Raw genomic sequence first — 115,343 nt, 5'->3', positions numbered from 1 at the left:
TTTTATTTTCATAATTTGTTATTTGATGAATTAGTGATAAAAAAAGTAGTTTTGTTACAATGGATACTGATGATTTTTTAGGAGTAGGTTAAATAGTGCTTCCAAATATTAAAATAACAATATTTGATTTAATATAATAATCATAACCCTTTCTTTACATTTAAAAATTAACATCATAGATTAAAAAAATCTAAAAATGGAAATACTCATTTTTAATTTAATAATTTTGCATTATAAAACTTAAAATAATGGGTGTTATCTTAAAGCCGATAGATATTGTAGATGATATTAGTAAAGAAGAATTTCTAGAAAAGTATCTAAAACCAAGGATACCTGTAGTGATAAAAAATATGGCCAAAAAATGGCCTGCTTATCAGAAATGGACCATGGATTATGTAAAAGAGGTAGTAGGAGATGTGGTAGTCCCTTTATACGATAGTGCAAAGGCAGATCCCTCTGCGCCTATTAATGCCCCAACCACTGAGATGAAGTTTGCAGATTATATCGATCTTATTCAAAGAGAACCTACTGATCTTAGAATTTTCTTTTTTGATCCTATAAAGAGTGCCAACAAATTGTTGGATGATTATATTTCGCCTAAAGATTTAATGGGTGGTTTTCTAGACAAATATCCTTCTATGTTTTTTGGTGGTAAAGGCTCGGTGACTTTCTTACATTATGATATCGATCTTGCCCATATATTCCATACTCATTTCAATGGGAGAAAGCATATTCTGCTATTCGATTACAAATGGAAAGATCGTTTGTACAAGATTCCTTATGCTACCTACGCATTAGAAGATTTTGACATTTCTAATCCTGATTTAGAAAAATTTCCTGCTTTGGATGGTGTGGAAGGGATAGAATGTTTCCTAGAACATGGAGATACTCTATTTATGCCTACAGGATGGTGGCATTGGATGAAATATCTAGATGGTAGTTTTTCTATCTCGCTAAGGGCTTGGGATAAATCTTGGGGCGTAAAAGCGCATTCTCTATGGAATCTTACGGTACAAAGAAATTTTGATAACTTTATGAAAGCTCGTTTCAAAAATACCTATATGGATTGGAAAGAGCGAAAAGCGGTAAGCATCGCCAATCATGCCTTAAAAAAAGGACTTCCTAAATAAATCATAAACGACGTTTCAAAAATTTGAGACGTCGTTATTATTTTGAAATATATTTTGGATCTACGAAATCCGTAAGCCAAACTCCGTTTTCAGAAAGGTAAAATAGAATTCCATCTTCATGCATTTTTCCAGTTCTAATCGTTAGAATAATCGGTTTTCCGTGTCGCCTTCCCACTTTGGTTGCTGTTTCTTTATCTTGACTTAAATGTACATGTTGACGACTTCTTTTTTCAATTCCTTTTTCTAAAATAGAAGCAACATGTACATCAGCCGTTCCATGATACAAATATTCTGGTGGTTGTTGTGGTTTTAATGCCAAGTCGATATCAATAGAATGACCTTGGTTGGCTCTAATCTTTGTTTTATCTTTATTAAAAATAAAACGTTTTTTATCATTGGTTTCCACTACTTCTTCCAATTCTTTTAAAGTAAAATAGATTCTTTTTTTAGAAGATTTAGTTCTTAATTCTTCAACGTTTGCCCAACCATGTTCATCTAAATTTAAATGAATGGTTTCTGGTTGATGTCTTAATATTAAGCTTAAAAATTTGCTCACTTTTTTCTTTTCTATCTCGTTCATTGTTTGTGTTTTTACATTAATTTTTTTTCCAATTTTTCACAAAGTTTTTCAATATCCTTTTTTCTCACCAATTCATTAATCCATTCTTGAGGTATATTTTTAAAACCATAATAAATCCCTGCAATTCCACCAGTAATTGCTCCTGTTGTATCGGTATCTTCTCCTAAATTAACAGCTTTTAAAACAGCTTCAGAATAATTTTCAGAATTTAAAAAACACCAAAAAGATGCTTCTAAACTATGAAGAACATATCCGCTACTTTTTATTTCATCTTCTGGATATTCTGAAATTTCATTTTTTAAAATTCTATCGAAAAGCTCAATTTCTTTTAAATTAAAACCTTGTTTTTCAGCATATTCCAAAGCTATTTTTTGAGTATTAAAATAAGCTTCTTTTTTGGATTTATCTTTTAACAATTCAATTGCAAAAATGATATAAATAAGGCAAGCAAATACAGAACGAAAATGTCCATGAGTAATGCTAGAAACTTCTTTTATCGTTTGATAAATAGTATCTATATTTTCTTCATTGCTAAGGTAAAAAGCTAATGGTAAAATCCTCATTAAAGAACCATTACCGTTATCTTCTTCAAAAATATTTCCAGAAAATTTAGCACTCTCCCCTTTTATTAATCTTGCGATAGAATGTCTTGTTGTTCCACCAATATCAAATAGTTTTCCATGTGCTGTCCAATGTCCATATTTCACCCATTTTACAAAACTTTCTCCTATTTTTTCTAGATGATATCCCTTCGTTAATTCTTCTGCTAAACAAAGTGTTAAAGAACTATCATCACTCCATGTTCCTTTTGGCTGGTTCCAAGACCTATATTCTAAATATCCTGTAACAGGAGATAATTTTAAATTTTCTCTTTTCTTAAACTCCACAGGAACTCCCAAAGCATCACCAATACACAGTCCAAAAATTCCAGACTTTACCTTGTTTTTCATTACGCAAGATTTACCAATTTATCAAAAAGTAGTTTCATACCTTCGGTTGCTGTTTCTTTCATTACAATTGCTTTTTGCCCGTATCCAAAACCTATTTCATTAGGATTGATAACGAATAACAAACAATCTTCTTTTATATCGTGTAGCAATCCTGCAGCTGGATAAACTTGCAAAGAAGTTCCGATCACTAAAAAAATATCTGCTTCTTTTGCCAATTGGGTTGCTTCTGACATAAGTGGAACGTCTTCCCCAAACCAAACAATGAAAGGACGCAGTTGCGCTCCATCTTCAGCTTTATCTCCAATATTGATATCCTCTTTTTGGTCGTAAATCAGGTTTTTATTGTTGCAAGAACAAGATTTGAACAATTCTCCGTGCAAATGAAGAATTTTGGAAGAACCGGCACGTTCATGCAAATCGTCTACATTTTGAGTAATTATTTGAACATCAAAATATTTTTCCAATTCTGCTATTAATTGATGAGCTTCATTGGGTTCAACTTCATGAAGTTGGCGGCGTCTTTGGTTGTAAAATTCTAAAACCAATGTTTTGTCTTTTTTCCATCCTTCTGGACTAGCCACATCGGTAATACTATGTTTTTCCCAAAGACCATCTCCGTCTCTGAAGGTTTTTATTCCGCTTTCGGCACTGATTCCTGCGCCACTAAGTATAACTAATTTTTTCATGAATTCTGATTGATTAATTTCTGATAAATTTGCTCATTTTCATCATCAAAACAAACAAAAATTATTTTTTCTAACGTTGAAGATTCCCACTGAGTCGTAATTTCTAAAGCGATTTTGGCAGCCAATTCTTTAGGAAATCTATAAACGCCTGTGCTAATATTGGGAAATGAAATACTTTTTGCACCCAAACTTTCAGCTAAAGCCAATGAATTTTTATAACAATTAGATAACGCTTGCGTGCATTTTTCCACATCGCCATTCCAAATTGGTCCTACTGTATGAATTATATATTTTGAGGGCAAATTTCCTGCTGTTGTATAAACTGCATTTCCGGTTTTGCAACCACCTTGTCGGTTTCTAATGAGAATACATTCTTCCAAAATTTGCTTTCCGCCTACTTTGTGGATGACACCGTCTACTCCACCGCCACCTAGCAATGAAGAGTTGGCTGCGTTTACAATTGCATCAACTTCTATTTTGGTACTATCACCTTTTGTAATCTGTATTTTTGGTTTCATTCTATTTACCTAATTTCTTAATTTTAAAATATCTGCAGCCCGACTTGAGCGGAATTCCTTTTTTTGTTGGCTGAGCGGAGCCTTCGGCTCCGCTCAGCCAACAAAAAAAGAATGGGAGCGGAAGACGGAAATTGCTGCCCTAAGATAGTTTTTTGAAATCTTTGGAAAAGGGCGAATAAGATCCGTAGAGCGCATCGAATTGAATCGTTAATTTTTCTACTTCAAATTTTTCTAAATACTGATCCAAACAAGTGATGACGATATTTTTTTGACTAGATTTTCCATAAGCTCCATCCAAAATTAAAGCATAATTGAGCAATTTATAATCTAACCTTCCAAATCTCAGTTCCTTCTGATAATCGTTGTAGACGCAGGTTTCGTGCTCGTTGTTTTGGAGTTTTAGTTCTTGCTCATCGCTCATCCAACCATTGCCGTGTCTTGTGGCATAATTTCTAGTAATGTAGTACATTTCTCGATCCTCGATTTCTAGAAAATCACAAATCTCGTGTGCATTTTTTGAAGTGGTATGCGCAAAAGTGACATTCGGAAAAACGCCATGATCCATATCCAACAATATACCTTGGCTGCCTTCGAAAATAAGATGATTAAAGCTTTTCAGATAATCGTAACCGCAAATTTTCCAATCTAAAGTTTCTACCGAGTACAAAAAATGATCGACAAGCTGATTGAGCTCTTCTGAAGCTTCAAAACCGTAATAACTGGCTATTGATTTTAACTTTTCAAGCAGCATTTCTTTGGGAGATATAAGATCGATTGCAAACAATTTGTAAGCACTTTCGTGTCTTTTCATAGTTGCGCCTACTCCTTTACCACAAGTTCCGTGTTCTAGATTTTTCATGTTTTTCCGATTCGAAATTACATCAAAAGGCGTCGTCACTTTCGCTAGTGGATGGATATAAATTGTGATATTACCATTCAGTTTTTCTAACTCCTCTTTTTCGTTTAATAATAATGAAGGATGAATGGTACAATGCTCACTAAAATAAGAAGGTAAACCTCGCAAAGCACCGCTGCAAAAGCTAGAATGAATATGCTTTTTATCGTCAATCAACACCGTATGAGCAGCTTGTTGACCTCCAGAATACCGAATAACGATAGAATCTAGATTTTGAGAGGCTAAAAAGTCTGTGGTAATACCTTTACCTTCGTCACCGAAACCCAGACCTATAATTATTTGTGCAGTTTTCATGATTATAACATATTTAATTGATCTAAATTATGATTTGTTGTATTTGAATGTGTGCCAGTAGTGGCATTTTTAAATCGGTTACAAACGATGTTTTGAATAACGCTTGGAATTTCTTTATGATTAGCAATGGATAAACAATTTTGTCCTAAAAGATCCTTCCAACCGACTTCTGCTCTTTCGGCTTGTTCTGAATGTACCACGTTGATATGAAATACTTCGTATCTTTTTTTAGCTTCTTCCAAAAGTTCTACCGCAGAAAAAGTTTGTTGTCCGTTCCCCACAATTTCTCTAATCGCTGAAGCAGGTAGCGTTCTTAGACAAGGTTCGTCACCGATGGTAAATAACATTCCTTTTTGTCCTCTTTTTTCATAAGCATCAGTGCGGGTATGGAAAGCTGCAAAATACCAAGCCAAAAGATAACTTTCTCCTGCGTTTCCGCCGCCGCCAGATTCTATATAGGTTCGGGTAAGCCACATATCGAGCTCCTCATCTCCTGATTCGAACTGTCCAACTTGCAATGGATAATTATCACATTCGTGATCACCAATTCCTAAAAATAAAAGAGCAGGATCTGGAACTCCATTTTGGATAATGCCACCCATTAATTTTGGAAGATCTTCTTTAATGAGTTCGTGAGGAATATGTCCCATGCTTCCAGTAACATCTAATCCCAAAATAATAGGGACAGAATGAGGATGAACGGAAGAATCTCTTGCTTCTCTAAAGGTGATTCCGTGAGGATTCATAGACTCGTGTGCTCTTCTTTCCGCATTTTGTGTAAAAATTTCGTTCGCAGATTTAGATGCGTATCCTACTCTTATTGCTCTGTCTTCGCGAGCGTTTATATCATATCTTGTACTTCCCATAACTATAATTTTTTTCCAAATAAATATTCAAATCTTTTTTCTGCAATTTCCAATTGTATGTTGAGATTTCGGAGTATTAATGAGAGTTCCAAATCTTTTTCTACAAACTGTTCTGGCTGAAAATCGGCAAATGTTAAACTGTTTTTATCCAAAGGGCTTACATCGATAAGACCTTCTTGCTCGCGTTCAATCTTTTTAATTTTTAGAGCGATATCTTCTACCCTTCTTCTGTAGATCAGTTGAGAATCTTCCCCAATTGCTACTGCCCTATCCTCTCTTATCTGCTCGTTATTTCTTTTCAGCGACTCTATAAATCTTGGTTTTAAATCGGCATTCATACTTTTGTTATTTTTTGGTGAATGATGTTTTATTGTAGGCTATCTCTTACTTCCATCAGGGCAAAACCAAGGAGATTTTCGCCGTTCCAAAGTAAAGGATTTTCGGATTTTGGATTACTTTCTAGCATTCCTATTCCCCAAATTTTGTCGTTAGGACTTGCTTCCACAAGAATTTTTTGATTGGTAGAGCAAAGAAAGTTTTTGAATTCTTCGTTTTGAGAAAATTTTAAATAATTGGCTTGTACTACAATTTCATATTTATGCTGATCCCAATTCTCTGCATTGAAATTTTTTACCAATCTTCCCAATGCTTTTGCTTTCTTGGGATCTTTGGTATCTAAGATTTCTTTTAAAGCTTTATCATCATTGAATAATGCAGCTTTACTAGCCATCATATATTGTTCTGCTGAAAAATATTTTTGAGAATTTTCTTCAAACTCGCATGGATACCACTGACTAAAACAGGACTTCGAAATAGCTGAACTAGTAGTGTCTCCCCAAAAGAATAAGAATTTAAGTTTTTCTTTTTTTTGAAAACTTTGAATGGTGGTTTTTAAATTATATTTCATATTTGCGTTTTTGTTACACAAATGTATAAAAAGATTAATTTATTCACCAAATTAATTTGCGTAAAATTTACGCATTTAAATATAACTATTTGATTTTAAATGTATTAAATTTATTTTTACCAGTTGAACAAATAGAAAAATTGAAAAGGAGGAAATTGCAAACTTTACATCCATTGATGTATAAAGAATCGAGATAAGAAATAGAGAAATGATAGAAGAAATGAAGAAACTTCTAAATAGAAATTTTTAGTTATAGAACATACTCTACAAAAACTAAATAAATAGTTTTGCGAATAGATACTAAAACCTATTTATTTAGTTAATGAAAAATGAATCTATTTTATTTCAAAATAAAAGCCATCTTTTTCTAGCTGTTGGTACTTATTTTTGTTGAAAGTAAAGAGTTTTGCAGGTCTTCCACTGCCTTCTTTTTTTTGTAATAGAGTAGGAGTAAGCAGTTCGAAACTTAGTATTTTTTTTCTAAAATTTCTTCGGTCAATCTCTTTACCCAAGATTGTAGAATACAATCTTTCTAGATCGGAAAAAGGGAATTCTTCTCTTAGAAGATTAAAGCCAATTGGCTGATATTGTAACTTAGATCGAAGTCTTTCTAGTGCTCTATCAATAATCTCTTGATGATCGAAGGCTAGAGTAGGGAGGGCGTTGATATCAAACCATTGTGCATCTTCTGCATCCGAATCTGCAAACAACTGATGGTAAGATGGGTTTACAAGCCCCAAATAAGCGACAGAAACCACTCTATTTCGAGGATCTCGCCCAACATTACCAAATGTGTAGAGTTGCTCTAGAAAGTCGGGTTTTATGCCTGCTTCTTCTTGCAATTCTCTTTTTACGGCATCATCTAGGTTTTCATCTTCCAAAACCAAGCCTCCAGGCAATGCCCAACCGCCTTTGTAAGGATCTATTTTTCTTTTTATAAGAAGTATTTGTAAATCTTTTTTGTCAAAATATCCAAATACCACAGCGTCTACGGCTACTTTAATGTCTTGCATTTTATTTTTGCGTTATCAGTACGCAAATTTATAAAGAAATTTGGAGTAATTTTATATAAAACAAATACAATGAATAGAGTTTTATGGATTTTAATTATTCTAATAACGAGTTGCAAGGAGAATAAATCCTTTGCAGACGATATTGTATTGAATTTTCCGAAGGATGAGAAATTGAGTTTACAAAATTTCAATGAAGGAATATACGAAAGTGGGAGTGGAATAATTTATATAGGAAAACCTAAAAATAATATCGATGTAAAATATTACCAATCTATGATTCCTGTGCCACCACCACCGCCTGGTTATCCAATAGATACATTAGGTTTGGCAAAATATACCAAAGTTAAAGGTTATTTCCATGAGGAATTTTATAAAATGAAGTACAGCAACAAGCCTGTCATGTTTGATTCTTTATCTGAAAAAAATATTCAGATTATTGTAAAATCTAGAGATAGCATCCCAAAATATGCATATAATAACGAAACCGAATCTCTAAAAAAAATATAAGTCTTTTCCTGTATTTATTAAAAATATATCGGGCAAAAAACTGATATTATCTGAGTTTAAAAATCTTCCATTAATCGTTCTCAATGATAAAAAGAAGTGGCAAATGATTTGGAATGAAAATTCACAAGGTGGATGTATGGTAGGTTGGGAAAAATATTTTTATTGGGAATTTGAGCCTAATGAAATTATGATTTTTGCTATTAATTACCTTAAGGGAAAGGAGGAAGGAAAATTTAAGATATGGACGGGAAATTCTTCTACAAAAGAGTTTACTATGAAGTACGATAAATCTATAATTAAAAACCAAAGAAATATTTTTGAATTGGATAAATAAGTCTACATATCAAAAAATCTACTGAAAGCTGGAATTTTATTGCAGCCCGACTTGAGCGGAGCTCTTTTTTGTTGGAATCTGAGCGGAGCCAAAGCTTACAACAAAAAAAGCGGGAGCGGAAGGCGGAAAAGCTGCCCAAATGAAATAAAAAAACCCGATAGCGTAAACTATCGGGCTTGTATATAAACATTAATCATTCAGTTTCAGAACCGCCATAAACGCCGATTGTGGAACTTCTACACGACCAATTTGTTTCATCTTTTTCTTTCCTTCTTTTTGCTTTTCTAGCAACTTACGCTTTCTAGAAATATCACCACCATAACATTTTGCAGTAACATCTTTTCTCAAAGCTTTTATGGTTTCTCTCGCAATTACTTTTGCACCAAGAGCTGCTTGTACAGCGATATCAAACTGTTGTCTAGGAATAAGTTCTCTTAGCTTTTCACACATTCTTTTACCGATATAATACGCATTAGAATCGTGAATAAGAGATGATAATGCATCTACCATATCTCCATTGATCAGGATATCCATCTTCACCAACTTAGAAGAACGCATCCCAATTGGAGTATAATCGAATGAAGCATATCCTTTAGAAATAGACTTTAGACGATCGTAGAAATCAAAAACAACTTCTGCCAAAGGCATATTGAAGGTAAGCTCTACACGATCTGCTGTAAGGTAACTTTGGTTAACGATTTCTCCTCTTTTCTCTATACAAAGGGTCATTACAGGACCTACAAAATCTGATTTTGTAATGATAGAAGCCTTGATGTAAGGTTCTTCTACACGATCTAAAGTAATAGGATCCATCATTTCAGATGGGTTATTAATTAGGATAGGCGTATCTGGTTCCTTTTTGCTGTATCCGTGGTAAGATACGTTGGGAACTGTAGTGATAACGTCCATATTGAACTCTCTGTCTAGACGTTCTTGTACAATCTCCATGTGTAACATCCCTAAGAATCCACAACGGAAACCAAAACCTAATGCTGCAGAACTTTCTGGTTCGAACACCAATGAGGCATCATTTAATCTTAATTTTTCTAGAGAGAATCTTAGTTCTTCGAAATCTTCAGATTCGATAGGGTAGATCCCAGCAAATACCATTGGTTTTACTTCTTCAAAACCATCAATAGCCGCTGCTGCGGGATTAACGAATGAGGTAATAGTATCACCCACTTTTACTTCTCTAGCATCTTTGATACCCGAAATAATATACCCCACATCTCCACATTTGATTGTTTTCTTTGGCACTTGTTTTAATTTCAAAGTACCTACTTCATCAGCACCATATTCTTTACCAGTTGCAAAAAACTTGATTTTTTCGTTTTTAGAAATGCTTCCATTTACCACCTTGAAATAGGCTTCGATACCTCTAAAAGGGTTATAAACAGAATCAAAAATAAGGGCTTGTAATGGAGCATCTGGATCTCCTACTGGAGCCGGAATTTTATTAACAATATGCTCCAACAATTCGTGCACACCTTCTCCTGTTTTACCAGAAACTCTAAGTACATCTTCGTATTTACATCCTAATAGACCCATAATCTCATCTGTTACCTCTTCTGGATTAGCAGATGGAAGATCTATCTTATTAAGAATAGGAATAATCTCAAGATCATTCTCTAGAGCCAAATAAAGGTTACTAATAGTCTGAGCTTGTATACTCTGGGCCGCATCTACAATAAGAAGTGCCCCTTCACAAGCTGCGATAGAACGTGAAACTTCGTAAGAAAAATCTACGTGTCCGGGAGTATCAATAAGATTTAAAATATATTTTTCACCTTTATATTCATAATCCATTTGGATCGCGTGAGATTTTATGGTAATCCCACGTTCTTTTTCCAAATCCATATCATCTAACGTCTGAGATTGTAATTCTCTTTGGGTCACCGTGTTGGTGTATTCCAAAAGACGGTCTGCCAAAGTACTCTTACCGTGGTCGATATGTGCGATTATGCAAAAATTTCGTATGTTTTTCATTTAAGAACTTGTAATTTGCAAAGATAAAAAAAAGAGAGACATTTCCTCTCTCTTCGTTATCTAGTGTGTAATTTATTTTTTATTTACTATTTTACTTCTCAAAAGACATCCAAAAAGAATATCAATACTTGAAAATAGCGTCTCTTTTTTATTTTAAAATTAAATCTAAAATTAATTGGCATCATAAGCATCAAAAGCATCGGGTAGATGCTCTATTGCAAGCTTTCCTGACTTGTCTGGCTGTACAGAAATAATATCAAATCTCACTTCTTTATTCGGATTGAATGTTGCCAAATAATGATCTGTAGCAAGGATAATCAATTTGATTTTGGATTTTGTGACAGCTTCTTGAGGCGAAATAAATACGTCAGAATTTCTTGCTTTTACTTCTACAACAACCACCAATTCATCTTTCTGGGCAATAATATCCAATTCGGCATGTCGAAATCTAAAATTTCTGACCAATATTTTATAACCAGCTTTCTCTAGAAAATCAACGGCTAGATCTTCTGCTACCTTTCCAAAATCATTGTGATCTGCCATGAGATTGGATATCTAAAATGTGATATTAACTTTTTTTTCCACTTTCATTTGAACCATTGCACCAATAATAAGAGGTCTATTATCATAAATATGTCCATTTGGAAATCCAAAAACCACAGGGAATTTATACTTAACCAAACGGTCTGAAATTATTTTATACGCAAAGGAATCGAAACTTTCTTCATATTCTTTATTATCCTTTTCATTTGCCATATTAGTCATTCCACCTACAATTAAGCCTTTAATTTTGGTAAAAACTCCTGCCAATTCTAGACTCATCATCATTCTATCGAGTGCGTAGAAATTTTCTCCAATATCTTCTATAAAAAGAATTTTATCCGTAAAATCGAATGAGTATTTGGTTCCTAAAAGTGCATAAATAAGCGCCAAGTTCCCACCAATCAATTCTCCAGAAATGTTTCCTTTTTTATTAAGAGCATGAGCTTTAATATCATATTGAAGCGTTTTACCCTTTAATACATCAAAAATCAGGTTATAACTTTCTTTTGTAACTCCAAAACTAGATGTTTTGATGGTTTGTCCATGGATGGAAGAAAATCCTTTTTTTAATAAAAAGCTTTGTATAACTGTATTATCAGAATAACCAATATACCATTTCGGATTTTTTTTGAATCCCTTTAAGTTTAAATTTTCAACTAAATGTTGACAACCGTATCCTCCTCTAGAAGCCCAAATTGCAGAGATTTCAGGATCATTAAGAGCCCAATTAAGATCTTGAGTTCTTTGCGCCTCAGTTCCTGCATAGCTGTATCCATTAGAAAACTGAGTGTACAAATTTTCACCCAAAATTGGCACATATCCTTTTTTCTTTATGATTTCTATCCCTTTCTCCAATTGAGCCGGAATTACTGATCCAGCTGGTGAAATTAATGCTATTTTAGCTCCTTTTTCAAGAGGCTTTGGAAATTTATTTTTCATCTACTTTTTATTGAATTTAACTTCTTTTTTTTCGGCTTCTTCCAATTGTTTATCAAATTGATTAAACATTTTAAAACTTTGAAGAAATATAAAAACACTAAATAGGATCAGCACAACACCTACGCCTTTTCGGATATTGTTAGCTAAATGTTGAGTCAACTTATAATGAAATTGTTTAGCCAAAAATATTTTAGCAAGGTCTATCAAGAGATACGTACCGATGACAATCGACAAATAAAGAATCAGACTTTCTCCTCCAGGATATTGGTTTCTTACCCCGATGACTGTTACTAGCCAAAACAAAATAACGCCTACATTAAGAAGGTTGAGTAAAAACCCGTTTAGAAAGGTCTTGAAATAATTTTGACTAATTAATTTTTCTTCTCCTGATAAATGCATTTTTGTTTTAGTCACCATCATTATAATTCCGTATACCAATATAAATAGAGCGGTGATTCTATAAAAGCCTGGATGTTTATCTATAATGCTTACCAAATCAGAACTCGCATAATAAGCTGCTACAATACACAATATATCAGCACTCACTACACCAAAATCTAATGCTAGAGCATGTTTTGGGCCTCTTGTGAAGCTTGTTTCTATAAGAAGAAAAAATATTGGTCCTATAAAAACCAAGCTTAACATAAAGCCTAGGCCAATGGCTGAGAATATAAGTTCGAACATTCAATATATTTATAAAAATGAAAAATTTTTCATTTTATTTAAAACAAATTTAGCATTTATGATTTAATTAGTCAACAATCTTAAAATCCAACTGTTTTTGGATCAGATTTGCTTTGATTACTTTCACCTTCAATTGATCTCCCAATTGGTATTTGTTTCCAGTACTAGAGCCATATACTGCATGGGTAGATTTGTCATAGCTATATGAGTCGTCTACTAAATCTCTCAGTTTTATTAATCCTTCTGCACCATTTTCTGGTATTTCTACCCAGAAACCAAATTCTGCCACACCCGAAATTACACCCGTAAATGTTTCTCCCAGATGTTTCTCCATAAATTTCACTTGCATGAATTTTATAGATTCTCTTTCTGCATCGGCTGCCAATTTTTCTCTTGCGCTACAGTGCTTAGATTTTTCTTCCAAATCGTTTTTATCAGTAGATTTTCCACCATCCAAATAATGTTGTAATAGCCTGTGTGCCAATAAATCTGGATATCGACGAATAGGAGAGGTGAAGTGAGAATAATAATCGAAACCTAGACCGTAATGTCCAATAGGATTGGTAGAATATATCGCTTTGCTCATACTACGCATTGCTAATGTTTCAACCATATTTTCTTCGCCTTTTCCTTTCACATCTTTCAAAAGATTATTGATGGATTCTGCCACTTTTTTGGTGTTTCCAAGATCCATCTTGTATCCAAATGTTGATACAAAATCCTTAAGAGCAGTTAGCTTTGCTGGATCTGGATCGTCGTGTATTCTATATATAAAGGTATTGTTATTATTTTCTCCTCTTTTATTTAACGATACAAATTCAGATACTTTTTTATTTGCCAAAAGCATGAATTCTTCAATTAAATGATTCGAATCTTTACTTATTTTAAAATAAACACCTACAGGTTCGTTTTTCTCATTTAGGTTAAATCTTACTTCGCTTCTATCAAATGTGATTGCACCATTTTTAATACGTTTATCACGCATTATTTTCGCCAAACGATCTAACGTTAAAATCTCCTCTGTAAGGTCTCCTTGTTGTGTTTCTATGCGCTCCTGTGCTTCTTCATAAGAAAATCTTCTATCAGAATGGATGACAGTTCTACCAAACCATTGGTTCACTACCTCTGCGTTTTCATTCATTTCAAATACGGCAGAAAATGTATATTTATCCTCATGAGGTCTTAGAGAACATACGTCATTACTTAATACTTCTGGAAGCATTGGTACCACACGATCCACCAAGTATACAGAAGTAGCTCTTTCATATGCTTCATCATCCAAGATTGTTCCTGGAACTACATAATGCGCAACGTCAGCAATGTGCACTCCAATTTCCCAATTTCCGTTGTCTAGCTTTTCGATAGACAAAGCATCATCAAAATCCTTTGCATCTTTTGGATCAATAGTGAATGTGCAGATACTACGCATATCTCTACGCTTTGCTACTTCTTCATCGGTAATTCTTCTATCTATATTTTCTGCATCTCTTTCCACTTCTTCTGGGAAAGTGTACGGCAAACCATATTCTGCAAGGATAGAGTGTATTTCTGTTTCGTGATCACCAGGCGCACCCAATACTTTCACGATTTCACCACTTGGATTTTTATCTCCAAGTTTCCATTCAATCATTTTTACAACTACTTTATCACCATTTTTTGCATCATTAAATTTGCTTTTAGGGACAAAAATATCTGTGTTGATAAATTTTTTGTCACATACAACAAATGCAAATTCTTTTTGCTCTATCAGCTGGAATGTTCCTACAAATTCTGTTCTTTTTCTTTCTAAAACTTCTAATACAGAACCCTCCATTTTTTTGCCCTTAAAGTTGTAAGTAACGATAAGTACTTTATCACCTTGCAAAGCATCTTTTACATTTTTAGAATGGATAAAGACATCATCATTCAGGTTCTCTACTTTCACATAGGCATTTCCACTTTGGTTAAAATCAATAACACCAGTAAGAGTACCTTCGATATTTAGGTTTATATTATATTTTCCTTTGCTAGGTTCTTTAATTTTTTGTGATGATAATAACTTGTGTAGAGCTTGTATAACCAATTCTCTTTGTCTAGGATTTTTATGGTCTATTCCATCTGAGATTTGTTTATAATTGTATACTTTATTTTGATCTTGGTTCATAAAACGGAGAATTAATCTCCCTATTTCCAATAGTTTTGAGTCATTTTTCTGACTTATATATTTACGTTTTTTCATTGTTTTTAATTATTATTAAATTGATTTTCATCAATTTTGCTTCCAATTTATAAGAAAGGAAGTATTAGTATCGTATAAATTTAATACAAAAAAGGAGATGAGGGAAGAAAAACCTATTAATAAATGTTTAGAATAAATTAATGGTTGGCAGCAGAAACTAATAGAGTATTATTTATATATTATCATACAAAGATAAGAAATAGAAAATAAATAAGGCTCGCAAACTGAATTACAAGCCTTTATCTTTAGCAATAAGCGATTTTATCTACTCTTGTTTGATGTCTACCACCTTCAAAATCCGTAGAAAGAAATTTGTTTGCGATTTCTATAGCGACTTCTTTAGCAACAAATCTTGCAGGGATAGAAATCATATTCGCATCGTTGTGCTGTCTAGCCAACTCTGCAATTTCGGGCATCCAACACAATGCACATCTTATTTTTTGGTGTTTATTAGCGGTTATTTGAACTCCATTTCCGCTTCCACAGATTAGAATTCCTAATTCGTTTTCACCATTCTCAACTGAAGTTGCAGCAGGATGTACAAAATCTGGATAATCTACACTGTCTGTAGAAAAAGTTCCAAAATCTTGTACTTCAAAGTTTTCTTCTAGATGTTTCTTTAGAATTTCTTTGTATTCATACCCAGCGTGATCTCCGGCAATAGCAATCTTTCTTTTCATTATTACTTTATTTCTATTGTTATTAAATCTAGATACAAAGTTAAGATAAATCCAATATACACAACGCATATATCTACATGATTAGTAACTAAAATAGCAATAAGAACATGATGAATTAATAGATTCAAATAATAATATTTTAATAATGATAAATATAAACCAACATACCTAAAAATTTCGTTTAAAAATTTAAACTATTTATTTAGTTAAAATAAGTTTCTTTAAAAGAATCTTATTTTCATGTTTATGAAATGATTCATTTTTCTTATGCTATAATCATTATAGATAACATAGTAGCCTCCAGGTCTAAAATCCGTTATACTTGTTTAAAATATTTAGTCCAATTGATATAAATTTTTCATCGCTTAATGGAGAAATCTAGATTTCAATTCTCTACCACTGAATGTTCAAGTTTTGGAAAATTATTCAATTTTCAGAATTTTTTTGTGGATAATGTTCTTCATCAACTTCCTGATATCATAATAATTAACATAGTTATCCACAATAGAATCATTGAAATATAGCCCTAAAACGCAATTTTTCACAAATTGTTAGCAAAATTGTTAATAACTGTGGAAAACTTTGGAGAACTTCTGAAAACTATTTCTTGCATTATTCGAGCATAATGACTATTGCAAAACCACATCTGAAATGCCATCAATTAGTTTTAAATTTTATCCACATCAATATTAATAGATTATCCATAGGTATAAAACTAACAATTTAAATCCTCAAAAGTTACTAACAATTGTGGATAACTAACTCATATAATTGGTTTACAGTATATTACATTGTTGATTATATATGAATTAAGCACTAGTTATATGTTATCAAGTTTTTACGAAAAAGTTAACCACAAACTAACAAACACTCAACAACAACTATCATTATTTTCTTTATTATAAAAAAAAATTGATGAGTGATAGGATGAATGAGTGTTAGGAAATTTTTCAAACTTTTGGGAATACTGATCCAATCAAAAAATTTAAAATCTTACATTTGTGAAACAAAAAATTTCAAGTTAATTATGAAAACAGTAAACGATTTTAATTTCCAGAATAAGAAAGTGCTTGTAAGAGTAGATTTCAACGTTCCGCAGGATGCTGAGCTTAAGGTAACAGATAGTACAAGGATTGCTGCAGTAAAGCCTACTATAGAGAAGATATTACAAGATGGAGGTTCTGTAATCTTGATGACGCATCTTGGTAGACCAAAAGGAGCAGTAAAAGAGGAATTTTCTTTGAAGAACATTGTAGATGAAGTTTCAGCTGTATTGGGACATCCTATAAAGTTTGTAGAAGATTCTATAGGTGATGTTGCAGTAGAGGCTTCAAAGAATTTACAACCTGGCGAGATCTTGCTATTGGAGAATTTGCGTTTTCATAATGAAGAGGAGAATGGTGATGAGAAGTTTGCAGAACAGCTTTCTCTGCTGGGTGATGCCTATGTTAATGATGCCTTTGGCACAGCTCACAGAGCACATGCTTCTACATCGGTAATAGCAGAGTTTTTTCATGAAACTAAATTTTTCGGTTTACTGATGGCTAATGAACTAAAAGCAATTGATAAGGTTTTGAAAAGTGGTGAAAAACCCGTAACTGCAATTTTAGGTGGATCGAAAGTTTCAACTAAAATTACTATTATAGAAAATATTCTACCTGCAATTGATAATTTAATTATTGGAGGAGGAATGGCATTTACTTTTATTAAAGCACTTGGTGGTAAAATAGGGAATTCTCTTGTAGAAGATGATAAGTTACCATTGGCATTAGAAATTTTAGCAAAAGCCAAAGAAAATAAAGTTTCTGTCCACTTGCCATCGGACACTGTCATTGCTGAGAGTTTCAATAATGAATCTGAAAGTAAAGTGGTAGATATCTATGAAATTCCGGAAGGATGGATGGGATTAGATGCGGGTACAAAATCTAGAGAACAATTTAATGATGTACTTTTAAATTCTAGAACAATTCTGTGGAACGGACCCATAGGAGTTTTTGAAATGCCAAATTTTGCTGCGGGTACAATTGCTCTGGGCGAAAGTATTGCAGAAGCTACTAAGTTGGGAGCTTTCTCACTAGTTGGTGGTGGTGACAGTGTTGCCTTTGTAAAACAATTTGGTTATGATGAGAAAGTAAGTTATGTTTCTACTGGAGGTGGAGCCATGCTAGAAAGTTTGGAGGGACTAGAACTTCCAGGTATTGCTGCGATAAATAATTAATATATAAATCGTGTTAAATATAAAAGCCAACTCTGCTGAGTTGGCTTTTCATTTTAAATAAGTAATCCCACTTTTATAAAATATTGAATCATTATCCTACATTCTGACTTTGTATTAATTTTTTCTTAACTCTAAGCTAGAGAGTAGGGGAGGGGCTTACTTTTGAAGTGAGTGAAATTTCGCTCACCAATTCCTGAATAATTTTTATTTAAAGTAATTTGTTTCCAAACCCGACGTCAGAAATGGCTCAAAAATTGATTATCTATTGTTTTTTGATTACGTATATCAAACTCGAATATTCGTTCGAAAACAATGCCTTTACGTTAGAAATTGTTCCAAAAACAATTGCTTTAAGCCAAAATAGAGGAGATTTTTTATATTTTTCGCTTAGCAACGAAATATAATACGCATCTAAAATTAGAGGCTTAATTTTTCTCAATTTCCAATTTTTATTTTTTGAAATGAGATTTTCCATTCCATTTTTTGAAAAATGGTAGAAGTGTCTTGGTACATCATACGCTGCCCAATATTCTTTATAATGCTTAGCATCATAAGAAGTGGGATTGGGTACAGCAATAATAAGGATTCCATCATCCTTCAATTTCGTATGAAAAATCGAAAGCATTTCATCTTGATTTTCTATATGTTCGAAAACATGCCAAAGCGTAATGGCATCTAAACTTTTATTTTCTATGGCATCAAGGTCATTAATTATTTTTGCTTTAGAAATTTTATTTTGCGCTACGGTTCTTGCATCGTTGTCGGGTTCATAGCCGAAAGTATGGAAATCGCTCTCTATAAATTTTACAAATTCGCCAGCTCCGCAACCATAATCTAAAACTTTTGAACCTTTTTTTATTCTATCAATTAAAATATTTTTTTTGTATCCAAGATTGAATGATTGAAGAAATTTGTACAATTTTTCTTTCAAACTTCCTGTATCTTGGTGATGAGAAATATAATCTTCGCTTTCATAATACTTAGAAATATTGGGTGGGGTAGGGGAGGTTTTGTAAACTCCTTTTGTATCTGTTTCTATTATTTCGAAAATTTCTTGTGATAGAAAATGATCTTTAATTTTCATGGTGTATAATTATTATAAATAAAAAGAACAATGAAAAAGTTTTGAATTTTTACATTGTTCTTAATAAAATGTTTCACGTGAAACATTATTCGTTATTATCTTCCCAAATATACCATTAATACATTAATGTCAGCAGGAGAAACTCCGCTTATTCTTCCAGCTTGTGCTAGAGTTTTAGGCTTCACTTTTGTCATTTTTTGTTTCGCTTCAGAAGACAAACTTGTAATTGCAGTAAAATCAAATTCGTCTGGAATCTTCACATTTTCCAATCTGTTAAGTTTTGCTACATTTTCTTTTTCTTTATCAATATATCCTTTGTATTTGATATTTACTTCAGCTTGTTCTCTTACTTCTTCATTGTATTCTGTAAGTTTTTCTTTGATGAAGTCTATAGCTTCTAATTTCTCTAAAGTGATATTGGGACGCGTGAGAATTTGAGATGCTCTATAAGCTTGATCCACCGGATTACTTTCCATACTTTCTAGTATTGGATTGATCACTTTTGGCTTCAATGAAGTATCACGCAAGTAGGCCTCAAGCTCTTGGCTATTCGCAACTTTTTCGTGTACATTTTTTAATCTCTCTTCTTTTGCCAAACCGATATTGTAAGATTTTTCTGTTAATCTAATATCTGCATTATCTTGTCTTAATAGCAATCTGTATTCTGCTCTAGAAGTAAACATTCTGTAGGGTTCTTCTGTACCTTTTGTAATAAGGTCATCAATAAGAACTCCGATATAAGCTTCATCTCTATTCAAGATGAAATCATCTTTTTCGTGTACTTTGTTATGTGCATTGATACCTGCGATGAGTCCTTGTCCAGCCGCTTCTTCATATCCAGTAGTTCCATTGATTTGGCCTGCAAAATATAAATTGTCGATCAGCTTTGTTTCCAAAGTATGCTTCAATTGTGTAGGTGGAAAATAATCGTACTCGATGGCATAACCTGGACGGAAAACCTTTACATTTTCGAATCCTGGAATTTCCTTCATTGCTTTTATTTGTACATCTTCTGGTAGAGAAGAACTAAATCCGTTAACATAGATTTCACAAGTTTTCCATCCTTCTGGTTCTACAAAAAGTTGGTGTCTGTTTCTTTCTGCGAACCGATTTATTTTGTCTTCTATACTCGGACAATATCTAGGTCCTAAACTTTGAATTGTTCCGTTGAACATTGGACTTCTATCGAAACCTTCGCGTAAAATATCGTGTACATTTTCGTTCGTATATACAATATGACAGCTTAGTTGTTTCGTTAATTTTGGAGTATCAAGATAACTAAATTTTTGAGGACTCTCGTCACCTTTTTGTTCTTCCATTTTTGTGTAGTCTAAACTTCTTCCGTCTACTCGTGGAGGAGTTCCGGTTTTCATTCTTCCCGCTTCGAATCCTAGAGAAACCAATTGTTCTGTAATTCCAAAAGCTCTAGGTTCTCCCATTCTTCCTCCACCCAATTGTTTGTCGCCAACGTGAATTAATCCGTTCAGGAAAGTTCCGTTTGTAAGAACAACGGAGTTTGATCTTATTTGAATTCCAAGAGAAGTAACTACACCAACTGCTTTATTATTTTCTATAATAAGCGACTTTACCATATCTTGGAAGAAGTCTAAGTTGGGAGTATTTTCTAGTGCGTATCTCCATTCTTCTGCAAAAAGCATTCTGTCATTTTGCGTTCTTGGCGACCACATTGCTGGACCTTTTGAAAGGTTAAGCATTTTAAATTGTATTGCAGATTTGTCGGCAACGATACCCGAGTATCCACCCATTGCATCGATCTCTCTTACAATTTGTCCTTTTGCAATTCCGCCCATTGCTGGGTTGCAACTCATCTGTCCGATGGTCTGCATATTCATTGTTACCAATAGAGTTCTCGACCCTAAGTTGGCAGCAGCGGCAGCAGCTTCGCAACCTGCGTGGCCTGCACCAACTACAATTACATCATATGTTTCTGAAATCATTTTTATCTGATCTTTTTAGCTTTAAAATAGTTGAAAATTTACAAATGTTTCACGTGAAACATTATAATAAAAATCAATCTAAGAGGTTGTTTGTTGAATTATCTAGCCCCGATTGTAGCCTTGTTTGAGCTCGTTTTTCTTTGTGTAAAAAGAAAAATAGCGAGGGCGAAAAGCGGGATTAGCTCCTTATAATACAAAGCACAGAGGTTATCCTTTGTTGTGCTTTGCGATATAGAAATCTTCTTTGCTTCGCATTTCTTTCTCGTCTTCTTCGGATTTATCTTTATAACCACAGAGGTGAAGAATGCCATGAGCGAGAACTCGTTTTTGTTCTTCTTCAAATGATTTTGATAAAAAAGAAGCATTGTCTGAAACGCGTTGCAAAGATACAAAAATCTCTCCGTTTATTGTTTTGCCTTTTACAGAATCGAAAGTGATAATGTCTGTATAGTAATCGTGTTGCAAATGATCTTGATTGATCTTGAGCAAATACTCGTCATCACAAAAGATGTAGTTGATTTCGCCTATTTTTTTTCCTTCTGAAAGTATAATATCTTCCAGCCATTTTTTGTAATCTGTGTCTACCGTCTCGGGTAAGTTTTCGTAAAAGAAGTGTATCATCGTTTTAAAACCAGTGTCCTAGAATAACACTGAATATGCCTTTTTGATTATTGTTGAGTGAGTGGCTAAAGTTGAATTTGATCTGTCCGAATGGAGATTTGTATCCAGCCATTAAACCAAAAGCGCTATAATTAACCTTCACTGCATCTTCGAATGTAAGGTCATCTGAGAGATTAGCAAATGAGAAATTACCGCTTAGGAAAAAGTTTTTGTTGAACCTAAATTGTATATCATTAGATATTAAAATAACGTTGTTGGTATCCAATTGTCCGAAATAATATCCATTGAAGGATTTAAAGTTAATAATGTTTTGCTGGAAGATTCCACCTAATCTATATTGATAAAAATTGGGAATTTCGTCTCCAATGGTAATGCCACCATATAGATTAAGATGATAGGTAAATTGCTTGGATATTGGAACATTGACTCTGATATCTGCTTTTACTTGGATCACTCTTTTTGGGATTTCTGTCTTCAAAAGATCGATCACTTTTCCTTCCGCATTAAGATAAAACCCTTTCCTTGGGAAATCTTTGTCATTTTGCGTGTCGCTTTTAAGAAAAATATAAGGGTTCAGAAATCTACTGGTACGTTGGTTGCTGCCATTAAGTTCAGCCTGAAAATAATCATGACTAAGACCGGCTCCTATTGCAAATTTGTCTCTCCAAATAGATTGAATATACATCTCATTTCGTAGCCAATCCCATTGGTCGGAAACTACGTTATCATTGTTTTTTAGATCAAAGCTCATCCCAGAGGAGTAAATACCAAATCCTGGAATATATCCATTATCGATAAAATAATTAAGATAATATCTCGGTTTATCTCCTACAACAACATCTAAAGAGAGATTAGAGTTTTTTACTAATAATCTTTTTGCTGAATAATTGAGAAGTAAGCCTGTTTTAAAAACTTCATCATAATGCAATCCGAACTTTAAGAAATGTCTAGCTTCATCTTCGGTTACATAAAGTTTTAAATAGTTGATATTATTCTCTGTAATGATATCATAATTGATGAACTTGTAGTTGTTAGTAGCTACCAATTTATCGATTCCTTTGTTAATGCTTCCGTAAGTTTGCATGGAGGGTAGTCGGATTCCCATCTTTCCTAAAACATAATTTTTACCATATATTTTGCCTCCTTCTATCGCGACACTATCAATCTTGTAGACGTTAGAGTATATTGGGTTAACTGTTTGCCTAAGACGATCAAATTCTCTTTTCGGTAGTTGGTCTAATATCTCAGTATACTTTAGACCTTCTGTAAATCCGTTATCCAAAATTTTCTTTTTTTCGTCGTAACTTGTAGCAGACATTCCTTTTAGATCGGGCTTAATATTGATATCGGTATATCTATATTGGCGCTTGGTGTCTTTTTGAATTCCGAAATCGATCACCTGATTGAGAATAGAGATAATATTGGTAAGATCTTCTCTCTTGGATAAGTCCTGATTAAGATCCACACCAATTACGATATCGATACCTTTATCTTTAAGTGGTTTTGATGGATAATTAACCGTCATTGCACCATCAATATAAATGCTATCTCCGATTTTTACAGGATCCATTAGTGAAGGAAATGCGGAACTTGCCATAATAGATTGTACCAAATCTCCTTTCTCGAAAATCTGCATAGTTCCACTTTCTAAATTGGTAGCAACACACATAAAGGGGATAGGAAGCTTAGAAAAATCGTCAATGGTAGAAACATTTTTAAAAAGCTCTTTTAGTAAATACACATTTTTTTGTCCTGTACTGATGGAAGAAGGCAGTGTAATTTTTTTATTTTTAATGGGGATAGACATGAGGTACTTGTCTACCGATTTATTAAAAAAAGTACTTTCTGTACGAGATTTCGGGTCTGTAATGAGGGAGATGAAATCTGTATCCATCACTATTTTTTCAATGTCTTTTCCGGTATATCCAGCAGCATATAATCCACCGACAATAGAACCCATACTGGTACCCGCGACGTAATCTACTTTTACTCCTAATGAATCTAAAATTTTCAAAACTCCAATGTGTGCAAAACCCTTGGCGCCGCCACCTGCAAGTGAAAGCCCAATCTTTGGATTTTTGGGAATTACCAAATCTTTTTTGATCTGAGACTGCATCAAAGCAAGTTGGAAAATGAATAATAGTAGAAGGAGTTTTTTCATATTTTAGTCTTTTATATAGATCCGTTTTACCCGAGGTGAGATAGAAGTTAGCACTTCATAGGTAATGGTTTTGCAATAGCCAGCAAAGTCTCGAAGACTTGGTTTGGTATTAAAGATTGTTACTGTATCGCCTTCATTTACATACGGAATTCCATCTACATTAATCATCATCATATCCATACATATATTACCAACGATGGGTGCCAATTTTTTATTGATGCCCACATTACCTATTTCGTTTCCTATCAATCTAGGAATTCCATCTGCGTAGCCTACAGGTATCGTAGCTATTTTGGTTGTGTGATTAGTTTTATATTTTCTAGAGTATCCTACAGATTCTCCAATTTGTACTTCTGATATTTGGGATATTACGGTTTTAAAACTTACGCAAGGTCTCAGTTTTTTTTGTATTTCAGGATAAGCAGATTCTCCAAGCATACCAATTCCTATTCTTACCATTTCATATTGATGATCGGTGAAACTAGTGATTCCTGCAGAATTTAAGATATGCCTAATCGGTTGATAGCCCAAATTATCGATTAAAAAATCTGAATTTTCTTTAAAGGTATGAAGCTGTTTCAACGTGAATTCTTTTTCCGAGGGAACATCCGAAGAAGAAAGATGACTGAAAATGCTTTTTACTTTAACATTTTTTGATCTAATATTATCTGATAATTCTTTCAGTTCATTTTGTTTGAAACCCAGACGATGCATCCCAGTTTCCAGTTTTATATGAATGGGAAATTGATCTTCATAACCCGATTTTTGTACCGCTTCATAAAACATTTCTAAAACTCTGAAACTATAGATTTCAGGTTCTAGATTATATTGTATAATAGAATCGTAGCTATGTTGCTCCGGATTCATCACGATAATGGGAGTTGTGATTCCTTTTTTTCTCAACTCTACACCTTCATCAGCTACAGCAACACCAAGATAATCGATATGGTGATGTTGTAAAAATTCTGATATTTCATAGCTTCCCAAACCATAAGAATTGGCTTTCACCATAGCCATCATTTTGGTAGAAGGCTTCAATAAGGATTTGTGAAAATTGATGTTATGAAGAATTGCATTGAGGTTTACCTCTAAAATAGTATCATGTTTTCTAAGTTCTAAAAGTTCTTTCAGTTGATCAATTTCAAATTTTCTAGCTCCTTTTAGTAATATAATTTGATTTTCAATATCTGTTAATCGCTTGCTTATAATCAACTCTTCAGTATTAGAAAAAGTGAAATTTTTAGATTTAAACAAATTAGAAAATTGTGTAATAGTATCACCAATTAGAAAAACAGAATCGAAATTTTGTTCATTTACAAGATCGGAAACTTCTTCGTACAACTCTTGAAAATTAGAATTCACTCCCAAAATATCGGTAAGTACCAAAGATTTTTTAGGCTTATTGTATTCTTTTAAAAATTGAAAAGCAGTTTTCAGAGAATCCAGATCGAGGTTGAATGAATCATTAATTACGATATTATTTCGCACTGCTTCCACAGCTTCTAGTCGCATTTCTACTGCCTTTAAAGCATTTATCTTTTCTACTATTTTCTCATTGCTGATAGATAATTGTTTAAGAACTGTAATAAGAGCCATCACATTTGTTAATGTAGCTTCGTCTCTTTGTTGCGCAGGAAATTTTATATCTTCGTCAAAATAACTTACGATGATGTCTTCTTTTTTTGAAATATCACTTTTTATAAAAACGTCATTATGATTTTTAAAACCATAAGAAATTAGCTTTTTGTTGACGTATATTTCTTTTATTTTTTTTGAAACTAAAGAATTGTCTCCATTGAAAATAACGATTTCCGAATTTCTAAAAAGAAGCAATTTTTCATCGATCAATTGTTCTTCTGAGGAAAAATTAGCAGCGTGTGCTGTCCCAATATGAGTAAGCAATCCGATGGATGGTTGGAAGATATTTTCCAATTTTTCCATCTCATGAGGCTGAGAAATTCCGACTTCGAAAATACCCAATTGATGAGCATCTTTTATTTGTAACAAAGACAGCGGAAGACCAATCTGAGAATTGAAACTCTTAGGGCTTTTTACGATGGGCAATTCATTCCACAAACATTGATAGAGCCATTCTTTAAGAATTGTTTTACCATTACTTCCTGTTATTCCTATAGATTTAATCTTAGAATTAGAAAAATGAAAATGAGCTAATTTTTGTAAAAACTCAATAGAATTATCTACAATGATCCAGTTTATATTTTTAAATTCCGGATAATAATGTTCAGATATGATGATATTTATGCCTTTTCCTATTGCAGACTCTATATATTTTTCGCCATTATTTTTTGGTGTATTGATGGCTATAAAAGCAGTATTTTTGGTAGAATAGATGATTCTGCTATCAAAAGCGATATTCTTGATATTGGTATTTTCATCGCCAATGATTTGGCAATTGGTAATTGTGGCAATTTGTTTGATTGTATAATTCATCGGTGCCTTTTCTTATATACAAGATTGGTACTTTATCTTTTAATAAAGATAGGTAACAATACTATTTATATATCAATTTATTTTAATTATTCCCGAAAATCTAAGATTTTCGGGAATGGATGATTTTTAGTTTTCTAATTGCTAAAAAGAGAGATATGGAATAATTTACTTTCTATTTATTTACCTTAGATAGTACTTCTTCAATAAAAACTCTTCTGCTCACTGCTTCGTAAATATCGGTTTCTCCCAATTCTACCAAGTTATTTCCTTCAGATATTCTCATAGAATAATTAGCTAGATTACCAGTTCTCTTGCAAATTGCATGCACTTTTGTGACATATTCTGCGGTAGCCATCAAATTGGGCATCGGTCCGAATGGTCTTCCAAGAAAATCCATATCCAAACCTGCAATAACTACACGCACGCCATTATTCGCTAGCTGATTGGCTACCTCTACAATACTTTCGTCGAAAAATTGAGCTTCGTCAATCCCTATTACATCACAATTAGATCCTAATAAAATTATTTCATCTGTAGTCTCTACTGCTGTACTTCTTATCTTATTTTTGTTATGAGATACTACATCTTCATCAGAATATCTTGTATCTGTTTTGGGTTTGAAAATTTCCACATTTTGCCCTGCCATCTCTGCTCTGCGAAGTCTCCTTATAAGCTCTTCTGTCTTACCAGAAAACATAGAGCCGCAAATTACTTCCATCCATCCACTTTGTTTGGAATGATTAATTGTATTTTCTAAAAACATTTGTTATTTTAGCCGTAATATTTTAACATCAAAAGTAAGCAATTTTAATAAGATTATTCTATGCAAAACATCCAAGATTTAAACGAAAAGGTTTTTTTTGAATCCAAGAATATGATTAAAATTCTTGAAAAAATAAACACAGTTGACGAATTAATTTCTAAGCAAAACCTTATTAATGAGCTTGCTGAGAGGGTTTCTTTCTTACAGATTTTAAATGATAAGATACACTATTACTCTAATGATGATTTAATATTATCAGATCAAAAAATAAATTTCTCTAATCAGGTTACTAGTTTTGTTTCTCAAGATTTTTCAACAGAAGTAGAAGAAGAAGAAGCTATTTTCAATAATCAGCTGAACGAAATAGACGAAATATGTAATCATATTACAAGTTTTGACCTAGAAGAGGAGGCAATTTTTAATAATGAGCTAAATGAAATTGGTCATAATGAAGAATTTTCTGAAGAAAAACATGACCTTTTAAGTTTTGTGGACGAAGATAGAATCTTAAATAATTCTGAGCCAGAAGAAGAAGTAATTGAGGAAGAAATTTTAGCAAATCCGATAGAAATCCAGCAATTGGATAATGTAGTTTTTGAAGAAAAAAAACTATCAACAAAAGATGAGGATGGTTTGACGAATTCGGAACCTGGAAATACCTCTATTGATGATAATAATTTTAAATCTGAAACACTCCCTGAAGCTACAGAGGAGTTAGAAGAAGAAGAATATACTAAGAATTATAATAATCATCAGGATGAAATGGTTACCGAAAATTCTACTATTGATAGTATTTTATCTGAAATAAAAAAGGATACAGAACCACAGAAAGAGATGACATCTGAAGAATTTTGGGCAATGTCTCATGGTACTGAAAATGTGGCAGAAGAAGGTACTGAAAATGTGGCAGAAGAAGAATGTGTGGAGGTAGTTTCTGAAATTCTTGCAGAAACTCATTATTCTGATGATTCTGAAGATTCTCAGGAAGAAAGAAGAATAAAATTAGCCAATATAAAAGGTCTAAAACCTAATTCCACACCTTCAGAAGAAGAATATGGTAAGGCAGATGACAATCACCAACCTCCAACAATAGAATCTGTACACGAAAGCCCTGCGCTTTCCAAAGGATCAGATGGCGCTGAACCTGTAAAAACTAAAAAAGAATTTAGATTAGACCTTAATGATAGGATGGCATTTACAAAAATGCTGTTTGGAGGCAGCCAATCTGAACTAAATTACGCAGTATTCGAGTTGAATAATTGTAAAAACATAGAAGAGGCAAAAGAGTATCTGAGCGATTTGTATTACGCCAAAGATTGGGGGAAAGCAGATGAATACGCGCAGAGATTATGGATATTAGTAGAAAATAAATTTTTATAATTTTGAGTGGAATCCTATATTTCGTTCCCACACCCGTTGGTAACTTAGAAGATATGACTTTCAGGGCGATTAAAGTCTTAAAAGAGGTAGATTATATATTGTGCGAAGATACGAGGACTTCGGGCGTGCTATTAAAGCATTACGAGATTTCAAAACCATTGAAGTCTTATCATCTCCATAACGAGCATCAGATGACTGAAAAAGTCATACAAGATTTGCAAAGTGGCCAAAGCGTTGCTATTATCACAGATGCAGGTACGCCAGGAATTTCTGATCCGGGATATTTACTAGCAAAAGCTGGATCAGATCATCAGATAGAAATGATTTGCTTACCTGGTGCAACAGCATTAATACCAGCTTTGGTAGTCTCTGGATTGCCTAATAATGAGTTTCTATTTGCAGGCTTTTTACCACCCAAAAAAGGGAGACAAACCAAGTTAAAGCAACTTGCAGAAGAGAAGAAAACTATTGTTTTGTACGAAAGTCCTCACAAAATCAATACAACTTTGGAGCAAATAAAAGAATTCTTTGGTGAGGAAACAAAAGCGAGCTTGAGTAGAGAAATTTCAAAAAAATTCGAAGAGACCAAAAGAGGAACTATAGATGAATTGATAGCGTTCTCTAAAAGTAAAACCTTGAAAGGCGAAATCGTTCTCATCGTTAATAATGCTTTAAAATAGTTAGTTTTAAGTCTTTAATTTTAGATTCTGAAAAATACAATTTATACCTATCTTTGCGGTCTTTTATACAGCTTTTAGCTTATAATATTCACTTAGAAATAAACGATCATACATATGAAATTATTAGAAGGAAAAGTAGCCTTAATTACCGGAGCTACAAGAGGAATTGGGAAAGGTATTGCCGAAATGTTTGCTCAACAAGGGGCAAAGGTTGCCTTTACCTACGCTGGTTCTGTAGAAAAAGCCAAAGAATTAGAAACTGCTTTAAGTTCTGTAACAGAGATCAAAGGATATCAATCTGACGCTTCAGATTATGATGCAGCTCAAAAATTAGTAGACGAAGTAATGGCAGAATTTGGCAAGATTGATATCTTGGTAAACAACGCAGGGATTACCAAAGACAACCTATTGATGAGAATGTCTAAAGATGATTGGGATACCATTATTAAAGTAAATCTAGATTCTGTGTTCAACCTTACAAAAGCGGTGATAAAGCCCATGATGAAAGCAAAAGCAGGTTCTATTATCAATATGACATCAGTAGTTGGAGTAAAAGGAAATGCAGGACAAGCCAACTATGCAGCATCAAAAGCAGGAGTTATTGGTTTTACAAAGTCTGTCGCTTTAGAATTGGGTTCTAGAAACATCAGATGTAATGCTATTGCTCCAGGATTTATAGAAACAGAAATGACGGCTGCTTTAGACGAAAAAACTGTACAAGGATGGAGAGAAGGAATTCCTTTGAAAAGGGGCGGACAGCCAGAAGATGTAGCTAATGCTTGTGTATTCTTCGGAAGCGAAATGTCTTCTTATATCTCTGGACAAGTATTGAACGTAGATGGTGGAATGCTTACCTAATACTTTTTTAAATAAAAAAAAACTCTTCTGCATCCTACAGAAGAGTTTTTTTGCGCTAACTTTCAATATAATTTCGGATCCAAATTTGTAAATCTTTCTCTGGAGAGAGTTTCAATTTTTTTCTTAAATTGTACCTGTTGTTTTCTATTGTTTTTACCGCCTTGAAGGTATATTCGGCTATTTCTTTTGTATTAAAACCTAAATAAATATAGGCAGCAAATGTAAGCTCTGATACCTTAAATTTCGGATTGATATCAAGCATTTTTATGCTAAATTTCGGATAAACTTCCTGAAAACGAGTGAAAAATTCTGGGCTATTTTCTTTCGCAAGAATTATGATCTCGTCAAAAGCTTCGTTTACCTTCATTTCCATCAAGATTTTCTCTTGCAGATGTATTTCTTGCTCCGAGAGAAGTTGCTCTGTAATTTCTATCGCTTTTTGGTTTTTAGATCGATATTTCTTTACAAGATGAATCACAAAAATAGTGATTAATATAAGAGTAATGATAACGATAAGAGTTATTATTTTGACAGTTAATGCATCTTTCTCATGACTCTCGCGCTCTTCTAACATCGCCTCATTGAGTACATAATCTCTTTCTTGTTTTATCCTAGTATCTAATTTATCATGGATTTCACGATATAAATTTTGGTAGTGTTTAGCTTCCGAAAAATTGTTTTGGGCAATATGGAGTTCTGCCATTTTTTTAAAAAGCTCACTCTGTATATCAGGAAAATTATTATTTTCAAAGCCCTCTGATGCCAATTGGTAATATGTAAAGGCATTCTCACTATCTTTTTTTTTCGCGTATACATTACCAAGCCCTATTTGAGCTTCTATTTTGCATGGGTGCTTTTTATTATCAATATAATCCAAAGACTTAGTGTAATAATATGCTGCAGAATCTAGTTTATATTGGTTAATATAGTAATTACCAAAGCCAAGGCATGAACAACCATTTTGGATAGCTGCACCTGTATCGGGTATTTTCTGAAGTATTGCTTTTTCCTTATTAAGATAAAAATACATAGAATCTGGCATATCCACATTTTCATAGAGATAGCTCATATTGCTATAGTTGGAGCTTTCTGTAAGATAGTCTTGTGCGTTTTTTTTTCCTTTACTTTTTAGGATTTCTAGAGATTTGTTGTAGCTTTTACTAGAAAGAGTGTACAGTTCTAAAAGCAAGTAGTTACCCCCCAATAGTGCATAAATTTTGGATGCATGGGTTTTATCATTTTTTAAAAATCTTGTGTACTGATTTGCTTTCTTTGCATAGTTAATGCTTTGCCTAAATTTAGCATTATCATAAAAATACGTAGCCAAATTGTAGTATCCGTAGCTAAGACCTTTTTCATATTGAATATTCTCTGAATAGGTGACAATATTTTTTGTATTTTCTATGAAATCCCGTGCGTTTCCTTCATTATGCAGTTGGCTGGTCTTATTAATAAGTTGGTCTATGTCTTGTGTAGACTGAGAATATAGAAGGGAACTCCACAATAGGAAGCTCAATATTACTACTTTAAATAACTTTAGAGAATTCATTCTTTTAATTATTTATTTTAATTTTTAAAACCAAATTAATGAAATATTATATTAATTTTAATGATAATAATATAATATTGATGATAAAAATGTAAAATCAATAAATTTATTTTCCGTGAATATAAACTAAAAATTTTAATTTTTAGTTATTAATATGGAAACTTAAAAAATAATAAATGAACTTAAGGCAAAAAGAGTACGTTTGATACAATTATTGATGAGCGAAACTGAAAAGAAATCACGAGTATATTTTTTTTGAAAAAGCATAATCTTAACAATCCAGAAAAAATAAAATTATGTTGTTTTATAGTAACGAGTTTAACAAAAAAATCCCTGAATTAAAATGAAGCTCAACATTCTATATCCAGAGATTATTTTTTTTCCGTCATTTGTGTTTTTGACATCACAAAGAGAACGAATTTTCATAGTTCGTGCAAAATTTGTGCCCCTCAAGAAACCCCTTAATTTTTAATGTGCTAACTAACAGTAGGTTACATTAGCGAAATTAAATAGCTTTTTCAGTTTTATGATTAAAATAATTACGTTATTACACGCTGACTGTGTAAAAAAGCCTATGAAACTTATAAATTTTAGAATTAAATCTAATAAAAAATAATTCAAATCTATACTTTATAGGGTTTCTTTGATCATTTTTATGCGATGTTTTTTGCCCCAATTTACTATTTGTAAAATGAGAGTTTCGGTAGATTTTCCATATTCAGAGATAGAATATTTTACAGAGACTGGTTTTGTATTCTGTACTTCTCGGATGACAAGTTTATTTAATTCTAGATCTTTCAATTCTTTAGAAAGCACTTTAGAAGAAATTCCTTCTATATCTCTTTCTATTTTTTTGAAAGTATTAATCTCCGAATCTCTGTAGGTAAGATAATGTAGGATGATTAATTTCCATTTTCCGCCAAGAATATCTAATGTATCTCGCATTGCCAATACATTTCCCGTGCAAGCAGGTGGGTCGCTAGTTACTTTTTTCATATTTTCACTTTCTCTGAGGTTACTAGTTACAAATAAGTAACTGATAGCAAATATAATTTTTTTTGAGTTATTTTAGACCGTTCAAACTACATCCACAAAATATTGCAATATAATGAAAGAGACCATATTAATCACAAGAGCGAATAGTTTTATCGCTAATCATTTAATAAAAATTTTACAAAATCAATATCACATTAAGTTCCTTACCAGAAAACCAACAATGAGTACCGAATATTTTTGGGATACACACCGCAATACAATAGACGAAGCAGCATTTGATGATGTGAGTTATATTGTACATCTAGCAGGAGCTAAGCTCAATGATGGAACGCCACTTACCGAAGATAGGAAAAAAATAATCTACGAAAGTAGAATAGGCGCTGCCAATCTCATACTAGAAACACTGAAGAAAAGAAATCAAACGATAAAATCATTTGTTTCTGCATCTGCTATTGGATATTATGGCTTTTCTGATAATACATTAGAGATTGATGAGAATGGAGCATTCGGGCATGGTTTTGCAGCCGAATTGTCTCGCGATTGGGAATTGGCAGCAGACCAATTTAAAAAAGAAAATAGAGCAGAAAATGTAGCTAAAATAAGAGTAGCTTTAGTGCTAGGAAATGAGGGAGGAATTTTTCCAATGTATAAAAATATGGTAGAAAGTAATCCAAAGTTAGTCAACCAAAATCAGGATAGCTACGTGCCTTGGAATCATGTAGAAGATATGGCGGGTATTTTTGCGTTTGCTGTGGAACATCAACTAGATGGTGTATACAATTGTGTGGCGCCAGAACCAGCTTCACAAAGTGATATTTTCAAAGCTATTGCTCATCAATTAGGAACTAGTAATGAACCTATTTCTGCATTTGATGGACAACATTTAGTTTCGAAAAAAATAATAGAAGCGGGATATCAATTTAAGTTTCCAAATATAATTTCTGCCGTAAGTAATCTTATTTAAACTTACATTCAAGTTACTAGTTACCAGAAAGTAATCTGTAGTGAAACTGATTAGTATACTTCGTAAATTTGATTATAAATTAAAACTTAACATTATGAGTACTAGAAATATAGAAAAAATACTAAAACCAGAATCTTTCAATTGGGTGGGCGATGCATTTTATACGACATCATTTATAGGAAGAGAAATTACCAGAAGACGTATGGATCCTTTTTTTGCACTTGGATACAATGCAGATATTCATTTTGAGGCAAAAAAAATTCCTAGAGGTGTAGGTGCGCATCCTCACAAAGGTTTCGAAACAGTAACATTGGCTTATAAAGGAAATATAGAACATGAGGATAGTAGAGGAAATCATGGCGTTATAAAAGAAGGCGATGTACAATGGATGACAGCTGGATCTGGAATTTTGCATAAAGAACACCACGAAAAAGAATGGTCACAAGCTGGAGGAATGTTTCAGATGGTACAAATGTGGGTAAATTTGCCTGCAAAAGATAAAGAAACAACGCCGAAATACCAAGAATTGATTTATAATGAAATGACAGAATATCCTTTGGAAAACAACGGAGGCAGAGTAAAAATAATTGCTGGAGAGTATAAAGGACTTCAAGGTAAGGGAACTACATTTTCTCCAATTCATTTGTTTAATGTAGAATTAAATAAAGATGGTTTTGCAGATTTTACTTTTCCAAATGATTATAATACTGCAATCTTAATCATTGAAGGTTCTGTATTGGTAAATGATTCTCAGGAAATGAATAAAGACAGTTTTGCCATGTTTGAAAATAACGTGGGAGATACTTTTACTTTAAAAGCGACTTCAGAAAAAACTTTGGTTTTGGTATTAAGTGGTGAACCTTTAAATGAGCCAATTGCGCACTATGGTCCGTTTGTAATGAATACACAAGATCAGTTAGCACAAGCCTTTGAAGATTTCCAAGCAGGAAAATTCGGAGTTTTAAACTAAAAAATTGAGTTACATTAAATAGAAATGCCGAGATAATTCTCGGCATTTTTTTTATAAATTATAAATTATAAATTATAAATTTGATTTTCTTGTTCCTGTACTCTTATAAAAGTAGTTCTTTTCGATAATTCTTTTAGAGTTGGTGCTCCCACATAAGTACAAGTAGATCGTACGCCACCCAAAATATCTTTTATCGTCTTAGAAACAGCACCTTTGTAAGCAATTTTCACTGTTTTACCTTCAGAGGCTCTATATTCTGCAACGCCGCCAGAATGCTTATCCATAGCAGTTTGAGAACTCATTCCATAAAATAATCTGAATTTTTTACCATTTTCTTCTATGATTTCGCCGCCACTTTCATCGTGACCCGCAAACATACCACCAAGCATCACAAAATCTGCTCCGCCACCAAAAGCTTTAGCAACATCTCCCGGAACTTTGCATCCACCATCAGCAATAATATGACCTTTCAAACCATGGGCAGCATCTGCACATTCTATCACCGCAGAAAGTTGTGGATAGCCTACACCCGTTTTTACTCTTGTAGTACAAACAGAACCAGGACCAATGCCCACTTTTATAATGTCAGCGCCTGCCAAAAGAAGTTCTTCTACCATTTCACCTGTTACCACATTACCTGCAAAAATTATTTTATCAGGAAAATTGACTCTCGCTTTTTTTACAAATTGAACAAAATGCTCAGAATATCCATTGGCAACATCAATGCACAAAAACTCAATTTGAGGATGATTGTGCAGTAGTTTTTTCAATTTTTCTTCATCTTTTTCTCCAGTTCCTGTACTCAAGGCGATATATTGATGAAAATTTTGATCTTTATCTTTTAAAAATTCTGCCCATTCTTCTATGGTGTAATGCTTATGGATGGCTGTAATTATTTTTTCTTTTGCAAGTTCTATTGCCATCTCAAAAGTACCTACCGTATCCATATTTGCAGCAATGATGGGAACGCCTTTCCATCTCTTTTTGGTATGTAGAAAGGTAAATTCTCTGTCCAAATTTACTTCGGATCTAGATTTTAGAGTAGATCTTTTCGGACGAAACATTACGTCCTTAAAGCCCAATTTAATATCATATTCTATTCTCATAAAAGTTTGTAATTTGATTTCAATTAAAAGTAAACATTAATATCAAATAATTGTTACTTTTGGAAGTATGGATTTTCCTTTAACTTTCGATATTTTTGGTAAAACGATATTAGCGCACCCTGTCATAGAGTCTGTTGGGATCTTTATGGCAATGCGATATTACTATTATCTAAAAAGAAAAGAGCCTCGTAAAACCACTTTTAAGATTTCGGCAGCCATCCTTATTGGTGCTACCGCAGGCGCACTTTTCGGATCAAAGTTTATTGGGAATCTAGAAAACCCACATACGTTATTTTACGAACCATTTAGTTTAAAAAGATTTTGGACCAATAATACAATTGTAGGAGGATTAGCATTTGGACTTATCGGGGTAGAGTTAGCAAAAAAAATTGTAGGACATAAAGAAAGTACAGGAGATATGATACTTTTTCCGTTACTTCTTGCAATGATCATTGGGAGAATTGGATGTTTTTTTACGGGTATTTATGAAGAAACGTATGGCTTACCCACACAATCTATTTTTGGGATGCATTTGGGTGACCAATATCTAAGGCATCCTGTGGCTTTATACGAAATCGCTTTTTTAGTCCTATTATGGTTTTTTTTGAAAAGAATAATAAACTCTAAAATATACCCTTCAGGTTTTGCTTTCCAACTTTTCATGGTGAGTTATTTTGCATTTAGATTTTGTTTAGATTTTATAAAACCTAAGGTTGATATATTTGCTCATCTTAGTACGATACAATATGTGAGTTTATGTGTAATAATTTATTACATTTATATAACGAAAAATGAAAATTTATTTAATCATAAAAAAATACAGACACAATGAAAATTCTTACCCTTTTAGAAGTTGGCAATCTAGGCGGTCTTGTGATTATGATTATATTAATCATTGCTGGAGTAGCTTTAGGTATTGGGCTATTTATAGGTGTTATCGCAAAATTAATCTACGAAAGTAAAGACGGAAAAAAATTTTCAAAAAGTCAGTTTTGGCAAACCGTAATTATCACTATGATCATTTGCGGATTGATAAGCGGAATGATTTGCGGAGGATCATAAAAATTAAATTATGCCAGTAAGAAATTATACTTATTACGATTATACAATAAGTCTTTGCCCAGAATGTCTAAAGAGAGTTGGTGCGAAGATTATTATTGATGATGAAGCTGTATTCATGACAAAAAGATGTCCAGATCATGGTTTTTTCAAAACTAAAATTGCAACTGATGTAGATTATTATAAAAATATTAGAAACTACAATAAAGCATCAGAAATGCCTGTTCATTTTGGGACAGATGTAGAATTTGGTTGCCCTTATGATTGTGGTTTGTGTGTAGACCACGAGCAGCATAGTTGTTTGAGTATTGTAGAAGTTACGGATCGTTGTAATCTTACGTGTCCTACATGCTATGCTATGTCTTCGCCTCATTACGGAAGCCATCGAACTTTGGAAGAAATTGAGGCTATGTTCGATATCATAGTGAAAAATGAAGGTGAGCCAGATGTGGTACAGATAAGTGGAGGAGAACCTACTATACATCCAGAATTTTTCAAGATTATGGATATTGCAAAGACTAAACCTATTAAACATCTGATGCTGAATACCAACGGAATTCGTATTGCGAATGATCCTGGTTTTGCTGAAAAATTGGCGACTTATGCTCCAGAATTTGAAATTTATCTTCAGTATGATTCTTTTAATCCTGAAGTACTAAAAGATTTTCGAGGTAAAGATTTGACGGATGTAAGAATGAAAGCTTTAGAGAAACTCAATTCGCTTAATCTATCGACAACATTAGTGATTGTTCTTCAAAAAGATAAAAATATTGAAGAAATAGGACAATTAATAGACTTTGCACTCAAGCAAAAGTGTGTTCGTGGAATTACCTTTCAGCCGGTAGAAGTAGCAGGAAGAAATAGGGACGACTCAGCAGATGAAAAAATAACACTTACAGAAGTTCGTCAAGAAATTTTAAAACAATTTCCTCTTTTAAATGGAGATGATATTATTCCTGTACCATGTAATCCTGATGCTTTGGCAATGGGATATATACTAAAGTTGGAAGGAGAAATCATACCGCTGACGAGATATATCAATCCTGCAGATCTGTTGAATAATGAAACTAAAAATACGATTGTCTATGAGCAAGATGAAGGATTGCAAATGCAGCTTTTGGATATTTTCAGTACAGGAATTTCTGTAGAGAAAGTGCAACCCAAGTTCAACCAACTTTTGTGTTGTTTGCCAAATGTTTCGGCGCCCAATTTAGACTACGATAATTTGTTTAGAATAATCATTATGAATTTTATGGATGCGCACGATTTTGATGTCCGCGCCGTTAAAAAATCTTGTGTTCATATTGTGAATAAAGATCTAAAAATGATCCCTTTTGAAACCATGAATCTCTTTTATAGAGATAATAAAAAAGAATATTTGGAGGAACTTAGAAAGGATGATAGAGTGTTATTTTAACACATAAAAAAAGGTTTTGAGCAATGTCAAAACCTTTTTAATTTTCATCAGTTTGTGTGTGTTTTTAGAAATAATTTCTAATGCAAAAATAAAGTAATTTAGTTATGTAGAAATGAACTTTGGTTAATAAATAAAGTAGGCTATAATAAATAGGATTTTTACCATTTTGTAATTTCTATACAAGAATTCTGATGCAATTCCGTTATTCTAGCGTGCTGCAATTATTTTTTTTCAGAAAAAATTTCTGATGCAAAGATAATAGGATAACATAAGACATTTCTGAACTTGGGTTAATAAACGCTATTAGTTTTAAAATCAAATTTTTTATTTTTTAGAAACAGTTTAACAAAAAAAAGGTTTTGAATATTTCAAAACCTTTTTAGTTTTCATCAATTTGTGTGTTTGTGTTCAGAAATAATTTCTTTTGCAAAATTAGATAGATATTACCAAAATGTACTGAACCTAGGTTAATAAATTCAGGTAGTTAAAAAAAATATCATCAGCTATTATTATTATTATTTATAAAAAAAAAGGTTCCGAATTGCTTCAAAACCTTTTAAATGTCATTTGCGTGTTTGTTTTTTTAGAAATAATTTCTATTGCAAAAATAGAAATATCACATTACAAACTACTGAACCTGGGTTAATAAATTCGTTTTCTTATTCTACTTAGTGCTTGTGGTGTAATACCAATATAAGAAGCGATATATTTCAGAGGCACTTTTTGTAGCAACATTGGGTCTTGTTTCATTAGATTCAGGTATCTTTCTTCAGCCGTTTCTGTAAGGAAAGAGATTTCCCTTTCTGCTTTTTTTAAGTATAATCCTTCTGCTGATATCCTTCCCAAGTAGTTTCCAATTTGTGTATGATTAAAAAAATATAAAAAACTCTCATGAGAAGATCTCCAAAGCACAACATCCGTAAGGGCTTCTATCGTATAAGGACTAGGCGTTCTCGTTAAAAAAGATTCATAGGAACTCAAATAATTATTTTCAAAAATAAAATTCAGGGTTACATCTTTATCTTCTTTTTCTATAAAAAAACGAGCAATACCGCTGGTGACAATAGAAAGAAAATTTTCGGTCTGTCCTTGTTTTATGATGATATCATTTTTTTTAAACTCTTGTCGAATAATTCTCGGTTCGTATATTGCCCAATCTTCATTAGACATTCTAATACCTGCATGGGCAAGATAATCTCTATAGCTATCCATTATCAATCAAATTTTATCTTGATTTTAATTAATTATTTTAAAATAAAATTAAGAATTCATTACTGCATTCAGAGTATTCATATACTCATATGCAGTCATATCGAACTTTACTGGTACGATAGAGATATAACCGTTCGTAAGAGCTGTTTCGTCTGCATCTTCTGAAGTATCCATATTATTGAAATAACCGGATAGCCAATAGTACTTTTTACCATGAGGATTCACTCTTTCGTCGAAGCTTTCTTCCCATTTTGCATTAGCTTGTTTACAAACTTTAATTCCTTTTATATCACTGACTGTAAGTTTCGGAATATTTACATTCAATACAATACCTTTTGGCATTGGGTTTTCCAACGTTTTTCTTACGATATCTTGAATGAATTTTTTGCCTTGTTTGAAATCTGCATCCCAAGAAAAATCTTGCAAAGAGAATCCTATGGCTGGCAAACCTTCTACACCTGCTTCTACAGCGGCAGACATCGTCCCAGAATAGATAACATTGATGGAAGAATTAGAACCATGATTGATACCAGAAACTACAATATCGGGTCTTCTCGTTAAGATTTTGTCCAAAGCCATTTTCACACAATCTACAGGAGTTCCGCTGCAAGAGTAGTCTTTTTGCGGTCCATCTAGCGTTACTTCTTCGAAGCTAAGCGTAGAATTAATAGTTATGGCGTGTCCTTTTCCACTTTGTGGGGAGTTGGGTGCTACCACTACTACATCACCAATCTCGTTCATGAACTCTACAAGATTTCTTATTCCCGGAGCAGTTATTCCGTCATCATTCGTTACTAGTATAAGCGGTCTTTCCATAAAAACTTTTAATTTTAACAAAATTACTGAAAAGTATCTGATATTTATAAATAAGGTCTTAAATTTGATAGTTTGTAACACTAAATTAATTAGTGCTACTAATTTAATTTAAAGAAAAAAAATTAATAATATACATTACATTTATATGTGGAAAAATTTTAAACTCAATAAATTTTTACTCCTAATACCATTAACAAGTCTTATGTTTTGCTTCAATTCACCTAAAAATGATGACGAAAAGATGCAAACGATAATGGTAAGTGTCAAAAACACACTTTCATACTTACATTATAGCCCAAAACCGATTAATGATGCTTACTCTAAAGATGTATATAAGCATTATTTTGAGTTGATAGATCCTGCAAAAAGATACTTTTTACAGTCGGATATGGAGGAGTTTCAAAAACATGAAACAAAGCTAGACGATTACCTGAATTTGGGAGATCTTACTTTCTATAAATTGACAGTAGATAGACTATACCAAAGAGTTGATGAAATAGATAAGATGACACAAGATATCTTCAATAAGCCTATCGATATGCAAGAAGATGAAACACTTACTTTGGAAACAAAATTAAAAAAAAATCCTGCAAACAAGCAGGAGCAGTATAATGAGTGGAAGAAGTTTATTAAGTACAATATACTGCAAGAAGTGGAAACTTTAAATAGCAAGGAGCAGGCGCAAAAAGAGAAAAAAGATTCTGTAATTAAATTTAAACTTAATGATACCATAAAGCTGAAAATTCTTACGCAAGATCAAAAAATAGAAAAAGCAACAAATGAAGTGAAAGATCTTGTAAAAGAAACATTTACAAGATTCAAAAAGAGAAAGAAGATGGATTGGTTTACCGTCTATATGAACTCTTATACAGAGGTATTCGATCCGCATACTAACTATTATTCTCCAAAAGATAAGGAGGATTTCGATACTCAGTTTACAGGTAAAGTGATTGGTATTGGAGCTATTATACAAGAGAAAAAAGGATATCTACAATTAGGAGCACTTACTATTGGTGCACCCGCTTGGAAATCTAAACAACTCACGGAAGGAGACAAAATTCTTAAAGTAAAATCTAAACCAAAAGATGATGCTGTAAACGTAGTAGGAATGCTTTCTGATGAAGCTGTACGTTTGATAAGAGGTGAAAAAGGAACTCCTGTAACGCTTACGGTACAAAAGAATGATGGGACGATAAAAGAAGTCACTATGATCCGTGAGGAGGTAGTAATAGAAGATACGTATGCTAGAAGTATTGTAGTAAATGCGGCTAATGGTAAGAAATACGGATTTATTAGCCTACCAGGTTTCAATGTAGAATTCGATAAAGAAAATGGTGGTAGAAATGCTTCTGATGATATTAAAAATGAAATTATCAAACTAAAAGCACAAGGCATAGAAGGAGTAGTGCTGGATCTTAGAAATAACGGTGGTGGTTCTCTTACTGAAGTAGGTGATATTATGGGCTTATTCATGAGTGCGGGACCATATGTACAAGTGAAAGATGGGAATGGAAAAATTCAGACCCTAAAAAATAAAAATGAAACTCCAATATGGAATGGTCCGTTGGTGATTATGCAAAATGAATTGTCTGCTTCTGCATCAGAGATTTTGGCTGGTGTAATGCAAGATAATGGAAGAGCCGTGGTTATCGGTTCGCCTCAATCTTTTGGTAAAGGTACCGTACAAACATTTGTAGACCTAAACAGATTCTTAAATACAGAAGATGATTTTGGATCTTTAAAATTGACCATTCAGAAATTCTATCGAATTACGGGAGAATCTACTCAGAGAAAAGGAACAGAGTCGGACATAAAGATGAAAGATTTCTTCACATACGCTGAGGTTGGAGAGCGCTATGACGATCATGCATTGGCTTGGGACAAAATTCCAAGTGCAAACTTCCAAAAATTGAATTATTTTGATATCAAAGCTTTGGAAAAAACAAGCGCAGAAAGGATGGCGAAAAATTCCAATTATCAACTCTTGCTAGAATCTGCACAGTGGAGAGAGCAGTTGGATAAAGAAGAAAATATTACGCTGAACATCAACAAATTTAATGAACTAATGAAGCAAAGAAAGGCGCAGATTGAGAAATTCAAGTCGCTTACCAAGTTCGAAAATGGATTGAAATTTACCATGTTCCCAAGCGAAATAGAAAGAGAGAAAAAAGATGAAGCCTTCAAGAAAAAATCTGAAATGTGGGTGAAAAATCTAAAGAAAGATATCTATCTGCAGGAAGCAATGAATATTATCTCTGAAATGCCTAATAAAAAATAATTTTATACAGAATGCCACTCAAAGCGAGTGGCATTTTTTTGTACTACGATCTAGCAATGTTATATTACCATTCGGTTAATTTTTTCATATAAAAATTTAAATTTAAGTCTAATTTAGCCTAATGAAAATTTAACATGAATAGAAAAAATTACTTGGCATTACTATATGTATCTATTGGGTTTGGAGTGTTTCAATTTCTTATTTTTTTGCAAGAGAAATCATTTAAAACCTTTATTTTAAGCATAGCAATATCTTGTCTATATACTTTTACAATAGGTATCGGTAATGGTATTGTAAACGATTATCTCAATAAAAAATTGCCTTGGGTACATGCAACCAAAAAAAGAGCAATTATTAGTGTTCTAGCTATTATTTTAGTCAATTGTTTATTAATATATCTATGTAACTATATCAATTATGTAATAATTCAGAAAGATGGGACATTAGAGGATTTTCTATCTGGGAAGTATAATTTTAGCAATTGGTTTATGATCAATTTTGCATTGTTGATTTCTGCATTTCTTCATGCCAAAAGTTTCATGGTAGAGCTTAAAAAATCTACAAAACAGGAGGTTGTGGAGCAAAAAATTATTGCCAAATCGGCTAATGCACAGTTCGAAAGCTTAAAAAACCAACTCGACCCTCATTTTTTGTTTAACTCTCTTAATGTTTTAAGCGCGCTCATTGATGAAAATCCGGTTCAGGCTCAGAAATTTACCGCTTCTATGTCCAAAGTTTACAGATATGTTCTCGAACAAAAAGATAAAGAACTGGTGACGGTAGAGGAAGAAATAGAATTTGCCAAAACGTATTGCGATTTGCTTAAAACAAGATTCGAAGACAGTGTAGATTTTGTTTTTGAAATTGACGAAAGAGATTATAAAAGATATGTAGTACCACTTTCTTTGCAGTTGATATTAGAAAACTGCATCAAACACAATTTTGCAACGTCTGCGAGGCCTTTGCATATAAAAATATTTACGCAAAAAGAAATGTTGATTGTAGAAAATAACCTTCAAGTAAGAGAACAATTTCAAGAAAGTACCGGAATTGGATTGTCTAATATCGCACAACGTTTTTCTTTGCTCAGTGAGAGAGCTATTTCTATAGAAAAATCTGAAGATACATTTGCCATAAAACTTCCTATTTTGGAGAGTAAAGTAAAAGTTCAGGAGCCTGAAGTATCAGACAAAGAAATTTTTGAAAAAGCTCAAAAAAGAATGAAGGAAATAAAAAAATTCTACAGCAATCTTATTTCTTACTGTATTATTATTCCATTTATAATCATCTTTAATCTAATAAAAAATCCTGATAAAATATGGTTTCATTATGTCATGTTCGGCTGGGGAATTGGTCTAATTACTCATGGCATGCGCGTGTTTGCTATTGGATCTACTTGGGAGGAAAAAAAGATAAGAGAATTAATGAAGAAAAAATAATTCTACGGTTCAGTTTAGATTTTCTACGGTTCGGTAGACTAGAATAGTTGATAGGAAGCAGTTTGTATAATTTTGATAGTGAATTTAGTTATTAATCAAAAAAAGTTACACTGTTATGAATACTATTATCGTGCTTTTCTACGTTCTAATGATCTTGTGGTTTGTCTCAGAATTATTTTACAAAAAAACTTTACTTTCTAAAGCAACAGATTACAAGGAGCAAGGGTTTTCCGTCAATATTCTTTGGACTGTATTTATGGTATCCATTTTCTCGGCTGTTACCGTTTCGCACATTATTTCTAATCCCATTTACCAAAGTATAACGCTATCTTATTTTGCTCTTATTTTAATTTTTGCGAGCATTTTAGCAAGATATTTCATCATTAGAGCTTTAGGGAGATTTTTCACAGTTGATGTAAGTATAAAAGATAATCACTCGATAAAAAAGGATGGTTTTTATAGATTTATAAGACATCCTTCGTACTTATTTTCTTTAATTACATTTTTAAGTTTAGGTTTATTTCTAAATAATTGTATTTCTTTGATAGTCATTATAGTACCTACATTTCTTGCCTATTCTTATCGTATAAAAATTGAAGAAAATCTTCTTCAAGAAAAATTGGGTAACGAATATAAGAGCTATATGAAAACTACCAAAAAACTAATTCCTTTTATCTATTAAAATAGAATTTTTACCATTCAGTAGCAAAAAATAACCGTTCGGTGAAACTAAATTGAAAAACCAAAGTTGCCGTTCTACATTTGCTTCATCAAAAACAAAATACAATGGAAAATTTAACAGAAATTCAAGAAAATTTAGCTTACAGAAAAGCTTCTAGAAGAGTAAAAACAATAAAGAACTTCTACGGAAGTCTTACAGCATATGCTTTAATAATACCTTTTCTAGCTGTTGTCAATTACCTTAGTTCGCCTTCATATTGGTGGTTTTATTGGCCAATGCTAGGTTGGGGATTAGGATTATCCATCCACGCAATACAGATCTTTGTATTGGGTGAAAACTGGGAAGAAAAGAAAATAAACCTGCTCTCACGAGAATTTTAGTGAAAATAGGATACAATCTAAAAATTGTTCAAACCAACGAAGTAAGTTGCTTTTATAGTGAAAATAAAATTGTGTATTTGCAAACGCAAGAGCGCGCTTATCCTACAGATTATACACTAGACGAATTGGCAGAATTATTGGATACAAAACTATTTTTCAGGGTGAATAGGCAGTTTATGATCAATTCAAACTTCATCAAAAATATACATACATCTCCAGTTTACAAAGTAGAACTTAGCGTTCAGCCTACAGATGAAATTACGGTGAGCAGAGATCGTGTGAAGGATTTTAAAGAATGGTTGGTAAGCTAAAAATAAATTAGAGTTGTTTTATTTTAAATTTAAACAAAAAAAGAACCGAAACTTTAGAGCTTCGGTTCTTCTATTTATATGAAAATGGATTAAGAAATTACTCCGCTTCCAATCAGTTCTTCGCCCAAATACCACGCTGCAAATTGCCCTTCTGCAATGGCAGATTGTGGCTGCTCGAATTCTACAAAAAACGCATCTTCAAATTGGTATAAAGTCGCTTTTTGCAAATCTTGTCTGTATCTGAATCTTGCCATTACGTCCATGGTTTCTCCATTCTTCAATCTTAGATCTTCTCTTACCCAATGAAGTTCGGCATTATCTATCTTCAAAGCACGTTTGTGCAGTCCTGGGAAACTGTGGCTTTCTCCCACAAAAATAATATTGTTTTCCATATCTCTAGAGACGATAAAACAGCTTTCTTTGTGTCCGCCAATTCCTAATCCTTTGCTCTGACCAATGGTGAAAAATTGCGCACCTTGGTGTTTTCCTATTACTTTACCATCTTCTTTTTTATAATTGATTTTTTGAGACAGATAGTTCAGTTCTTCTTGTTTTGAAGAAAAATTGGGAATTTGCTGTGCAAAAAGTGGAGAATCTTTGAAGATTTCTACTATATCTCCTTCTTTCGGTTTTAGCTGCTGTTGCAAAAATTGCGGAAGGCTCACTTTCCCAATAAAACACAATCCTTGAGAATCTTTTTTATCAGCTGTTACCAAACCAATTTCTTTGGCAATCTCTCTTACCTGAGGCTTTGTAAGCTCTCCGATGGGGAATAACGCTTTGGATAATTGTTCTTGGCTGAGTTGACAAAGAAAATAAGATTGGTCCTTGTTGTTATCTTTCCCTGCCAAAAGATGGAAAATTTCTTTCCCATTTTCGTCTATAGTGGAGTTTACTTGGGCATAATGTCCCGTTGCCACCTTGTCTGCACCTAGAGCCATTGCTGTTTTCATAAAAACATCAAATTTCACCTCTCTATTACACAAAACATCTGGGTTTGGGGTTCTCCCTTTTTGGTACTCATCGAACATATAGTCTACAATACGTTCTTTATAAAGATCGCTCATATCGATCACCTGAAACGGAATTCCCAATTTCTGGGCAACCATTAGAGCATCGTTACTGTCTTCTATCCAGGGACACTCGTCTTCCAAAGTAACGGAAGCATCGTTCCAATTTCTCATAAATAAAGCCACCACTTCGTGACCTTGTTGCTGTAACAAATAGGCTGTTACGCTAGAATCTACGCCTCCAGAAAGGCCAACTACTACTTTCATTATCTTTCAATTTTACGAAACTCTTCACGGGAGTTCTTAGTTTGATTGTGCAAAAATACAATTAATAATATTCGTAAAAAAATGATTATTTTAGACATCGAAAAAAACAATTGTATGAAAAAATTAGCTATTTTCCTTTTACCCTTTCTATTCGGGTTATCTTATGCACAAGTCTCTTTATCTACACCCACCGTTTCTAATAACAAATGGACTTTTGGTGGAGGTTTGGGACTCAACTTTGGAAGCAACAAATCATTTGGTTTTGAAGTGGCGCCAAGAGTAGGATACCGCCTTACAAATGATCTAGAAGCTGGTGTAATGGGTAGTGTAAACTGGCAATCATCTGATTATTATAAATCTACCATGGTTGGCGTAGGACCTTTTGTGAATTATTATATCGCAAGATCTTTTTATATAAGTGGAAATTTACAACACTATTTTATCAATTATAAAGATAAATATTACGATTATAAAGCAACTGCAGAAGAAACAGCTCTGTATTTGGGAGGAGGTTATATGCAAAAAATTGGCAACAATTCTTATCTTCAATTAGGGGTAATGTATAATGTACTCTATAAAGAAAATAATAGTATTTTCTCTGGCGGATTGGTTCCTAATATTGGTTTTGTCGTGGGACTTTAATGTTGGGAAGGGTACTATTATGGTAGAAAATATAAAAGCATCGAGAATTTCCCGATGCTTTCTTAGTATTTATATTTAAAACGTATTACTGTTGCGTTTTCTCGGCTGCCGTTTTCTTAGTTTTATGAGGTTTACCCATAAGACCATCTTTTGCTTCATTTAAATCAAGAATGACTGTTTCACCTTCATTCAATTGTTTATTGACAAGCATTTCTGCCAATAGATCTTCAATGTATTTTTGAATCGCTCTTTTTAGAGGTCTAGCACCAAAGTCTTTGTCCCAACCTTTTTCTGATATAAAATCTTTAGCTTCATTGGTAAGATCAACCTTGTAGCCCAATTTTGCCAATCTTGTGTACAATTTGTTGAGTTCGATATCGATAATTTTTTTGATATCGTCTTGTACCAAAGAGTTGAAGATTACAATATCATCAATTCTATTCAAGAATTCTGGAGCAAATGCTTTTTTCAAGGCATTTTCTATAGTACCTCTAGTTCTAGAGTCCGAGTTAGATTTTTTGGCATTAGTTCCGAATCCTACACCATCACCAAAGTCTTTGATATCTCTAGTTCCGATGTTTGAAGTAAGAATGATAATGGTATTTCTAAAATCTATTTTTCTACCCAAACTATCTGTAACGTGCCCTTCGTCTAATATTTGTAATAAAATATTGAATACATCTGGATGCGCTTTTTCTATCTCATCTAAAAGTACAACTGCATAAGGCTTTCTTCTTACGGCTTCTGTAAGCTGACCACCTTCTTCGTATCCAACGTATCCTGGAGGCGCACCAACCAATCTAGAAACAGCGAATTTTTCCATATACTCACTCATATCAATTCTGATTAATGCTTCATCAGAATCAAAAAGTTCACGAGCCATTACTTTTGCCAATTCAGTTTTACCCACACCAGTTGTTCCTAGGAAGATAAAAGTACCGATAGGACGATTTGGATCTTTAAGTCCAGTTCTGTTTCTTTGAATAGATTTTACCACTTTTTTCACGGCATCTTCTTGTCCAATTACTTTACCATTTAGGTTGGCATCCATATGAGCCAATTTATCAAGCTCATTTTTCCCTACTTTGGTTACTGGCACACCGCTCATCATAGATACTACTTCTGCAACACTTTCTTCAGATACGGTTTCTTTTTTCTCTTTTACATCCTTATCCCATTGGTCTTGAGCAGAATTTAGTTCCATCTGTAGACGTTCTTCCTCATCTTTCAGTTTTCTAGCTTCAAGATAATCTTGGGCTTTCACTGCTTTTTGTTTCAGCTCTTTGATGTCTTCAATTTTCTTTTCAAAGTCGATAATTTCAGTAGGAACCTTCATGTTTTTAATGTAAACACGAGAACCCGCTTCATCCATCGCATCAATAGCTTTGTCTGGTAAGAAACGATCTGTGATGTATCTTGAAGTCAAATTAACACAAGCATTAATAGCCTCTGGAGTATAAATTACATTGTGGTGTTCTTCATATTTATCTTTTATTTGGTTCAGAATCAAAACAGTCTCTTCTATAGAGGTAGGCTCCACCATTACCTTTTGGAATCTTCTTTCCAAAGCTCCATCTTTCTCGATGTATTGGCGGTATTCGTCTAGTGTAGTGGCACCAATACATTGTATTTCGCCTCTTGCCAAGGCTGGTTTAAACATATTAGAAGCATCCAAACTTCCAGTAGAACTTCCAGCGCCAACAATAGTGTGTAGCTCATCTATGAACAAGATGACATCTCGGTTTTTCTCCAATTCTGTCATGATGGCTTTCATTCTTTCCTCAAATTGTCCACGGTATTTTGTTCCCGCAACAAGACTAGCTAAATCTAAGGTAATAACTCTTTTACCAAAAAGAACTCTCGACACTTTTTTCTGCTGAATTCTCAATGCCAATCCTTCTGCAATTGCAGATTTACCAACACCAGGCTCACCTATCAAAAGTGGGTTGTTTTTCTTTCTTCTAGACAAAATCTGAGAAACTCTCTCAATTTCTTTTTCTCTTCCAATTACAGGATCCAATTTCCCATCTCTAGCTAATGAAGTAAGATCTCTACCAAAATTATCTAGAGTAGGCGTTTTACTTTTTGCCGCTCCAAGATTTCCTGTAGGTTTTCTCATTTGCTCGAAATCTTCTCTTTCCTCATCATCGTCATAAGCACTCATCTGTGGTGCTTGTCCAGAGTTTTTCAACATCATATGATATTCTTTAGAAACACTCTCATAATCTATATCATATGCTCCCAAAATATGAGAGGTAGGGTCTTCATATTTATAAAGAATTCCCAAAAGAAGATGCACGGTGTTTATTTCGTTGCTTTTATATTGGCGACATTCTAGCTCTGCACGTTTTATAGCATGATCTGCCATTTTCGTGAAAGAGATATTCGTCACTTCTTCAGAAATAGGATTTAAACTAGCTGTATTGAAAGTTTCTATTTTTCTTCTAATCTGTGTTAAATCGGCATTGAGGTTTTGAAGGATTTCTTTCGCAGAGTTTTCCGTTTTTATAATACCTAAAAGTAGATGTTCTGTATTAAGAAATTCACTTTTCAGCTGCTTTGCTTCATTTTTGCTTTGTTTGAATACTTGGCTCAAACCTTGTGAAAACTTATAATCCATAATTTTTGTATCTCAAATTCAAATAATGATAGCATTTATCATTTATTTCTTTATCTAAAATACAAATATTTTACCAAAAACCAATTAATGACTTTATGGCAGTCAAAATTTCATTATCTTATTGAAAATCATTAATTTTGTATCCATAATTTTTTTATGTCGCCGGAAATTTCTACTTTTATTGGATATGCAGCCTCATTTTTTAATCGTTTTAAGTTTTATACTAAAAGATTTAAGAAAAATAAGAATTGTAAACCTCATAGGTTGTGTATGTTTTGTCATTTATGGATACCATCGTGGTCTGCTTTGGCCAGTTATTATCCCCAATGCTTTAATATGTTTTGTTCAAATTTATCATTTATTTACCGATAAAAGATCTTAATGAGTAGAAAGAAAGTACTTGTTTCTGCATTTAGTAATCTGTATACAGACCAGAGAATAGAGAAGGTTTGCCGTACCCTTTTTGAAAACGACTTTGAGGTTGAATTGATTGGTAATGATTGGGGAGGAGCCGCCGAAATGCAACGTCCGTATCCTTTTTCGCGTATTACTCTTCATACCAAAACCCTTAAAACTGCTTATCTAGAATTTAATGTGAAATTGTACAAGCAATTGTTGGCAAAAGCAGACCAAAACACAATTCTTCTCGCCAATGATCTCGACTCATTACTCGCCAATGATTTAGTCTCCAAAAAATTGAAGATTCCTATGGTATTTGATAGCCATGAAATTTTTTCTGAAATGCCAGCCGTTCAAGGAAGATTTACACAAAAAATATGGCGTTTTCTTCAAGCGAAACTACTCCCGAATATACAGTATATGATGACGGCGAGTAATAGCTACGCCAATTGGTTTCAGAAGAAATATGGAGTTCATGCTGTTGTGGTACAAAATGCTCCTAGAAAATATTCTGTTTCTCAATATTTACCAGAAAATAATCCGAAAATAATTTTGTATCAAGGAGTTATCAATCCTTTTAGAGGAATCGATAAAGCCATTCTGGCAATGCATCATTTAGATCATGTTATTTTAAAGATTGCAGGTGATGGACCCAAAAAAAAGGAGTATGAAGAATTGGTAATTTCTGAAAATTTGCAGAATAAAGTTGAGTTTTTAGGAAAACTATTACCCAACGATTTAAGGCAAATTACACTAACGGCGGATGTGGGGATGAGTATCGAGGAAAGTGCAGGCGAAAGTTATCAGTTTTCTTTACCCAATAAGGTTTTAGATTGCATTCAGGCAAGAGTTCCGCTTATTTTGGCGCAATTACCAGAAATGCAGAATATAAAAACGCAGTACGATATTGGTGAGTTTATAGAAAATCATCGCCCCGAAAATATTGCAAAAGCACTCTCTAAAGTCCTCAATAAAGGAAGAAAATCTTACCTCGAAGTACTGGAAAAGGCCGCACAAGATTTGTGTTGGGAAAATGAAGAAGCAAAAATTATACAGCTTTTTCAAAAGGCGAGTCTGTAGATAATGTTTTCAAATTGGCTATCTTTGCAAAAAGAAATTACATCACAATGACCATTAGAGAAAAACAGCTGGAGTTGATAGAAGAATTTGCTTTTCTTGAAGATTGGGAGCAAAAATACGAGTACATTATTGATCTTGGTAAGGAACTAAAAGAGCTTCCAGAAGATAAGAAAACAGATGATAACCTGATCAAAGGATGCCAAAGTAAAGTGTGGATAGACGCTCATCATCAAGATGGAAAATTGTTTTTCGAGGCAGATTCTGATGGTATTTTGCCAAAAGGTATTGTTTCATTACTGATGAGTATCTACAGTGGGCATTCCACCCAAGAGATTTTGGATTCAGATTTTGAATTTATCTCAAAAATAGGATTACAAGAATTTCTTTCTCCTTCTAGAGCCAACGGACTGATGGCGATGACCAAGCAAATAAAGTTTTATGCAGTAGCATATCAATTGAAATCTTAGTAGTGACTAGAATTTTAGCATATCGTTTTTCCGCTTTCGGTGATGTCGCTATGACAGTGCCTGTATTTCGAGAGTTTTTAGAGCAAAATCCAGATGTAGAAATTGTGATGGTTTCTCGTAAAAATTTTGGAGAGCTTTTTTCTTCTTTACCCAATGTAATCTACAAGGGCATCAACCTAGATGACTATAAAGGATTTTTTGGAATAAGAAGATTGGCAAGAGAACTTTTCGATGAATACAAGCCCGATTATATTGCTGATCTTCACGATGTAATTCGTTCTAAAATTTTGGATAAAATTTACAGAAGGAAGGGATTAAAAGTGTTTAAGATCAACAAAGGAAAGGAAGATAAAGAAGCGCTTACTGACGTTTGGAATTTGGATAAAAAACAGCTGAAACGTACTATAGAACGATATGCTGATGTTTTCCGAGAGATGGGTTTTAGCCTGGAATTGTCTCACCAATTGAGACCCACCAAATTTCCTAAATCTGGAATCGGTATTGCACCTTTTGCACAGCACAAAGGCAAAATGCTACCTTTAGATAAATCTTTTGAACTTGTAAAAATAGTAGCAGAAAAACAGCCCATCTATTTATTTGGAGGTGGAAAAACCGAATCCGAAATTTTAGCAGACTGGGAAAAAAAAATTCCGAATGTCCAAAGTTTGGCGGGTAAACTTTCGCTTACTGAAGAATTGGAGAAGATTGCAAAGCTAGAAGTAATGATTTCTATGGATTCTGCCAATATGCATTTGGCAAGCGTTGCCGGAACTCGCTGTATCTCAGTTTGGGGAGCCACGCACCCTTACGCAGGATTTTTGGGATATGGGCAGAGTGAAGACGATGTGGTACAGGTAATAGATCTAACTTGTAGACCATGCTCTGTGTTTGGAGATAAAGAATGCTATCGTGGAGATTGGGCGTGTCTAGAAGAGCTCCATGTAAAGCAAATTATTAGTAAATTGCTGTAATGAAACTATCTATCTGTATTCCCATCTATAATTTTGATGTTCGAAAATTGGTATTCGATCTAAAAAAAGAAATTGATAGAAATGCATTGGATGCAGAAATTATACTTGTGGATGATGCTTCTAATGATAAGTTTAAAAATTTTAACCAAGAATTAAAGTCAGAAGTTGAAGTTTTCATTTTCTTAGATAAAAATATAGGGAGGGCAAGAATTCGGAATTTATTTTTGAATTATGCTAAAGGTGATTATTTACTTTTTCTAGATTGTGATGGTAAAGTTATCAACGCAAATTTTATTACTAATTATCTTCAGCTCATTAACGAAAATCCTGAGACAAAAGTTATTTTTGGTGGTAGAGTAGTTTCCAATAAAGTCCCTCAAGATGATTTTAAACTACGATGGAAATTTGCTAATGAGAGAGAAAATCTAAAATTAGATGATCGACTAAAAATTCCGTTTCTGAGTTTTCAAACTAATAATTTTGTCATTAAAAAAGACGTATTTCTACAAAACAAATTCAATTCAGAAATTAAAAAATACGGCTACGAAGATTTGCTTTTTGCCATGGATCTTCAAGCTAAAAAAATTCAAATTGATCATGTAGAAAATCCAATCCTGAATAATGATATTGAGGAAAATAAAGTGTATTTATCTAAGGTTGAAGATTCTATGGAGAGTTTAGCTACGATGTTTAGCAACGCTTCTAGTAAAAAAAATATAAAAGAAGTAAAGGTTGTAAAAGCATACGATCTTATTAAAATTCTTCGATTATCTAAACCAATTTTATATTTTTATGGCTTTTTTCATTTTAAAATTAGAACAAATTTGCTATCTAAAAATCCAAATCTAAGGCTTTTAGATGTATATAAACTGTGCTTACTTTTAAAAATGTTGAAAAAATAGATAGGTTTTGCTCTATAGCCTAAACATTTCGGTATGTGGCAAGTTATCTTCTAAATATTTTTTGTCTGTAGTCTGAAAACCATAATCAGAATAAAATTTTAGTAAATAATCTTGCGCAGAAATTCTTATCGAGGAAGTTTTATATCTATTTTCTATAGTTTCTACGGCAAATTTGATGAGTAGCTTTCCTATCCCTTTACCACGTCCAAGATCAGTTGTTAAAACCCTTCCAATTGAAGTTTCATGATACTTTATTCCGCGATCAAACAATCTACAATACGCTACTATTTTACCCTCATTTTCTGCCCAAAGGTGCAGAGCAATCTGATCATAATCGTCCAAATCGTGGTAGGGACAATTTTGCTCTACCACGAAGACACTTATTCTCGCTTTAATAATAGTATAAAGTTCGGGAACCGAAAGTTCATCAAAACTTTTTATTTTCCAAACGATATTATTCATTGAAGGTTACGCTATTATTAGATAAAAACTCATTGGTTTTTTGGATAAAATTTAATATTTCATCGCCTCCTATCTTTTTCTCTGCCGAAGTGACATATATTTCTGGTAAGTCTTCCCAAGTTTTCAGGAGCTCATTTTTGTAATCTTCTATATTTTTTAGAGCTACATTGGGTTTTAGCTTGTCGGATTTTGTGAAAACAATAGAAAATGGAACTCCACTTTCTCCACACCATTGGATAAACTCTAGATCAATCTTTTGTGGTGTATGTCTAGAATCTACAAGTACAAATAGATTGACAAGGTTATTTCTATTTAATATATAATTGTTGATTAATTTTTCAAAGTCTCTTCTCATTACTTTAGAAACCTTTGCATAACCGTAACCAGGTAAGTCGGTAAGGAACCAATTTTCGTTTATTAAAAAGTGGTTTATAAGTTGTGTTTTTCCTGGCGTACCAGATGTTTTTGCCAAGTCTTTCCAGTTCAACATTGCATTGATCAATGATGATTTACCTACGTTTGATCTCCCGATAAAAGCATATTCTGGCATGGTTCCTTCAGGACACTCTTGCCATTTTCCGCTACTTTTTACGAACTCCGCTGTTTTGATAACCATTTTAGTTTACTTTTATTTAGAAAAATAAACCATTAAGAAAATCTTAATGGTTTGGTATTAATTTATATTTTATCTTTTACCCAATTGTACAATATAGTATTGAACTCATCGGGTTTTTCCATCATCGCAGCGTGCCCACATTTATCTATCCAAAAAAGTTCAGAATTCGGGATATATTTATGCATATCTATCGCTACTTCTGGAGGTGTTACATTATCTTGTTTTCCCCAGATAAGACACGTGGGAGTCTTTATCTTGGGTAAATCATTAAGCATATTGTGTTTGATGGCGCTTCTCGCAAGCATAACGGTTTTTATCCCCTTCATTCTATCATTCACTACGCTGAAAACTTCGTCTACCAATTCTTCTGTAGCTACAGAAGGATCATAAAAAACCTCTTCCGCTTTTTTTCTTATATAAGATCGGTCATTTTTTCTTGGGAAACTATCTCCGAAAGTTCTTTCGTATAAACCAGAACTTCCCGTAAGAACAAGGTTTTTCACTAAATCTGGTCTCGCTAGCGTAAGGATAAGACCTACGTGTCCACCCATAGAATTTCCAACGATGGTTACGGGTTCTTTAATTTCGCTATCAATAAATTTGATGACATATTTTGCAATTGTCGTCAAGTTGGTATTGAGAACAGGTAAATCATATATGGGTAATTGAGGGACGTAAACTTTGAAACCTTTCTCAGAAAAAAAGTTAACCATCTTATCAAAATTACTCAAACCACCCATTAATCCATGCAGTAGCACCAACGGATGTCCTTCACCTGCTTCAATGTAGGTATATTTTTTTTCTTTTTTCGTTCTAAATATCATATACTCGCTTTAATAAAGCTTTGCAAAAATACAAATTAACATCAAAACTATTTTGATAACTCTAAATTAAAATAAAAATAATAGAATCATAGTCTTCTGAGAATTTTTTTTATAAACTTTTTAATATTCCTTGAATAATAAATTGTAGGATTACCTATCATTTAATTGCGCACAAATAAACAATTTTTTTTAAAAATCAAAAACAAAATGGGAAAAAGTGGGAAAAAGTGGGAAATTTTCGAAATTTTTGTATATTTTTGTCCCAAATGAAGAATTTCATTGGCACATATGAATGTAAAATAGACGACAAAGGGCGCCTAAAACTTCCATCATCTCTTGTAAAGCAGATGGAGGATTTTGATGACCAAACTTTTATCGTGAAACGTTCTGTATTTCAATTGTGCCTTGAGGTGTATCCCATTAATGGATGGGATAAACTGATGGAAAAGATTAATAAACTGAATAAATTCATTAAAAAGAACGCCGATTTTATAAGAATGTTTACCGCTGGTGTAAAAACAGTAGAGTTGGATAACGCAGGAAGGTTGCTGATTTCCAAGGATCTAGTAAATTTTGCTAATCTAAAAAAGGAAGTTGTTATCACAAGTGCAGGAGAACTTTTGGAAATTTGGGATAAACAAGATTACGAAAAAGTAATTGCTACCAATGAAGAAGATTTTGCAAGCCTAGCGGAAGATGTAATGGGTTCTTTTGGTGAAGAATAATAAATATAACACAAATATAGCATGTATCATAACCCCGTTTTGTTGAAACAAAGTGTAGATGATTTGATGACGAATCCAGACGGAACCTATGTGGACTGCACATTTGGAGGCGGGGGGCATTCTAAAGAAATCCTAAGTAGACTTTCTGATAAAGGAAAGTTGTATTCTTTTGATCAAGACTTAGATGCCCTAAAAAATTCTATAGATGATTCTAGATTTACTTTAATTAATCAAAATTTTAGATTTTTAGAAAATTCTTTATTAGCGTATGGTGTATCTAGTGTAGATGGCATCTTGGCAGATTTGGGTGTTTCTTCGCACCAATTTGATGAGGCAGATAGAGGTTTCTCTACTAGAAATGATGCTCCTCTGGATATGAGGATGAATGTAATGCAGAGTCTTGATGCAAAAAAAGTAATTAACGAATATGAGGAGGATAACCTAGCGGATATTCTCTATTACTACGGAGAACTGCGTGAAGCTAGAAAACTAGCTAGAGACATTGTACGTCATAGACAAATAAAAAGTATAAATACTACAGAGGATCTAAAAAAACTATTTAGTTTTTTGCCTCCTCATAAAGTGAATAAATTTTATGCACAGCTTTTTCAAGCCATAAGAATAGAAGTAAACCAAGAATTGGATGCGTTAAAGGAATTGCTAGTACAATCTTATAATACATTGAAACCAGGAGGAAGATTAGTAGTGATTTCTTATCACTCTCTAGAAGATCGCTTGGTAAAAAGATTCTTGAAAAACGGAATGTTTGAAGGAGAACCACAGAGAGATATCTATGGGAATTACGAAAAAACTTTTGAATTGCTTAAAACAAAAGCTATTGTTCCTGATAACGATGAGATTGAAGAAAATTCTCGTGCGAGAAGTGCTAAAATGCGCACAGGAATTAAATTGTGATTTAGTATAAATCCACATTACCAGAAACACAAAACACAATATTGGCTAAGAAAACAACATATCGCCCTCAAAGAAAACTCACTTTTATAGATATTATAAAAGGGAATTTCTTGAATAGAGATGAGTTGAAAACCCACTATAAGTTTTTTTCTTTGTTGTTTGTGCTTATGATGATTCTTATCTACAGCAATCACTTGGTAAGTCAAAAAATAAAAATCGTAAACGCATTAAAAGAACAAACAGAAGAGTATAAATCTCGTAATGCATACGCACAAAGTAAGCTTATAAAAGTGAAAATGGAATCTGAACTGGGTAAACAAGTGGCCAAAGATTCTCTAATGACGCTAGAAAGTCATCCTCAAAAACTACTAATTAAACTAGATAGTACTGATGCAAAAGCAAAATGAGTATGATAACAGAAGAAAAAAAACGCTAAGATGGGGATACTTCTTTGCGATTGGAGCTTTGTGCACTTTTGTACTCTTTTTAACGCGTATTGTAATTCTTCAAAATACTAATGTTCAGGAGATTAAAGACGATTATATTAATAGCAATTTCCGTACAGCAACTCTAAAGGCAGCTCGTGGAAACCTATTTGCATCTGATGGTTCTATCTTGGCAACTACGGTAATGCGTTATGATATCTACTTGGATTTCAAAACAATCAAAGATTCAGTTTATAATAATAATATCCTTGCACTTACCGATTCTTTGGGTAAAATGTTTGCCAAACCTAGAATGGAATTTAGGAAAAAATTTGACGAACAAAAAAAGAAAAAAAACCAATATTATTCTCTTGTAAAAGGGTTGGATTTTGATCAGTACGATAGAATAAGAAATTTTCCAATTTTTAAAAAAGGAAAAAATAAAGGTGGTTTTATTGTAGAAAGAAATTATAAAAGAGAATTAGCAACCACCGAAATTGGATCTGGAACAATTGGAATTGATAATGGTGAGCTAAAATCAGGTCTTGAAGGTGCTTTTTCCAAATACCTTTCAGGGGTAGATGGAAGCAGATACGAACAAAGATTAAATTCTTCTCAGTGGAAACCCATCGACTATTGGAAGGTAAGCGAGCCTGTAGATGGACAAGACGTGTATACAACTTTAGATCTTAGAATTCAAGATATTGCTCATTCTGCGTTACAAAAGCAACTGATTAACTTCGAAGCAAAACACGGTACCGTAATCGTGATGGAAGTGGCTACAGGTAAAGTGAGAGCGATGGTAAATCTAAGACAAACAGAACCTGGAGTTTACAAAGATGCTTACAACTACGCAATAAAAGACAATATTGAACCTGGATCTACCTTCAAAGTAGTTTCACTTTTGGCTGCAATGGATGACGGATTTATTGATGAAAATACAACGGTAAATGTTGGAAATGGCAATTGGATATATGCTAAACAAAAAATATCCGACGGACACGGCGGTGGAACTTATGATATAAGTGATGTTTTGGCTAAATCTAGTAATGTCGGTACAGCAAAATTAATCACTAAATACTACGCTGAGAAACCAGAAATTTTTTTGGATCATTTAAGAAGATGGAAGCTGTTTGATAAAATGGATATAGAACTTCCCGGTATCACAAAGCCTAATAATCTTACACCAAAAAACAAAAGATGGAACGCTGGTGCACTAGCCTCCATAAGTTTTGGTTATGGTACCAATATCAACCTTCTGCAGCTTACTACTTTTTATAATGGGGTGGCAAATGGAGGAAAAATGCTAAAACCTCTATTCATTGATAAAATAATGAAAGATGGGAAAACAGTTTTTCAAGCTAAACAAGACGTATTAGTGAATAAAATGGCTTCAGAAAAAGCCATCCAAATGATGACAAGTGCCTTGACAAAAGCTGTAGAGAAAGGAACAGGTAGGAGTATCTTCACACCCAACTTGAAAATGGCTGGTAAAACAGGTACAGCAAGATTTGAATATTGGTTACCTGGCCCCATGAAATACAGAGCTTCTTTTGCAGGGTTCTACCCAGCTGATAATCCCAAATATACTTGCTATGTAATGATCAGTGAACCCAATACGGCATTTGGTTTTTATGGAGGAACAGTATCGGCTCCCGTATTTAAAGAAATTGCAGGAAAAACATTCTTAAAAACTCCACAGAATATAGACAAAGAAATGCTGGTAGATAGGAAGGTAAACCTTAATAAGATGGTAGAACCGAATGTGAAAATTGCTGTCAACAATAAGCAAATGCCAAATGTAATAGGGCTAATTGGTAAAAATGCAATTCCGCAGTTGGAAAATTTAGGGTATAGAGTAAGCTTCAAAGGTGTAGGAAGGATAAAAGAACAGTTTCCGCTAGAAGGAACTAAGATTAATAAAAACCAAAGACTTTATCTCACCCTTCAAAACTAATTTAAGAAATAAAAATAGTGGCAATCACTACACGATATCAAATGATTTTAACAAAATTATTAAATAGAATTGCAGTAATAGAAATTCACGGTGATGATAGCCGCGATGTTTCTGCGTTGGTTTTTGATAGTAGAAAAATTACAGCAAATTCTCTGTATATAGCGATAAAAGGTACAATAGCAGACGGACACACATTTATCACTTCGGCGATAGAAAAAGGTGCTACTGCAATTGTTTGCGAAGATTTACCTTTAGACTTAGTAGAAAATATAACTTATATTAAAGTTAAAAATGCTTCTAAAACTTTAGGGCATTTGGCATCTAACTTTTATGGAAATCCTTCTCACCAATTGAAATTGATTGGCGTTACAGGAACCAATGGAAAAACATCGGTAAGCACTTTGTTATTTGATGTTTTCAAAAATTTAGGGTATGATTCTGTTTTGCTTTCAACAGTAGAAATTAGAATTGCCGATGAGGTGATTCCAGCTACACATACAACGCCAGATGTTATCACAATTAACCAAATTTTGGCGAAAGCGGTAGAAAAAGGGTGTGAATATGCTTTTATGGAAGTAAGCTCTCACGGAATTTCTCAGAATAGAATAGAAGGATTAGAATTTGCAGTTGCAGGATTTACCAATCTTACTCATGATCATTTAGATTATCATAAAACTTTTGACGAATATCTAAAGGCGAAAAAGAGATTTTTTGACAAACTAAGCTCGGATGCAGTTGCCATTACCAATATTGATGATAAAAATGGGAATGTAATGCTTCAAAATACAAAAGCGAAGAAAAAATCTTACGCTTTGAAGACACTTTCAGACTATCATGGGAAAAGTTTGGAAGTAGATTTCAACGGAATGTTGCTGAACTTTAATGGAAAAGAATTTTGGACAACACTTACAGGTAAGTTCAATGTGTACAATTTGCTTTTGGTATATGGTATTGCCATAGAATTGGGCTTTCAGCAAGATGAAGTTTTACAAGCTATAAGCCAATTGAAAAGAGTTTCTGGAAGGTTTGAAACTTTCAAATCTGATGGTGGTATTTTCTTCATTGTAGATTATGCACACACGCCAGATGCATTAGAAAACGTGCTAGACAGCATTAATGATATTAGAACTAAAAACGAAAGACTAATCACTGTTTTTGGTTGTGGAGGCGATAGAGATCACTCGAAAAGGCCAGAAATGGGAAATATTGCGAGCAAAAAATCTACTTTGGCAATCATTACTTCAGATAATCCTCGTACAGAAGAACCTACACAGATTATTAAAGAAATAGAAGCAGGTGTAGAACCACAGTTTTTCAGCAAGTATACAGCGATACCAGATCGTAGAGAAGCGATAAAAATGGCTATCAAATTTGCAGAACCAAAGGATATTATTCTAGTGGCAGGAAAAGGGCACGAAAACTATCAAGATATCAATGGTGTAAAACATCATTTTGATGATAAAGAAGTCATTAATGAGCTTTGGCAGCTCATGAGTAAATAGGTTAAAGGAAAATATTTTTTGAATTTAATCTTAATTATAAAGAAAGAAACATGTTATACTATCTATACGAATATTTAACCCAACACGGAATTCACGTTCCCGGCTTAGGAATGCTAAAATACATTTCCTTCAGAGCGGGTATGGCAGTTCTATTATCACTCATCATCGCTCTTGTATACGGTAAAAGAATCATCAATTACCTCCGTGCAAAACAAATGGGCGAGCTGGTACGTGATCTTGGCTTAGACGGACAAAAGCAGAAAGAAGGTACGCCAACAATGGGAGGTCTTATTATTATTATGGCAACCATGATACCTGTATTATTGTTCGCTAAGATAACCAATATCTACATTGTCTTGCTTACAGTTTCTGTAGTCTGGATGGGAGCTATTGGGTTTTTGGATGATTATTTGAAGAAAATTAAAAAAAATAAAGACGGTCTTAGTGGTAAATTTAAGATTGTTGGTCAGGTAGGTTTAGGCTTAATTATAGGTGTTACGATGTATTTTCATCCCGATATTACGGTGAAAAGAAAGTACGCAGATGCAAAAGTAGTGAACAGAAATAATGTAGAGCAAAACTTTATGCCTACAGAGAAGATCACCGTTTCTACAGTGCCATTTACCAAAAATAATGAATTCGACTATAGCGGAATTTTATTTTGGATGGATGATAAAGACGCACACGAGTGGTCTTGGATTATCTTTATTCCAGTAGTAATATTCATTGTTACTGCGGTTTCTAATGGTGCTAATATTACCGATGGTATAGACGGTCTCGCCGCAGGTACAAGTACAGTTATATTGCTCGCATTGGCGTTTTTTGCGTATGTTTCTGGTAACATTATCTTCGCAGATTACCTCAATATTATGTTCCTCCCCAATATGGGAGAAACCACTATTTTTGCCGTCGCCTTGGTAGGTGCGGTAATTGGATTTTTCTGGTACAATACTTATCCAGCGCAAGTATTCATGGGAGATACAGGAAGTTTGATGTTGGGTGGCGTTATCGCTGTATTGGCAATTATCCTTAGAAAAGAATTGATGATTCCTGTATTATGCGGAATTTTCTTGATAGAAAATATCTCTGTGATGTTACAGGTAGTTGTTTTCAAATATAGAAAAAGAAAATTTGGGTTGGAATATGCTCAAAACAATAGATTGTTTAAGATGTCACCATTGCATCATCATTTTCAAAAAGAAGGATTTCACGAAAGTAAAATCGTTAATAGAATGATCATCATTGGGGTAATATTGGCAATTATTTGCCTGATTACATTAAAAATGAGATAGGTAAAATTTAAAAAATTGATAGGTTATCATCTGATAATTAATCAATCATTAAATCATAAATTGATATGAAAATAGTTGTTTTAGGAGGTGGAGAAAGTGGCTGCGGAGCTGCTTATTTGGCAAAAAAGAAAGGTCTGGAAGTTTTTCTTTCGGATAAAGGTGCCATAAAAGATCACTACAAACAGTTTTTGATAGATAATGAAATAGAGTTTGAGGAGGGGGATCATGAAGAAGCTCGCATTTTGGGTGCAGATTGGATTGTAAAAAGTCCAGGAATTCCCAAGAAAGCAGATATTATCCTGAAAGCTCATCAAAAAGGCATTAGAATTTCTTCGGAGATAGAATTTGCCTCAGAATATACCAATGCAAAAATTATTGCAATCACAGGAAGTAACGGGAAAACTACAACAACTTCTCTGATTTATTATATTCTGAAAAATGAAGGTTTAAGCGTAGGATTGGGCGGAAACATTGGATTTAGCTTTGCAAAACAAGTTGCCGACGAAAATTTCGAGTATTATGTACTAGAGGTAAGTTCTTTCCAATTGGATGATATCCAAAATTTTAGACCTTATATTTCTTTATTATTAAACTTATCTCAAGATCACCTAGATCAATACAACTACAATTATGAAGAATATGCGTTAGCAAAATTCAGAATTGCAGAAAACCAAGAGAACGATAATTTTTTCATCTACAATAAAGATGACGAAATGAGCAAAAATATTCTTCAGAAATTAGAAATTAAGGCAAAGATGATTCCTTTTTCTACTCAGGAGAAGCTAGAAGAAGGTGGTTTTATCAATAACGATCAGATAGAAGTAAAACTAGACGATACTTTTTCTATGAAAATAGAAGAATTATCACTGATGGGAAATCATAATGTTGCCAACAGTTTGGCAGCTTCTATTGCAGGTAAAATTTTAAAAATAAACAACGAAAGCATTAGAAATTCTCTAATGACTTTTCAGGCTGTAGAGCACAGATTGGAGCTTGTGGCAGAAATTGAAGGTGTAAAATACATCAACGATAGCAAAGCTACCAATGTAAATGCTACTTACTATGCTTTAGAAAGCATGAAAACGCCAACAGTTTGGATTGTGGGAGGCAAAGACAAAGGAAATGACTACACAGAAATCCAAGATTTGGTAAAAAGAAAAGTGAAAGCGATTGTATGTTTGGGAATAGACAACCAAAAAATAATCGATTTCTTTAAAGATAAAAAAGATTTCATCTACGATACTTCTAGTATGGAAGAAGCAGTAAAAATTTCAAAATCTTTGGCAAAAAAAGGAGACACTGTATTGTTGTCGCCATGTTGTGCAAGTTTTGATTTGTTTCAGAGCTACGAAGATCGTGGAAGACAGTTTAAAGATAAAGTTTTAGAAAACTAGAATTTCTAGTTTGTAAAAATAAAATTGGCAACAACACACAACGATGAACGAACAACACACAGAAAATAAATTTGAATTTCTAAAAGGAGATAAAGTTCTTTGGATGGTCATTATCGTGATCTCTGTATTTTCTATTTTCCCTGTGTATTCGGCTAGCTCAAATCTAGAATATATCGTAAATAGTGGTACCACAACGGGCCATGTGATGAAGCATATGTTTTTTGTAATCTTGGGTCTTGGGATCATGAGATTGGCAGGAACCATTAAGTACGAGTATATTGGTAAACTAAGTACCCTATCTCTAGGATTTACTATATTTTTACTAGTAGTAACCATGTTTACAGGACAAACTATTGATGGAGCCAGTGCTTCCCGATGGCTAAAAATTCCGGGAACGCCCATCTCATTTCAGCCTTCATCTTTCGCTTTTCTAATGTTGATTATTTATTTGTGTAGATATTTGACAAAGAAAATAAAGAGAGATCGTCTACCAGTTGAAAATATTCTCTACATATTTGGACCTATTTTGCTTGTATTTTTATTAGTAGCAAAAGATAATGGTTCCACTGCATTGATGATATTAATGGTATCTGTCATTGTTTTGGTCATTGGTCAGCTACATTGGAAGTATATTGCTGGGTTTATTTCTACAGCTTTTATAGCAATCGCATTATTTTTATTAGTTGCTCTAAACACTAATATGATTGGAGGAAACCGTGTACATACATGGATGAGCCGTATAGAAACATTTACCTCCAGTAAAGCAAAAGCAGACGATGTAGATGACGAAAGTGTGAAGGCAAAAAATTACCAGGTTATGCAAGCTAAAGCTGCTATTGTACACGGCGGTATAACAGGAATGGGACCAGGTAAAAGTGCACTGAAGCAAATGCTTCCACAATCTGCATCCGATTTTATTTTCGCCGTAATTGTTGAAGAATATGGTGTCATTGGTGCAGCCTTCCTAATAAGTCTTTACCTCATTATGATTGTAAGAATTGTAATGATTGCGAGTAAAATGCCAGCATTTTTTGGATCCTTGCTCGTGCTGAGTCTCGGAGTCATGATATTTGTACAGTTATCTGTAAATATTGCGGTGGCTGTTAATCTTATTCCTGTAACAGGGCAACCCTTGCCACTTATCAGTTATGGTGGAACATCTATGTTGGTGAACTATATTCAGCTAGGTATCATTCTTAATATAAGTTCTAGAATACAGATATATGATGAAGAAGGTATGGGCAAAATACAGAATATTGAAGAAATAAATGATATTGCTTAACAAATAAAACTTCTCTTGTAATTTTATAAAAATGAATAAAAAACTTAAAGTAGTATTATCAGGAGGTGGAACGGGAGGACATATCTTTCCCGCAATCGCTATTGCAGACGAAATCAAAAGAAGATTTCCGGATACAGAGTTTTTATTTATTGGTGCTAATGGCAAGATGGAAATGGAAAAAGTTCCTCAGGCTGGCTATAAAATTGAGGGAATTGATATGGCAGGAATTAATAGAGGAAACATACTTTCTAACTTAGGATTGCCTTTCAAAGTTTTGAAAAGTTTGTCTAAATCCAAAAGGATAATTAAAGATTTCGCACCAGATTTTGCTATAGGTACAGGTGGTTTTGCCAGCGGACCAGCTTTATATGAAGCAAGCAAGCTAGGAATTCCCATTTTTATCCAAGAGCAAAATGCGTATGCAGGCGTTACCAATAAGATTCTGAGCAAAAAGGCTCAGGTGGTTTTTACAGCCTATCCAGAAGTAGAAGGTTTTCCTGTGGGAAAAACAAAATTTTTGGGAAATCCTATCCGTAATAATATCGTTACAGGGATGCGCGATACAGCTGCAGCAAAAGAATTAATAGGATTAGACAAAAATAAACTTACCATATTATCTGTAGGTGGATCTTTGGGATCTAGAACGCTGAACAATGCTTGGAGAGAGCATTATAATGATATTTTGAAGAATGATTATCAACTTATTTGGCAAACAGGTCAACTGGATTTCAAAGAAATATTAGAAGAAACTAAAATTAAGGAGCACCGTAATATTAGAATTTTAGAATTCATAAAGAATATAGAAACTGCCTATTCTGCAGCAGACGTTATCGTATCTAGAGCGGGTGCTATTGCTATCTCGGAGTTGGCGGTAGCTCACAAACCGGTTTTATTGGTACCATTCCCATTTGCTGCTGAAGATCATCAGACTAAAAATGCGATAAATCTCGTGGAAAAGGATGCCGCAAAAATGGTAAAGGATCCTGAAATGTCAGAAAAGTTCTGGGAAACGTTGGAAAGTATTTGTAAAAATGAAGACGTAAGACAAAATATGTCTGAAAACATAAAATATTTCGGAAAACCAAACGCAACAAAGGAAATTGTCGATGAAATTTTTAAATTTGTAAATAGGACAAATTAACAAGAATAAAAAAACATAAAATTGAAAAATATTTAAATATTTTTCAATATAAAGGAATGAACAAATTAGAAACATATCAAAATTTTTATTTCGTCGGGGTTGGAGGTATTGGGATGTCTGCATTGGCAAGATATTTCCACGCGTCTGGCAAAAAAGTTTTGGGCTATGATAAGACCAATACCAAACTTACTCAGAAGTTAATGAGTGAGGGGATTGATATTGTTTTTGAAGATCTTTCTGATGATAAGTTATCTTTCCTAGATAAAGAAACAACGTTGGTTATCTATACACCAGCCATCAAAAAGCTAGGAATTCTAGATTATTTTAATAATAACGATTTTACAATTTTAAAGAGGGCGAAAGTTTTAGGCCTTATTACTCAAAATACAGATTGTATTGCTGTGGCAGGTACTCATGGTAAAACCACCACTTCAACATTGGTTTCACATCTTTGTAAAGAAGTTAATTTGCCTTTCTCTTGCTTTTTGGGTGGAATTTCTGAAAATTTTAAATCGAATTTCTTATTTAATGGAAATCAGTATTCTGTAGTAGAAGCAGATGAATATGATAGAAGCTTCCTCAATTTGTCCCCCAATTGGGCAGTAGTAACCTCTATTGATGCCGATCATCTAGATATCTACGGCGACAAGAAGCAAATTGAAGAGAGTTTCAGAGAATTTGCATCTTTGGTCTCAGAAGATAATCATCTTTTTGTAAGAAAAGGTATAGAAATTGGTAGAAACCATCGTACTTATGCAGTAAACGAAGTTGCTGATTATTATTCGGACAATCTTCGTATGGATCATGATAAGATTTATTTTGATTTTCATACACCTAATGAAGTCGTTACAGATTTTGTTTGGGAAGTTCCGGGTATTCATAATGTAGAAAATGCTACAGTAGCTTTGGCGATATTGCACAATTTAGGGGCAGATTTACAATCTTTGAAGACTGCAATTGGAACTTTTAGAGGAATAAAAAGAAGATATACAAAGCATATTTATCCTACCGGAAAAATATATATAGACGATTATGCACATCATCCAACGGAGATCAATGCAGTAATTGGATCTATAAAAACCTTCTATCCAGATAAAAAATTGTTGGTGATATTTCAGCCACATTTGTTTAGTAGAACAAGAGATTTTGCAGATGGCTTTGCTGAAAGTCTTGGCAAGGGAGAAGAACTGATCTTGCTAGACATTTATCCTGCAAGAGAGCTACAAGAAAATTTCCAAGGAATTACTTCTTCATGGTTGTTGGATAAAGTATCTCTAGAGAAAAAAGAAGTATCTCGTTTGGATGATGCATTTGAAAAAATTAAACAAAAAGATTTCGATATTCTTTTGACAGTAGGAGCGGGTAATATAGATACTTTATACGATCCAATTGTAGAATGGTTAAGCTAGATTAATGAAAAATAAATACAGAATATTAAAAATTGGTATTACAGTGATCATTCTTGGTTTTCTGCTGAGTTTCTCTTTGAGTAAATTTAGCAAACAAAAGATTACTGATAATAAGATTTCTGTAATTATACATGATAAAGATTCGGTAGATTTTCTGGATGAAAAAGAAGTTATTGCTATTGTAAATAAGGATAATCCTACAAGAAGGGTAGGAGATCTTAATATACCAGAGCTAGAAAAAAAGATAAATGGATTGCCAGAAGTAGATAGTGCAAATGTATATTTGAATCTTAATGGTAAATTAAATATAGAAATTAAACAGAGAATCCCTATTTTTAGACTAAATTCTAATGGAAAAGATTTTTATGTTGACGAAAAGGGTTTAGAGTTTCCAATATCTAAATCATATTCTCACCCTTGTATGCTGGTTACAGGCGATGTGAAGCCCGAAGAATACAAGAAATTAGTAGAATTGGTAGACAAAATAGATAAAGATAATTTTAGTAAAAAATATTTTATTGGTATTTCTAAATTTACAGATAGCTATAGTTTGCTTACTAGTGAAGGGAACTACAGAGTAGAAATAGGAGATCTAGATAATATTGAGTTTAAAGTAAAAGGTTTTAAAACATTTGTTGAAAAATATTTGGTGTTTCAAGATCCCGAAAAATATAAAATGATTTCTTTGAAGTATGAAAATCAGATTGTAACCACTCTGAATCCTCATTTTAAAGGAAATGATAGTATTCTGCAAGCTGGCCACAAAGAGTTGATAAAAGTTCCGTTATCACCTACAGCAAAAAAAACAGATACAACAGTGAAAAATAAAAAAACAATAACCAAAACAAATGAGAAGAAAACACCCACAAAACCAAAGTAAATAAGTTTTATTATAAAACGTTGATATAGTGACAAAAACACAAATGAATTAAAAATAAAAATCAAATCGATATAAAATAATGGAAAATCAAGAGTATTCAGTAGGTCTTGACATTGGTACCACAAAGATTGTTGCCATTGTAGGAAGGAGGAATGCACACGGGAAAATAGAAATTCTTGGTGTTGGAAAGGCCAAAAGTCTTGGGGTTCATAAAGGGATTGTGAATAATATTTCGCAAACCATAAGCTCTATAAAGGCGGCTGTTTCTGAAGCACAGTCTAGCGCAGGCGTTGCAATACGCAAGGTAACTGTAGGTATTGCAGGGAAGCATATACGTTCTTTGCAACACTCCGATTATATTATGCGTGAAAACCCCGATAAATTCATCACAGATGATGATATCGAAGCATTAAAAAATCAAGTGAAGAAACTGGTAATGCTGCCAGGTGAAGAGATTATTCACGTTCTTCCGCAAGAATATAAAGTAGACTCTGAAGGTGAAATTCAGGAGCCAATTGGGATGCACGGAAAACGTTTGGAAGCCAACTTTCACGTTGTTGTAGGTCAAATGGGAAGTATCAGAAATATTGCACGTTGTGTAAGAGAAGCTGGTTTAGAGATGGAGGCGCTTACACTAGAGCCTCTAGCTTCCTCTGAAGCCGTTCTTACTAAAGAAGAAAAAGAAGCGGGTGTTGCCATTGTAGATATTGGTGGTGGTACCACAGATATTGCAATTTTTAAAGATAATATCATCCGTCATACTTGTGTAATACCGTATGGTGGTGGTATTATTACAGAAGATATTAAAGAAGGTTGCTCTATTATAGAAAAACACGCAGAACAATTGAAAGTAAAATTCGGTTCTGCTGTTCCAGAATTAGAAAAAGAGAGTACATTTGTAACGATTCCGGGACTTCATGGTAGACCAGATAAGGAGATATCATTGAAAACTCTTGCACAAATCATCAATGCAAGAGTAGAAGAAATCCTAGAAATGGTAAATACAGAGCTGAAGGCGTATGGAGCATTTGAACAAAAGAAAAAACTGATTGCAGGGATTGTACTTACCGGGGGTGGTTCCAATCTCAAATACCTTCGTCAGCTAGCCAACTATACTACAGGCTTTGATAGCAGAATTGGTTTTGCTAATGAATATGTAGCCAATGATAAGAACCAATATCTAAAAGGTCCAGAATTTGCAACATCTATAGGGTTGCTAATGGAAAGTTTGAAAATAAGAGATAAAAAAACTTATTCAGATAATACAGAGCCAGATGTGGAGATAGAAATTGAGACACAAACTCAAAGGGATAAGACAGAAGAAATAATAGAAGCTGCTAAAGAAAATATGCCAGCTATGCCACCTCAACAGACACTGCCAATAGATAATAGCGCAGAGAAGACGCAGAAAAGAGTGAAACTCACCTTTGGACAGTCACTTATGGAGAAGGTAAAAAAATTCTTTGAAGAAGTAGAATAAAAAATGTAACTGTTGAATGATAAGCTGTGTTTGATGAAACAATTCCTCATCATAGTCGATTATCAGTATAAATTAAATTAAAAATGGAAAATATAGGCACACAAGGGTTTTCGTTTGATTTACCAAAAGGAAATTCAGCAATAATAAAAGTAATTGGTGTTGGTGGCGGTGGTAACAATGCGCTGAAACACATGTACGAAAAAGGTATTCATGGAGTAGATTTCGTGATCTGTAATACAGATGCTCAAACTTTAGATAACAATCCCGTTTCAAATAAAGTACAACTAGGTATCACTATTACCGAAGGGTTGGGTGCAGGTGCAGATCCTGAAGTGGGTGAAAAAGCAGCAATAGAAAGTATAGAGGATATAAAAGCTGCTATGGGGCAAAATACCAAAATGGTGTTTATTACCGCGGGTATGGGTGGTGGTACTGGTACTGGTGCGGCACCTGTAATTGCCAAAGTAGCCAAAGATATGGGCATTTTGACAGTTGGTATCGTTACCGTTCCCTTTAGCTTTGAAGGAAAAAGAAGACTAGACCAAGCAGAGTTGGGACTAGAAAAACTAAGAAATAATGTTGATTCTTTAATTGTAATCAACAACGATAAATTGAGACAACAGTTTGGTAATTTAGGTTTCAAACAAGGTTTCTCAAAAGCTGATGAGGTATTAACCAATGCTGCTAAAGGTATGGCTGAGGTTATTACAGGTTATTTTGATGTGAATATTGACTTTAGAGATGCCAAATCTGTATTACAGAATTCTGGTACTGCTCTAATGTCTACAGGTATGGCATCGGGTGAAAACAAAGCTGAAGAGGCTGTAAGAAAAGCACTAGATTCACCATTATTAAATGACAATAAAATTACAGGCGCAAGAAACGTATTGTTATTGATCAGAAGTGGTGTAGAAGAAGCTACAATGGACGAGATTGGTATCATCATGGATTATATCCAGAAAGAAGCAGGTCATACTGCTGATATCATCTTTGGTGTTGGCGCAGATGAAGAACTAGGAGATGCAGTAAGTGTATTGGTAATTGCTACTGGTTTTTCTAATGATCATCAAAAGTTCTCTGGACCTACAGAAAAAATAAGAATTGGTTTGAACGATTCTATAGACACCCCAAAAAACTCGCCATTCAAAACTAGAACAGAAAGACAAACGGCTCCAGAAGATGCCTTTGATTTTGGAGGTAAAAACCATTTTAGTCTAGATGAAGAAGATCAAGCTGCACCACAGTTTAATTCTTCCTCAGAAAAAAAAATAAGTACTGGTAACTCAGATGCCCATGAGGCTAATACAGAGGGAGATACGCAAGGTGTTTCTCATGTATGGAAAAAGGAGGATAATTTCCAAGAAGATGCTTACAAGTTATTCGCAGTAGATGATGATCCTAATGACCTAGAGATAGAATCATTCTCTTTCGATTTTGATAATAAAGAGACGCCAAGAGAAGAGTCTTTCGGAGGAAATACACATTCTCAGGAAAAGCCTGTAGAGTTTAGTTTTTTTGTAAATGAACCTGCTCAGGAAACAAAATCCGATTTTGGACATCCAAAAAATGAATTTCAAGAGTTTAGTGTAATTGATAAATCTCAAGAAGAAAATACTACAAACAAGGTAGAATACTTCTTCCAATCTACAGCAGAGGAAACTCTGGTAGAAGAGAAGAAAATAGTAGAGACCATAGTAGAAACACCAAGGGAAACTCAGAGAGAAAAAGAATCTGAATTCACATTCGTGAATAAAGTAGTAGATCAAGAAAGAGTTTTCGAGAGAAGAAATAAGCTGAAGGAATTCAATTCTCGTTATCAAAATTTTGATAATACAAATGAGTTCGAGTCTATACCAGCATTCAAGAGAAAGAATATTTCTATTGATGGAACCAATGCATCAGACCAGAATATCAACACATATTTGTCTGACAACAATGGATCTATTCAAGTAAGAGAAAATAGATTCTTGAATAAAGATGTAGATTAATAGGTTAATTTGAAAATTATACAATTCATTATTGAGGTAATTTTAAACCATTATTGACATTATAATGATTATTAAGTTAATTCAATTCCAAATAATCAAACTAGAACAATGAGTTTAGAAATAATAATTACAGAGGCAATAAAAACTGCGATGAGAGCCAAAGATAGGGTAGCTTTGGACTCATTGCGTGCGGTGAAATCTCAGATATTATTGCTACAAACAGAAGCAAGAGGAGTCGAAGTAACTGCAGAGCAAGAAATTGCAATTCTACAAAGAATGATAAAGCAAAGAAAAGACTCTTATGAGCAGTTTACAGCGCAAGGTAGAGAAGACTTGGCAGTTGTAGAAGAGGCTCAAATGAAAGTAATAGAGCAATTTTTACCAGCTCAGCTTTCTTCTGAGGAATTGGAAACAGAAATAAAGCAGATTATTTCCCAAACGGGTTCCGCATCTATAAAAGATCTTGGTAAAGTGATGGGATTGGCTTCCAAAAAATTAGTAGGAAGGTCGGACGGGAAAAGTATTTCCGAAATGGCAAAAAAACTACTTTCATAGTTTACTTTAGGATATATAACATTACATATCGATTTGATTGATGAAGCTCGGAATTAGTTCTGAGCTTCATTGTTTTCTATGTTATTTTGCATGATCGGGTTTATGATAAATTATAGATAGTTTTTATAAATTGATAAATGAATAAGAAAGTTGTAAATTTGTATAAATTTTAAAAAATTACAATATGTACCCATCAGACTTAGTATTGCCAATGAAGGCAGAACTTACAAATAAAGGTTTTCAAGATTTATCAACTCCTGCGCAAGTAGAAGAAGCTTTGAAGCAATCTGGAACCACTCTTTTAGTAATCAACTCTGTATGTGGTTGTGCAGCAGGTGCAGCAAGACCAGGCGTTGTAGCTTCTTTAGCAGGCGACAAAAAACCAGACCACATCACTACAGTATTTGCAGGTTTTGATACTGAAGCAGTAGCAGAAGCTAGAAAACATTTAGCACCATTCCCTCCAAGTTCACCATGCGTGGCACTTTTCAAAGACGGAGAATTGGTACACATGTTAGAAAGACATCACATTGAAGGAAATCCAGCAGGAGCAATTGCTGCAAACCTGCAAGCTGCCTATGACGAATACTGCGCGTAAGCTTTCATTCGATCCTAATAATGAGACCGTTGCAATTTTGCGACGGTTTTTTAATTTAAATCAAAAAGGAGTTCATTAAAAATATAAATAGTATTATATTTGTTGTAATGGCAACGAAAGTACTTTTTAATACGGTAGTCAATTGGTTTATTCGTCAAAGGATAGATCAGATACAGAATTTTATGGATCATCCAATTGAGACACAAAAGGGAATATTGTTTTCTCAGCTGTTCCATGCAGAAAACACAGAGTATGGCAAGAAGTATGGCTTTAACTCCATATCTAGCTACCAGGATTTTAAAAATAAAGTTCCTGTGGTCACCTACGAGGAGTTTGAACCTTATATTGAAAGAGCAAGACAAGGTATGAAAGATGTGAGTTGGCCAGGTAACATCAAGCATTTTGCCAAATCATCTGGCACGACCAATGCCAAAAGCAAATTTATACCTATCTCTGCCGAAAGTCTAGAATACTGCCACATGAAAGCAGGCAAAGACATGGTGTCTATCTATGCGAATAACCATCCCGAAAATCAGCTATTTACCAATAAAAATTTAAGACTGGGAGGAAGTTCAGAGTTGTATGCCGATTTTAATACTAAATTTGGAGATCTTTCTGCAATTCTTATCGATAATCTTCCTTTTTGGGTAGAAATTACGACTACTCCTAGCAAAAAAGTTTCGCTAATGTCCGAGTGGGAAAGCAAACTGAAAGCCATCGTTTCGGAAGTGAAAAATGAAGATGTGGGTAGCATTTTGGGTGTGCCAAGTTGGATGTTGGTTTTACTACAACGTGTGCTAAAGGAAACTGATGTAAAATCGGTGTCTGAACTATGGCCAAACCTAGAGGTATTTTTTCATGGCGGTATTAGTTTCAAACCCTACAAAGATCAATACCAGCCAATCATAGGTAAACCTATTAATTATTACGAGATTTATAATGCTTCCGAAGGTTTTTTTGGTATACAAGATCGCACTAATAGTGACGAAATGTTGCTTATGCTAGATTATGGTATTTTCTATGAATTTATCCCAATGGAAGAATTCTATTCTTCCAATCCAAAAGTTGTTTGCTTAGAAGGAGTAGAAGTGGGCAAAAATTATGCTATGGTGATTACTACCAATGGTGGTTTGTGGAGATATTTAATTGGTGATACGGTGATGTTCACTTCCGTTAATCCATTTAGAATTAAAATCACAGGACGCACCAAGCATTATATTAATGCGTTCGGCGAAGAATTGATGATTAATAACGTGGAAGCTGCAATTACCAAAGCTTGCGAGGTTACAAAATCTTCCATTATAGAGTTTTCTGGTGCTCCAATATTCATGAAAGACAATGAAAGTGGTGCCCACGAATGGATTTTCGAATTCAGTGAAAAGCCAAATAATTTGGATGAATTTGTGGATATATTCGATAATCATTTGAAAGCTATCAATTCGGATTATGAAGCCAAAAGGTATAATAATATCACTCTAAATAGGCCAAAGGTACACGTAGCGCAGCCCAATTTGTTCTATCGTTGGTTGGAGTCCAAAGGAAGACTTGGAGGTCAAAATAAAGTCCCTAGACTAAGTAATGATAGAGAATATATAGAACCTTTATTGGAAATGAATAAAATGTAAAGTAAAACTAAGGTGCAGATGGAGTAGGAGCAATCTCTTTTACGTTTTCATTCGCATCAGTTTCTTTGTTTTTTTTATTTTTTTCAAGCTCTTCTACCTTTAGACGAGCCATTTCTTTTTCTACCTTCAATACTTCTAGTAGAGAATCTTGGTACACCTGCGAAGACATTCTTATCTTTCTAGCGATATCTACCGAAATTGCCCCGTTAGAGAAAGAATCTATTGCTGTAGTATCATAGGTAGCACGCGTATCATCTTTCGCTACAAAGTTTACAGGCTCTTGCTTGGAACAAGCAAGAAAAGTAAAAATAACACCACATCCTAAAGATAAAAACGTTTTCATTTTACTAATTTAAAAGAAATTCTGCAATTATAGGATAATGATCCGACAATTTCACTGAATAATCCACTTTATAGCTGAGTGGAGTAATGCTTTTTGATGTAAAAATATAGTCTAACCTTAGAGGAAATTTGTAGTCGTGGAAACTAGTAGAGCTACCATGACCTACTTCCACAAATGCATCCTTTAGGTTTTCTCCTAAACTATAATATTCATAAGAATTCGGCACAGAATTAAAATCTCCAGCTAAGATGACAGGATAGGGTGAATAATCAACAACTTTTCTTATTTTTTTTATCTGATCTTCATGCTTTTTGAAAGTGGGAAGTAATCGTGAAAATAGAGCAGAAACTTTATTTTTTTCTATTCCTCCACGATAATCGTCGGTAAGACCAACCATACTTTTGTTGAGTCTAAATGGTTCTAAATAAACGTTTATAATTCTTATTATTTTACCATTTATTTCCACATCAGCATAGAAAGAGTTTCCTTTGGATGCATCATTAAAGAGATCAGCTTGACGGATAATTTTGTGCTTAGTTTTTAACACTACAGTTGGATATTTCACCAAACCAGTTTTTATATCAGTTTTGTTATCTCTTTCTTGTACCAGAATAATATCGGCATCTTGATCAAGTATATATTTTCTTAAATTTTCCCAGCCCGCACTTCCATATTTTACATTATAACTAATCACTTTTATGCTTTCATTGGTGCTTGTAACATAATTTTGCAAGGGTGAAAAATTAATCCATCTTCTTACAGGATTATAAAAAAGGGAGGTTAATATTAGGAAAACAAAAGCAATATTACGTTTTTTTACAAACCAAATAACAGTAAAAATAAGGTGCAATAGAAATAAATAAGGAAAAGATAAGGATAGCAAATTCAGATTGCCAACGAGATAGGGAGGAATCCAAGCATTAGCCAATGTACATAGAAGTAGAATAACTATACAACTATGAATAACCAAAAAAATAGAAAATCGCTTCATCTGCTACATCAATCTGCGCTTTTTAGCTACAATAATGTTGCCAATAATGCAATTATTTCATTTATTTTTGAAAATAAATTATTTAACGTAAAATGTAGCCGAAGTCGGAAAATGGTCAGATAGCTTGGTTGAACGGTCTACATGATGATGGATTGGTAAAATAGAGGGTGAAGAAAAAATAAAATCAATCCTCAAAGGAAATTTATAATCGTGAAAACTTGTTCCAAAGCCATTGCCTACTTCAAAGAAAGAATCTAATAATCCATCTCCAATATGATAATACTCGTAAGAATTGGGTACAGAGTTGAAATCTCCAGTCACGATTACAGGATAAGGAGAATCTTCAATAGCTTTTCTAATGATCGCTACTTGTTCTTGATGAATTTTGAAGGTAGGAATTAATTTTTTTATTACATACTTCAATTTGGCTTCATCTTCTTCAGAATTTCCATTCAGTTTTACCTTGCTTTTTTCAAATTTAAAGGGTTGCAAGTACATATTAATGATGCGAATAGGTTTTCCTTCCACTTCTACATCCGTATAATCGGAATATGCGTTGATATCCTCGAAATTACCTGTTAATATATTCTTATGATCAAGTATTTTAAGTTTTGTATATAAGGATACGACAGGTATATGTTCTCCTTTTTTCAGATTGTTAAAATTAAATCTATTTCCTCCATCTTCTTGTAACAGGACAATATCTGCGTTTTGTTGTTTGATGTACTCTTCAATTTTGTCGATCCCCATTTGCCCACCTTTTACATTAAAAGTGACAATTTTCAGGTTGGATTTCTCAGTAGGAGTTGAAGATAGATTCACCCACCTTTTTGTCGGATTCAAAAATAAAAATCCTGCCACCAAGAAGAATAAGGCTCTTTTTTTCCAATAAACAATCCAATATAGAGTGATTAAAATATATCCAATAATCAAGATAGGGAATCCTAATGAAAGTAGATTGAAAAATGGAAATACCTTCGGTGGAACGTAGGCATTGAGTAGCATTCCTAATAATAAGAATAGCAATACAAGATGTACCAATAAAACTACCGTTCGAAATACTTTCAAAATAAATTAATTAAATCTGTACAAATGTTTTCTCCAGTTACTGGCTAATAAAAACCCTACTAGCGCTCCTCCAACGTGTGCTAAATGTGCTACACCTCCAACATTACCCGTAACGCCTAACGCAATAGAAACTATGATAACAACTGGCATTATATATTTTGCTTTGATAGGAATTGGGATAAACATAATCATCAATTTCGTATCAGGATAGAGTGTTGTAAAAGCTGCAACTACACCAAATATAGCTCCAGAGGCTCCAAGCATAGGAGATTTTAGTGCATTATAAAGATTTTGTGAAAGTTCAACTCCTTCATTGGTATTTGCTGAAATTTCTAAACTTCCAGTATAATTATTATTTGCTTTAGTGAAAATTTCTGCAGGGTTAAGCCCTAAATGTTCTAAATCTGAAACCATCTGCTGTATTTCAACAAAATTCCAAAGATTAAACAAGAAAAATGCACCCAAACCACTTAAGAAATACAGTATTAAATATTTTTTTTCGCCTAGAGTTTGTTCTAATATAGGACCAAAGCTATAAAGAGTAAACATATTAAATATAATATGCATTATACCAGTTCCTTTACCCAATTTAGCATGCATAAACATATGCGTAATCACTTGCCACGAATGAAAATTAGGTGAAAACGGATAATATGCAGAAAGTAAATTATATAAATCTGTGTACAAGAAATTACTCACCAAATAAACAACAATGTTGATGATGATAATATTTTTGGTAATAGGAGGAATATTATTAAACATACATTTTAAAATTTATTAATAAAATCGTTGAATGGAACTTCATAAAAACACCTTTTACCATTTGGTAAAAACTCTGGGAAACCAAGCGAGGTAAAATCTTTTATCACTTGTTCTGCATCTGCTTTATAAATAAAATCGAACCTAGATTTCGAGTGCAATTTGTTCCATTGGTTATTGTAATACTCCATAAACTCAGATTCTGTTTTGTATTCTAGGATGTGAAATAAGTTTTCTATAAATTTTATAATTTGAGATTCCTTCAATCCTTCTGGCACAGTGTCTATTCTTAGTACATTTTCGTGTGCTATTTTCATATCAAATCCCAATTCTGGCAGATAATTTTTTATGGATTTGAATTTGTTTTTCTCAATCTCATTCATGTGATATTCTAATGAGAAAAGTAAAGAATTGCTGACGATGCCTTTCTTTGATGTTTTATTATTTTCGGATACCAAGAGTTGGTGCATTCTGCCCAAATCTAGCATCAATGTGCGATCTCCTTTATTCAGCAACCAATATCCATTAGGAAGACGCATCAAGTCTTCGTCGAAATCTTCATCTTCAAAAAGATTGATCTTTGAAGGTTCAGCAGCGATATTTTGATGGTACATATCCGTGATATTCTGTATTTCTCTTTTGATGACGCCTCGCTCTTCCACAAAAGGATTATAATCTCTATCTACCGTTATCTCTGGCATTTTTATATTGACGTTATTACTTTTGCTTGGGTAACTTTGCATCATATCATCAATCTTAGGATCTCTTTCGAAATCCAAACTTGGCGCTACGTTGTAAATTCCTAACGCTCTCTTGATAGTAGAACGAATAAGAGCGAATATAAGATGCTCATCTTCAAATTTTATTTCTGTTTTTTGAGGATGAATATTAACGTCTATTTTCTCTGGACTAAGGTCCAAATACAAGAAAAAGGTAGGAATATACCCTGGCAATAGTAAACCTTCAAAAGCTTCTTGAACGGCTTTATTGAAATAGGGACTTCTAAAAAATCGCCCATTAACGAATAAAAATTGTTCGCCTCTCGTCTTTTTTGCCCCTTCGGGCTTTGCCGCAAAACCATGAAGTTTGCACCAAATTATATCTTCTTTAATGGGAACCAACTGAGGTTGCAGTTTTCTTCCGAAAATATCTACAATACGCTGCATTTGTGTTCCTTTTCTAAGTCTGAAGATAGGTTCGTCATCATGAAATAAGGAGAATTCTACTCCTTCATGAGCCAATGCAATTCTCTGGAATTCATCTATAACATGTTTGAACTCTATATTATTATTCTTCAAAAATTTTCTTCTTGCGGGTACGTTATAAAAAAGATTTTTAACTAAAAAATTAGAGCCCTCTGTAGTTTGTGTAGGTTCTTGAAACTGAAATATACCCCCCTCAATGGTAATATTGGTGCCCAGTACAGCATCCGTTTGTTTGGTTTTCAGTTCTACATGAGAAACGGCTGCGATAGATGCTAATGCTTCGCCTCGGAAACCCTTTGTGGCAATCTTGAAAATATCTTCTGTTCCTCTTATTTTGGAAGTGGCGTGCCTCTCAAATGCCATTCTAGCATCGGTATCAGACATCCCTTTGCCATCATCTACTACTTGGATAAGATTTTTCCCGGCATCTCTTACAATCAACTCGATTTTTGAAGCGCCAGCATCAATGGCGTTTTCCAAAAGTTCCTTTACAATAGAAGCGGGTCTTTGTACCACTTCTCCTGCCGCAATTTGGTTGGCAACATGATCGGGTAAAAGTTGAATAATATCTGACATACATTGGTAATGAACTTACAAAAATAGTCAAAGCAAATAAGAATTAAAATATTTAAGTGATGAATTAAAGGTTAAACAAGGAAAAAAAGCGTTTCTAACCCAGCTGATGACAATTCGTATCATTGCATTGTTATAATTAAAATTCGGTGTGAGGTAACAGAACAATAAAGATATAAATAGGATGATTATTTATACGCTATATAATTCCCAAATCTTTGCAATAGGCGATAAGATGCTCGTTTGTTTTTACCCACAAAGAATTTTTTAGCTGGCTTAGCCTTTTTTCTATTGTACTCAAACTATTGGGTTCTATACCTCTAGATTTAAAATTATCAGGGATTTCTTTCAAAATAATTCCTTTAGCCGTCACAGTAACGATGTCTATATCATGAGAGGATATTTCATAGGCATTCATCTTTTTTACGGCTTTTTTCACAGGATCTGCAAGGTGTTTTCCATCTTCATATACTGTTGTAATGGCTTCTTTTAGCTCTTGGCTATCGTATCTCCCTTTACGTACATACCCATCAATGTGATAATCTGAGAAAAGAGCATCAATAATTCCTGTCTTATTTTCACTAGAAAAAACAATAATTTTCAGGTTTTCTTGTAATTTTTTTACTTGTTCTACCAAATCTTTCCCACCTTTTATCAGTTGGGTATAATGATCTTCTTCAAAAGAGAGATCGGTGATAAGTAAATCATAAGGTTCATTTTCGCGTTGGCTTTTCTTTATTTTTGCCACTGCATCATCACAATAGTAAACATGATCTACTTGCTCAATTTTCAGCTCTTCCAATACCTTTTGAACAGATATGTTGGCACTTTCATTATCTTCTGCTATTAATACTTTTCTAAACATTGTGTGTAATTTAAGAATCAGGAAACTGTAGGTGAACTTTTAATCCTTTTCCTATTTCGGTTTCAAAATTAACTATTCCATGAATAGATTGTGTACGGTTTTCCACATTTCGCCAACCATTTTTTGAAATATTTTGTTCCGAAAATCCCACGCCATTATCAGAGTAGTAGATATGAATCCACTGTTCTTTTTTTACAAACTTTATAACCACTAGATCTGCTTTACTATGCTTTTTCATATTCACCATCAACTCCTGTAATATGTGGAAGACGTTTTCTTTGGTGGTATCCAACAATTTTCCCCAAATAATCTCTTCATTTCCAATAATGAAAATCTTCCTTTGCTTATTCTGGAAAGCACCTAAGACCTTAGATATTTTCTCATGAAATAATTCTTCAGCTTTATGATTTTCCTTCTCGTAAGAAATATTTCTAGATTTTTCATACACACTTTCTAGCTTATCCAAGACTCCATCTTTGTCAATATCTTCTTGGTTCTCTATTTCTGTCATTACTTTATAGATGCCATTAGCCACTACATCATGTACTTTTTTGGAATATTTGAGCTCTGTGTTTTGTATTGAAATTACATTTTTTTGACGCTGTATCTTCTCTCTTGTATAAAATACAATGAATAAAAGTACCAAAACAATAATCAAAATCGCTAATGCCAAATATTGTTTAAGGATATATTTTTCTTTCTGTATAGTATCTATTTTAAGTTTGCTGTTTTCAGCCTTTTCCTTATCAACTTCAAATCTAATATACGCGAATTCATCTTTAGCCTCACTTCTACGTCTTTGTATACTATCAGTCAGCGTGGTAAATCTATTGAAAAGCTTACCAGATTGGTAGGGTTGTAGCTCAATCAATTTTTGGATAGCTTGTAGTTCATCTTCACAGTTTTTACCTTCTTTGGCTTTATCGTACATACGTTGTGCATATTCAAAAGCCTTATCCTTATCCCTATTGATGTAGTAATCAGATAAATAGGCATAGCTGGAATTTTGTCCAGACACATCTTTGTTTTTATTCCGAATAGATAAAGCTTTGTTAAAATCGGGAAGAGGATTGTACTTATTGTTTTGTAGATATTTGGTATGAGCCAGATTATTAAGAGCTCTAGAGTAATCCAAACTATCTACTGTAGCTAGTGCTTTTTGGAAATAAAGCGCCGCATTCTTATACTGATTTAGACTGAGTAAGGCAACGCCTAGATTATTGTAATAACTATTTTTATTTTGATCGATTGTAGAAAATTCTATGGCTTTTTTGTAAGAATCTACTGCATTTTGATACCGAAATAGAGAAGCAGAGGATATTCCCATATTGTTATAATTGGAAGCTAATAGGGATTTTATTAAACTATCATTTTCCTTTTTTAGATAATTATTGGCTTGTATAGAGGTTTCTATGCCTCCATGAAAATCGCCACTGTTACTTTGTATAATCGCCATATTGATGAGCGATTTTGCAATTCCTATGGTATCATGGGTTTTTAAAAATAAATCTTTGGCTTTACTGAAATGATAAAAGGCAGAATCTGACTTATTTTTGTTTCTAAATGTTATTGCCTTTTTATAGTTGGCATTGCTGTGTTTTTCATTTGTTATTAAAGATTCTTTTTTCGAACATGAAAATAAAAATAGAGTAATGATAAGTGAAGAAAACAAAGTTTTCATGAGGGATTAGTTTTATCCGCAAATTAAGGAAAAAGAGCAAATTTTAAAGGTTCTACCAATTCTTTTTTATCCATAAATAATAGAGTAGAATTAGGTATGTTTAATTTAATAAAAATTCATTTTAAGATTTAAATAAAAACAACAAACCCCTGAATATTAATTCAAGGGTTTAAAAAGGTATGAAATTTCATTTTTTATTCTGGTCTTAGCATTCCAAGTTCGCCATAATGTTTCTTGAACTTCTGAATTTTTGGTCCCACAACAGCACTACAATAAGGCTGTGTAGGGTTTTCATTGTAATACCCTTGGTGATATTGCTCTGCTGGCCAAAAACGATCCAAAGGACTGATCTCTGTTACATATTTACCTTGCCATCTTCCAGAGGCCTCAGAAACAGCCATTTCTTTTTCTGCTTTTAGCTTTTCTGCATCATCTTTATAGTAGATTACAGAACGATATTGAGTTCCGATATCATTGCCTTGACGATTGAGCTGAGTAGGATCATGTAAAAAGAAAAAAACGTCCATTAATTGCTCATAGGAAATAATTTTTGGATCATAGGCAATTTGTACTACCTCAGCATGACCTGTCTCTCCTGTGCATACTTCCTCATACGTTGGATTGTCCTTATGTCCGCCTGCATATCCCGATACTGCTGTATCTACACCATTCAGCATGTTGAAACAACTTTCTACACACCAAAAACATCCACCACCAAAGGTGATGTACTCCAAATTATTTTTATCCATTTTGGGAAGATTTTTTTGTTTATTTTTTTTAAGGTCTTGTCCGTCACAAGAAATGACAAAAAAGCTTAGCAAAACTAATAAAATATTTTTCATTTTGTTATGCATTGTTGCGTATAAAGACAACAAAAAACACACCATTATTTCCTAATGATGTGTTAATAATTTTTCTACGGAAAAAATCGTGTATTTATTTTTCCCAAACGAGTGCGCTTGCACCCAAAATAGCGGCATCTGCCTCATCTAGTTCGCTAAAAACGAGTTTAACTTTATTTCTAAAAATGGGCAGAAGATTTCTTTCCATATGCAGTTTGGTAGGTTTTAGAATAAAATCTCCAGCTTTTATTACACCTCCAAATAATAAGATTGCTTCTGGTGAGGAGAACATTACAAAGTTAGCCAATGCTTCACCCAATTTTTGCCCCGTATACCTGAATACTTCAATGGCTACGGGATCTCCTTTTTGTGCACAGTCAAACACAATTTTAGAATCTATTTTGTCTTCTCCATATTCATTAAGCATAGAATCTGGAAACTCTACACGCATTTTTTTTGCAGTAATTGCAATTCCTGTTGCAGAAGCATAAGCTTCTAAGCTACCTTCAGAATCTGTACTCCAATGTTTTCTACCACCAGGTTTTACAATGGTATGTCCTAGTTCGCCAGCAAAGCCATCGTGTCCGTAGATAAGACTACCACCAGAGATAATACCACTTCCTACACCTGTCCCTAGTGTAATCATGATAAAATCTTTCATTCCTCTAGCTGCACCATACATCATTTCTCCCAATGCTGCTGCGTTGGCATCATTAGTCATCTTACAAGGTGCTCCAAATTTTTGGCTTACCAAATCTCCGAATTGGATTACTCCTTTCCACGGTAAATTGGGAGCTTGTTCTATAGTCCCTCTATAATAGTTGGCATTGGGTGCACCTACACCAACTCCTACAATAGAATTCTTTCCACAATGTTCATCTATTAGAGGTTGTATATTACGATGAAGTTCATCAATGAAGGCTTCGGGTGTTTCATATTCATCGGTAGGCAAAGATCCCTTAACGAGGATGTCTCCACGATGATTAACTAATCCAAATTTAGTATTTGTTCCACCGATATCGATACCCAATGCAACCTGTTTTGATAAATCTATTACTGACATTTTTATAGTGTATAATTTCGAAGCAATAAAAGTATAAAAAAAAATTGCTGTTGCGTACTTATTGTGACAAATATCTTACTTTTAGAATATAAAAAAGCGAAACACGGTGTGGTGTTTCGCTTAGATAAAATATATAAAAAATTACGTTAATGTTTAAAATTTAAAAGAAACTTGTCCAGACATATTAAAGGGATCAATTTGGTTGATATATCCTCCTCTATAGTAAGAGTTGTAACCTAATCTGTCTGTAAGATTATTGGCCAAAACTCTAAATGTCCATTGTTTGTATTTGTAACCTACTTGTGCATTTAGTGTATAATATTCTGGCATTAAGAATGGTTTTTTCCCATTATTATAAGTTCCGTGTGCATCATAATCTTGGTTTTGCTCATTTACGGGTCTAGATCCTACATAATAATATCCTAATGAAAGATAAACGCCATCCAAGAACGATTTTGTATTTTGGAAGGTATATTGAGCCCATGCATTTGCTGTATTGTATGGTGAATTCATTGGTCGAGAACCATTAACATATGCTGGAGAATTATTATAAGCTGCATCGGTGTAAGAATAACCCATTAAAACTTGAAGGTTTGGTAAAATTCTACCTGTAATTTCTGCTTCAATACCAGTTCTTCTTAAGTTTCCTGCATAGTCATTAAAGTCTGTTTCTGCATTGGTTGTAGGGTCATAGTAAGTATAAATTAAATTACTTTGGTTCATGTTAAAATAATTAATATTCGCTCTAAAACGGTCTTCAAACCAAGAAGTTTTTACTCCGGCTTCAAATTGCTGTGTTCTTGCTGGCCCAGAAGTTGTACCATCAATCATAGGATCTCCCATTTGTCTAAGACTAGTAATGGTAGAATATGTTCCGTAGATATTAATATTGTTCAAAGGCATATACATTAATCCAATCATAGGATCCAAAACTCCTTTACTATTTTCATTGGTATAGGAATACCTTAAAGCTCCAACTAACTTAAATTTTTCTGCAAAAGATAAATGTTGCTGAGTCATAAAACCATAAGATGTCGTATTATTTGTTTCTCCAACACCAAGATTTAGTAATGATAATAATTCGGGTTTTCCAGTTAGATCTAGATTGTTATTGATGGCACCAGTAGAATTTACTTGGGTTATGTCTGGTCCAAAATTAGCATCTTGTAATTGTTTTGTAGTAATTCCTAGAGCAGATTTTGAAATTGTTTTTGTATCAGTCATATCGTAACCCACTTGCCATTCCCACTTTAATTTTCCAAATTTAAAATCTTTCCCCATTACATCTATTTGTAAGGTAGAATTTCGGTCATCTTTATAGTTTCTTGCAAGTCCTCTTCTACGGGTTTCTCCATTTCCAGATAATGTTGCACCTATAGCATCTCTTTCATAAGAATTTGACATCCAAGCTGCTCTAACACTTATTTTTTCGGTAAGTTCTCTTGTTAATCTTGCAGAATAGGAAAGGGTATTGTATTCTTCATTATCCATAGAAAAACCTAAGAATCTAGACCCCATATCGATTAATCCATTTTCGGTAATATCTTTTGTATTGTAAGTTCCTCTGTCTGGAGTTCCTTCACCATCAAGATAATCCATTTCTGCTATAAATTCTGTTTTATCATCAATTTTCCAAGAGAAAGAAGGATTTACATAAAATTTATTTTTGTTAATGATATCTCTATAGCTATCAGATTGCTCATAAGCCGCATTAAGTCGGAAACCAACATTTTGTTTTTTTCCAAAAACTCTCTGTGCATCTAGTGTATTTCTAATAAGATTCCAAGATCCTGCTCTCACAGAAAGTTCAGTATCATTATAATATCTTGGAGTTTTTGTAACCAAATTGATGAGTCCACCACCAGAACCAAGCCCATTTCCTATACCTTGGGTAATTGCTGCAGCACCACGAATAACTTGTACAGACTCAATACCTTGCATATCTACCAAGCCGGCACCCGATCTAAAATCAGAATCCATTCTAATCCCATTTTTCAATACAGGAGTTCCTCTGAATCCTCTGATAGACATCGATTCTCTGTTCCCTCCGTAAGATCCAAAAAGTGTTACACCAGGTACGTTTCTCGCCACATCTGTAATGGTAAGTGCACCTTGATCTTCGATCAATTTTTCTGAAATTGTAGAGATAGATTGTGGTTGTAATTGTGGATTTACAGGCATTCTTGTTACGGTTTCTAATCCTCTTTGTTTCTTATTTCTGTCTCCAAAAATTTCAACTGTTTCAATTTCCTTTGATTTTATAGAATCCGATTTAGTTTGAGTTTGAGCAAAGAATGTTACCGTAGATAAGATTAATAGGGATGTAGTGATCTTCTTCATTGATTTTAATTTTTCACAAATGTATTGTTTATAATAATTCTAATTAAAAATAAACAAATGATATTTGTCATTGTTTCTATTTATTCTAAATAGCAAAAAAAATTCATTGTCTTAAAATCATGTTTTAATATACTAGTCTATTTACCTATTTTAAAATAAGATATGCAGTTAATATGTAAGATTTCAAAATTAAAGTAATCACTCCAAATTTTTATTAAGATTGTAAATACATATATTAGATTGGTAAAATTTATTAATCATCTTGTTGGTTTACAAATGGTTGTATTACCAAGATGGTAAAAATTTAAAATGACGATTAAGTCAGAGAGTATTTTAAGAATAATGATAAACCATTATATAAAGTATTATCACAGATAGGAGAATATACTACAAGATAAGTTGATAAGACACTCAATAGTACGAAAAGTTAATAAATTAATTCTTGGTGATAGATTTATACTGATGAAGACAAAAAAGTGCCGCAAGGTGAGGCTACCTGAGTTATTTATTTGCAGATGATTATCTTCTATTTGTGGGACTTCAGCTGCTGTATTTTACAAAAAAAACTTCTCCCAAAAGGAAGAAGTTTTATTATGATTGATTGAAATTATAATTCTTATGCAGGAATTTCTCCTTTGTATAAGAACGAAATAATTTCTTTATTCATTTTGTCTACCATTTCACTGAAAAGGTGGAAAGACTCTTGTTTGTAGATTACAAGCGGATCTTTTTGCTCGTAAACTGCTCCTTGAGAAGATTTTCTGAGATCATCCATCTCACGAAGGTGAAGTTTCCAGTTTTCATCAATAATTGATAAAGTAATATTTTTTTCGAAATCATTAATTAATGTATCACATTGAGAATCGTGTGCTTCTTTTAGATCTGTAACAATCGTAAGCGTTTTTGTTCCGTCTGTGAATGGTACCTGAATCATCTTGAACATAGACCCTTGATTTTGATAAACATTCTCGATAATTGGGAATGATTTCTGCTTCAATAGATCCAATTTCATCTTATAATCAGCCTCAGCAGCTTTAAATAAGATGTCTGTAAGTTCTTGTACGTTTTTGTTATTGAATTCGGTTTGAGTCACTGGAGATTCCATGGTGAAATTTTTGATAATTTCAAACTCAAAATCTTTGAAGTTTCCTAATGCTTTACCTTTCGCAACGATAGAATTAGAAACATCAAAAATCATGTTTGTAATATCGTACTTCAAGTGATCGCCAAACAAAGCATTCTTTCTTCTCTTGTAGATGACGTCACGTTGTTTGTTCATCACATCATCATACTCTAGAAGTTTTTTTCTAACCCCGTAGTTATTTTCCTCTACTTTTTTCTGAGCTCTTTCAATAGATTTTGAAATCATAGAATGCTGAATTACTTCACCATCTTTGTGCCCCATTCTGTCCATCATTTTAGCAATTCTTTCAGAACCGAATAGACGCATTAAGTTATCTTCTAATGATACATAAAACTGAGAACTACCAGGATCTCCCTGACGTCCCGCTCTACCTCTTAGCTGTCTATCTACACGCCTAGAATCGTGTCTTTCTGTACCAATAATCGCCAAACCGCCTGCTTCTTTTACTTCTTTAGTCAGTTTTATATCGGTACCACGACCCGCCATATTGGTTGCAATTGTTACGGCTCCTGGTTGCCCAGCGCTAGCTACAATTTCTGCTTCTTTTTTGTGAAGCTTAGCATTCAATACTTGGTGAGGTATTTTTCTTAATGATAATGCTTTAGACAATAGCTGAGATATTTCTACAGAAGTGGTACCCACCAATACAGGTCTTCCTGCTGCTGTCAATCTTTCTATTTCTTCTATTACAGCATTGTATTTTTCTCTATTGGTTTTGAAAACCAAATCTTGTCTGTCTTCTCTTTGGATTGGGCGGTTGGTAGGAATTACCACTACATCCAATTTGTAGATTTGCCATAGTTCTCCAGCTTCAGTTTCTGCTGTACCCGTCATCCCCGCTAGTTTATTATACATACGGAAATAATTTTGTAGCGTTACTGTAGCAAAAGTTTGAGTTGCAGCCTCAATTTTCACGTTTTCTTTAGCTTCAATCGCTTGGTGAAGTCCGTCAGAATAACGTCTTCCATCCATAATACGACCTGTCTGCTCATCTACAATTTTCACTTCACCATCTATCACTACATACTCATCATCTTTTTCGAATAGAGTATAAGCTTTTAATAATTGGCTTAAAGTGTGTACACGTTCAGATTTTGAAGCAAAATCGCTAAATAACCTTTCTTTCTGCTCGAATTCTTCCTCTTTAGAAAGGTTTTTGGCTTCAAGTTCTGCAATTTCGCTACCAATGTCTTGTAGTACGAAGAAGTCCTTGTCTTCATTACCTTGAGACATGTATTCTACCCCTTTGTCAGTAAGATCTACTTGGTTATTTTTTTCTTCGATTACGAAGTATAAGTCTTTATCAACAGTTGGCATTTCTCTGTTGTTATCTTGCATATACTGAGCTTCTACTTTTTGTAATAAAGCTCTATTACCGCTTTCAGATAAAAATTTGATAAGCTGTCTGTTCTTTGGTAAACCTCTGTAGGCTTGTAAAAGTTTGAAGCCACCTTCTTTGGTGTTTCCTGCAGCAATCAGTTTTTTAGCTTCACTGAAGATTGCAGAAACTGCTTTTTTCTGTACTTCTACAATCCTATCAATAGACGGCTTCAAGATATCGAATTCTTGTCTGTCACCTTGTGGTACAGGCCCTGAAATAATCAATGGTGTTCTTGCATCATCTACTAAAACAGAATCTACCTCATCTACGATAGCGAAGTTAAGCTCTCTTTGTACCAATTCTGTAGGGGAAGTTACCATGTTATCTCTTAGATAATCGAAACCAAATTCGTTGTTAGTTCCGTAAGTAATATCAGAGTTGTAGGCTTTTCTTCTACCATCAGAGTTAGGTTGGTGGTTATCAATACAATCAATAGACATCCCATGGAATTGGTACAATGGTCCCATCCACGCAGAGTCTCTCTTGGCAAGATAATCATTCACGGTAACTACGTGTACACCTCTTTCTGGAAGCGCATTAAGGTAAATAGGTAGTGTACCTACTAATGTTTTACCTTCCCCGGTTGCCATCTCAGTAATTTTCCCACTGTGCAATATTACCCCACCAATAAACTGGGTGTCATAATGCACCATATCCCATACGATAGGCGTTCCCGCTGCGTTCCAAGAGTTTTTCCAAACGGCTTGGTCACCTTGTATTTCTACAAAATCTTTAGTTTCTGCCAATTCAATATCTGTAGGCGTAGCTTTTACACGGATTTCTCCATTTTGCGCCCATCTTCTAGAAGTTTCTTTTATTAACGCAAAAGCTTCAGGAAGAATTTGGCCTAGAACTTTCTCTTCAATTTGATAAGAATCTTTTTTCAAAGCCTCTATTTTAGAGAAAAGAGCTTCTTTTTCGTCAACATTAGTTGCATTTTTTATCTGCTCTTGTATTTGTTCTATCTGAACTGTAATGTTATTGGTAGCTGATTTTATTTTATTTTTAAACTCAGCAGTCATTTCTCTTAAGCCATCATCAGACAATTGCTGAATGTTTGGTTCAACAGCTTTGATTTTTGTTACAACTTTTTTTACTTCCTTTAGGTCCTGCGCTTTTTTGTCTCCCAAAAACCCTTTAAGAACTTTGTTTAAAAAACTCATAAATAATTTGCTTTATGCCCAAAGCCAATGACTTCAAGCGTTTTTAATAACACGCTAATTGCGCAAAATAGATATTTAAAAAATATAAAGCTCTAAGATTTTGTCTTAAAGCTTATACTTTTCTTTAATTAATATTCGTCTTCGTTCCAAAGGTAATCTTCATCCGTAGGATAGTCACTCCAGATCTCATCAATAGCATCATACACTTCACCTTCATCTTCTATTGCTTGAAGGTTTTCTACTACTTCCATTGGTGCACCAGTTCTGATTGCATAATCGATAAGTTCTGCCTTTGTCATCGGCCAAGGTGCGTCACTTAAATAGGAAGCTAATTCTAATGTCCAGTACATATAATTTATTTTTTGCAAAAGTATAAAAATCGCTTATAATTTAAACTTTTTTTACTACTTGATTTTCAAATCTTTTATTAAATTTTTTCTATGCCCAAATTATAGTATTTATATAGTAATAATCGAGATAGATTTCTATCATTTTCTCAAAAACCATTCCACAAATTTTTTTATGCCATTTTGGAAGTTTGTAGATGGTTGATAGCCTAATAATTGTCTTGCTTTTGTAATGTCAGCATTGGTGTTTAGGACATCACCAGATTGCATTGGCAGAAGTTTTCTATTGGCAGAAGTTTTCAAGCAAGTTTCTATAGTAGAAACCATTTTGTCTAGCGTAATAACCTCACTTTCTCCTAAATTGATGATTTCATAAACGCCATTTTTATTTTCCAAGTAGTCTATAGACTTTATAATTCCCTCTATGATATCGTCTATGTAGGTATAGTCGCGTGCGGTACTCCCGTCACCATAAAATGGAATTTCCTTGTTTTCTGAGATAAGCTTTGTGAACTTATGTATAGCAAGATCAGGTCTTTGCCTAGGGCCATATACGGTAAAAAATCTCAGTTGTATCATATCTATATTGTAAAGACTATGATATACGTGTCCCAATATCTCACCACATCTTTTGGTAGCAGCGTATGGGGAAATAGGCTGATCTACTATATCGCTTTCGGAAAAAGGTGTTTTCTCATTGTTTCCATAAATGCTTGATGAAGAAGCACAAATAAATTTTTTTACCCCAAATTCATTACACAATTCCCAAAGGTTCATAGTGCCTCTTACATTCACCTCTTCATATTCTAAAGGTTTTTCAATAGAAGGACGAACGCCCGCAAGTGCAGCGAGGTGTATTACTAGATCTATCTGGTGATTTCTGAAGAGTTCGGATAGCGATTTTTTATCTCTAATATCTTGATAGTAAAGCCTATATTGGTTGCTTTCAGTAGCCTTTTGCAACTTTTTTATATCTAATTCTTTAGTTGTAAAAGAGAAATCTGGTAAATTTTGTGTAGAATGTAAAGTATTTATTATTTTGATTGAATAATCGTAAAAATTATCAAAATTATCAATGTTAATGACAGAATGTCCATTTTTTAATAATGTTTCGATCAGGTGAGAACCAATAAATCCGCTTCCTCCGGTTACTAAATAAGTCATTTTTTCAATTTGTCTTGCGAATATAAGGGATTTAATAAAAAGAAGAACCTCCGAGGAGATTCTTTACCACAAATTTTATTGAATAATAAATTTATGAATTTCTACTTGATCATTTTCATTTATTTCTAAGTGATAAACTCCTTTAGGAAGTGATGATACGTTAATGGTATTATTCATTTTTTTATTCATTACCATTTTACCTACAGAATCATATATTTTTATTTCACGTTCTGTGGTTTTATCGGACTTTATATGGAGCATACCGTCTGTCACCATAGTAGGAAAAACCTGCATTGTTCTCTTTTTACTATTTTCTAGAGTAGAAAGTGCTGTGGTGTATCCTACTAATTTTACATCGTCAATCCTAAAACCAACATTAGAATTCACAGGATTATTAAATTTTATTCTAAGATTAGGAGTGGAGGGGATGTTGCCCGTGGGAGTAATTAGGAGCCAAGTTGATGTACTGGCACCAGTGGGTCTGGTGTAGCTAAGAGGTGTCCAAGTTGTTCCATCATTGCTTACTTCTACCGTAAGTTCGTTGCTAGAGGCATTGGTTCCTTTTTGGTGACCAAAAGACAAAGTAATATTATTATAATTGCTGGTATTAATACCCTCTATGGTTAAAGATTTTTCGGGTGTGGCAGTAGTGGCACCAATAAAAACGCATCCATTCGCACTAGAGCCGGTATATCCCGAAGAAGGAGTAGAGGTTCTAAGATCTGCAGTGCCAGAATAAACAATGGGAGAGGTGTTTTGGTATCCCGTATATGTTGTTATAGGTGTGGTGGCAGTAGGGTTTCCGAAGTTTTCGGAATAAATGTTAGATTGGGCAAAAATAGATATATTTGCCATCAAAAGTAAAATTTTGTAGTAATTTTTCATAATAATTAAAATTTGGTATGATAAAATTACTTATAATATCAATAAATCTGTAATAATTTTTATTAATATTAATAAATTAAAAATGATATCTTTATTCACTAATCGTATTATAATAACATGCAGTTTCAAGGGCAAATCATAAAAATGTCGAGTTTCGACGCACAACCGATTCAATATTATTTGAATCTTTCTGGTGATCTTATCCACATGAATGAGCTTATCGGTAAGCAAATTTCTATAAAACATACAGGCTTCATGTGTGTGAGCTGTGGTATGGATAAACCTATATTTAGAATGGGATTCTGCAAAAGCTGCTTTTTTGAAAGTCCCTATGCCAGTGATACCATTATAAAACCAGAATTGTCTACAGCTCATTTGGGTATAGCAGAAAGAGATCTTGAAGTGGAAAAGGGCATACAATTGCAACCTCATACCGTATATCTATCATATACAGGAGATGTAAAAGTAGGGGTAACTAGAAATTCTCAGATCCCAACCCGATGGATAGACCAAGGTGCTACCTTTGCTTTACCTATTGCGAGAACAGAAAATAGATATGAAGCAGGAATGATAGAAGTGGCACTAAAAGAACATTTAGCCGACAAAACCAATTGGAGAAAAATGTTGCAAGATGAGTATGAAGGAGAAATAGATTTGGCAGATTTTCAGCAAAAGGTAAAGGAATATTTTCCTGAAGAGTTCAAACAATTTTATTCTGAGGATGAAACTTTATGGAAATTTGATTACCCATATACTAAACCCGAAAAAATTATCTCTTTCACATTAGATAAAAGACCAGAATTTGAAGGAAAATTGGTTGGGATAAAAGGGCAATATCTGAGTTTTGAAGGGGGATCATTTATGAATGTAAGAAGTCATGAAGGATACATTATCTCCTTAGGAATAGCATAAACTTTCCATTTAATCATAAAAAAAAATCATCTCTCAATTTTAAAAATAATTAAATTTAAGAGATGATTTTCTCTTTTAAAACTCGTCTGATTCTGTAATAGGAATTTCTCTGACAAAATTATCAAAATTTTCTCCTGGGTAATTGCTTTCCGCACCATAAGAATCTATCATCATCCCGATATTACCTTGTTTGTCTGTTATAATATATAAAACTGCGTTATCATCTGGATTGCTATCGCCCTCGAAGCGATAACTTTTAATTATAGATAAATCTTGAGGTTGATAAGAATTGCCAGATCCTTCATATTTCATCTCTCCCTGCTCATTCATTCTGTATTCCTTGGTAATTCCTCTTTTTGCCATGGTTTGCATCACTTGGCTTAGCGTAGACATATTATCTTTTTCGTTGTAGTTTTCCATAGTATTATTTTATTGTTGATGTTGAGTTATAGGTAACTACAATTTTCAAACCATTAGCAATGGCAAATACCTAAAATATAGGGTAGAAAAATAATTTATCATGTTAACAAAATTTATAATATAGTTCTTTAAAAAGGTACACTATTTGCTTTTGTTAAAATAATAATAAGACAAAATATGAAAAAAGAGGTGAGAATTTTACTGGCAAGCGGAGTTGGTCTTTTGGCGGTATTAAGTTTATTAAGTGTAAAAAAAGTATTAAGCAAGAAGCATAAAAAATACAATGACTATTATTCTGATTATCATAGAAATCTACAAGGAGATCATGATGATGATGATCATGGAATAGAATTTTATGCCTACAAATAGAAAGTAATAAATAGAGATATAGTTTTTTTAAATTTGAATTCCAATTTTGGAGTTCATTTTTTTTTGCTTAAAATATAAAAACCAGATGCTAGATCTGGTTTTTATTTTATTTCCTCCTTATTTCTTCCAAATAATCCCAAGGGTCATCATTCTTTTTATAAGGCAGTTCTAGGAAATCGTCTGGATGATTTTCTTTATATTCTTGCCAAAGCTTATCATCTTTTTCGCTGTAGTAGTTTGGAAATTCCCAGATATACTTTTTTTTTTGATGTCCGATATTCCTAAAAATATAGGCGAGAAGTATACCTACAATTGCACCAGAAAGATGAGCTTGCCAAGATATTTTACTTGGTTCTTGCAAATTGTAGAAAAGTTCTTCAGGGAAGATTCCCCAAATCAAGCTTCCATAATACAAAACCACCAAAAGTGAAATAGTAAGTAATTTCACATTCCATTTAAACACACCACTAAAAAATAAGAAGAATGCCAAAACGTAAACTACGCCGCTAGCACCAATGGTACATGTATAAGCATATTCACCCGTTTGTATATCAATAGGAGGGAGCATCCACAATAATAATCCTGTTGCTAACCATCCTAAGATAAAGATTTTGTTTGCTACCAATGGATAAAATTGGTATAATAAAAAAAGTAAAACAGCTATAGGAATAGAATTACTTACGATATGGTCTAAATTACCATGTAATATAGGTGAAGTAAAAATACCAATAAGTCCTTCTGGTAACAATGGAATTATAGCACCGAAACAACTAGAGAAAAAGCCAAGATATTGTAGAAAAAAACCTATCCACATGGCTGCTAGCATGAGAAAAGGAATTAAGATTGCGTTTTTGTGAATTACGTTTTTAAACATGATAGAAAACTGTCAAATCAAAAGCCAAGAATAAATTTCGGAAAAATTGTCGATAATTTTTATTTTATGTTAAAAATTCAGCCAAAAAGTTTTATTTTTTTTTAATAATTAAATTATAAATTTATCTATTTAACAAAATTAAATTTTTTGTAATTCAATAGAAGTTCGCTTAATCCCTTGTTATTGTTAATAATACGACCAAATTTCCATAACTATTCTTTCAATGAAAATATATTTTTATTTTTGCACTTAAAACAATGTATATATGAAAAAGCTTTTATTACTTTTTGCTGTTTCTATAGGGGTTATATCCTTTGCGCAAGAAACTAATAAGGATATTCCAGCAGTAGACAGTACCAAAGCGTGGTCTATTGAAGGGCAGAATACCTTAATGCTAAACCAGGCAGCCTTTTCCAATTGGGTTGGCGGTGGAGCTAATAATGTAGGTTGGCTTGCTGGGGTAAATTATAATTTGACCTACGAAAAAAATAAAGATCTTTGGGAAAACATCATTATTCTTGGGTATGGACAAAATAATACGCAAGGGATAGGAACAAGAAAGACACAAGATGTTATCAACCTATCTACAAACTATGGAAGAGAAGTAGCCAAAAATTGGTATGTATCTGCGGGAGCTAGTTTGCAAACGCAATTTGCTGCAGGATATGAGGACGGTAATAATCCTGAGGCTCTAAAAATCTCTAAATTTATGGCTCCGGGATATCTAAATGTAGGTGCTGGCATGACTTATAGACCCAATGATAATCTTACGGTTACACTAAGGCCCGCAAACGCAAGATGGACTTTTGTATTGGATAAAGATCTACAGACGGCAGGAACTTATGGACTGAAAAATAATGGGGATTCTTCTCTATTCCAATTTGGATTTTTAGGAACAGCAATCTACAAAGTAAAATTGATGGAAAATATTAACCTGACAAATACAGCTTCAGTGTTTTCAAATTATCTCGATCATCCGGATCATTTGGTTTTGGCTTATGGAGCAGTTTTGAACATGAAAATCAACAAGTACATTTCCTCTAATATCACGCTAGATTTATTATATGATCACAATCAAATCCAAAAAACTCAGCTTAAACAAACATTGGGTGTAGGTTTGGGATATAATTTTGAGAATGGTAAAAAAAGATCCGAACGCAAAGACAACCAAAGTTGGCAAAATAAATAAGATAAAAACTCACCACATCGGTGAGTTTTTTTTTGAAAAAGGATTTGTAGATATTAAAATTATCTACTGAATACCACTAAATATCAATTATTTGATTAAATTTTTATTTCTCTCTTTTTAATCTTCTTCTCTTTTTTATAAGCATATAGATGGAGGTAGGAAATACGATAATAAAAGTAACTAAATGTAATAAAATACTAAACTTATTATTTGCATAAATAGTATTAATGAAATCATATTTTGTGTTTTTATATCGAAATAGGCTTTTAAAGTAAATATGAAATTTTAAACTCTTTTCTAAGTCTTTATAGTTTTACTTTTTTAATTCTATGGTTTTGTCTTCAACTTAACGTCTCGTTACTTTGGTTAATTCGATGGTTTTGTCTTTACATTTAACATATGCTTTGTAACTTTTGTACATAAAATCTGGTTTGATGACAAAATCGATTGGCTCGTTAGGATATTCTTTTTTGAGTGTTTCAAAGGCATTTAGGAGTTCAGTATCATCAAATTTTAACTCTACATTATATTTTGTAAAGAAGAATATGACATCATACGGTACACTATCTTCTTTATATTTTTCTACATCTTCTTTGGCTTTTAGGTATTCGCTTTCTCCGTTATAGTTAATGCGAAATACTTGTTTTATGTAGTCCTCTTCATGATATGATTGTAAAACAAAACGGTACTTATATTTTTCGCGGTACTTGTCCCACAAGCCATACGGTACACCTTCTTTGTCAATTTTGGCTTTTGTTTCTTCTGGAATCATAATTTTATATAATTCATCAAAAAAACCTTTTTGTGTACGTGCATGTGGATTATCATAAAAATCATTTACATCTACAAATACTTCTTTTGCTTGGTAACGGCCTATTTCTGTACGATGATGATTTCCAGATAACCAAACTACTACCACGCCACCAGGAGCAGCACCAATGTTGAGGACATTGTATGTAGAGTACTCCCAATAATAACCACCATCTTTTCTTTTTTCTACTTCAAATCCTTGTCTAAAGAGTTGTAACATTTTTTCTTTGGGTAAATTAACGTCTGCCTGATAGAATTTTTTATCAACATAGGAAACATAGGTTACATTGAGGTGTGTAGGGATTTCGTTTCCTCCTTGTCCTGCTTTTGTGCCATCATATTGCCATCCACCTTCTACAGATCCTGCTTTTGGTACACCTGCTACCATTTCTTTTTTATCATTGGTAAGATAGCCATAATGTACTTCCGCTGGATATACTTCTGGTGCAGAGAATGTAACAGCGTAGTTAAATTGTTCTTGTTCCATTTTTTTTGTTGTTTGGCTGCATGCTTGTAGTGTCAGTACACAGCATAACAAATAGATTAGTGTAATTTTCATTAGAGTATATTTCTTTTTCTAATTCCTTTTTCAATATTTGGAAAATTGGCAATATTGTATGTGGCGTTCCAATGCAAATAATGGTTTCGTAAAAAACGGATTACTTCGTTTTCTTTATCTATCTTAGCATTTAGTTGCAGTTGACCTTCTTGTTGTCTTTTTTGCCAATCCACACCTGCTTTTGTGTCTTCTGGAGCATGAACGATAGCTGGTTCTTTGTAAGTTTCGTATTTTTTGAATAACAATGGTTGTCCTCCATCAAAGGTTTGTTTTCGTAAAATAGCTTTAATGCCATTAAGAAAATTAATGTTTCCTTCAATACCATTGACCAATGTATTTTCTCTGAAATTTTTAAATTCTAATAATTTTTCTTCACTAATAGTCGTTAGGCCTCTTTTTTTATAAATTTCGTTCATTAGATGTAATGGGATATAACTGTATTGGTTACTTAGATGTTCACGCTTGGCTTCAAGACGGAAGGTATTGTGAGCGATTAATCTAACAGCTAAAGGGTCAAATTTTATGAAAATTTGTTTTTCCTTAAACCAACCTTGGTGTATTAGCTTTTCTCGATAGGGTTCTAGCATCTGTTTAATAGGAGCAGATTCAATACGAGTTGGGTTTTCTCCCCAGCCTTCTACATAAGCACCTCCTACATCGCAGTGCACACCTGGGTACATAATTTCTATACCTCCTTTTTGTCCACTTTCTGGTGATGTTTTGTTAACTGAAGAAATATCAACTAAACTAAAGTTAGCACGATGTTCATCTCCTGCAATCATATGTACAACATAGTTTGCTTTGTTCACATTGTCTAATCCTAAATCCTTAATGTCATTCCACTGGAACAATCCATGGTGAGGTACAGTATCGTAGATTCCTACAAAACGAACATCAACTTTGGTACGGTCGTCTAATAAACCCAAATCATTTAATTTTTGTCCCAATACACCAAACCGAGGCATTAATTGATTAAAGTATTTAGTAGAATCTACATTATTTCCTTGTAAATCTTTTACATAATCGTTATCCCCTTGGAACCACGATTGATTTGGCTTGTAAGCAGCATGTTTTACAATATGCACAAAATGACGAGCTGCTGCTGCTCCACGACTAAATCCAAATACATCAAAAGTGATAGTTCCTAATTTTTTATCTTTTGTAAGATTGTCATCAATATACCTTACGACATCAGTAATCGAGTCACGAACACGATTTTTAATTCCTGCAGTACCCATCCCAAAAGCAGGACCCTGCATCATATCATCTTTCTTATAGTCTTCAGTTTTAAGGTCATCTCCTTGTTTTTGTGGAGCAGAATTGGATCCAATTCCTTCTGTATAAACTCTAAATATTTTTTCTGATGGTTTTTCAGTATAGTTTTTAAATAAAATAGCAGGATTAGATAAATCATTTTCAAAGCTAGTGTCTCCTTTTTCAGGATCATTGTATACTTTTTTACTACTCATGTCTTTGTAAATAATTTTTGCACCTTTTTCATCTACTACCATTCCTGAGGCGTTTGGTACAGCTTCCCCACTTGCTTTTTGTCGAAGCTCTGTGTTGTACATATTGTTTAATGTTCCGTCTAAGAAAATACCAAATGTAAAGTTGACTAATTCTTTCGTTTCATTTTGGTTTTCTAAGGAAGAATCATCTACCAAAACAGGTTGGTTGGTTACTTCTTCTGGTTCGTCATACAATTTACCATCTTCTTTTATAATAAGAAAGGGAGATTCTACTAAGATTTTTAATTCTTCTTTATTGTGAAAAACTTTGGCATAAATTTCTATGTCATTATTGCCTAGTATGTTTTTTACAATATATTCCCAAGCGCTTTCTATTTTTACTTTAACGACCACTTTTTGCACAAATTGTACAGATTTGTTCGTACTAGGATCAATTAAATTTCCTCCAATGCCAGATTCAGATGATTCAAATGCTAGTAGTTCTCCCTTTTTTACTTTTCGTTGAAAATCCCATTGATCTGAAATATTAAGATGACGATCTCCAAAAACTTTTTCTTTGTCAAAAAGTTGAATTTGGATGTTTTGATTATACAGATCTTTGGTGTAGACATGTAGCAAAACTTCCGAACCATATTTTACAGTTGCTTTGTCAAGCGGATTGTTATTAAAATCTGTCCATTCTGTTCGTAGAAAATTTGGCTTTCCTTTAGCTGTCACAAAAATCCCTGTATTTCCTGTTGGTTGTTGATCTGGAAGAAAAGCTTCTAGATAAATGATACCACCCCCGACAAGCAGTTGTGGAAAATTAAATGTTTTTTCACCATCTTCATTTATACCTAAAAATTTTTCGTTTGCTATAAGTAAACTTGGATCAGAATTTTTTGTAGTTGGAACAAGTGACCAAACCCATTTAACGGTTTTGTATTTTTCGAAAAGCAGGTCTCTTTTTTCTTCTAATTTCTGAGGAGCAAAAGTATCTTCGAAGTATTTTTTGCTTAATGCTTTTAATTCGTTTTGATATTCTTTTATTGAAACTTTAAAATTTCCTTCTGTTGGTAATGTAAAAATACCATTGGTTAAGCTTCCTACTGAAGAAATAATGTCTATATGTAAACCACTCATAATTAATCATTATTAATTTTAAAGATTATATTTTCCTCCTCACCCAAACTCACAAACGGGAACAGCTCCGTCAAAACTTCTTTGTCAGCGTTTTCTATGTTTTGTTTGGAGAGTTCTGCTGTCTGACCATGGTTGATAATGGTAATACAATCTGTAGAGCCTATTGGGCACGTTGCTTTACTATCTTCTAGCAATGCTTTTCCTTGGTTGTCTTCTAAAGTTATTTTTTCATAATAACCGCTCCATTGGGTGACAAATACTTGGCAAGGATCATTCTTCATCTTGGCACAAGAACCAAAAGTATTTTTCTCGAAGGTTTTACCGATATCCATATGGGTTGCCATTAGCTTTTCGCTGCCATCTTTATCGTTTATGTAGCGTTTGCTTTGTGTCTTTACCTTTAGTTTGTCTGGGGTTGTTCCAAAGTTGCATCGGCAAGTAGCACCTTGGCAGACCAAATGTTTTTCACTCATTTATATTTTTGTGTTTTTAAATTTTTAAGAATTTCAGATTTCATACATTTCAAACTCTATTTTTACTTCTTTTTCATGATCAAAAGTAGTAGCCCAACCAGTGATAGAAAATATTTCATGTGTGTCTTTATGCAATTTGTACAAAAATTCTATTCTCCCTTTTCTATTATTTTGATTTAAAAAATGATCTTCCTCCTTACCAAATACTTCTAGTGCAATTTTATTACCTCGTGTATACTCTTTTTGAAGCTTTAACGTAGTTTCGTATAGCGTAGTTTGAGATAGAGATGCAAAATAAATTGAGCATGAATTCTGCTTTCCTTTATCTACATATTGTTGATAAATAGGAGAGAAGTAGAGTTGATAAAATAAAACATGAGATAAGAATTTAGATTTTGAACTTAAATTTTCAAACGCATTTTTCAGTTTTTCAAGAATTTCTTCAGCTACATTTCCTACGTAGTAGCTATTTAATTCTGGGAGATATTCTTTTTTCCAGCGGTTTTGGATTTCTTCGATATTTATAATTTTATCGAGAGTGCCTTTTTTACCTAAAGAAATTTGAAGTGGATACAATGCCTTTTCTGCTTTTTCAAAAAGCTGTTCAGTTACTCTTTGTACTTCTTGATGATTGATGTAAGTTTTATCTTTCGTTATTTCTACTGTTGTATTTTGTCTTTTCACCGATAAAGTATAGTGTATCTGTAAATCCTTTGGGGGATATTTTATTATGACACCATATTTTCTATTACTTATTTTGGTAGGAAGTATTAGTTCAGGTTGGGGTAATAGCTGTATAGTTCTTTTTTCGTAGACTTCCTTTGGAAGATAAATCACATCTACCAATTGTGGCAAATGTAAAGGCAGATACTCTGTAATAGAGCACAAAGAATTGTGAAATTGATGCAATTCTTTTACATCAATATTATATTCATTAGCAATTTGAGTTAAATTTGATTTTCTATCAATTTTAACTTTCTTATATTCAATCATTGTGTGTTTAATAATTTACTTATTTTAATTTTAAGTTAAATTATTAAATCAAATATAAGAATTTTGTGTATATAATCCACGTGAAGGTGTGGTCGATTTATCGTTTGGTGATAAATCATTTAATAAGGATTGTATTTAGTATTGTTTGTTTTTATATCTTAGATTAGCCCTAATTTTTGCTCTTCTAAAAGGTTTTATCACTCTTTTTGTAGCATTAAGAGATCTTAGGTAAATACTTATTACTAAAGAAATGCATGCTGCTGTTCCCAAGGCGCCGCCAAAACCATCGAAATTTTTGCTGATATTGTGATAAAGTAGTGTGAAAATTATGGGTGCGATAAAAAAATTAAAATGACGATAATGCCTTCTCGACGTTACCATACCAATGAAAGTAGAACCAATAGCAATAAACGGAATATCTTTATCTAAATTGAAATGAAGATAATACTCGTTAAGCTGAAAAATCCCACCAATAAGTAATGCGATACAGCTAGAAGCCTTTACAGCGCCAAATTTCAAATATCTATTGAAATAATAGGTAAGCCAAGTAATTGAGATGGAAAACGCGATATGTGCAAGTAAAACTATCATGCGAAGAGTTTGAAAATAAGATACGAATACAAAACTCCCATAAAAGCTAAAGTTCCCAGTTTACCACCAATACCATGAAAATAATGTTGCGTAAAAGTATAAAACAAGCTGCTAAGAATGGTTGCTGTAAAGAGATAGCTATATCCCAATTCTAGTTTGGTCATCCCAACAAAAGCGCCACAATAGATGGCAACTGGTAATGATTTGGAAGTAGGAATTGTTTTGATTTTCGAACTAAAACTTCCTACAAAACCTACAATGCCAGCCGAAAGTACAGTATTGAAATGCAAATTGTGTTGTAAAAAATAAGTAGAAAAACTGCCCATCAGAAAACATAGAAAAACCCAATAATCAATTTTAGAAGTATCTGAAATATGCAAACGGTGTTTTTGCTTGTAAGATAAAACCATGATTAAAACAAAAAATAGGAAGACGGCGAGTAACCAAGGATCTACTATTTTTTCTTTTACAATTGCCAAAACAAAATACAATTGTGCAATTACGAACAATAGTAATAGAAATCTGGTAATATAGGTTTTCACGTTGGGCATCTTTTGCAAAATTAGGCATTACAAATTGCTTTAAAACAAAAAAAGCACTTCAATTGAAGTGCTTTTATCGGGAAATTTCATCAAATTAAAACTCGATACTTACTTCTAATTTTTCTGTAAGAAGTTTAGATATTTTTTCTTTTAACGGAATAATATCAATATTCTGCATTGCATCATTAGCAAAAGCAAAAAGCAATAATGCTTGCGCTTCTTTCTTAGAAATTCCTCTCGCTCTAAGGTAGAATAGGGCATCTTCATTCAGCTGACCTACTGTACAACCGTGAGAACATTTCACATCATCTGCAAAAATTTCAAGCTGAGGTTTGGTATCTATCGTTGCTCCTTCGCTTAGTAAAACGTTGTTGTTTTGCTGATAAGCGTTGGTTTTTTGAGCCAATTTATCTACGAATACTTTACCATTGAAAACACCATGAGATTGGTCTTTGTAGATCCCTTTGTAGTTTTGGTAACTCTCGCAATGTGGGAAGTTATGGTGAACTGCAGTGTGGTGATCTACCAATTGGTCTTTACCAATGATAGTAATACCATTCATGAAAGAATTAATATTAGAACCATTATGGATGAAATCTAAGTTATTTCTAACGATTTTTCCTCCAAAAGTAAAGGTATTTACAGTAGTTAAACTGTCTTTTTCTTGTCTAGCAAATGTGTGATCTACCATGTATGATGTATCACTATCATTCTGTACTTTGTGCCAATCTGCCTTTCCGTTAGGATAAGTAAAAATTTCAGTCACCGAGTTGGTAAGCACAAAAGACTCATCAAAATTATGATGGCTCTCTATGATTTCTACTTTTGCACCTTCTTCTACTATTAATAGATTTCTGGTGTTGTAGAACGTATTTTCTTCTTGGTTTTGAGAAATATAGAAAACATGAATAGGCTTTTCTATAATCACGTTTTTCGGAACTTTCATAAAGAAACCATATTTGCAATACGCTTCATTCAGATTGGTAAAAGCCAAATCTTTAGCAGCAATGGTATTGAAATATTGATCAAAAATATCTTTATGGTTTTCGTCGTTCAACGCATAGTTGAAAGATAATAGTTCTGTATTTTCTATAGAAATTTTAGAAAGCTCTTTGTGCAATTTTCCGTTGATGAAGACAATCCAATCAAAATTTTCTTCACCCAAATGCAAAGTGTCCAGTTGCTCTCTGGTAATATTATGACTTTCTTTTGGAAAAAAATTATAGTCTTTTTCAGTGATTTCCTTGATGTTGGTATACTTATACTCTTCATCTTTTTTGGTAGGAAAACCTAGAGTTTCAAACTTGGATAAAGCTTGAGTTCTGTTTTCATCTAAAAAACGATGGCTAAGAGTAGCAAGAAACTCACTATGGTTATTTGAAATTTGTTCTTTTAAACTCATTTTCTGAACGTTTGTTTGCCCTTAAAACTTCGGATGAAGATTGCCAGACAAAGATTTCGTTATTTATTTAAAATTTGTATTCTTTAGATTAATTCAAAAGCCAATCGTAGCCTTTTTCTTCTAATTCTAAAGCTAAAGATTTGTCACCCGTTTTGATGATTTTACCATCTGCCAAAACGTGTACAAAATCTGGCTGAATATAATTTAGCAATCTTTGGTAATGCGTTATCAAAAGAACAGCATTTCCTTCATTTTTAAATTTGTTTACTCCTTCAGATACAATTCTTAGAGCATCAATGTCTAGTCCAGAATCTGTTTCATCCAAGATCGCCAATTTAGGATTTAGCATCATCATTTGGAAGATTTCGTTTCTTTTTTTCTCACCACCAGAAAAACCTTCGTTTAGAGATCTAGAAAGGAAGTCTTTTTTAATTTCCAAAAGATCGGATTTTTCACGGATCAAAGCAAGCATTTCTTTTGCAGGCATTTCAGATAAGCCATTTGCTTTTCTGTTCTCATTAAGAGCCGCTTTGATGAAATTAGTTACAGATACACCCGGAATTTCTACTGGATACTGGAAAGATAAGAAAATACCTTTGTGAGCTCTCTCTTCTGGAGCATCTTCTACGATATCTTGTCCTTCAAAAAGGATTTGTCCTTCTGTTACCTCATAGTCTTCTTTTCCTGCAATTACAGAAGATAGAGTAGACTTACCAGCACCGTTTGGTCCCATGATAGCGTGTACTTCACCTGGTTTTATCTCAAGATTAATTCCTTTTAATATTTGTGCGCCATCTTCAATTCTGGCGTGTAAGTTTTTTATTTGTAACATTTTAATTTTCTTTATGTCTTGTTCTTAGCTTCCTCTATAAGTAGAATATCCAAATGGGGATAAAGTGATGGGTACATGATAATGCTTTTCGTCCTTTATTTGAAATACCACTTCAATGAATGGGTAAAAACTTTCTGTTTTCTTATTTTTAAAATACTCTTCCGTCAAAAAGATGAGTTTATATTTTCCGAAATTATTTTTTAAATCTTTAGAATAAGGCAAGAAATTGGCAATTCTTCCGTTATTATCTGTTTGCATTTTGCTTACAAAAATCCATTGTTTTGTAGTCTCATCCAATTTTTCTAGCTGTACCGTTACCTGTGCTACAGGTTGCCCAATGGTAATATCTAGAATGTGGCTCGAAAGCTGAAATTCGTTCTTTACCTGAGCTGAAAAACTAAAAAAGAATAGAGCAAAAAATAAGGGGAATAGTTTTTTCATTTTTAAAATTTTATATTATCCTACAGAACCTTCTAACGAAATTTCTAATAGTTTTTGAGCTTCGATGGCAAATTCCATTGGAAGTTTATTCAATACTTCTTTAGAGAATCCGTTTACAATAAGTGCAATTGCTCTCTCTGTATCTATACCTCTCTGGTTACAATAGAATATTTGGTCTTCTCCAATTTTTGAAGTAGTAGCCTCGTGTTCTAGCTGAGCCGTTGGATCTTTTATTTCTATATAAGGGAAAGTATGTGCGCCACAGTCGTTACCCATTAGCAAAGAATCACACTGAGAAAAGTTTCTCGCTCCTTTTGCAGATGGCATTACTTTTACCAAACCTCTGTATGAGTTTTGAGATTTACCAGCAGAAATTCCTTTAGAAATAATAGTCGATTTTGTATTCTTTCCGATGTGAATCATCTTTGTACCCGTATCAGCATATTGATGATTGTTGGTAACCGCGATAGAATAAAACTCACCGATAGAACCATCACCTTTTAGGATACAAGAAGGATACTTCCATGTTACCGCAGATCCTGTTTCTACTTGTGTCCAAGAGATTTTAGCTTTGGTTTCGCAAAGTCCTCTTTTGGTAACAAAGTTGAAAACTCCACCTTTACCTTCTTCATTTCCTGGATACCAGTTTTGTACCGTAGAATATTTTATCTCTGCATTGTCCATTGCAATAAGCTCTACAACGGCAGCGTGCAACTGGTTTTCGTCTCTAGATGGTGCAGTACATCCTTCTAGGTAAGATACATAACTTCCTTCGTCGGCAATAAGCAAAGTTCTTTCGAACTGTCCTGTTCCTGCTTGGTTGATACGGAAGTAAGTAGACAATTCCATAGGGCATCTTACACCTTTGGGAATATAGCAGAAAGAACCATCAGAAAATACTGCAGAGTTTAGTGCTGCATAGTAGTTATCTCCTCTAGGTACCACTTTCCCAATGTATTTTTTTACTAAATCTGGATGATTTTTTATTGCATCGGAAATAGAACAGAAAATAATTCCCTTTTCAGATAAAGTTTCTTTAAAAGTTGTCGCTACAGAAACCGAGTCTATCACTACATCCATTGCAACACCCGATAATCTTTTTTGCTCGTCCAAAGATATTCCTAATTTTTTGAAGGTAGCAATCAATTCTGGATCCACCTCATCTAAGCTTGCTAATTCTGCTTTTTTCTTTGGAGCAGCATAATATTTAATTGCCTGAAAATCTGGCTTTTCATATTTAATATTGGCCCAAGAGGGTTCCTCCATTTTTAGCCAAATTTTGTAAGATTCCAACCTCCAATTCGTCATCCATTCGGGTTCCTCTTTTTTAGCAGAGATCGCACGGATAATGTCTTCGTTCAAACCAACAGGGAAGTCTTCATAATCTATGTTTGACTCCCATCCGAATTCGTACTTTTTATTTTCTAAATCGACGCGTAAATCGTCTTCAGTATATTTGCTCATTGTTTTTTTTTGATTTTAGGCATTAATTATCAGATCAATCATCTGATATCAATATCTATTTTTTCTCTACAAAGAGAAACTCTCGCCGCAACCACACGTTCTAGCAGCATTAGGATTATTAAAAACAAATCCCTTCCCATTCAATCCTCCAGAGTATTCTAGGATAGTACCTGCTAAATAAAGAATGGCTTTCTTCTCCACAACAATTTTGATATTGTTGTCTTCAAAAACTTGGTCTGTTTCGGTTTTTTTATTGTCAAACCCCAAAACATACTCTAGTCCAGAACATCCACCACTTTTTACTCCGACTCTTATATAATCTTCGGCTGGGTTAAAACCTTCTTCTGTCATCAGCTGAACGGCTTTTAACTTTGCTTGATCTGAAACTTTTATCATTGTATTTATTTAGAATCATTTAATGATACAAAAATACGAACAAAAATCAGGATATAAAAATTAGGTATTTTATTTTGACTATAATTGTTATTGGATTTTTTAACTTATCCTAAAAATAATAATCAAAATTAAAAATTTACAATAATGAAAAAATTAGGAATACTGGCTTTAGCACTTATGATACAAAATGGTTTTGCACAGACTTATCGTTTTGTGTATCAGGTTAGCATGAAATCTGATGCTCAAAATAAAAATGATATAAAAACCGAAAATGCTTATCTTGATATATCTTCGGATAAATCGTTTTTTTACTCTGAAAATAGAATAAAGAGAGATTCTATCATGAAAAACGCATTTCAAAGTGGTGGTGGAAGAGGAATGAATAGAGATCAAATGGAAAGTTTGAGATCCAACATCAGTTATTCGGTAGAGAAAGATAAAAAAGACCAAAAAATTATATTTAAAGATCGTTTGGGAAGAGATAACTATTCTTATGAAGAAGATCGCTCAATGAGTTGGAAAATACTTACCGAAACCACAAAAATTGGAGAATATAAAGTGCAAAAAGCTGAAACCGATTTCGCAGGTAGAAAATGGACGGCTTGGTTTACTACAGATCTTCCTTACCAAGATGGACCTTACAAATTCACAGGTTTACCTGGTTTGATTGTAAAAGTGGAGGATGCAACGGGAGATTATTCTTTTGATCTGATGAAAAACTACAAGTTGGATGCTTTACCAGAACTGAACCAATTTGGATCTACCTTGAAAGTGAAAAGAGTAAATTACACCAAGCAATTGGATAAATTTGTAGCTGATCCTGTAGCATTTACAATGGCACAACAAAGCACTGGTAATGGTCCTAGCGGAATTGCTCCTCCAATGAGAGTAGGAGGCGCGGGTGGTCCTGGAGGTGGAAGAGGTGGAAACCAAAACCCTGCAGACCTGAAAAAAAGAATGGAAGAAAGGTTGAAAGAAGAAATGAAACAATACAGCAATCCAATAGAATTGAAATAAACAAAAATCCCTAAAGACGAGTTCCTTAGGGATTTTTTAGTTGTATATTTTTTAAAATTACCTTAATAATTGGCTGAATGTATCACCTTGTTTGATGTCACCAGAGTTGTAACCTTTCATAAACCATTCTTTACGTTGAGCCGATGAACCGTGAGTAAAGCTTTCTTGGTTTACATATCCTTGAGATCTCTTTTGGATATTATCATCACCTACAGCTTCAGCAGCTTCTACGGCAGACTCTAGATCGCCAGGTTCTAATATTTTCTCTCTCTCGTTGGTATATCTTGCCCAAAGTCCTGCATAGAAATCTGCTTGCAACTCTGTAGCTACAGAAACTTGGTTGAGTTGTGCTTCAGAATATCTACCACTTCTCCTTAGTTGCTCGGTTTTATTCAATGTTCCCAATAAATTTTGAACGTGATGCCCCATCTCGTGTCCCAAAACATAAGCAATGGTAAATTCGGTTACTTTTGCACCAAACTGAGATTGCAGTTCTTGGAAGAAACTCATGTCCATATATACGGTTTGATCTGCAGGACAATAGAAAGGTCCCATTGCAGATTGAGCCGTACCACATCCAGACTGCGTAGAACTTTCGAATAAAACTACTTTTGCAGGCCTGTATTGCATATTATTATCCGAGAATATTTTGTTCCAAGTTTGTTCATTTTCTGCAGTTACCATTTTCACAAATTCACCAATTTGTCTTTCATTTTGGTTGAGTTCTCTTTGTTCTGTAGGAGCAGAAGAGCTACCACCACCAGAAGATAGTATAGCAGAAGGGTCTCCGCCAAGGAAGAAAACTATGGCTGCAATGATGATGGTACCTAGTCCACCACCTACTACCATACCGCCACCGCCTCCTCCGGATCCTCTTCGGTCGTCTACATTACCACTTCGGTCGTCTGTCCATTTCATAGTATATAATTTATAAGGTAAAGTTAAAAATTTTAAATTAATATTAAAGCTAAATGATTAATTTTGAGATAAAATAAAAATAAAAGTGACGAAGATAAAATTGTATTTCATTGTATTATTATCAGCAACACTAGGCTCATGTGGCAGCTCAGAATCCAAGGAAGATCTTGTAGAAAATGTAAATAAGAATGCTGCAATAGAAACAGAGTTATCTGTGCAGCATATAGATACAGCTGACGTTTTAGTAACGAAACATAAAATCTGGAAAAATAATAAACTTTTTAAGGAGATTATCAAAAGAGATACGATACCAAGTTTGGGAGATAGCTTGCAAACAGTAAATGATAAGGAGGGAAACTCTCATGAAGTAAAAGCCAAAAAGGATTATGAATTTTATATTACCGTACAATAAAATGAAAAAATCTACTTCTATAAAATTACTTTTTGTGACGGGGATTCTTACAGCTTGTTCCCAAAATACGCCGAAAGAAAATGCAAATCCAAATGAGAAGAAAGTCTATATGAGATCAGATACCACTGCGTCTTACACTAGTTCTCACGGGTTACTTACCGGCTTGTTATTGTATCACGCTTTTCGTCCTTACGGCTCTTATAACAATGGTTACCAAAAAGCAGGTTATTATAGCGATGCCATAAGTTCTAAATCTAATGTGGGCAGAAATACTTACAAAGGAAATGTGATAAGAGGTGGTTTAGGAAAAAGTGGCGATAGATCATCTTCTTAATTATGAAAAAAGTACATACTATAGCACGCAAAAATTGGGAATCTAAACTCGAAAAATTGGGATTTGGATATCACTCTTTAGAAGGTTTATATTGGGATGAACGCTTTTATTACGAATTTAAATCTTCCGAAATAGATCTTATTGAAAAAGCGAGTACAGAACTATGGCAAATGTGCCTACAAGCAGTAGATTATGTAATTGAAAAAAATCTTTGGCATCATTTTCATATTCCAGAATATTTTAGGCAACATATAATTACCAGTTGGGAAGAAGATCATCCTTCTATCTACGGACGTTTTGATTTCGGTTTTGATGGAGAAAATCTGAAGCTTTTAGAATTTAATGCTGATACGCCAACATCTTTGTATGAAGCATCAGTAATACAATGGTATTGGTTGCAAGAAAAATTTCCAGAGAAAGACCAATATAATTCTATCCATGAAAAAATGGTTGATTATTGGAAATATCTTACCACATACATCAATCCAAGGTATATTTATTTTTCTTCCTTAACGAATATTGAAGATGTAACCAATATAGAATACATCAGAGATTGTGCTACCCAAGCAGGATTCGAGACCGAGTTTCTACCCATACAAGACATTGGTTGGGCAGGAGATGCAGCCGAATTTATAGCAGCAGATAATAGCATCATCGACTATCTATTTAAACTTTATCCTTATGAATGGATTTTGAATGATGGCTTTGGTGAAAAATTAGTTAAAAACGGATTTAGATCTCAATGGATAGAGCCTTCTTGGAAGATGTTCCTTTCCTCAAAAGCAATTTTGCCCATACTTTGGGAAATGTTTCCCGATCATCCTTATTTATTAGAATCTTATTTCGAACCTAAAAATTTAGTTGAATATGCTAAAAAGCCAATTTACTCTAGAGAAGGTGCCAATATCAGTTTAATAAAAGATAAAAAAACCATCGCAGAAAATGGTGGAGATTATGGCAAAGAAGGATATATTTATCAGAAACTATTCTCACTACCGAATTTTGATGGCAGTTATCCCATCATCGGAAGCTGGATTATTGGGCAAGAACCAGCAGGAATAGGAATAAGAGAAAGTAATCATCTGATTACGAATAACGAGAGTAGATTTGTACCGCATCTCATCAATGACTAAAATTTACGATAAACAAAAAACGCTTCAATTAAGAAGCGTTTTTTTATATTTAAAATTAAAGAATTACGAATTCCCGAATCCAATATTCTCTTTTTTAGTTGATAATTTTCTTTTGAAATCTATCATTTGTAAAGCTGTAACTGCAGCTTCTACACCTTTGTTACCTAGATCACCACCGCTTCTAGCGATAGAATGCTCTTTTTTGTCGTCTGTAAGCACACAGAAGATCGTAGGTGTATCTGTAAGTATATTACAATCTTTGATACCTTGTGCTACAGCAGAACATACAAACTCGAAGTGAGGCGTTTCTCCACGGATTACACATCCGATAGATATTATGGCATCAAACTTTCTTTCTTTGCACAGTTGCATACTTGCATAACTAAGTTCGAAAGCGCCAGGAACAGAAAATAAAGTGATATTTTCGTTCTTTACACCTTCTTTTACCAAGATTTCTATTGCAGCATCACGAAGGTTATACGTTACAAAATCATTCCACTCGGCAAAAACAATGCCGATAGAAAAATCTTCGGCATTAGTTATATGAAGTGGCTTGTAATCTGAAAGATTAACTGTTGCCATATTTAGTAGTATTTAGTCATTTCAATATAAGAATCAGACATTCCATTGTCGTAGTCTTGATATTTTTCGTCTATTGTAGCGAAGTATTTTTTAGCTTCAACTTCTTTTTTCATTCCTAAAGCAAGGATTCCTGCTTTTCTAGTGAAATAGTAAGACGTGTAAGGATCATCAGATGCGGTAGCCGCTTTATCTAATAATGCTAATGCTTCATCGTTTTTATTAAGACCAGAATTAGCATCAGCCATTGCTCCAAACTTCATTGCTACCAATGTTTTGTTGTCTGAAGAGAATTGATCTAAAAGATCTAATGCTTCTTGAAATTTACCTTCTTTAAACTTCAAGATACCTGCATTGTAAGCAGAGAGTTTACCCACTTTTGTAGAAGAATACTCTTTGAAAGTACCAAGGTAACCAGGGTTAGCCGCTGATGTACCCCCAAGAGCTTCTTTTTCTTTACCTTCGGTAAGGTTTTTTTGTGCAGCCAAATAAGTTTTTACAGCTTCTTCATTTTTAGGTGCTACCACAAACTGTTGGTATCCGAAAAAGCCTAACACTCCTAAAACTACAACTCCAAAAGCAATACCTAATGGTTTTGAATATTTTTCAAGGAATCTTTCTGTATTTAAAGCCTCTCTATCTAGGTCTTTAAAGAATTCCACTGTTTCTTTACCTTCAAGCTCATTCTGAGCATTTTTTCCCAATTTTGCCATAAATTCTTTAAAAATTGAATTGCAAATTTAATTGTTTCTAAGTGATTTACAAAATACTTTGCGTTTATTATTATATGTTTTGTAAATTCTAAATTAGGTTGTTACTATTTAGCCTAAAAATTACAAATAAGTTGAACTTAATAAGTTAGCGTATGATAAATTTCTGCCCCGAATTTTTTAAGTTTTTCGTCTCCATTTAGACCTTTTAAGCCAATAAGAAAACTAAACTGAACTACTTCACCACCTTGCTTCTGAATAAGGTTAGCTGCAGCTTCTGTAGTTCCTCCTGTTGCCAAAAGATCATCGTGTACCAAGATTCTTTGTCCAGGTTTTATTTGTCCTTCTCTGGTTTCTATCTCGGCACTTCCGTATTCTAGATCATACTTTTCTGAAATAATTGGAGGTGGAAGTTTACCTTTTTTTCTAATTAAGATAAAAGGAACATCCAAGGCCATAGCGATAGCAATACCAAAAAGATAACCTCGGCTTTCTATACCGCACACTGCATTTACTTTTCCTTTGCTAAATTGCACCAAATCGGCAATTACCTCTTTGTACAACTGAGGATCTAGAAATATGGGCGATATGTCTTTGAATTGGATACCCGGAATAGGGAAATCTGCAATATTTTCTATTGTAGCTTCTAATTTTTTTATTAAATCTTGAGATGCCATTATTATGGGTTTATCTTGTAACTAGAAATCTTCCATTCTCCATTTACATTTTTCAATCCGAAAGTTGCCTTTAGAGACGTTGTCTTACCATTTTTATCGGTAACATCATAGGTTGCGCTCACACTAGAAGAGGTAGGTGTAGACGAGTTGGTGGTTACATTTTTTACACTTACATTTTTCACTGAACCAAATCCAGACGTAGGGTTAGAGAAGGACTCATAACTTCCCCAGCTTGGGTTGCTAGAAGAATCGAATGCGGCTTTTAGATTTTGAGAACTTACGTTACTCAAAAATTTATTTACCGTTACCTTAGGATCTGCTGGTGCTTTGGTTGACGTTGAAGTAGGGGTTGTTTCTGTAGGAGTTGTTGTAGTAGGTGGAGTTGATAAACTTGGGTCTACTATAGCATTTGGATCTTGTACTACTTGTGTAGAATCCATTTTTGGTGCTTCCGGTACTCTTAATGCAGAAGGATTAACATCAATTCCAATTTTAGACATTTTGAAGGTCTTTGCAGTAGTTTTTACAGATACAGTGATATCAATCTTGTTATCTACAATTTTAGATGCCAAAAGAGAAGAATATCTTAGATGGAAACCTTTGAAATTATTATCCAACATCAAGTTTTTTGAGGTAGATAACTTCACACCATTACTGAAAACTTCTAACGTAGTTTCTAGCGCACCACCTGTAAATACAATTGGTTTACCAGCATTATCCACCAATCTAGGTACAATTTGCAATGCGCTTGGACCACTTCCATCATCTCCCGATGGATTTACCATGATGCTAAGAGAACTTGCCTTCACATCGTTCGGGTCACTTTCTTTTGCAATCTCGTTACCAAAGATATTCATTTCACCTAATGATGGTGGAGCAGTACTTGCCCATTCTATACTATTCTTTTGTGCAACTTCATCTGCCATCGCAAGAATTTCTGGTACTTTTTTACCATTAATCAGCTTGCCTAATGATTTTAGCTCATTCACATCACCATCAGCTTCTACACCAAAAGTTTTTAATATATAAAGTGCTTCGTTAAATTTTATTTGCTTTATCGTATTCAGGCTAGAGGCCATATCATTAATACTAGATTGCAAAGTCTGTGTGCTAGTAGCATCCACCTGATCTTTCTTGCAACTTGTGAAAGTAAGGAAGCCTAAAAGCAGTAAAAAAGTAAACTTTTTCATATTTCTTCTTTGTTTTATGCAAATTTACTAAATCCTTTATTAATAAGAATTTTTTATTTTTTGTTTTCTTTCTCCTGCAGATCACCTTTAAAGAAGCTACTCAGAATTTTTTGCATATTTGGGAAAGAGTTTTCTTCCCAATATTTGGTTGTGTATTGGCTTTTATTTTTATCTAGTCTTACTTTTTCTACTGCATTATCATCACTAAAATCTATTTCGGTAGGGTAGAAGTTTTTGTAGGTAATAATTTGGTTAAAATCAGCTTCGCTTTTATGTTTCATCTTTAAGAAAACAATTTCATTGTATTCTAAGAAATCTCGAAGTGTTTTTTTAGAATCTTTGTAGTAAGACCTATTTATAATTCCTTTAATATCAAAAAATCGGTATCCAAATAGAGCAAATTCTTTTTCTTGAAGTGCCGATCCTGTAATTTCTATTTCATCTTTATTATTACCTTTTAGTTCTTTTACAATGAGTCTTTTATTAGTTTTATCCTGAGTATGCTCTACGTCTTTCAATTTTGGTAAATCCAAAGTGTTTTTATAATCCCAAGATCCCATTTGTTTGGTATTATTTTCAACATTTTCTAAACTGAAAATTCTATATTGCTCAATGTCATAACTTTTTACTTTCTTCGTTTTATTATCAAAAACATAAGTGACAATTCCATCCATATAACAATTCAGTCTCCCATTAACGGTAACATAAGAATTAAAATTTCCTTTTACTAAAATATACTTTGCTGCTTTTTTATTTTTTATAATCACAGGTTCAATATCTTTCAATCTGTCGTCTAAAGTAATAATTTCTTTGTCGAAATCGGAATAATCGAGTGTTGCCAAAACCAAATTATCGTATACCAATTGAAATTTTTCTTGATTTTGGTTTAAAATATTCTTGTGGATTTTTCCGTTGATGTCGGAGATCGCAACAATATTACCATCATGTGTAAAAACGGTGACTTTAGATAAAGGTTTCATCGTTTTCTTTGAAATAAATGTTACAGTTTGTGCATCGAAAATATTTATTAATAACCTGAGTTCGATTGTAAATTTAGAATAAATAGCTTGTGATAAAAGGCAAAAATTAGTATCTTTAAGTTTCTGACATTTAATGATTTAACTAAGATTTGCCTTATGATTTGTTTTGATAAAATTACGGATATTTAT

The 115,343-nt window shown here is 33.5% G+C and carries 109 protein-coding genes and 2 pseudogenes (1 of these 111 running past the window's edge); 46 read left to right on the top strand and 65 right to left on the bottom strand.

Features of this window, described 5'->3' with window-relative positions; genetic code table 11:
* Positions 1-12: the start of a carboxypeptidase regulatory-like domain-containing protein gene (locus tag ACKI42_RS07440; protein ID WP_407404018.1), read on the bottom strand. It extends 2,697 nt beyond the left edge of the window; the window shows 12 of its 2,709 coding nt (coding positions 1-12); it begins with the start codon at positions 10-12; its stop codon lies off the left edge, out of view.
* Positions 13-248: 236 nt separating this feature from the next.
* Here ACKI42_RS07440 and ACKI42_RS07435 point away from each other — a divergent pair, with 236 nt between their 5' ends.
* Positions 249-1,130, top strand: coding sequence for a cupin-like domain-containing protein (locus ACKI42_RS07435; RefSeq protein WP_407404016.1), 882 nt, complete (start codon positions 249-251; stop codon positions 1,128-1,130).
* A 37-nt stretch (positions 1,131-1,167) separates the two neighbouring features.
* Here ACKI42_RS07435 and ACKI42_RS07430 read toward each other — a convergent pair whose 3' ends face one another.
* The 9 genes from ACKI42_RS07430 to ACKI42_RS07390 all read right to left on the bottom strand — a co-directional run bounded on the left by ACKI42_RS07430 (position 1,168) and on the right by ACKI42_RS07390 (position 7,860).
* Positions 1,168-1,710, bottom strand: coding sequence for an RNA 2'-phosphotransferase (locus ACKI42_RS07430; RefSeq protein ID WP_407404014.1), 543 nt, complete (start codon positions 1,708-1,710; stop codon positions 1,168-1,170).
* A gap of 11 nt (positions 1,711-1,721) precedes the next feature.
* Positions 1,722-2,660 carry an ADP-ribosylglycohydrolase family protein gene (locus tag ACKI42_RS07425; RefSeq protein WP_407404012.1) on the bottom strand — a complete coding sequence of 313 codons (939 nt, stop codon included), beginning with the start codon at positions 2,658-2,660 and terminating at the stop codon, positions 1,722-1,724.
* Positions 2,660-3,346 carry a Sir2 family NAD-dependent protein deacetylase gene (locus ACKI42_RS07420; protein WP_407404010.1) on the bottom strand — a complete coding sequence of 229 codons (687 nt, stop codon included), beginning with the start codon at positions 3,344-3,346 and terminating at the stop codon, positions 2,660-2,662. Before ACKI42_RS07420 ends, ACKI42_RS07425 begins: the two co-directional genes overlap by 1 nt.
* Positions 3,343-3,864, bottom strand: coding sequence for an O-acetyl-ADP-ribose deacetylase (locus ACKI42_RS07415; protein WP_407404008.1), 522 nt, complete (start codon positions 3,862-3,864; stop codon positions 3,343-3,345). Before ACKI42_RS07415 ends, ACKI42_RS07420 begins: the two co-directional genes overlap by 4 nt.
* A 139-nt stretch (positions 3,865-4,003) precedes the next feature.
* On the bottom strand, positions 4,004-5,074 hold the full coding sequence (locus ACKI42_RS07410; protein ID WP_407404006.1) for an adenylosuccinate synthetase: 1,071 nt from the start codon (positions 5,072-5,074) through the stop codon (positions 4,004-4,006).
* A 2-nt stretch (positions 5,075-5,076) separates the two neighbouring features.
* Positions 5,077-5,940, bottom strand: coding sequence for a hypothetical protein (locus ACKI42_RS07405; RefSeq protein ID WP_407404004.1), 864 nt, complete (start codon positions 5,938-5,940; stop codon positions 5,077-5,079).
* Between the two features lie 2 nt (positions 5,941-5,942).
* A complete protein-coding gene (locus tag ACKI42_RS07400) occupies positions 5,943-6,278 on the bottom strand; it encodes a hypothetical protein (protein WP_407404002.1) in 336 nt (111 codons plus the stop codon).
* 29 nt (positions 6,279-6,307) lie between these two features.
* On the bottom strand, positions 6,308-6,847 hold the full coding sequence (locus ACKI42_RS07395) for an NADAR family protein (protein WP_407404000.1): 540 nt from the start codon (positions 6,845-6,847) through the stop codon (positions 6,308-6,310).
* A 335-nt stretch (positions 6,848-7,182) separates the two neighbouring features.
* Entirely contained in the window at positions 7,183-7,860 is a 678-nt protein-coding gene (locus tag ACKI42_RS07390; RefSeq protein WP_407403998.1) for an NrtR DNA-binding winged helix domain-containing protein, read from the bottom strand.
* A 69-nt stretch (positions 7,861-7,929) separates the two neighbouring features.
* On the opposite strand from ACKI42_RS07390, the gene ACKI42_RS07385 reads away from it, so the two are divergent.
* Positions 7,930-8,367, top strand: a complete 438-nt coding sequence (locus ACKI42_RS07385) for a hypothetical protein (RefSeq protein WP_407403996.1) — start codon at positions 7,930-7,932, stop codon at positions 8,365-8,367.
* A 103-nt stretch (positions 8,368-8,470) separates the two neighbouring features.
* Positions 8,471-8,701, top strand: a complete 231-nt coding sequence (locus ACKI42_RS07380; RefSeq protein ID WP_407403994.1) for a hypothetical protein — start codon at positions 8,471-8,473, stop codon at positions 8,699-8,701.
* Between the two features lie 189 nt (positions 8,702-8,890).
* On the opposite strand, the gene lepA is transcribed toward ACKI42_RS07380, so the two are convergent.
* From lepA to rpiB, 6 genes are all read right to left on the bottom strand, one after another.
* Positions 8,891-10,687, bottom strand: a complete 1,797-nt coding sequence (gene lepA, locus ACKI42_RS07375; RefSeq protein WP_407403992.1) for a translation elongation factor 4 — start codon at positions 10,685-10,687, stop codon at positions 8,891-8,893.
* Positions 10,688-10,858: 171 nt separating this feature from the next.
* A complete protein-coding gene (locus tag ACKI42_RS07370; protein ID WP_407403990.1) occupies positions 10,859-11,230 on the bottom strand; it encodes a YraN family protein in 372 nt (123 codons plus the stop codon).
* Between the two features lie 12 nt (positions 11,231-11,242).
* Positions 11,243-12,169, bottom strand: coding sequence for an LD-carboxypeptidase (locus ACKI42_RS07365; RefSeq protein ID WP_407403988.1), 927 nt, complete (start codon positions 12,167-12,169; stop codon positions 11,243-11,245).
* Positions 12,170-12,853, bottom strand: a complete 684-nt coding sequence (locus ACKI42_RS07360) for a LysE family translocator (RefSeq protein WP_407403986.1) — start codon at positions 12,851-12,853, stop codon at positions 12,170-12,172.
* A 67-nt stretch (positions 12,854-12,920) separates the two neighbouring features.
* Complete coding sequence (gene rnr / locus ACKI42_RS07355; RefSeq protein ID WP_407403984.1) at positions 12,921-15,071, bottom strand: ribonuclease R; 2,151 nt, start codon at positions 15,069-15,071, stop codon at positions 12,921-12,923.
* Positions 15,072-15,316: 245 nt separating this feature from the next.
* Complete coding sequence (gene rpiB / locus ACKI42_RS07350) at positions 15,317-15,751, bottom strand: ribose 5-phosphate isomerase B (RefSeq protein ID WP_407403982.1); 435 nt, start codon at positions 15,749-15,751, stop codon at positions 15,317-15,319.
* Positions 15,752-16,778: 1,027 nt separating this feature from the next.
* Between rpiB and ACKI42_RS07345 the strand changes: the two genes are divergently transcribed.
* On the top strand, positions 16,779-17,969 hold the full coding sequence (locus ACKI42_RS07345; RefSeq protein WP_407403980.1) for a phosphoglycerate kinase: 1,191 nt from the start codon (positions 16,779-16,781) through the stop codon (positions 17,967-17,969).
* Positions 17,970-18,231: 262 nt separating this feature from the next.
* Here the strand turns inward: ACKI42_RS07345 and ACKI42_RS07340 are convergent, their stop codons facing one another.
* From ACKI42_RS07340 to ACKI42_RS07315, 6 genes are all read right to left on the bottom strand, one after another.
* Entirely contained in the window at positions 18,232-19,053 is an 822-nt protein-coding gene (locus tag ACKI42_RS07340; RefSeq protein WP_407403978.1) for a class I SAM-dependent methyltransferase, read from the bottom strand.
* A 95-nt stretch (positions 19,054-19,148) separates the two neighbouring features.
* Positions 19,149-21,011, bottom strand: coding sequence for a tRNA uridine-5-carboxymethylaminomethyl(34) synthesis enzyme MnmG (gene mnmG / locus ACKI42_RS07335; protein WP_407403976.1), 1,863 nt, complete (start codon positions 21,009-21,011; stop codon positions 19,149-19,151).
* A 207-nt stretch (positions 21,012-21,218) separates the two neighbouring features.
* The gene (gene ybeY / locus ACKI42_RS07330) at positions 21,219-21,632 is read right to left on the bottom strand and encodes an rRNA maturation RNase YbeY (RefSeq protein WP_407403974.1); all 414 of its coding nucleotides are present in this window, start codon (positions 21,630-21,632) and stop codon (positions 21,219-21,221) included.
* A 4-nt stretch (positions 21,633-21,636) separates the two neighbouring features.
* A complete protein-coding gene (locus ACKI42_RS07325; RefSeq protein WP_407403972.1) occupies positions 21,637-23,793 on the bottom strand; it encodes a patatin-like phospholipase family protein in 2,157 nt (718 codons plus the stop codon).
* Between the two features lie 3 nt (positions 23,794-23,796).
* Complete coding sequence (locus tag ACKI42_RS07320; protein WP_407403970.1) at positions 23,797-26,244, bottom strand: bifunctional UDP-N-acetylmuramoyl-tripeptide:D-alanyl-D-alanine ligase/alanine racemase; 2,448 nt, start codon at positions 26,242-26,244, stop codon at positions 23,797-23,799.
* 172 nt (positions 26,245-26,416) lie between these two features.
* A complete protein-coding gene (locus tag ACKI42_RS07315; protein ID WP_407403968.1) occupies positions 26,417-27,007 on the bottom strand; it encodes a thymidine kinase in 591 nt (196 codons plus the stop codon).
* A gap of 111 nt (positions 27,008-27,118) precedes the next feature.
* On the opposite strand from ACKI42_RS07315, the gene ACKI42_RS07310 reads away from it, so the two are divergent.
* The 3 genes from ACKI42_RS07310 (at position 27,119) to fabG (ending at position 29,925) form a co-directional block, all read left to right on the top strand.
* Entirely contained in the window at positions 27,119-28,387 is a 1,269-nt protein-coding gene (locus ACKI42_RS07310) for a hypothetical protein (protein WP_407403966.1), read from the top strand.
* Positions 28,388-28,389: 2 nt separating this feature from the next.
* A complete protein-coding gene (gene rsmI, locus ACKI42_RS07305) occupies positions 28,390-29,067 on the top strand; it encodes a 16S rRNA (cytidine(1402)-2'-O)-methyltransferase (RefSeq protein WP_407403964.1) in 678 nt (225 codons plus the stop codon).
* A gap of 114 nt (positions 29,068-29,181) precedes the next feature.
* The gene (fabG, locus tag ACKI42_RS07300) at positions 29,182-29,925 is read left to right on the top strand and encodes a 3-oxoacyl-[acyl-carrier-protein] reductase (RefSeq protein WP_407403962.1); all 744 of its coding nucleotides are present in this window, start codon (positions 29,182-29,184) and stop codon (positions 29,923-29,925) included.
* A gap of 55 nt (positions 29,926-29,980) precedes the next feature.
* Here the strand turns inward: fabG and ACKI42_RS07295 are convergent, their stop codons facing one another.
* Both ACKI42_RS07295 and ACKI42_RS07290 read right to left on the bottom strand, forming a co-directional pair.
* A complete protein-coding gene (locus ACKI42_RS07295) occupies positions 29,981-31,474 on the bottom strand; it encodes a hypothetical protein (protein WP_407403960.1) in 1,494 nt (497 codons plus the stop codon).
* Positions 31,475-32,104: 630 nt separating this feature from the next.
* Positions 32,105-32,470 (bottom strand): winged helix-turn-helix transcriptional regulator, encoded by a 366-nt coding sequence (locus ACKI42_RS07290; RefSeq protein ID WP_407403958.1) that lies wholly within the window; start codon positions 32,468-32,470, stop codon positions 32,105-32,107.
* 112 nt (positions 32,471-32,582) lie between these two features.
* Here ACKI42_RS07290 and ACKI42_RS07285 point away from each other — a divergent pair, with 112 nt between their 5' ends.
* On the top strand, positions 32,583-33,434 hold the full coding sequence (locus ACKI42_RS07285) for an NAD-dependent epimerase/dehydratase family protein (protein ID WP_407403956.1): 852 nt from the start codon (positions 32,583-32,585) through the stop codon (positions 33,432-33,434).
* A gap of 94 nt (positions 33,435-33,528) precedes the next feature.
* Positions 33,529-34,404 (top strand): pirin family protein, encoded by an 876-nt coding sequence (locus ACKI42_RS07280; RefSeq protein ID WP_407403954.1) that lies wholly within the window; start codon positions 33,529-33,531, stop codon positions 34,402-34,404.
* Positions 34,405-34,469: 65 nt separating this feature from the next.
* On the opposite strand, the gene ACKI42_RS07275 is transcribed toward ACKI42_RS07280, so the two are convergent.
* Positions 34,470-35,510, bottom strand: coding sequence for a GMP reductase (locus ACKI42_RS07275; protein WP_407403952.1), 1,041 nt, complete (start codon positions 35,508-35,510; stop codon positions 34,470-34,472).
* 67 nt (positions 35,511-35,577) lie between these two features.
* Here ACKI42_RS07275 and ACKI42_RS07270 point away from each other — a divergent pair, with 67 nt between their 5' ends.
* From ACKI42_RS07270 to ACKI42_RS07260, 3 genes are read left to right on the top strand one after another with little or no spacing between them, the layout of a single operon-like run.
* Positions 35,578-36,342, top strand: coding sequence for a prolipoprotein diacylglyceryl transferase (locus tag ACKI42_RS07270; protein WP_407403950.1), 765 nt, complete (start codon positions 35,578-35,580; stop codon positions 36,340-36,342).
* Positions 36,339-36,572, top strand: a complete 234-nt coding sequence (locus tag ACKI42_RS07265; RefSeq protein WP_407403948.1) for a hypothetical protein — start codon at positions 36,339-36,341, stop codon at positions 36,570-36,572. The genes ACKI42_RS07270 and ACKI42_RS07265 overlap by 4 nt, the downstream gene beginning before the upstream one ends.
* A gap of 10 nt (positions 36,573-36,582) precedes the next feature.
* The gene (locus ACKI42_RS07260; RefSeq protein WP_407403946.1) at positions 36,583-37,986 is read left to right on the top strand and encodes a radical SAM protein; all 1,404 of its coding nucleotides are present in this window, start codon (positions 36,583-36,585) and stop codon (positions 37,984-37,986) included.
* Between the two features lie 642 nt (positions 37,987-38,628).
* Here ACKI42_RS07260 and ACKI42_RS07255 read toward each other — a convergent pair.
* Positions 38,629-39,198, bottom strand: coding sequence for a Crp/Fnr family transcriptional regulator (locus tag ACKI42_RS07255; RefSeq protein ID WP_407403944.1), 570 nt, complete (start codon positions 39,196-39,198; stop codon positions 38,629-38,631).
* A gap of 48 nt (positions 39,199-39,246) precedes the next feature.
* The gene (gene surE, locus ACKI42_RS07250) at positions 39,247-40,014 is read right to left on the bottom strand and encodes a 5'/3'-nucleotidase SurE (RefSeq protein WP_407403942.1); all 768 of its coding nucleotides are present in this window, start codon (positions 40,012-40,014) and stop codon (positions 39,247-39,249) included.
* A gap of 145 nt (positions 40,015-40,159) precedes the next feature.
* On the opposite strand from surE, the gene ACKI42_RS07245 reads away from it, so the two are divergent.
* The 5 genes and pseudogenes from ACKI42_RS07245 to ACKI42_RS07225 form a co-directional block, all read left to right on the top strand.
* Positions 40,160-42,292 (top strand): carboxy terminal-processing peptidase, encoded by a 2,133-nt coding sequence (locus ACKI42_RS07245; protein ID WP_407403940.1) that lies wholly within the window; start codon positions 40,160-40,162, stop codon positions 42,290-42,292.
* 134 nt (positions 42,293-42,426) lie between these two features.
* On the top strand, positions 42,427-43,731 hold the full coding sequence (locus ACKI42_RS07240; RefSeq protein ID WP_407403938.1) for a histidine kinase: 1,305 nt from the start codon (positions 42,427-42,429) through the stop codon (positions 43,729-43,731).
* Between the two features lie 115 nt (positions 43,732-43,846).
* On the top strand, positions 43,847-44,413 hold the full coding sequence (locus ACKI42_RS07235) for a methyltransferase family protein (protein ID WP_407403936.1): 567 nt from the start codon (positions 43,847-43,849) through the stop codon (positions 44,411-44,413).
* Positions 44,414-44,517: 104 nt separating this feature from the next.
* On the top strand, positions 44,518-44,793 hold the full coding sequence (locus ACKI42_RS07230) for a 2TM domain-containing protein (protein WP_407403934.1): 276 nt from the start codon (positions 44,518-44,520) through the stop codon (positions 44,791-44,793).
* Positions 44,772-45,104: pseudogene (locus tag ACKI42_RS07225) on the top strand (LytR/AlgR family response regulator transcription factor); the annotation flags it as partial. The gene ACKI42_RS07230 and the pseudogene ACKI42_RS07225, both read left to right, overlap by 22 nt.
* 89 nt (positions 45,105-45,193) lie before the next feature.
* On the opposite strand, the gene mnmA reads toward ACKI42_RS07225, so the two are convergent.
* Complete coding sequence (mnmA, locus tag ACKI42_RS07220) at positions 45,194-46,381, bottom strand: tRNA 2-thiouridine(34) synthase MnmA (protein WP_407403932.1); 1,188 nt, start codon at positions 46,379-46,381, stop codon at positions 45,194-45,196.
* Between the two features lie 114 nt (positions 46,382-46,495).
* Between mnmA and ACKI42_RS07215 the strand changes: the two genes are divergently transcribed.
* Positions 46,496-47,023, top strand: a complete 528-nt coding sequence (locus ACKI42_RS07215; protein ID WP_407403930.1) for a hypothetical protein — start codon at positions 46,496-46,498, stop codon at positions 47,021-47,023.
* An 85-nt stretch (positions 47,024-47,108) separates the two neighbouring features.
* On the opposite strand, the gene ACKI42_RS07210 is transcribed toward ACKI42_RS07215, so the two are convergent.
* On the bottom strand, positions 47,109-49,643 hold the full coding sequence (locus ACKI42_RS07210; protein WP_407403928.1) for an ATP-dependent Clp protease ATP-binding subunit: 2,535 nt from the start codon (positions 49,641-49,643) through the stop codon (positions 47,109-47,111).
* 156 nt (positions 49,644-49,799) lie between these two features.
* Between ACKI42_RS07210 and ACKI42_RS07205 the strand changes: the two are divergent.
* The 5 genes and pseudogenes from ACKI42_RS07205 (at position 49,800) to ACKI42_RS07185 (ending at position 53,462) form a co-directional block, all read left to right on the top strand.
* Positions 49,800-50,025: pseudogene (locus ACKI42_RS07205) on the top strand (uroporphyrinogen decarboxylase).
* Positions 50,025-51,122 carry a glycosyltransferase gene (locus tag ACKI42_RS07200; RefSeq protein WP_407403926.1) on the top strand — a complete coding sequence of 366 codons (1,098 nt, stop codon included), beginning with the start codon at positions 50,025-50,027 and terminating at the stop codon, positions 51,120-51,122. Before ACKI42_RS07205 ends, ACKI42_RS07200 begins: the two are co-directional and overlap by 1 nt.
* Before the next feature lie 47 nt (positions 51,123-51,169).
* On the top strand, positions 51,170-51,589 hold the full coding sequence (locus ACKI42_RS07195) for a SufE family protein (protein ID WP_407403924.1): 420 nt from the start codon (positions 51,170-51,172) through the stop codon (positions 51,587-51,589).
* Positions 51,590-51,591: 2 nt separating this feature from the next.
* The gene (locus ACKI42_RS07190) at positions 51,592-52,560 is read left to right on the top strand and encodes a glycosyltransferase family 9 protein (protein WP_407403922.1); all 969 of its coding nucleotides are present in this window, start codon (positions 51,592-51,594) and stop codon (positions 52,558-52,560) included.
* Positions 52,560-53,462 (top strand): glycosyltransferase family 2 protein, encoded by a 903-nt coding sequence (locus ACKI42_RS07185; RefSeq protein ID WP_407403920.1) that lies wholly within the window; start codon positions 52,560-52,562, stop codon positions 53,460-53,462. The genes ACKI42_RS07190 and ACKI42_RS07185 overlap by 1 nt, the downstream gene beginning before the upstream one ends.
* A gap of 12 nt (positions 53,463-53,474) precedes the next feature.
* Here ACKI42_RS07185 and ACKI42_RS07180 read toward each other — a convergent pair whose 3' ends face one another.
* The 3 genes from ACKI42_RS07180 to ACKI42_RS07170 all read right to left on the bottom strand — a co-directional run bounded on the left by ACKI42_RS07180 (position 53,475) and on the right by ACKI42_RS07170 (position 55,364).
* Positions 53,475-53,924 carry a GNAT family N-acetyltransferase gene (locus ACKI42_RS07180; RefSeq protein ID WP_407403918.1) on the bottom strand — a complete coding sequence of 150 codons (450 nt, stop codon included), beginning with the start codon at positions 53,922-53,924 and terminating at the stop codon, positions 53,475-53,477.
* Positions 53,917-54,540, bottom strand: a complete 624-nt coding sequence (gene yihA, locus ACKI42_RS07175; RefSeq protein WP_407403916.1) for a ribosome biogenesis GTP-binding protein YihA/YsxC — start codon at positions 54,538-54,540, stop codon at positions 53,917-53,919. The genes ACKI42_RS07180 and yihA overlap by 8 nt, the downstream gene beginning before the upstream one ends.
* A gap of 62 nt (positions 54,541-54,602) precedes the next feature.
* Positions 54,603-55,364 (bottom strand): alpha/beta fold hydrolase, encoded by a 762-nt coding sequence (locus tag ACKI42_RS07170; protein ID WP_407403914.1) that lies wholly within the window; start codon positions 55,362-55,364, stop codon positions 54,603-54,605.
* A gap of 266 nt (positions 55,365-55,630) precedes the next feature.
* Between ACKI42_RS07170 and mraZ the strand changes: the two genes are divergently transcribed.
* The 16 genes from mraZ (at position 55,631) to ACKI42_RS07090 (ending at position 74,532) form a co-directional block, all read left to right on the top strand.
* Positions 55,631-56,089 carry a division/cell wall cluster transcriptional repressor MraZ gene (mraZ, locus tag ACKI42_RS07165; protein ID WP_407403912.1) on the top strand — a complete coding sequence of 153 codons (459 nt, stop codon included), beginning with the start codon at positions 55,631-55,633 and terminating at the stop codon, positions 56,087-56,089.
* A gap of 21 nt (positions 56,090-56,110) precedes the next feature.
* The gene (gene rsmH, locus ACKI42_RS07160) at positions 56,111-57,004 is read left to right on the top strand and encodes a 16S rRNA (cytosine(1402)-N(4))-methyltransferase RsmH (protein WP_407403910.1); all 894 of its coding nucleotides are present in this window, start codon (positions 56,111-56,113) and stop codon (positions 57,002-57,004) included.
* Between the two features lie 41 nt (positions 57,005-57,045).
* Positions 57,046-57,411, top strand: coding sequence for an FtsL-like putative cell division protein (locus ACKI42_RS07155; protein ID WP_407403908.1), 366 nt, complete (start codon positions 57,046-57,048; stop codon positions 57,409-57,411).
* Positions 57,395-59,386, top strand: a complete 1,992-nt coding sequence (locus ACKI42_RS07150) for a penicillin-binding transpeptidase domain-containing protein (RefSeq protein WP_407403906.1) — start codon at positions 57,395-57,397, stop codon at positions 59,384-59,386. Before ACKI42_RS07155 ends, ACKI42_RS07150 begins: the two co-directional genes overlap by 17 nt.
* Before the next feature lie 41 nt (positions 59,387-59,427).
* Positions 59,428-60,888, top strand: coding sequence for a UDP-N-acetylmuramoyl-L-alanyl-D-glutamate--2,6-diaminopimelate ligase (locus tag ACKI42_RS07145; RefSeq protein WP_407403904.1), 1,461 nt, complete (start codon positions 59,428-59,430; stop codon positions 60,886-60,888).
* A gap of 50 nt (positions 60,889-60,938) precedes the next feature.
* Positions 60,939-62,180 (top strand): phospho-N-acetylmuramoyl-pentapeptide-transferase, encoded by a 1,242-nt coding sequence (mraY, locus tag ACKI42_RS07140; protein ID WP_407403902.1) that lies wholly within the window; start codon positions 60,939-60,941, stop codon positions 62,178-62,180.
* A 65-nt stretch (positions 62,181-62,245) separates the two neighbouring features.
* On the top strand, positions 62,246-63,574 hold the full coding sequence (gene murD / locus ACKI42_RS07135; protein ID WP_407403900.1) for a UDP-N-acetylmuramoyl-L-alanine--D-glutamate ligase: 1,329 nt from the start codon (positions 62,246-62,248) through the stop codon (positions 63,572-63,574).
* A gap of 43 nt (positions 63,575-63,617) precedes the next feature.
* Complete coding sequence (locus ACKI42_RS07130) at positions 63,618-64,856, top strand: FtsW/RodA/SpoVE family cell cycle protein (protein ID WP_407403898.1); 1,239 nt, start codon at positions 63,618-63,620, stop codon at positions 64,854-64,856.
* 31 nt (positions 64,857-64,887) lie between these two features.
* Positions 64,888-65,997 (top strand): undecaprenyldiphospho-muramoylpentapeptide beta-N-acetylglucosaminyltransferase, encoded by a 1,110-nt coding sequence (murG, locus tag ACKI42_RS07125; protein WP_407403896.1) that lies wholly within the window; start codon positions 64,888-64,890, stop codon positions 65,995-65,997.
* Between the two features lie 56 nt (positions 65,998-66,053).
* Positions 66,054-67,406 carry a UDP-N-acetylmuramate--L-alanine ligase gene (murC, locus tag ACKI42_RS07120; RefSeq protein WP_407403894.1) on the top strand — a complete coding sequence of 451 codons (1,353 nt, stop codon included), beginning with the start codon at positions 66,054-66,056 and terminating at the stop codon, positions 67,404-67,406.
* 4 nt (positions 67,407-67,410) lie between these two features.
* Positions 67,411-68,286 carry a cell division protein FtsQ/DivIB gene (locus tag ACKI42_RS07115; RefSeq protein ID WP_407403892.1) on the top strand — a complete coding sequence of 292 codons (876 nt, stop codon included), beginning with the start codon at positions 67,411-67,413 and terminating at the stop codon, positions 68,284-68,286.
* Between the two features lie 79 nt (positions 68,287-68,365).
* Complete coding sequence (gene ftsA, locus ACKI42_RS07110; protein WP_407403890.1) at positions 68,366-69,766, top strand: cell division protein FtsA; 1,401 nt, start codon at positions 68,366-68,368, stop codon at positions 69,764-69,766.
* Positions 69,767-69,849: 83 nt separating this feature from the next.
* Positions 69,850-71,754, top strand: coding sequence for a cell division protein FtsZ (gene ftsZ / locus ACKI42_RS07105; protein ID WP_407403888.1), 1,905 nt, complete (start codon positions 69,850-69,852; stop codon positions 71,752-71,754).
* 108 nt (positions 71,755-71,862) lie between these two features.
* Complete coding sequence (locus ACKI42_RS07100) at positions 71,863-72,309, top strand: GatB/YqeY domain-containing protein (protein ID WP_407403886.1); 447 nt, start codon at positions 71,863-71,865, stop codon at positions 72,307-72,309.
* Between the two features lie 184 nt (positions 72,310-72,493).
* Positions 72,494-72,907: a BrxA/BrxB family bacilliredoxin gene (locus ACKI42_RS07095; protein ID WP_407403884.1), complete on the top strand. Its 414-nt coding sequence runs from the start codon at positions 72,494-72,496 to the stop codon at positions 72,905-72,907.
* Between the two features lie 107 nt (positions 72,908-73,014).
* Positions 73,015-74,532 carry a GH3 auxin-responsive promoter family protein gene (locus ACKI42_RS07090; RefSeq protein WP_407403882.1) on the top strand — a complete coding sequence of 506 codons (1,518 nt, stop codon included), beginning with the start codon at positions 73,015-73,017 and terminating at the stop codon, positions 74,530-74,532.
* Between the two features lie 7 nt (positions 74,533-74,539).
* Here ACKI42_RS07090 and ACKI42_RS07085 read toward each other — a convergent pair whose 3' ends face one another.
* From ACKI42_RS07085 to ACKI42_RS07020, 14 genes are all read right to left on the bottom strand, one after another.
* Entirely contained in the window at positions 74,540-74,875 is a 336-nt protein-coding gene (locus ACKI42_RS07085) for a hypothetical protein (RefSeq protein WP_407403880.1), read from the bottom strand.
* Positions 74,876-74,879: 4 nt separating this feature from the next.
* Complete coding sequence (locus ACKI42_RS07080) at positions 74,880-75,608, bottom strand: endonuclease/exonuclease/phosphatase family protein (protein WP_407403878.1); 729 nt, start codon at positions 75,606-75,608, stop codon at positions 74,880-74,882.
* Positions 75,609-75,944: 336 nt separating this feature from the next.
* Positions 75,945-76,934: an endonuclease/exonuclease/phosphatase family protein gene (locus ACKI42_RS07075; protein ID WP_407403876.1), complete on the bottom strand. Its 990-nt coding sequence runs from the start codon at positions 76,932-76,934 to the stop codon at positions 75,945-75,947.
* Between the two features lie 6 nt (positions 76,935-76,940).
* Positions 76,941-77,696, bottom strand: a complete 756-nt coding sequence (locus ACKI42_RS07070; RefSeq protein WP_407403874.1) for a rhomboid family intramembrane serine protease — start codon at positions 77,694-77,696, stop codon at positions 76,941-76,943.
* A gap of 5 nt (positions 77,697-77,701) precedes the next feature.
* Positions 77,702-79,474: a DNA mismatch repair endonuclease MutL gene (gene mutL, locus ACKI42_RS07065; protein ID WP_407403872.1), complete on the bottom strand. Its 1,773-nt coding sequence runs from the start codon at positions 79,472-79,474 to the stop codon at positions 77,702-77,704.
* A gap of 196 nt (positions 79,475-79,670) precedes the next feature.
* Positions 79,671-80,336, bottom strand: coding sequence for a response regulator (locus tag ACKI42_RS07060; RefSeq protein WP_407403870.1), 666 nt, complete (start codon positions 80,334-80,336; stop codon positions 79,671-79,673).
* A 10-nt stretch (positions 80,337-80,346) separates the two neighbouring features.
* Positions 80,347-82,017 carry a tetratricopeptide repeat protein gene (locus tag ACKI42_RS07055; protein ID WP_407403868.1) on the bottom strand — a complete coding sequence of 557 codons (1,671 nt, stop codon included), beginning with the start codon at positions 82,015-82,017 and terminating at the stop codon, positions 80,347-80,349.
* 194 nt (positions 82,018-82,211) lie between these two features.
* Positions 82,212-82,859: a peptide-methionine (S)-S-oxide reductase MsrA gene (msrA, locus tag ACKI42_RS07050; RefSeq protein ID WP_407403866.1), complete on the bottom strand. Its 648-nt coding sequence runs from the start codon at positions 82,857-82,859 to the stop codon at positions 82,212-82,214.
* A gap of 94 nt (positions 82,860-82,953) precedes the next feature.
* Entirely contained in the window at positions 82,954-83,922 is a 969-nt protein-coding gene (locus tag ACKI42_RS07045) for an ROK family protein (RefSeq protein ID WP_407403864.1), read from the bottom strand.
* A gap of 153 nt (positions 83,923-84,075) precedes the next feature.
* The gene (locus tag ACKI42_RS07040; protein ID WP_407403862.1) at positions 84,076-86,262 is read right to left on the bottom strand and encodes a TonB-dependent siderophore receptor; all 2,187 of its coding nucleotides are present in this window, start codon (positions 86,260-86,262) and stop codon (positions 84,076-84,078) included.
* Positions 86,263-86,878: 616 nt separating this feature from the next.
* The gene (gene secA, locus ACKI42_RS07035; protein WP_407403860.1) at positions 86,879-89,950 is read right to left on the bottom strand and encodes a preprotein translocase subunit SecA; all 3,072 of its coding nucleotides are present in this window, start codon (positions 89,948-89,950) and stop codon (positions 86,879-86,881) included.
* 128 nt (positions 89,951-90,078) lie between these two features.
* Positions 90,079-90,300, bottom strand: coding sequence for a DUF2795 domain-containing protein (locus ACKI42_RS07030; protein WP_034709134.1), 222 nt, complete (start codon positions 90,298-90,300; stop codon positions 90,079-90,081).
* A 138-nt stretch (positions 90,301-90,438) separates the two neighbouring features.
* The gene (locus ACKI42_RS07025) at positions 90,439-91,461 is read right to left on the bottom strand and encodes a GDP-mannose 4,6-dehydratase (protein WP_407403858.1); all 1,023 of its coding nucleotides are present in this window, start codon (positions 91,459-91,461) and stop codon (positions 90,439-90,441) included.
* 75 nt (positions 91,462-91,536) lie between these two features.
* A complete protein-coding gene (locus ACKI42_RS07020; RefSeq protein ID WP_407403856.1) occupies positions 91,537-92,346 on the bottom strand; it encodes a T9SS type A sorting domain-containing protein in 810 nt (269 codons plus the stop codon).
* Positions 92,347-92,463: 117 nt separating this feature from the next.
* Here ACKI42_RS07020 and ACKI42_RS07015 point away from each other — a divergent pair, with 117 nt between their 5' ends.
* Positions 92,464-93,258, top strand: a complete 795-nt coding sequence (locus tag ACKI42_RS07015) for a DUF2797 domain-containing protein (RefSeq protein WP_407403854.1) — start codon at positions 92,464-92,466, stop codon at positions 93,256-93,258.
* 75 nt (positions 93,259-93,333) lie between these two features.
* Here the strand turns inward: ACKI42_RS07015 and ACKI42_RS07010 are convergent, their stop codons facing one another.
* Positions 93,334-93,678: a hypothetical protein gene (locus tag ACKI42_RS07010; protein ID WP_407403852.1), complete on the bottom strand. Its 345-nt coding sequence runs from the start codon at positions 93,676-93,678 to the stop codon at positions 93,334-93,336.
* A 177-nt stretch (positions 93,679-93,855) separates the two neighbouring features.
* Here ACKI42_RS07010 and ACKI42_RS07005 point away from each other — a divergent pair, with 177 nt between their 5' ends.
* Entirely contained in the window at positions 93,856-94,047 is a 192-nt protein-coding gene (locus ACKI42_RS07005) for a hypothetical protein (RefSeq protein WP_407403850.1), read from the top strand.
* Between the two features lie 106 nt (positions 94,048-94,153).
* On the opposite strand, the gene ACKI42_RS07000 is transcribed toward ACKI42_RS07005, so the two are convergent.
* Positions 94,154-94,921 (bottom strand): rhomboid family intramembrane serine protease, encoded by a 768-nt coding sequence (locus ACKI42_RS07000; RefSeq protein WP_407403848.1) that lies wholly within the window; start codon positions 94,919-94,921, stop codon positions 94,154-94,156.
* A gap of 265 nt (positions 94,922-95,186) precedes the next feature.
* Between ACKI42_RS07000 and ACKI42_RS06995 the strand changes: the two genes are divergently transcribed.
* Complete coding sequence (locus ACKI42_RS06995) at positions 95,187-96,110, top strand: DUF3078 domain-containing protein (RefSeq protein ID WP_407403846.1); 924 nt, start codon at positions 95,187-95,189, stop codon at positions 96,108-96,110.
* Between the two features lie 346 nt (positions 96,111-96,456).
* Here ACKI42_RS06995 and ACKI42_RS06990 read toward each other — a convergent pair whose 3' ends face one another.
* From ACKI42_RS06990 to ACKI42_RS06940, 11 genes are all read right to left on the bottom strand, one after another.
* On the bottom strand, positions 96,457-97,407 hold the full coding sequence (locus ACKI42_RS06990) for a DUF2931 family protein (RefSeq protein ID WP_407403844.1): 951 nt from the start codon (positions 97,405-97,407) through the stop codon (positions 96,457-96,459).
* Between the two features lie 71 nt (positions 97,408-97,478).
* Positions 97,479-100,070 carry a T6SS phospholipase effector Tle1-like catalytic domain-containing protein gene (locus ACKI42_RS06985; RefSeq protein ID WP_407403842.1) on the bottom strand — a complete coding sequence of 864 codons (2,592 nt, stop codon included), beginning with the start codon at positions 100,068-100,070 and terminating at the stop codon, positions 97,479-97,481.
* A gap of 2 nt (positions 100,071-100,072) precedes the next feature.
* Positions 100,073-100,543, bottom strand: a complete 471-nt coding sequence (locus ACKI42_RS06980) for a DUF4280 domain-containing protein (protein WP_407403840.1) — start codon at positions 100,541-100,543, stop codon at positions 100,073-100,075.
* 33 nt (positions 100,544-100,576) lie between these two features.
* Positions 100,577-101,536, bottom strand: coding sequence for a hypothetical protein (locus tag ACKI42_RS06975; protein WP_407403838.1), 960 nt, complete (start codon positions 101,534-101,536; stop codon positions 100,577-100,579).
* A 135-nt stretch (positions 101,537-101,671) separates the two neighbouring features.
* Complete coding sequence (locus tag ACKI42_RS06970; protein ID WP_407403836.1) at positions 101,672-102,127, bottom strand: hypothetical protein; 456 nt, start codon at positions 102,125-102,127, stop codon at positions 101,672-101,674.
* Entirely contained in the window at positions 102,124-102,678 is a 555-nt protein-coding gene (locus ACKI42_RS06965; protein WP_407403834.1) for a hypothetical protein, read from the bottom strand. The genes ACKI42_RS06970 and ACKI42_RS06965 overlap by 4 nt, the downstream gene beginning before the upstream one ends.
* An 85-nt stretch (positions 102,679-102,763) precedes the next feature.
* A complete protein-coding gene (sufD, locus tag ACKI42_RS06960; protein ID WP_407403832.1) occupies positions 102,764-104,071 on the bottom strand; it encodes a Fe-S cluster assembly protein SufD in 1,308 nt (435 codons plus the stop codon).
* Positions 104,072-104,159: 88 nt separating this feature from the next.
* Complete coding sequence (gene sufC, locus ACKI42_RS06955) at positions 104,160-104,903, bottom strand: Fe-S cluster assembly ATPase SufC (RefSeq protein ID WP_407403830.1); 744 nt, start codon at positions 104,901-104,903, stop codon at positions 104,160-104,162.
* A 24-nt stretch (positions 104,904-104,927) separates the two neighbouring features.
* Positions 104,928-105,344 carry a hydroxyisourate hydrolase gene (gene uraH, locus ACKI42_RS06950; protein ID WP_407403828.1) on the bottom strand — a complete coding sequence of 139 codons (417 nt, stop codon included), beginning with the start codon at positions 105,342-105,344 and terminating at the stop codon, positions 104,928-104,930.
* Positions 105,345-105,359: 15 nt separating this feature from the next.
* Positions 105,360-106,808, bottom strand: coding sequence for a Fe-S cluster assembly protein SufB (sufB, locus tag ACKI42_RS06945; RefSeq protein ID WP_407403826.1), 1,449 nt, complete (start codon positions 106,806-106,808; stop codon positions 105,360-105,362).
* 66 nt (positions 106,809-106,874) lie between these two features.
* Positions 106,875-107,204 carry a HesB/IscA family protein gene (locus ACKI42_RS06940; protein ID WP_407403824.1) on the bottom strand — a complete coding sequence of 110 codons (330 nt, stop codon included), beginning with the start codon at positions 107,202-107,204 and terminating at the stop codon, positions 106,875-106,877.
* Between the two features lie 144 nt (positions 107,205-107,348).
* On the opposite strand from ACKI42_RS06940, the gene ACKI42_RS06935 reads away from it, so the two are divergent.
* A complete protein-coding gene (locus ACKI42_RS06935; protein WP_407403822.1) occupies positions 107,349-108,221 on the top strand; it encodes a GLPGLI family protein in 873 nt (290 codons plus the stop codon).
* 57 nt (positions 108,222-108,278) lie between these two features.
* Here ACKI42_RS06935 and ACKI42_RS06930 read toward each other — a convergent pair whose 3' ends face one another.
* The gene (locus ACKI42_RS06930; RefSeq protein WP_407403820.1) at positions 108,279-109,139 is read right to left on the bottom strand and encodes a neutral zinc metallopeptidase; all 861 of its coding nucleotides are present in this window, start codon (positions 109,137-109,139) and stop codon (positions 108,279-108,281) included.
* 85 nt (positions 109,140-109,224) lie between these two features.
* Between ACKI42_RS06930 and ACKI42_RS06925 the strand changes: the two genes are divergently transcribed.
* The 3 genes from ACKI42_RS06925 to ACKI42_RS06915 are packed head-to-tail and all read left to right on the top strand — an operon-like array spanning position 109,225 to position 111,018.
* Complete coding sequence (locus ACKI42_RS06925; protein ID WP_407403818.1) at positions 109,225-109,551, top strand: hypothetical protein; 327 nt, start codon at positions 109,225-109,227, stop codon at positions 109,549-109,551.
* A gap of 1 nt (position 109,552) precedes the next feature.
* Positions 109,553-109,885: a hypothetical protein gene (locus tag ACKI42_RS06920; protein ID WP_407403816.1), complete on the top strand. Its 333-nt coding sequence runs from the start codon at positions 109,553-109,555 to the stop codon at positions 109,883-109,885.
* 2 nt (positions 109,886-109,887) lie between these two features.
* Entirely contained in the window at positions 109,888-111,018 is a 1,131-nt protein-coding gene (locus ACKI42_RS06915; RefSeq protein WP_407403814.1) for a glutathionylspermidine synthase family protein, read from the top strand.
* Between the two features lie 63 nt (positions 111,019-111,081).
* Here ACKI42_RS06915 and ribH read toward each other — a convergent pair whose 3' ends face one another.
* From ribH to ACKI42_RS06890, 5 genes are all read right to left on the bottom strand, one after another.
* The gene (gene ribH / locus ACKI42_RS06910) at positions 111,082-111,600 is read right to left on the bottom strand and encodes a 6,7-dimethyl-8-ribityllumazine synthase (protein WP_407403813.1); all 519 of its coding nucleotides are present in this window, start codon (positions 111,598-111,600) and stop codon (positions 111,082-111,084) included.
* 2 nt (positions 111,601-111,602) lie between these two features.
* Positions 111,603-112,310: a tetratricopeptide repeat protein gene (locus tag ACKI42_RS06905; RefSeq protein WP_407403811.1), complete on the bottom strand. Its 708-nt coding sequence runs from the start codon at positions 112,308-112,310 to the stop codon at positions 111,603-111,605.
* Positions 112,311-112,447: 137 nt separating this feature from the next.
* Positions 112,448-112,984 carry an adenine phosphoribosyltransferase gene (locus ACKI42_RS06900; protein WP_407403809.1) on the bottom strand — a complete coding sequence of 179 codons (537 nt, stop codon included), beginning with the start codon at positions 112,982-112,984 and terminating at the stop codon, positions 112,448-112,450.
* A 2-nt stretch (positions 112,985-112,986) separates the two neighbouring features.
* A complete protein-coding gene (locus ACKI42_RS06895) occupies positions 112,987-114,174 on the bottom strand; it encodes a hypothetical protein (RefSeq protein ID WP_407403807.1) in 1,188 nt (395 codons plus the stop codon).
* A gap of 53 nt (positions 114,175-114,227) precedes the next feature.
* Positions 114,228-115,154, bottom strand: a complete 927-nt coding sequence (locus tag ACKI42_RS06890) for a hypothetical protein (protein ID WP_407403805.1) — start codon at positions 115,152-115,154, stop codon at positions 114,228-114,230.
* Between the last annotated feature and the right edge of the window lie 189 nt (positions 115,155-115,343).

Origin of the sequence: Chryseobacterium sp. (genome assembly GCF_045629545.1) — a bacterium.
Taxonomy (GTDB): Bacteria; Bacteroidota; Bacteroidia; order Flavobacteriales; family Weeksellaceae; genus Chryseobacterium.
Note: the sequence above shows the minus strand (reverse complement) of the source record. Positions and strands in the feature narration are given on the sequence as shown.

Excerpts from the sequence above, each read along its gene's own strand:
- ACKI42_RS07365 (WP_407403988.1), bottom strand. The coding sequence starts at position 12,169 with ATGAAAAATAAATTTCCAAAGCCTCTTGAAAAAGGAGCTAAAATAGCA.
- ACKI42_RS07235 (WP_407403936.1), top strand. The coding sequence starts at position 43,847 with ATGAATACTATTATCGTGCTTTTCTACGTTCTAATGATCTTGTGGTTT.
- murD (WP_407403900.1), top strand. The coding sequence starts at position 62,246 with ATGAAAATAGTTGTTTTAGGAGGTGGAGAAAGTGGCTGCGGAGCTGCT.
- ribH (WP_407403813.1), bottom strand. The coding sequence starts at position 111,600 with ATGGCAACAGTTAATCTTTCAGATTACAAGCCACTTCATATAACTAAT.
- ACKI42_RS07230 (WP_407403934.1), top strand. The coding sequence starts at position 44,518 with ATGGAAAATTTAACAGAAATTCAAGAAAATTTAGCTTACAGAAAAGCT.
- ACKI42_RS07000 (WP_407403848.1), bottom strand. The coding sequence starts at position 94,921 with ATGTTTAAAAACGTAATTCACAAAAACGCAATCTTAATTCCTTTTCTC.
- ACKI42_RS07405 (WP_407404004.1), bottom strand. The coding sequence starts at position 5,940 with ATGGGAAGTACAAGATATGATATAAACGCTCGCGAAGACAGAGCAATA.
- ACKI42_RS06990 (WP_407403844.1), bottom strand. The coding sequence starts at position 97,407 with ATGGAACAAGAACAATTTAACTACGCTGTTACATTCTCTGCACCAGAA.
- surE (WP_407403942.1), bottom strand. The coding sequence starts at position 40,014 with ATGGAAAGACCGCTTATACTAGTAACGAATGATGACGGAATAACTGCT.
- ACKI42_RS07215 (WP_407403930.1), top strand. The coding sequence starts at position 46,496 with ATGAAAAAATTAGCTATTTTCCTTTTACCCTTTCTATTCGGGTTATCT.
- sufB (WP_407403826.1), bottom strand. The coding sequence starts at position 106,808 with ATGAGCAAATATACTGAAGACGATTTACGCGTCGATTTAGAAAATAAA.
- ACKI42_RS07340 (WP_407403978.1), bottom strand. The coding sequence starts at position 19,053 with ATGAAAATTAAAGATCATTTTCTATCACAAGAAATTTTCGAAATAATA.
- ACKI42_RS06900 (WP_407403809.1), bottom strand. The coding sequence starts at position 112,984 with ATGGCATCTCAAGATTTAATAAAAAAATTAGAAGCTACAATAGAAAAT.
- ACKI42_RS07200 (WP_407403926.1), top strand. The coding sequence starts at position 50,025 with ATGAGTAGAAAGAAAGTACTTGTTTCTGCATTTAGTAATCTGTATACA.
- rsmH (WP_407403910.1), top strand. The coding sequence starts at position 56,111 with ATGTATCATAACCCCGTTTTGTTGAAACAAAGTGTAGATGATTTGATG.
- mnmA (WP_407403932.1), bottom strand. The coding sequence starts at position 46,381 with ATGAAAGTAGTAGTTGGCCTTTCTGGAGGCGTAGATTCTAGCGTAACA.
- ACKI42_RS06905 (WP_407403811.1), bottom strand. The coding sequence starts at position 112,310 with ATGGCAAAATTGGGAAAAAATGCTCAGAATGAGCTTGAAGGTAAAGAA.
- murG (WP_407403896.1), top strand. The coding sequence starts at position 64,888 with ATGAATAAAAAACTTAAAGTAGTATTATCAGGAGGTGGAACGGGAGGA.
- ACKI42_RS07370 (WP_407403990.1), bottom strand. The coding sequence starts at position 11,230 with ATGGCAGATCACAATGATTTTGGAAAGGTAGCAGAAGATCTAGCCGTT.
- ACKI42_RS07325 (WP_407403972.1), bottom strand. The coding sequence starts at position 23,793 with ATGAAAAAACTCCTTCTACTATTATTCATTTTCCAACTTGCTTTGATG.
- ACKI42_RS07395 (WP_407404000.1), bottom strand. The coding sequence starts at position 6,847 with ATGAAATATAATTTAAAAACCACCATTCAAAGTTTTCAAAAAAAAGAA.
- ACKI42_RS07150 (WP_407403906.1), top strand. The coding sequence starts at position 57,395 with ATGCAAAAGCAAAATGAGTATGATAACAGAAGAAAAAAAACGCTAAGA.
- ACKI42_RS07275 (WP_407403952.1), bottom strand. The coding sequence starts at position 35,510 with ATGAGAATAGAATATGATATTAAATTGGGCTTTAAGGACGTAATGTTT.
- ACKI42_RS07380 (WP_407403994.1), top strand. The coding sequence starts at position 8,471 with ATGATTTGGAATGAAAATTCACAAGGTGGATGTATGGTAGGTTGGGAA.
- ACKI42_RS07195 (WP_407403924.1), top strand. The coding sequence starts at position 51,170 with ATGACCATTAGAGAAAAACAGCTGGAGTTGATAGAAGAATTTGCTTTT.
- ACKI42_RS07210 (WP_407403928.1), bottom strand. The coding sequence starts at position 49,643 with ATGGATTATAAGTTTTCACAAGGTTTGAGCCAAGTATTCAAACAAAGC.
- ybeY (WP_407403974.1), bottom strand. The coding sequence starts at position 21,632 with ATGATACACTTCTTTTACGAAAACTTACCCGAGACGGTAGACACAGAT.
- ACKI42_RS07060 (WP_407403870.1), bottom strand. The coding sequence starts at position 80,336 with ATGTTTAGAAAAGTATTAATAGCAGAAGATAATGAAAGTGCCAACATA.
- ACKI42_RS07040 (WP_407403862.1), bottom strand. The coding sequence starts at position 86,262 with ATGAAGAAGATCACTACATCCCTATTAATCTTATCTACGGTAACATTC.
- ACKI42_RS07420 (WP_407404010.1), bottom strand. The coding sequence starts at position 3,346 with ATGAAAAAATTAGTTATACTTAGTGGCGCAGGAATCAGTGCCGAAAGC.
- ACKI42_RS07265 (WP_407403948.1), top strand. The coding sequence starts at position 36,339 with ATGAAAATTCTTACCCTTTTAGAAGTTGGCAATCTAGGCGGTCTTGTG.
- ACKI42_RS07435 (WP_407404016.1), top strand. The coding sequence starts at position 249 with ATGGGTGTTATCTTAAAGCCGATAGATATTGTAGATGATATTAGTAAA.
- ACKI42_RS07070 (WP_407403874.1), bottom strand. The coding sequence starts at position 77,696 with ATGTTTAATAATATTCCTCCTATTACCAAAAATATTATCATCATCAAC.
- secA (WP_407403860.1), bottom strand. The coding sequence starts at position 89,950 with ATGAGTTTTTTAAACAAAGTTCTTAAAGGGTTTTTGGGAGACAAAAAA.
- mnmG (WP_407403976.1), bottom strand. The coding sequence starts at position 21,011 with ATGATTTCAGAAACATATGATGTAATTGTAGTTGGTGCAGGCCACGCA.
- mraZ (WP_407403912.1), top strand. The coding sequence starts at position 55,631 with ATGAAGAATTTCATTGGCACATATGAATGTAAAATAGACGACAAAGGG.
- ACKI42_RS06935 (WP_407403822.1), top strand. The coding sequence starts at position 107,349 with ATGAAAAAATTAGGAATACTGGCTTTAGCACTTATGATACAAAATGGT.
- murC (WP_407403894.1), top strand. The coding sequence starts at position 66,054 with ATGAACAAATTAGAAACATATCAAAATTTTTATTTCGTCGGGGTTGGA.
- ACKI42_RS06930 (WP_407403820.1), bottom strand. The coding sequence starts at position 109,139 with ATGAAATGGACAGACGACCGAAGTGGTAATGTAGACGACCGAAGAGGA.
- ACKI42_RS07385 (WP_407403996.1), top strand. The coding sequence starts at position 7,930 with ATGAATAGAGTTTTATGGATTTTAATTATTCTAATAACGAGTTGCAAG.
- ACKI42_RS07430 (WP_407404014.1), bottom strand. The coding sequence starts at position 1,710 with ATGAACGAGATAGAAAAGAAAAAAGTGAGCAAATTTTTAAGCTTAATA.
- ACKI42_RS06895 (WP_407403807.1), bottom strand. The coding sequence starts at position 114,174 with ATGAAAAAGTTTACTTTTTTACTGCTTTTAGGCTTCCTTACTTTCACA.
- uraH (WP_407403828.1), bottom strand. The coding sequence starts at position 105,344 with ATGAAAAAACTATTCCCCTTATTTTTTGCTCTATTCTTTTTTAGTTTT.
- ACKI42_RS07045 (WP_407403864.1), bottom strand. The coding sequence starts at position 83,922 with ATGTCAGTAATAGATTTATCAAAACAGGTTGCATTGGGTATCGATATC.
- ftsZ (WP_407403888.1), top strand. The coding sequence starts at position 69,850 with ATGGAAAATATAGGCACACAAGGGTTTTCGTTTGATTTACCAAAAGGA.
- rpiB (WP_407403982.1), bottom strand. The coding sequence starts at position 15,751 with ATGAAAAGAAAGATTGCTATTGCCGGAGATCACGCTGGGTATGAATAC.
- mutL (WP_407403872.1), bottom strand. The coding sequence starts at position 79,474 with ATGTCAGATATTATTCAACTTTTACCCGATCATGTTGCCAACCAAATT.
- ACKI42_RS07090 (WP_407403882.1), top strand. The coding sequence starts at position 73,015 with ATGGCAACGAAAGTACTTTTTAATACGGTAGTCAATTGGTTTATTCGT.
- ACKI42_RS07280 (WP_407403954.1), top strand. The coding sequence starts at position 33,529 with ATGAGTACTAGAAATATAGAAAAAATACTAAAACCAGAATCTTTCAAT.
- ACKI42_RS07130 (WP_407403898.1), top strand. The coding sequence starts at position 63,618 with ATGAACGAACAACACACAGAAAATAAATTTGAATTTCTAAAAGGAGAT.
- ACKI42_RS07410 (WP_407404006.1), bottom strand. The coding sequence starts at position 5,074 with ATGAAAACTGCACAAATAATTATAGGTCTGGGTTTCGGTGACGAAGGT.
- ACKI42_RS06940 (WP_407403824.1), bottom strand. The coding sequence starts at position 107,204 with ATGATAAAAGTTTCAGATCAAGCAAAGTTAAAAGCCGTTCAGCTGATG.
- ACKI42_RS06985 (WP_407403842.1), bottom strand. The coding sequence starts at position 100,070 with ATGAGTGGTTTACATATAGACATTATTTCTTCAGTAGGAAGCTTAACC.
- rnr (WP_407403984.1), bottom strand. The coding sequence starts at position 15,071 with ATGAAAAAACGTAAATATATAAGTCAGAAAAATGACTCAAAACTATTG.
- ACKI42_RS07260 (WP_407403946.1), top strand. The coding sequence starts at position 36,583 with ATGCCAGTAAGAAATTATACTTATTACGATTATACAATAAGTCTTTGC.
- ACKI42_RS07310 (WP_407403966.1), top strand. The coding sequence starts at position 27,119 with ATGATTAAAATTCTTGAAAAAATAAACACAGTTGACGAATTAATTTCT.
- ACKI42_RS07290 (WP_407403958.1), bottom strand. The coding sequence starts at position 32,470 with ATGAAAAAAGTAACTAGCGACCCACCTGCTTGCACGGGAAATGTATTG.
- ACKI42_RS07085 (WP_407403880.1), bottom strand. The coding sequence starts at position 74,875 with ATGAAAACGTTTTTATCTTTAGGATGTGGTGTTATTTTTACTTTTCTT.
- fabG (WP_407403962.1), top strand. The coding sequence starts at position 29,182 with ATGAAATTATTAGAAGGAAAAGTAGCCTTAATTACCGGAGCTACAAGA.
- sufD (WP_407403832.1), bottom strand. The coding sequence starts at position 104,071 with ATGAGTTTAAAAGAACAAATTTCAAATAACCATAGTGAGTTTCTTGCT.
- ACKI42_RS07180 (WP_407403918.1), bottom strand. The coding sequence starts at position 53,924 with ATGAATAATATCGTTTGGAAAATAAAAAGTTTTGATGAACTTTCGGTT.
- ACKI42_RS07100 (WP_407403886.1), top strand. The coding sequence starts at position 71,863 with ATGAGTTTAGAAATAATAATTACAGAGGCAATAAAAACTGCGATGAGA.
- ACKI42_RS07315 (WP_407403968.1), bottom strand. The coding sequence starts at position 27,007 with ATGTTTTTAGAAAATACAATTAATCATTCCAAACAAAGTGGATGGATG.
- ACKI42_RS06980 (WP_407403840.1), bottom strand. The coding sequence starts at position 100,543 with ATGAGTGAAAAACATTTGGTCTGCCAAGGTGCTACTTGCCGATGCAAC.
- ACKI42_RS07415 (WP_407404008.1), bottom strand. The coding sequence starts at position 3,864 with ATGAAACCAAAAATACAGATTACAAAAGGTGATAGTACCAAAATAGAA.
- ACKI42_RS07115 (WP_407403892.1), top strand. The coding sequence starts at position 67,411 with ATGAAAAATAAATACAGAATATTAAAAATTGGTATTACAGTGATCATT.
- ACKI42_RS06915 (WP_407403814.1), top strand. The coding sequence starts at position 109,888 with ATGAAAAAAGTACATACTATAGCACGCAAAAATTGGGAATCTAAACTC.
- ACKI42_RS07295 (WP_407403960.1), bottom strand. The coding sequence starts at position 31,474 with ATGAATTCTCTAAAGTTATTTAAAGTAGTAATATTGAGCTTCCTATTG.
- sufC (WP_407403830.1), bottom strand. The coding sequence starts at position 104,903 with ATGTTACAAATAAAAAACTTACACGCCAGAATTGAAGATGGCGCACAA.
- ACKI42_RS06975 (WP_407403838.1), bottom strand. The coding sequence starts at position 101,536 with ATGATTGAATATAAGAAAGTTAAAATTGATAGAAAATCAAATTTAACT.
- ACKI42_RS07245 (WP_407403940.1), top strand. The coding sequence starts at position 40,160 with ATGTGGAAAAATTTTAAACTCAATAAATTTTTACTCCTAATACCATTA.
- ACKI42_RS07170 (WP_407403914.1), bottom strand. The coding sequence starts at position 55,364 with ATGATATTTAGAACGAAAAAAGAAAAAAAATATACCTACATTGAAGCA.
- ACKI42_RS07400 (WP_407404002.1), bottom strand. The coding sequence starts at position 6,278 with ATGAATGCCGATTTAAAACCAAGATTTATAGAGTCGCTGAAAAGAAAT.
- ACKI42_RS06890 (WP_407403805.1), bottom strand. The coding sequence starts at position 115,154 with ATGAAACCTTTATCTAAAGTCACCGTTTTTACACATGATGGTAATATT.
- yihA (WP_407403916.1), bottom strand. The coding sequence starts at position 54,540 with ATGGTTATCAAAACAGCGGAGTTCGTAAAAAGTAGCGGAAAATGGCAA.
- ACKI42_RS06920 (WP_407403816.1), top strand. The coding sequence starts at position 109,553 with ATGAAAAAATCTACTTCTATAAAATTACTTTTTGTGACGGGGATTCTT.
- ACKI42_RS07255 (WP_407403944.1), bottom strand. The coding sequence starts at position 39,198 with ATGGATAGCTATAGAGATTATCTTGCCCATGCAGGTATTAGAATGTCT.
- ACKI42_RS07030 (WP_034709134.1), bottom strand. The coding sequence starts at position 90,300 with ATGTACTGGACATTAGAATTAGCTTCCTATTTAAGTGACGCACCTTGG.
- ACKI42_RS07345 (WP_407403980.1), top strand. The coding sequence starts at position 16,779 with ATGAAAACAGTAAACGATTTTAATTTCCAGAATAAGAAAGTGCTTGTA.
- lepA (WP_407403992.1), bottom strand. The coding sequence starts at position 10,687 with ATGAAAAACATACGAAATTTTTGCATAATCGCACATATCGACCACGGT.
- ACKI42_RS07360 (WP_407403986.1), bottom strand. The coding sequence starts at position 12,853 with ATGTTCGAACTTATATTCTCAGCCATTGGCCTAGGCTTTATGTTAAGC.
- ACKI42_RS06970 (WP_407403836.1), bottom strand. The coding sequence starts at position 102,127 with ATGATAGTTTTACTTGCACATATCGCGTTTTCCATCTCAATTACTTGG.
- ACKI42_RS07285 (WP_407403956.1), top strand. The coding sequence starts at position 32,583 with ATGAAAGAGACCATATTAATCACAAGAGCGAATAGTTTTATCGCTAAT.
- ACKI42_RS07145 (WP_407403904.1), top strand. The coding sequence starts at position 59,428 with ATGATTTTAACAAAATTATTAAATAGAATTGCAGTAATAGAAATTCAC.
- ACKI42_RS06965 (WP_407403834.1), bottom strand. The coding sequence starts at position 102,678 with ATGCCCAACGTGAAAACCTATATTACCAGATTTCTATTACTATTGTTC.
- ACKI42_RS07055 (WP_407403868.1), bottom strand. The coding sequence starts at position 82,017 with ATGAAAACTTTGTTTTCTTCACTTATCATTACTCTATTTTTATTTTCA.
- ACKI42_RS06995 (WP_407403846.1), top strand. The coding sequence starts at position 95,187 with ATGAAAAAGCTTTTATTACTTTTTGCTGTTTCTATAGGGGTTATATCC.
- ACKI42_RS07185 (WP_407403920.1), top strand. The coding sequence starts at position 52,560 with ATGAAACTATCTATCTGTATTCCCATCTATAATTTTGATGTTCGAAAA.
- ACKI42_RS07240 (WP_407403938.1), top strand. The coding sequence starts at position 42,427 with ATGAATAGAAAAAATTACTTGGCATTACTATATGTATCTATTGGGTTT.
- ACKI42_RS07015 (WP_407403854.1), top strand. The coding sequence starts at position 92,464 with ATGCAGTTTCAAGGGCAAATCATAAAAATGTCGAGTTTCGACGCACAA.
- ACKI42_RS07390 (WP_407403998.1), bottom strand. The coding sequence starts at position 7,860 with ATGCAAGACATTAAAGTAGCCGTAGACGCTGTGGTATTTGGATATTTT.
- ACKI42_RS07095 (WP_407403884.1), top strand. The coding sequence starts at position 72,494 with ATGTACCCATCAGACTTAGTATTGCCAATGAAGGCAGAACTTACAAAT.
- ACKI42_RS07025 (WP_407403858.1), bottom strand. The coding sequence starts at position 91,461 with ATGACTTATTTAGTAACCGGAGGAAGCGGATTTATTGGTTCTCACCTG.
- msrA (WP_407403866.1), bottom strand. The coding sequence starts at position 82,859 with ATGAAAAATATTTTATTAGTTTTGCTAAGCTTTTTTGTCATTTCTTGT.
- ACKI42_RS07005 (WP_407403850.1), top strand. The coding sequence starts at position 93,856 with ATGAAAAAAGAGGTGAGAATTTTACTGGCAAGCGGAGTTGGTCTTTTG.
- mraY (WP_407403902.1), top strand. The coding sequence starts at position 60,939 with ATGTTATACTATCTATACGAATATTTAACCCAACACGGAATTCACGTT.
- ACKI42_RS07020 (WP_407403856.1), bottom strand. The coding sequence starts at position 92,346 with ATGAAAAATTACTACAAAATTTTACTTTTGATGGCAAATATATCTATT.
- ACKI42_RS07010 (WP_407403852.1), bottom strand. The coding sequence starts at position 93,678 with ATGGAAAACTACAACGAAAAAGATAATATGTCTACGCTAAGCCAAGTG.
- ACKI42_RS07425 (WP_407404012.1), bottom strand. The coding sequence starts at position 2,660 with ATGAAAAACAAGGTAAAGTCTGGAATTTTTGGACTGTGTATTGGTGAT.
- ftsA (WP_407403890.1), top strand. The coding sequence starts at position 68,366 with ATGGAAAATCAAGAGTATTCAGTAGGTCTTGACATTGGTACCACAAAG.
- ACKI42_RS07270 (WP_407403950.1), top strand. The coding sequence starts at position 35,578 with ATGGATTTTCCTTTAACTTTCGATATTTTTGGTAAAACGATATTAGCG.
- ACKI42_RS07320 (WP_407403970.1), bottom strand. The coding sequence starts at position 26,244 with ATGAATTATACAATCAAACAAATTGCCACAATTACCAATTGCCAAATC.